A 115,343-nucleotide genomic window follows, 5' to 3' on the forward strand; every position below is an offset into this window, starting at 1 on the left:
AAATATTTTAAAAACTGCCATATCATTAGGAAAAACTTTTTTATTTCTGATAACTTTTCGTAATTGACTATTTACAGATTCAATAGCATTTGTAGTATAAATCACTCTTTTGATTTCTACTGGATAACTAATAAAAACCATTAAATTATCTCAATTTTTATATCAAGATTTAGCAATTTGAGGATATTGTTTATTTCATTTACTTTCAAACGATTCTAAAGCCTGCATTGCTTGTTCTTCACTACATGCAGTATAAATTGGTTTTAAATCTGCAACTAGAGATTTTCGATGCTTATATGAGACATATTTCAAACTATTTCTAATTTGATGAACTATGCATAATTGATGTTCTGTTTTAAGATAAACTGATTGTATTGCTTCTGACATGCCTGTTAAATTATCACTGCAGGCAATAAGAATATCATTTAAGCCACGATTTTTCATTTCTGTTAAATTTGCTAATCAAAATTTAGCACCTTCATTTTCACTAATTCATAAACCTAAAACATCTTTTTTACCTTCTAAATCAACTCCTAAAGCTATATAAACTGATTTATTAATAATCCTTTTATCTTGTCGTACTTTCACTACTATGCAATCAAAATAAACAATCGGATAGACACTTTCTAATGGTCGATTTTGCCATGCTTTTACATCATCAATAACATCATCAGTAATTTGGCTAATAACACTTTCACTAATATCAGCACCATGATATAACTCTTGTAATTGCATTCTAATATCTGATAATGTCATACCTTTTGCATATAAAGAAAGAACTTGTTGATCAAAACCATCAAATCTTCTTTGTCTTTTTGCAACTATTACAGGATTAAAATTACTATTGCGATCTCGTGGTACATCAATCTCAATTTTACCTTGTTGAGTTATTAATTTTTTTGAACTTATACCATTACGAGCATTGTCACTATTACTATGTTGATTCTTATCATATCCTAAATAATTTTGCATCTCAGAATTCAACATTTTTTCTACTAATCTTTTTGTTAATTCTTTATACAATCCTCCCTCTTTAAAAACTGTTGTTAAATCTTCAGTATTTTCTAATAATAAATCTACTGCTTTTGATATTGGATCATTATTATTAATATTTTGCTTTTTAGCCATCTGTAACTCACTCTTTCTAGTCATTTAATTATATTTACTAGAATTAATTAAACATAGTTATTTTTGTAAGTTACACAGATTACTAAACATTACCCAAATTTGATCAATGGACACTAAACAAATAAATACTAAAGAAGGATGATTATATCTTTTTGTAATTATTGATTTTTATTCAAATAATGTTGTTAGTTATAATATTGCTCCTAATAAATCATATCAGGATTTAATTCTTCCTGCTCTTGAAAAAATCAACAAACAATTTTCTTGAAATCAAATAAAAAATGTTATTTTACATTCAGATAACGCCAACGAATTTTATTGTCAAGATATCACAAAATGAGCAGAGGATAAACAAATAATTTTAAGCAAAAAAACAACCTTATGATATTGGTGGTAATGTATTATCTGAAAACTGATTTTCTCATTTATCTCAAGAATGACTACCTAAAGGATCAAATCAATATTTATCCATCAATGAAGCTATAAATGATGTAAATCAATATGTTATGTTTTATAATTATGAAAGAATACATTCTAAATTTCTAAAACCACCAATTTTACAAATTAAAATTTAGAATTTTATATCAAAAATGGTCCAGTAATTAAGGGCCAACCACCTAATCTGTGTATCTTTGTTTTACAAAGTACTAGTTTAGATTAATTCTATCTTCAAATTTTATCATAAAATGAGCAATTGCTGTATTTCAATTTTGAATGGGCATTGTTCATTTTTTTGTTATATTTTCAATTGCTAAGTAAAATATTTTGAAAACTGCCATATCATTTGGAAAAACTTTTTTATTTCTGATGACTTTTCGTAATTGACTATTTACAGATTCAATAGCATTTGTAGTATAAATCACTCTTTTGATTTCTACTGGATAACTAATAAAAACCATTAAATTATCTCAATTTTTATATCAAGATTTAGCAATTTGAGGATATTGTTTATTTCATTTACTTTCAAAGGATTCTAAAGCCTGCATTGCTTGTTCTTCACTACATGCAGTATAAATTGGTTTTAAATCTGCAACTAGAGATTTTCTATGCTTATATGAGACATATTTCAAACTATTTCTAATTTGATGAACTATGCATAATTGATGTTCTGTTTTAAGATAAACTGATTGTATTGCTTCTGACATGCCTGTTAAATTATCACTGCAGGCAATAAGAATATCATTTAAGCCACGATTTTTCATTTCTGTTAAATTTGCTAATCAAAATTTAGCACCTTCATTTTCACTAATTCATAAACCTAAAACATCTTTTTTACCTTCTAAATCAACTCCTAAAGCTATATAAACTGATTTATTAATAATCCTTTTATCTTGTCGTACTTTCACTACTATGCAATCAAAATAAACAATCGGATAGACACTTTCTAATGGTCGATTTTGCCATGCTTTTACATCATCAATAACATCATCAGTAATTTGGCTAATAACACTTTCACTAATATCAGCACCATGATATAACTCTTGTAATTGCATTCTAATATCTGATAATGTCATACCTTTTGCATATAAAGAAAGAACTTGTTGATCAAAACCATCAAATCTTCTTTGTCTTTTTGCAACTATTACAGGATTAAAATTACTATTGCGATCTCGTGGTACATCAATCTCAATTTTACCTTGTTGAGTTATTAATTTTTTTGAACTTATACCATTACGAGCATTGTCACTATTACTATGTTGATTCTTATCATATCCTAAATAATTTTGCATCTCAGAATTCAACATTTTTTCTACTAATCTTTTTGTTAATTCTTTATACAATCCTTTCTCTTTAAAAACTGTTGTTAAATCTTCAGTATTTTCTAATAATAAATCTACTGCTTTTGATATTGGATCATTATTATTAATATTTTGCTTTTTAGCCATCTGTAACTCACTCTTTCTAGTCATTTAATTATATTTACTAGAATTAATTAAACATAGTTATTTTTGTAAGTTACACAGATTACTAAACATTACCTAAAATTATTGTTCATTTTCTAATAAAATTTAGTTTATAAATTAAAGTTATATAAATTTCTATTCTATAAAATTAATGTAAAGAAATATCCGGATTTTTAGAATTTTCTTTTAATAAAGAATCATTTTTTGTTACTTCTTCTGTTGATTTCAATAATTTGTCACTTCAACTTTTAGATGAGATGGGTACTGCTGATGAAGTTGAAGGTTGCGGATCATTATTTGAAATATTATTTTTTGATAATTTTTCTAGTTCTTTTTTAATATCTTTTAATTCTCGTTTTTTTTCTTCTATTTTTCTTGTTGTTTTACCATGATTATTATAACAACCACAGCTCATAAGTAATCAAAATTTATTTCAAAAATCTTTTAATTTTTCAGCTTCTAATTTCCTAATTTCCGCTTCTAAAGATTTTTCTTTTCTTTGATAATATCCTAATGTAAGTTTTTGTTTACTACTTCTATAAAGTTTAGTAAATGGTTTATATATACGTTTAAATCATGGTTTTGCATTTTGCTGAGTAGAAGTAACATTTTCTTCTGGTGAAATTATTATTGATTCTTCTAATGAATTATTTTTTATTCGTTTTAAGACATCTTTTTTTTCTGTAATTTCTTTGACAATTTTTATAGAAGATTTTTCAAGCCTACATATTGTCAAAAGTAAACTTAAAATTTTTGAATTAATATTTGCTTCATCTATAACCACTATATTTAGTTTATGCTGTAATTCATATATTTCACAAATTCTCTTGTTTTTTTTGATCTCCAATTCTGCTATTTTAACTTCATTTTCTGTTTTTTTATTTGAATATAATTTATGATTTGCTTTTATTAATTGTTCTTTATTTTCTAAAATAATTTGTTTATGTTTAAATTCTTCAAATTCTAATAATGTTATTTCTTTCTCTTTTCTTTTTAAACTAGCAGATAAATTAGCAATTTTTAATCTTACTTCTAATATTTCATTTTCTTTTTCTTTAATCAAAAGATTCACATTAGTATCATCATCAACTATGGTTTCTTTTAATTTACCTATTTCTTCTTCCATTTCTTTCTCATTTTTTTTGAATTTTTCTAATTCATTTCTTTTTTCTTGTTCATTTTCTTTTAATTTTATTATATTTTCTTGTATTTGTTGTTGTTGCTTTTCTTCTACTTCAACTTTATTTTCAATTTCTTTTCTTAAGTTTTCTAATTTTATTAAATCTTTTTCTTTAAACTTTACCTCTTTTTCTTCATATTTAATATTTTTTTCTTTTTTTTCCTTTAATTTATTTTTAATTTCATTTAAAGCTATCTTAAGTTTTTTAATTTCTTTACTTAAACCTTCTTTTTCATCATTAATATTTAATTTTAGTTTTTCTCATTTTTTTATTTCTTTTTTTTCATTTTTAATTTGATTATCATTTTCTTTGATTTCTTTTTCAAAGGCTTTAATTACTTTTTTTATTTCTGAACTTTCTTTTTTATGGTTTTCTTGTTTAGTAACTGGCATCAAAATCTTCCTTTCAAAATAAAAAAAATCGATTATTTTTTTAAAAAAAATAATGGATTGAAAACTATATTTAGTTTTTCATCTATATTATATATAAACTTTATTGAATATATATTATACTTGCTAGATAACACTTTTAAATTTTTATAAAATATTTAAGAATTATTAAAAAAGTTTATTTTTAAACGCTAAAATCTTGTTGTATAAGAACCTGTTTAAAATCTTTTAGAGAATAGGATAAAATGATTATATATTTTAAAATAAGAGGTATATATGTGTAAAAATTATCCTAGTAATGTTAGCAAAGAGCAATTTGAAAATATAAAATCAATTTTAGAAAATACTAAAAAGAGAACTAAACCAAGAAGTTTAGATTTATATGAAGTATTTTGTGCAGTTTTATATGTATTAAAAAGTGGTTGCCAGTGAAGAATGTTACCAAAAAATTTTCCAAAATGACAAATTGTATATTATTATTTTCAAGCTTGAAGTAAAAATAATGATAAAGAACCTAGTGTATTACAATTAGTTTTAAAAAAAATTAGTCAAGGAATTTCGTATCAATAATGGTAGAAAAGAACAAACTAGTTTTTGTATAATTGATTCACAAAGTGTTAAAAATACAGATACTACTAAAAATAAAGGTTATGATGCTGGTAAAAAGATTTCAGGAATAAAGCGTCATATTGCTGTTGATTCTCAAGGTTTACCACATGCAATTTACATAACCACAGCAGAAAAAACAGATCGTAATAGTGTTATAATAATGATTGAAAATGAAAAAGAGAATCTTTCTGCAGTTCAAAAAATACTAGTAGATGCTGGTTATACTGGTGAAAAATTTGCTTCTAAAATTAAAACAATTATAAATGCAAATGTTGAAGTTATAAAACGTAATGAATTACATTCTTTTGTAGTATTACCAAAAAGATGAGTTGTAGAACGAAGTTTTGCATGATTAGAAAAATGCAGAAGATTATGAAAAAATTGTGAAAAAAAATTAAATACTAGCTTACAAATGGTTGTTCTTGCCTTTATTTCAATTTTATTGAAAAGATTTTAAACAGGTTCTAAGAAAAAGTATCAGTAATTAAACTATCTGGAAAATTATTATTAGATTCTCAAATTATACTGTCTACATCACTTGTATCATCATTACTTAATAAGGAAACAGTATCAACCTCATCATAATAACTATTAGTATCAGATATATTATTATCAATAATAACTTCAACAAAACGTTCAAATGGTGGTTGGCCACTTGCCACTTGCCACTTAGCCCTTTTTACTAGACCATTAATTTAAAAAACCTGAATGTATTCTAAAAACAATTGTGTTATATAATTAACACTAATTTTAACCTGAAAGGATTTTTATTAATGGATAAAATTAAACAAATAGCATTAGTAATTAACAAATTAAATATCAAAGAAAAAATTAAAATTATTGATGATTGTAAAAATCAATATTCAATTAGAAACCTATGTCAATATCTTCAATTAAACAGATCAACATATTACTTTTTAAAAAATAAACAAAAACCTATTAAAAAAGAAGAAAATCATATTATTAAATGCAATCATAAATATCAAAAAATATGCCAACTTTTAATCGAATTTCATTCTACAAGAAAAGGCAGAATTTATGGATATTTAAGAATTTTTTCAGCTTTTAAAGAGTGATTAAAACAAGAAAAAAATATCATTTTAAATATAGAATTATCAATAAAACAAATGCGAAAAATTATGAAAGAACACAATATTCAAGGATTAAAACAAACTAAAAATAACTATCCTAAAAACAAAAAAAATCCAAATAAGTGAATACCTACAATGGATAAAGTAAACAAAGATTATAAAAGTACAACCTCTTCAAATCAAATTTGATCAATGGACACTAAACAAATAAATACTAAAGAAGGATGATTATATCTTTTTGTAATTATTGATTTTTATTCAAATAATATTGTTAGTTATAATATTGCTCCTAATAAATCATATCAGGATTTAATTCTTCCTGCTCTTGAAAAAATCAACAAACAATTTTCTTGAAATCAAGTAAAAAATGTTATTTTACATTCAGATAACGCCAACGAATTTTATTGTCAAGATATCACAAAATGAGCAGAGGATAAACAAATAATTTTAAGCAAAAAACAACCTTATGATATTGGTGGTAATGTATTATCTGAAAACTGATTTTCTCATTTATCTCAAGAATGACTACCTAAAGGATCAAATCAATATTTATCCATCAATGAAGCTATAAATGATGTAAATCAATATGTTATGTTTTATAATTATGAAAGAATACATTCTAAATTTCTAAAACCACCAATTTTACAAATTAAAATTTAGAATTTTATATCAAAAATGGTCCAGTAATTAAGGGCCAACCACCATTTTGCCATGCTTTAACATCATCAATAACATCATCAGTAATTTGGCTAATAACACTTTCACTAATATCAGCACCATGATATAACTCTTGTAATTGCATTCTAATATCTGATAATGTCATTCCTTTTGCATATAAAGAAAGAACTTGTTGATCAAAACCATCAAATCTTCTTTGTCTTTTTGCAACTATTACAGGATTAAAATTACTATTGCGATCTCGTGGTACATCAATCTCAATTTTACCTTGTTGAGTTATTAATTTTTTTGAACTTATACCATTACGAGCATTGTCACTATTACTATGTTGATTTTTTTCATATCCTAAATAATTTTGCATCTCAGAATTCAACATTTTTTCTACTAATCTTTTTGTTAATTCTTTATACAATCCTTTCTCTTTAAAAACTGTTGTTAAATCTTCAGTATTTTCTAATAATAAATCTACTGCTTTTGATATTGGATCATTATTATTAATATTTTGCTTTTTAGCCATCTGTAACTCACTCTTTCTAGTCATTTAATTATATTTACTAGAATTAATTAAACATAGTTATTTTTGTAAGTTACACAGATTACTAAACATTACCTTGAAATATGTCTCATATAAGCATAGAAAATCTCTAGTTGCAGATTTAAAACCAATTTATACTGCATGTAGTGAAGAACAAGCAATGCAGGCTTTAGAATCCTTTGAAAGTAAATGAAATAAACAATATCCTCAAATTGCTAAATCTTGATATAAAAATTGAGATAATTTAATGGTTTTTATTAGTTATCCAGTAGAAATCAAAAGAGTGATTTATACTACAAATGCTATTGAATCTGTAAATAGTCAATTACGAAAAGTCATCAGAAATAAAAAAGTTTTTCCAAATGATATGGCAGTTTTCAAAATATTTTACTTAGCAATTGAAAATATAACAAAAAAATGAACAATGCCCATTCAAAATTGAAATACAGCAATTGCTCATTTTATGATAAAATTTGAAGATAGAATTAATCTAAACTAGTACTTTGTAAAACAAAGATACACAGATTACATAAAAGCCTCTAGAATTAATCTAAACTAGTACTTTGTAAAACAAAGATACACAGATTATTAAAAAGCCTCTTAAAATTGTCAACCATATAAAAAAGAGAAAACATAAAAATGCTTTACTCTTTCCAAAATTTTCTTGCTTTAATATTTTTAATTAAACAAAAGTAATTAATACCATTGGCGCATTATCACCAGTTCTATTATCTACTTTAATTAACTTTGTATATCCACCTTTACGGTCTTTATATCTTTCAGCAATATTGCCAAATAATGTTGGAATAACACCATCCTTTGGATGCTCTTTAGTTGTAATTTTACGTAATTTAGCAATTGCCATTCTTCTTGAATGCAAATCACCACGTTTAGCTAATGTTACTAAAGGTTCAATAAATGTTTGTAATCTTTTTGCTCTTTTTTCTAACAAAACTAATTTTCCATGAACAATTAATTCACTTGCTAAATTACGGATTTCAGCATCTACTTTAGCACTATTTCTTCCGATATCGTTAATATATGACATTTTTTCTTATCCTCCTTCTTAGTTTTTAATAGAAAACTCTAAATTATGTTTTGATACACAATCTTCAATTTCTTTAATTGATTTTGAACCTAAATGTTTAATTTGTTTAATTTCATCTAAACTTTTACTTACAATATCACCCAAAGTTTTATAACCATCACGTTTTAAACAATTGTATGAACGAACAGTTAAATTCAATTCTTCTAAGGCTTTGTTTAAATCATTATTTTCTTGCTCATTAGTAATTGAAATAACTTCAAAGTTTTTAACATTATCATCTAAATTAACAAAAAATTCAATATGACTCATTAAAATTTTAGCTGCCATTGCAATAGCTGATGCTGCTTTAACTGAACCATTAGTTTGTACACCAAGAATTAATTTTTCATATTCAATACCTTTTAATGTTTTAGTTACAGGTTCAATTTTATAATCAACTTTTTCAACGGGTGAAAAGTTTGAATCAATAGCAATAATGCCTGAACTATTAGCAATTTCTTTTTTATTTTCCTCAAATGAAGAATAACCACGAGATTTCTTTACCATTAATTCCATTTCAAAAAGAACATTTCTTGAAGTTGTTCGAGCAATAATTAATTCTGGATTAACTACTCTAACATCAGTTGGACAACTAATATCTCCAGCAGTAATATCTTGTTCACCAATAATACTAATTTTTAAATTAGCAATTTTTTCGTCCTTTTGAATATCACCATCAAAGGCTAAAACTAAGTCCTTAACATTTAAAATTATTTCAGAAACATTTTCAATTACACCTTTAACTGCAGTAAATTCATGAGATACACCACTTATTCTAATTGCATATACAGAAATACCTGGTACTGAAGATAATAATGTTCTTCTTAAGGCATTAGCTAAAGTTATTCCATAACCACGTTCTAATTGACTCACAATAAATTCACTGTAATTAATAGCACTATTTTCACTGTTTAAACTAAATTTTGGTTTTAAAAATTGTTGTTCCATGTTTTATTTTCACCTACTTTATTTTCTTGGTTTTTTTGGTGGACGACAACCATTATGAGGGATTGGTGTCACATCATTTAAATCTTTGATTTCAAAACCTACTGCTTGTAAACTACGAATTGATGGTTCTCTTCCTGGTCCTGTTCCATTAACAAAAACACTTAAAATTTTAACTCCGTGTTCCATAGCAGTTTTACCTGCAGCTTCAGCTGCTAACTGTGCTGAGTGAGGAGTTGATTTACGAGTTCCTTTGAAACCTACTGCTCCAGCACTTGATCAAGCAATAACATTACCATTAAGATCAGTAATAGTAACAATAGTATTATTAAAACTTGCTTTAATAAATGCTTTTGCTTTAATAAAATTAGGATTAACTTTAATTTTTTTCTTTACTGTTGTTTTTATATTCATTATTTTTTTCCTCCTAATTAACTTGCTTTTTTCTTGTTAGCAACCGTTTTACGTGGTCCCTTGCAAGTTCTTGCATTAGTTTTTGTTGATTGTCCTCTGGCTGGTAATCCTTTACGATGACGAATACCACGATAACATCCAATTTCCATTAATCTTTTAATGTTTAAAGACACTTCACGTCTTAGTTCACCTTCAGTTTTATATTTCTTTTCAATTAATTGACTAATTGAACTTAATTCTTTTTCTGTTAATTCATTAATTTTTTTAGTTTCTTCAATTTTTAGTTCTTTTAATATTTCTGAAGATTTGCTGCGACCAATTCCATAAATTCTTGTTAAACCAATTACTGTATGTTGATTACCAGGAATATTTACTTGAGCAATTCTTCGACTTGCATTGTTAGTATTTGATGTCATATTTATTTTTCCTCCTTAATATTTCTATCCTTGACGTTGCTTATGTTTAGGATTTTCACAAATGATTACATTACGTTTTTTACGTTTGATTGGTTGACATTTGTCACAAATTTTTTTAACTGATGCTTGTACTTTCATCATTTTCCTCCTGTTAAACTATTAGTTTTCTTTGTTTTCATCATCTTTATTTATCGGTAAATGTGTAGTAGCCATTCTGTTACGAAAAGTAATTCGTCCTTCAGTTAAATTATAAGTTGATAATTCAACTTTTACATGATCACCTTTGATAATTTTAATTTTATGTGTTTGCATACGACCCGATGGTCTTACAATAGGAGTAAAGTCATATTCATTCAACTTTACTTTAAATCTAGCATTAGGTAAGACTTCTATTACTATACCTTCACATTCAATAGTACTATCATTAGTTTTTTTTACTTTTTGAACTTTGGGTTTAACTACTTGTTTTGGTTTAGCCATTAATTACATTCCTCATTATTTTTTTGATTTTCATTAAGTATTGTTAGTACTTCACATCCATCATTAGTTACTAGGATAGTGTGTTCAAAGTGAGCAGTTTGTTGTTTATCAGCAGCAACTACTGTTCACTTATCACTTAAAACCAGAATTTTATCAGTTGTTGTTTGAACCATTGGTTCAATACAAATTGTCATTCCTGACTGCAATTTTATTCCGGTGTTGGGCTTACCAACATTAGGAATAGCTGGGTCTTCGTGGAGTTTTTTACCAATACCATGCCCAGTATATGATGTTGGTAAATAAAAGCCTTCGCTTTCTACATAAGTTTGAATGGTGTTACTAATATCACCAATTCTAACTCCTGGTGCAATAATTGCTATTGCTTTATTTAATGACTCTTTAGTCACATTAATAAGTTTTGCTTGTTCTGGTGTTGGTTTACCACCAACACACATTGTAAAGGCAGCATCTGCATGATAACCATTAACAGCAGCACCAGCATCAATTTTCACAATATCATTCATTTTAAAAGGTTTATCATTAGGAATGCCGTGAATTAATTGTTCATTAACTGAAACACAAATCGTGGCAGGAAAACCATGATAATTTAAAAAAGAAGGTATAGCATTATTTTCTTTAATAATTTGTGCTGCCACTTTATCAAGCATTTTACCAGTTATTCCAACTTTTATTATCTTTGCTAACTCTTTATGAATAAGTGCTACAACTTGACTAGCGGCTTTGATATTTTGAATTTCACTTTGACTTTTAATGCTAACCATTATTTTTATTTCCTTTTAATGATGATAAATATGATTTAATTTGTTTTTTAATATCACTATTATCTTCGTTGGCATCCACCGTTCTTAACAGTCCACGTTCTTGATAAGAATCTACCAATGGTGCCGTTGCTACTTTGTAAGTTTTTAAACGATTGATAATTGTCTTTTCATCACTATCATCAATTCGTTTAATTAATTTTACCCCATCATTATCACAAATACCAGTAATCTTTGGTGGTAGGAAATTAATATTATAAATTGTTTTACATTGAGGACAAGTAACTCTTGAAGACAAACGTTTAATAACTGTTTCTTCATTAATATCTAGATACAATACCATTGAAAGCGTTTCATTCAAACTTGTTAATACTTTATCTAATGATGTTACTTGTGAAATTGTTCTTGGATAACCATCAAGAATAAAATTATGTTTAATATCTTTTAAAGTATTACTAATAATCTCGTTTGTAATCTCATCAGGAACATATTGACCCTTATTAACATAAGTTTGAGCTTTTTTACCTACTGGTGATTGTTTTGTGATTTCATCACGAAACAAATCACCAGTTGATAAATGCATTAAATTATATTGTTCTTTCAGAAACTGTGACTGTGTCCCTTTCCCTGATCCTGGTGGACCTAAAATAATTAAATTCATCGTTACCCCCTAAGACCATAAGTGTTCTTTAACATCTTTGTTTTCCTTATAATTTAAGAATGAATGTTGAGTAATTCGTCCCTTAATTTGTTTTGTTGTATCTAGTGCTACTCCAACCATAATTATTAATCCAGTTCCACCAACTGCTAATGAAGAAGGTAGATTAGTAAATTTAGAAATTAAAAATGGGGTTACTGCAACAGCAGTTAAGAAAAAGGAACCAATTGTACTTAAACGATTTAACATTCTTTTAATATAAATTTCTGTTTCCTTCCCTGGCTGAACGCCAGGAATATAAGTTCCTGATTTTTGAAAATTCTTAGCCATTTGTTCGGGATTAATTTGCACTTGTGCATATAAAAAGGTAAACATAATCGTCATTATAGCAAAAATACTAATTCCCGGCCACGACTGTAAAGATAAATAATTTCTAGCAAAATTAGCAAAACCACTATTTTGATCAACAATTTGCGCCACTGTCATTGGAGCAGTAATTAGTGCCGAAGAAAAAATAACAGGAATTACTCCAGCTGAGTTAACTTTTAAAGGTAAATAAGAACTTTTATCACCCTTTAAAGTTAAACCACTACCAGTTTGTTGAATTGGTAAGTGTCGCTCTGATTCACTAAAGAATACAACAACAAGAATAATCAGTAGGAAGGCTGCAAAATAAAGAGCAAATTTTAAAGCCCCTTGAAAAATAACACCATTATTAGTATCTGGTCCTACTCAATACTTAAAAGTTGAAGCTAAGTTAAATGGTAAATTAGCAGCAATTCCACCAAAAATAATTAGTGAAATTCCATTACCAATACCACGATTAGTAATCTGATCAGCCATTCATAATGATAACATTGTCCCTGCTAGTAAAATAGCTGGAATCAATACATAATAGAAAACTTCTGGTCCAGCTGCTCCCGATCCCGAACTTCAATCAACACTAATAATATGTTGAGATTGTAAACCAAAGATTGTGGCAAAACCTTGCATAATAGCAAAGGGGACAGTTAATACTCGATTCATTAACTCTAATTTTTTCTTACCTTTTTCTCCTGATTTAGCTCATCTTGTTAAAGTAGGGACAACATCAGTTGATAATAACTGCACAATAATTGATGCAGTAATGTAAGGTGACACTCCAAGTGCAAAAACAGAAAATCTGCTAATAGCACCACCACCTAACATTGAAATTAAATTAAAGAATTCAATACCACTACTATTACTGCTACTTAAATCTTCATTCAAAGTTACTCCTGGAACTGTAATAAATGCTCCAACACGAAAGATAAATAAAATAAAAATGGTAAATAAAATTCTAATTATAACTTCTTTATACTTTTTTATTAATTCACGGGTTGTTGTGAACACTTAGATCACCTGCGCTTTTCCTCCGGCTTGTTCAATAGCAGTAATTGCTGATTTTGAAAATTTATGAGCTTTAATTGTTTTTGGTGTTGTTAATTTACCTTTACCAAGAACTTTAATACCATCTTTTTTACTTCTAATCAATTTTAATTGAAATAAAAGTTCAGGTGTTATTTCATGCTCTTTAATTAAATCAATTTGTTCTAAGTTAATAATACTATAATTGGTTGTAGTAAAGTTAGTAAACCCTCGTTTTGAAATACGACGATATAGTGGTGTTTGTCCTCCTTCAAATCCGGGTCTTGTTCCACCACCGGTACGGGCATTTTGTCCTTTTGTCCCTTTACCAGCCGTTTTACCTTTTCCAGATGAAGTTCCTCTACCTAAACGTTTAATGTCTTTACGAGAACCTGGTGTTAGTTTTAAGTTATGTAATGTTGTTTCCATAATCCACCTCTAACCATTACTACGCTTAGTAGTAAGATTTTTATTTTTTATAAAATATTCTGCTGGTTTAACATTGCCAAGACCTGCAATTGTTGCTCTAGCTAAATTAATTTTATTTCTAGATCTAAATGCTTTTGAATAAATATTATGAATACCAGCTAATTCTAAAATATCACGAGCAGATCCACCAGCTTTAATTCCGATTCCTTCTTTAGCTGGTTTTAATAAAATTTCACTTCCACAATATTTACCTTTAACTTCATGAACAATAGAATTACTGTTTTTAGTTATCGTAATTGTTGTTAAATTTTTGTGAGCAGCTTCAATTGCCTTTTTAATTGCATCAGGAACTTCATTGGCTTTAGATATACCAAAACCAACTACTCCTTTACCATTACCAATAGCAACAGCAGCAGAGAAACGCAATCTTCTTCCCCCAGTTGTTACTTTGTTAATTTTTCTGATTCAAATCACTTTTTCAATAAATTCACTTGGAGTTTTTGGTTTACGTTCAAAATTTTTACGTGGTTCACGAACTTTATTTTCTTTTTTATCGTGGCTATTTCTTGGTTGTGATGAATTAGTATGTCTAATTTTATTTTCATTACCAGTAGGATTTTTTACTTCTGCTTTAACAGAAGGTTTTGCTACTGATTTTTGAACTTCAGTATTTTCTTTATCATCAATAATTGTTTTTTTATTTTCTAAACTCATACTTTTAATTCTCCTTTTTTAGAATTCTAATCCAGCACTACGCGCTGCTTCTGCGAATGCTTTCACTTTACCATGATATAAATATCCACCACGATCAAAAACCACTTTTTTAATTTTTTTCTTAATAGCTAAATTAGCAATTGTTTCTCCAAGTTTAGTAGCAGCATCTATATTGCTTTTTGATGCTAAATCTTTAAATGTTAATGTTGATACACCAATAATTGTATTTGAAGCAGTATCGTCAATAATTTGAGCATAAAAACTATTATTAGATTTAAAGATATTTAAGCGTGGTCTTTCACTAGTACCCATAATTTTACTACGAATACGATAATGACGAACTTTACGAGCTTGTTGTTTATTAATCATTTTCTATTCTCCTTAAGTGCCAGTATAAGATTATTTACCTTTACCAGCAGCTTTTCCTTCCTTACGACGAATGTGTTCATTTTTATATTTAATTCCTTTACCTTTATATGGTTCTGGTTTACGGAATTTACGAATTTTGGCTGCAACTTCTCCAATTAATTGTTTATCAATACCACTAATTTGTAATACTGTTGGTTTAGGAGCAAGAATGGTAATTCCTTGCGGAATTTCAAACTTAATAGGATGAGAATATCCTAATGTTAAATTTAAGATATTAGCTTGGACAGCAGCACGATATCCAACACCATTTATTTCTAATTCTTTCATGAAACCTGTTGATACACCAACTAACATTCCATTAATTAATGAATTAGTTGTTCCGTGAAGTTGTTTATTTTTTTTGTTATCATCAGGTCTTGTTGTAGTAATTGTTTTTTTCTCTTCATCAACGTTAATTTTAATAACATTTGGTAATAGTTTTTTTAAAGAACCTTTTGCTCCTGTAACAGTTAACAAGTTACTTGCATCTAGCGTTATTGAAGTATTTACTGGAATGGTAAGGATACGGTTACCAATACGTGACATATAGTTTCCTCCTTATCATATATAAGCAAGAACTTCGCCACCAAGACCAAGTTTTTTTGCTTGTTTATTTGTCATAATACCTTTTGATGTAGAAATGATTGCAATTCCATAACCATTTAACACAGTTGGTAAGTCTTCACATTTTGCATACATTCTTAATCCTGGTTTAGATATTCTTTTTAAACCAAGAATTGGACTTTTACCAGTATGAACTAATAAAAGTTCTAATTTAGGTTTGCTAGGATTTTCTTTAGTAACACGATATTTTTCAATATAACCATTTTTTTGCAAGATATCGGCTATCTTAACTAGTTGTTTTGAAGAAGGTACACTAACTACTCGATGTTTACTGCTATCCGCAGCGCTAATAGCATTACGAATAACTGTTAAAATATTACTTATTGGATCTGTCATCATAATTATATACCTCCTATCATGATGCTTTTCTAATACCAGGAATTTGTCCTTGGTATACTAAACCGCGAAAACAAATACGGCATAACATAAATTTACGAATAACCGCATGAGGACGGCCACACTTTTGACAGCGTGTATATGCTTGCGTACTAAACTTTGATTTACGGGCTTGTCTTACTTTTAATGAAGTTTTTGCCATCTTATGCCACCTGCTTTCCTTGTTTTTTAAACGGTAATCCTATTTTTTTTAATAACAATAATGCTGTTGCATTATTTGATGTTGTGGTAATAATTGAGATTTCCATACCACGAACTTTATCTACTTCTTCATAATTAATTTCAGGAAAAATAATTTGTTCTTTAATACCAACAGTGTAATTACCATTTTGATCAAATGCTTTAACTGATAAACCTTGAAAATCACGAATTCTTGGTAAAGAAATTGAGATAAATTTATCAAGGAAATCATACATTTTTTCGCCACGTAATGTAACTTTACAACCAATTGGCATTCCCGCTCTTAATTTAAAGCCGGCAATTGATTTTTTCGCTTTAGTGATAATTGGTTTTTGACCAGTAATTTTTGATAATTCAGATACTGATTTATCAATGGCTTTTGGATTACTACTTGCATCTCCAACACCAATATTAATAACAACTTTTTCAATTTTGGGTACTTGCATTATTGATGTAAAATTTAATTCTTTTTGCAATTGGGGAATAATAGTTTTATTATATTTTTCTTGTAAACGATTCATTTTTATGCTGTTACTCCTTTATTATCGTAATTCTGTTTCAGATCTTCGTGCAATACGAACTTTTTTGCCATCTTTATCAATTTTGTACCCAATTTTTGTTACTTTTTTATCTTTTTTACCATCAAGGATCATTACATTAGAAATGTGAACACTAGTTTTTACTTCCACAATTCCACCTTCTTGATCATTTTGAGTAGGTTTTTTATTTTTCTTAGCAGTAATACCTTCAATAATAACACGATTTTTTTCACGAAGTACTTGGATAATTGGTCCGGTATGACCTTTATGCTTTCCTGCAATGATTTTAATTTGGTCGCCTCTTTTTAATTTAGTATCAAGACTAATAACTGGTTTCTTTTTGCTTGCCATTTATTTCATCCTCCTAAACAATTTCTTCTGCTAAAGAAGCAATTTTATTATAACCACGCTCTTTAACTTCACGAGCCAAGACACCAAATACTCTAGTACCACGTGGCGTTTTATCTTCTTTAATAATTACTACTGCATTATCATCAAATTTTACACAAGAACCATCATTACGTTTTACACCAAATTTACTACGTACGAGAACTGCTTTAACAACTTGTCCTTTTTTCATTGCACTATTAGGTGTTACTGATTTTGCTGAACAAACAACAATATCACCAATTTTAGCAAATTTTTTAGTACTACCACCCAAAACTCTAATAACCATAACTTCTTTAATACCAGTGTTATCAGCCACATTGGCTCACGATAGATTTTGTAACATCTTTCTTATCCTCCTGGTTAATTAAGCTTTTTTATTTGTTTTAGATTCAATAATCTTTAACAAACGGAAGCGTTTTAGAGCTGAAAGTGGACGAGTTGAAATGATTTCAACCTTGTCACCAATTTTAGCTTGGTTAGTTTCATCATGGGCATGATACTTTTTAGTTGACTTAAAACTTTTATGGTACATTGGATGTCGTTTTGAAGTTTCAACAACAACAGTAATTGTTTTATCATTTTTGTCAGAACTTACAATTCCAACAAAAGTTTTACGTTGTTTGTTTGGAATAATATTTGTCATTATTCTTTGTCCTCCTTAGCTGGTGTTACAGTTTTCTTAACTGTAGGTTTTTTAGATGGTTTTTCTACTTTAGTAGCAGTAACTTTTTTAACTTCTTTGTTTGATGATTTTGCTTTAGTTGTTTTTTCAGTAACTTCTTTTTTAGCAATTTTATCTGATTCTTTAATAACTTCTGATTTAGTTATTGTTTTAACTTTAATATCTTTTTTATCATCAACTTTAGCAACTTTTTTAGTTTTTTTGCTTTCTTTATTTTCTTCTGGTAATACCATTTTATTAATATGTAATGGTTTGATTTTTTCACCATTATTAATTCTGATAGTTAATTCAGTTTTAATACGAGCAATATCCTTACGAAGATTATTTATCATATGCGGAGTTTCTAGTTTACCTAACGAACTTTGAATTCGTAAAGCAAACAATTGTGCACGAAGAGTTTCTTCGTCTTGTTGTAATTCTAAAGTTGATTTATTTTTAATTACTTGCATTTCCATTTGCTTCACCCAATTCTGTTGTTAAATTTTTAGCAACCTTTACTTCTTCTGTTGGTTTTATTTCTCTAGTAACAATTTTACATTTGATTGGCAACTTATGCATTGCAAGACGCAATGCTTCACGTGCTGTTGCTTCATTAGGATATGATACTTCAAACATAACTGTTTTTGCTTTTACTACTGAGACTCAATGATCAATTGAACCTTTTCCTGAACCCATACGTACTTCCGCTGGTTTTCTAGTAATTGGTAAATGTGGAAAGATTCTAATTCAAACTTTTCCACCACGTTTCATGTAACGTGTCATTGCTACTCTGGCTGCTTCAATTTGTCTTTCAGTAATGTAAGAACCTTCTTCAGCACGAAGTCCGTAAGTTCCAAAAGCAACTGTTTTACAACCTTTTGCAGTTCCTTCATAACTTAAACGGTGGACGCAAGAGTGTTTATATCTCTTAGGTATAGCCATCTTACTTTACCTCCTTACGTGGTTGTTGTGGGTAATTATTTCGGCGATTGTTATTATTTCTTTGATTATATTTTGAAATAATTTCAGGTTGAGTTGAGTCAGTTCCTGATAAAATTTCACCTTTATATACTCAAACTTTAATACCAATTTGACCAAAAGTTGTTTTTGCCTCAGCAGTAGCATAATCAATATTACTACGTAATGTTGCTAGAGGAACACTACTTTCTGAATAACCTTCAACACGTGCCATATCCGCTTCACCAAGTCTTCCTGAAACACGAGTTTTAATTCCCTTTGCTCCAGCACGAAGTGCTTTACGAATTGCTAATTTTTGTGTTGTACGATGTGACATACGATTGCTTATTTGTTGTGCTAATGTATTAGCAATTGTTTGCGCATCAATATCAGGATTTTTAATTTCAACAACATTAATTCTAATACCTATTTTACGATTTTTAATTGTTTTACGAATTAATGTTGTTAATACTTCAATGTTTGAACCGCCTTGCCCTAAAACTGAACCAACACGAACACAGTGGATAAATAAGGTAATTTGTGATTTAGTTCTTTCGATTTCAATTTTAGAAACACCAGAAGTTTTTAAATGCGCAAATAGTGCTTTTCTAATTTTGTGATCTTCTAAAATTCATTTTGCTAAATCTTCATTACTAGTTGCATATCAACGTGATTGTCAATCTTTATTGATACCATATCTTAATCCATTTGGACTAACTTTGTGACCCATATTACTTATTTACCTCCTAATTATCGCTAACCACGATAGTGATTTTGCTTGTTCTTTTTAAGATTTGATATGCTCTACCATGAGCACGGGGCATAAATCTTTTCATAGTTGGACCTTCATTTACAAATATTTCCTTAATACGTAATTTGTTGGCTTCCATTCCATAGTTATTAGCAGCATTAGCAACTGCTGAATTAATTAATTTTATAATTGGCTGTGCTGCGCGTTTTTTTTCATGAGCTAGAATTACTAGAGCTTTGGCAACAGCATTATCACGAACTAAATCGGCTACTAAACGCACTTTTCTTGCACTAATGCGTAATTTATCTAAATGAGCTTTTGCTTCCATAATTTCTATCTCCTAACGCTTTTTCTTGTCAGAACCGTGACCACCAAACTTACGTGTGGGTGCGAATTCTCCTAATTTATGACCAACCATATCTTCTGTTACATATACAGGTAAATGTGTTTTGCCATTATGTACACCGAATGTATGTCCAACAAATTGTGGGAAAATTGTTGAACGACGAGATCAAGTTTGAATAATTTTTTTTGATTTATTTTTATTTTGAGTTTCCACTTTGTTTAATAAATGACTATCAGCAAAGGGTCCTTTTTTTAAAGATCTTGACATATATTACTTTCCTCCTACTTTGTTGCATTTCTTCTTCGTACAATTAATTTATTTGATGCTTTTTTACTATCACGAGTTTTTAAACCTAATGCTTTTTTACCTCATGGTGTTACTGGAGCTTTTCTTCCGATTGGGGCTTTACCTTCTCCTCCACCATGTGGGTGATCATTTGGGTTCATAACACTACCACGAACAGTAGGTCTAATTCCTTTTCAACGATTTCTTCCTGCTTTACCAATATTTACTAAGTTATGATCATCATTTCCAACTGTACCAATTGTAGCTCGACAATTACTTAATACTTTTCTAACTTCACCTGATGTTAATTTTAATAATGTATACTTAGCTGTTTCATCACGACCAAGAATTTGAACACTACCACCAGCACTTCGTGCCATTTGTCCACCTTTACCTGGTTTTAATTCAACATTATGAACAACTGTTCCTTGTGGAATCTGTGATAATGGTAAACAGTTACCAACAGTAATATCAATTTTAACAGTATCAGTGTTTTCACAACTTAATAACTTATCTCCTACTTTGATTCCTTTTGGTGCTAAGATATAACGCTTTTCACCATCAAGATAAGAAATAAGACAAATGTTAGCATTACGATTTGGATCATATTCAATTGTTTTAACTGTTCCAACTACATTGTCTTTGTTACGTTTAAAATCAATAATACGGTATTTAACCTTATGACCATTACCTTGATGCCTTACTGTAATTTTACCTTGATTATTTCTACCAGCTTGTTTAACTAAATTTACTAATAAAGATTTTTCAGGGCTATTACCAATAGTTAAGTTCTGTTTGTAATCCAGAACGGTCATATTACGTCTTCCTGCAGTAGTGGGATTAATTTTTCTAATTGCCATTGTTTTTTTCTCCTTCCAATCTCATTAGCTTTGTTCTTCAGAACTAAACAAACTTAATTGTTCACCAGGAGCTAATTTAATAAGAGCTTTTTTTACTGCCGATGTTTTTCCAACAAATCTACCAACAGTTTTAGTTTTTGGTTTACTATTAATAATATTAACGTCTGCTACTTTAACTTCGAAAATCTGTTCAAAGGCTTTTTTAACGTGACTTTTATTAGCTTTACGGTTAACAGTAAATGTATAGATACCTTCAGCCATTTGTTTATAAGTTTTCTCAGTTAATACTGGTTTTACTATAACTTCACTTAAATGCATATTAAATTAAAGCCTCCTCAACGATTTTAATTGCCTCAGTAGTAAACAATACTTTTTTAGCATTTAATAAATCGTAAATATTAATACTATTAGCAGCGATTGTTGTTGTTCTAGGTAAATTGCGACCTGATTTAATAACTGTTTCTTTATTGCTTATTCCTGAAACAATTAGTGTTTTATTGTTTGCTAATTCTAAAACTTTTAAAGTTTCTAACATAATTTTAGTTGAAGGTTTTTCAAAGTTTAATTCATCAATTACAACTATGTTTTTATTTTGGAATTTGGCAGCCAATGCTGATTTTATTGCCAATCTTCTTACTTTTTTTGGTAATCCAATTAAATAATTATGATCAGTATTTGGTCCAAAAACAATCCCCCCACCTTTTCATTGTGGTGAACGAATTGAGCCTTGACGCGCATTACCTGTTCCTTTTTGTTTTCATGGTTTTCTACCACCGCCAGCAACTTCAGCACGACTTTTAACAGCGTGTGTTCCTTGACGTTTTGTAGCATTATAACTTAATAAACTATCAAACTGCGCTTGCTTGTGGGGTTCAATTCCTCAAATTTTTTCGTTTAAAGTTAATTCGCTAACTTTTGTTCCAGCGTTGTTAACAACATTAATTTTCATTTTGCTATCCTCCATAATTAACTTTATTGACCATCAGTAACTTCGGTTGTAGTATTTTGATTTCTAACAACTAATGATACTGGGGTTTTGAGAATTGGTTTTTTAACTGCTTGTTTAATAACAAGAAAGCCTTGTTTTGGTCCTGGAACTGAACCTTTTACTAAAAGATAATTATTTTCTTTATCTACTTTAATAACTTCTAAGTTAGCAACACTACATTTAACATTTCCCATTTGCCCTGGCATTGGTTGTGATTTAAACACACGGTTAGCATTAATAGAACCTGTTGAACCCATTTGACGATGTAAACCTGATCCATGACCCATTGGACCACGTGATTGATTATGACGTTTAATGCGTCCTGTAAATCCTTTACCTTTAGAAGTTCCTTGAACATCAACGAATTCACCTGCTGTGAATACGTCAGCAACATTAATAAGATCTTTATGATTAAATCCGTTCATGTTACGAATTTCTTTCACGAAGCGCTTAGGTTGACTGTCGGCTTTTTTAAAGTGTCCGATTGTTGGTTTGTTTGATAAAGTAACACGAAGATCGAACGTTGCAAGTTGTAAACTACTATATTTGTCTTTTACATTTGTTTTAACTTGACTTACTACATTTGGTTGTACTTCGATAATTGTTACTGGAACTAGTTGTCCGTTGTTTAAGAAAACTTGTGACATTCCTAGTTTCTTACCTAAGATTCCTTTCATAATTTCCTCCTTGGAATATCTTATAAATAATTAATATTTATCGATTTTAATAATTTTTTTTATTAATCTTTTTTGATACTTGATTTAAAGTTGATTTTTTTTCATCTTTAGATTCGATTATCAAAGAGATACTAACACTATTAGGGATAGTAAGTCCACTTAGAGCATTTAAAGATTTTGGTGATAATTGAGCACCAATAATTCTTTTGTGAGTTCTCTTTTCAAATTGTTCACGTGAATCTTTATGTTTATGCGGTGAACGAAGAATAGTGAAAATTTCTTTATGAGTTGGTAATGGAATTGGACCTACCACTTCAGCACCTTCTTTTTTTAACACATCTTTAATTTTCTGTGCTATTTGGTCAATAGCTGAGTGATCATAACTTTCTAAACGAATTTTTACTTTGTCTCCTATGATTGCCATTGGCTATATCCTCCTTAGAACGATTTTTAATAAAATAAAGAACAAAACATGTGATATAATGACAACTGATATCAGTGTATCAGCATTTATACATAACAACCACGCCTTGTAAGTATAACATAGTGTAATGGTAAAAGGGAATAGCAAAATACAAAAAAACAAAAAAAATAATGGGTTTTTTGCTCATAATCTTTTAACTATTAATTTAGTTGTAAAAAATAAAGATTTTTATTAAAAAAAAGGTGGTTGGCCCTTAATTACTGGACCATTTTTGATATAAAATTCTAAATTTTAATTTGTAAAATTGGTGGTTTTAGAAATTTAGAATGTATTCTTTCATAATTATAAAACATAACATATTGATTTACATCATTTATAGCTTCATTGATGGATAAATATTGATTTGATCCTTTAGGTAGTCATTCTTGAGATAAATGAGAAAATCAGTTTTCAGATAATACATTACCACCAATATCATAAGGTTGTTTTTTGCTTAAAATTATTTGTTTATCCTCTGCTCATTTTGTGATATCTTGACAATAAAATTCGTTGGCGTTATCTGAATGTAAAATAACATTTTTTACTTGATTTCAAGAAAATTGTTTGTTGATTTTTTCAAGAGCAGGAAGAATTAAATCCTGATATGATTTATTAGGAGCAATATTATAACTAACAACATTATTTGAATAAAAATCAATAATTACAAAAAGATATAATCATCCTTCTTTAGTATTTATTTGTTTAGTGTCCATTGATCAAATTTGATTTGAAGAGGTTGTACTTTTATAATCTTTGTTTACTTTATCCATTGTAGGTATTCACTTATTTGGATTTTTTTTGTTTTTAGGATAGTTATTTTTAGTTTGTTTTAATCCTTGAATATTGTGTTCTTTCATAATTTTTCGCATTTGTTTTATTGATAATTCTATATTTAAAATGATATTTTTTTCTTGTTTTAATCACTCTTTAAAAGCTGAAAAAATTCTTAAATATCCATAAATTCTGCCTTTTCTTGTAGAATGAAATTCGATTAAAAGTTGGCATATTTTTTGATATTTATGATTGCATTTAATAATATGATTTTCTTCTTTTTTAATAGGTTTTTGTTTATTTTTTAAAAAGTAATATGTTGATCTGTTTAATTGAAGATATTGACATAGGTTTCTAATTGAATATTGATTTTTACAATCATCAATAATTTTAATTTTTTCTTTGATATTTAATTTGTTAATTACTAATGCTATTTGTTTAATTTTATCCATTAATAAAAATCCTTTCAGGTTAAAATTAGTGTTAATTATATAAGAACCTGTTTAAAATCTTTTAGAGAATATGATAAAATGATTATATATTTTAAAATAAGAGGTATATATGTGTAAAAATTATCCTAGTAATGTTAGCAAAGAGCAATTTGAAAATATAAAATCAATTTTAGAAAATACTAAAAAGAGAACTAAACCAAGAAGTTTAGATTTATATGAAGTATTTTGTGCAGTTTTATATGTATTAAAAAGTGGTTGCCAGTGAAGAATGTTACCAAAAAATTTTCCAAAATGACAAATTGTATATTATTATTTTCAAGCTTGAAGTAAAAATAATAATAAAGAACCTAGTGTATTACAATTAGTTTTAAAAAAAATTAGTCAAGGCATTTCGTATCAATAATGGTAGAAAAGAACAAACTAGTTTTTGCATAATTGATTCACAAAGTGTTAAAAATACAGATACTACTAAAAATAAAGGTTATGATGCTGGTAAAAAGATTTCAGGAATAAAGCGTCATATTGCTGTTGATTCTCAAGGTTTACCACATGCAATTTACATAACCACAGCAGAAAAAACAGATCGTAATAGTGCTATAATAATGATTGAAAATGAAAAAGAGAATCTTTCTGCAGTTCAAAAAATACTAGTAGATGCTGGTTATACTAGTGAAAAATTTGCTTCTAAAATTAAAACAATTATAAATGCAAATGTTGAAGTTATAAAACGTAATGAATTACATTCTTTTGTAGTATTACCAAAAAGATGAGTTGTAGAACGAAGTTTTGCATGATTAGAAAAATGCAGAAGATTATGAAAAAATTGTGAAAAAAAATTAAATACTAGCTTACAAATGGTTGTTCTTGCCTTTATTTCAATTTTATTAAAAAGATTTTAAACAGGTTCTTAGGAGTTATATTATTAATAATACTGTATCCATTTTTAATAACTAGAAAAAATATAAAGATATTACAACGTGTAGGTAGTTATATTATTTCAGCACCACCACGTACTGGTAAATCTGCTCTTGCTTGTTGTTTAGCACAAAAACATAAGGGTAGAGTAGTAAGTCCTATTCCTATTAAAGTTCGTAATGAGTATAGTTATCGTTGTTCTTATGATGATGTTTTTAAATTTAATCAATTAAATAGTAATTATGCTTTTAAAGAGTGTGATATGGTTGTTTTAGATGAGTTAGGTTTGAAAATTAATAGTAATGATTTGTCGCCCGAATTTAAAGAAACACAAGAAAGTTTAGGAATGTTTTGTAAATTAATAGGTCATAATTTTAATGGAATTATGTATATGATTAAACAACACCCCGATAGAATACCAAAACAAGCACGTGAAAAAGTGGAATATATTGTGCAAGTTAAAAGAATGCGTATTTTGTTATTTTTAGTTAAGTTTAAAATAAATATTTATACTAATGTTGATGATTATAATAAAGTTGTATTATCTAAAAGACAAACAAAGCGAATAATTAAACGTGGTGGATTACCACTTAGTTATAGTGGTGAAACTATGACTTTTAGTTTATGATTTCCTAGGTCTTATTTACAAAGATATAATAGTCGTGCTTTAAATTATATTCATTCTTTAAAGAGTGAATTAAGTACTGTTAAAGACTATGAACAATCACAAGCATTAGATTTTACTGTTGATGATATTAGAACCTGTTTAAAATCTTTTTAATAAAATTGAAATAAAGGCAAGAACAACCATTTGTAAGCTAGTATTTAATTTTTTTTCACAATTTTTTCATAATCTTCTGCATTTTTCTAATCATGCAAAACTTCGTTCTACAACTCATCTTTTTGGTAATACTACAAAAGAATGTAATTCATTACGTTTTATAACTTCAACATTTGCATTTATAATTGTTTTAATTTTAGAAGCAAATTTTTCACCAGTATAACCAGCATCTACTAGTATTTTTTGAACTGCAGAAAGATTCTCTTTTTCATTTTCAATCATTATTATAGCACTATTACGATCTGTTTTTTCTGCTGTGGTTATGTAAATTGCATGTGGTAAACCTTGAGAATCAACAGCAATATGACGCTTTATTCCTGAAATCTTTTTACCAGCATCATAACCTTTATTTTTAGTAGTATCTGTATTTTTAACACTTTGTGAATCAATTATACAAAAACTAGTTTGTTCTTTTCTACCATTATTGATACGAAATGCCTTGACTAATTTTTTTTAAAACTAATTGTAATACACTAGGTTCTTTATTATTATTTTTACTTCAAGCTTGAAAATAATAATATACAATTTGTCATTTTGGAAAATTTTTTGGTAACATTCTTCACTGGCAACCACTTTTTAATACATATAAAACTGCACAAAATACTTCATATAAATCTAAACTTCTTGGTTTAGTTCTCTTTTTAGTATTTTCTAAAATTGATTTTATATTTTCAAATTGCTCTTTGCTAACATTACTAGGATAATTTTTACACATATATACCTCTTATTTTAAAATATATAATCATTTTATCCTATTCTCTAAAAGATTTTAAACAGGTTCTTAGAGCAGTAGGATTAGATAAGTTGGATAATATATTACAAACTGAAAAGAAAGAAATTGAAAATACTGTATGTCGTACTTGTTATTATAGAAATAAATATTCTAAGAAAAATAAGAAAGATGTTAAAATAGAGTAAACCTATATTATTGGTCGAAGCCAACCAGAACCTTGGTTGGTTGGCTGTGGCGTTTACGCCACTGGGGTGAGTTGCGAAGCAACTAGGGGCAAAGCCCCTATATACTTGATTATTAGGAGCAAAATTATGTCAAAAAAACACTTTAAATTTAATACTTGAAAGTTTATTCAATTTACTGGCTTTTTTTTAATTACTTTAGGAATTATTTTTTCTTTTTCTTCTTTTAAAGTTAGCCTATTGTTATATTTTGGTTTAGTATCAGTATTAATAGGTTCTATTAATATTTTAATTTACTATATTTTTATTGGAACAAATAGTTATAAAAAATATTCAAGAAAACAAAATAATAATAAGTTAATAATCAAAAATAATTAAGAAATATAAAGTTAAAACTAAGAAGATTAGTTTTTTCGAGAGAATAATAGGTGAAAAACTATGAGAAAAATATTAAAAGTATTTAAAGCGATGTTTTTAACGAGCATTATTTCTTTACCACTTATTGCATGTGATAAGGTAAATGATGCAAATCAAAAATATGTTGATATTAGTAATATTAATATGGAAGTTACTAATGCTCCTGTTGAATTAAATAAAGATATTTATAATATAGCTTTAATTAAATTTAAAACTAAAGTACAAACTGAAATTAGTAAATTAGTTCCAGAAGGAAAAAAGCCAGAAAATGGTACTGATTATAAAATAACAATTCTTAATCATAATGATATGTATGCTAAAATTAATAAATTGGAATCACTTACTGTTAATGTATCTGCTTCAAATAATAGTAATATTTTAAAAGGTAGTTTTAATGCTTGTGTAAAATTAGTACCAAAGGCTAAAGACATTAGTAATATTAATATTGATAAGCAAGAAGAAAAAATTAAAATTAATACCACTACTTTTGGTGAAGCAATTGCTTTACGTTGTTTATCATTAATTGAAAGTAAAATTAACGCTATTGTTCCAACAGCAAAACAAGATAGTGACTATGTTGTTAATGTAGAAGGTCATACTTTATCAGAATCTATTAAAACATTTGATGATGTTCATATTAATGTTAATGCTATTGAAGATGATTATCATTTTTTATTACATGGTAGTTTTAGTTTTTTTCTTAGCCTTTGCTAAAGATTAATTTATATTATTTTGGGTAATAAAAAAGATAACTTAATTTTCATTATTATCATAAAAATAAAGTAGTATAGTATGGGGTAAGCATGTCAGAAGTAGAAAAGTTATTAACAATGAATTATGAAAATGTTTGTAATTTTTTAAAAAATAAATATGGATGTATTTCAAAAAATTATTTTTCAGATGCAACAATGTCTAAGAACCTGTTTAAAATCTTTTCAATAAAATTGAAATAAAGGCAAGAACAACCATTTGTAAGCTAGTATTTAATTTTTTTTCACAATTTTTTCATAATCTTCTGCATTTTTCTAATCATGCAAAACTTCGTTCTACAACTCATCTTTTTGGTAATACTACAAAAGAATGTAATTCATTACGTTTTATAACTTCAACATTTGCATTTATAATTGTTTTAATTTTAGAAGCAAATTTTTCACCAGTATAACCAGCATCTACTAGTATTTTTTGAACTGCAGAAAGATTCTCTTTTTCATTTTCAATCATTATTATAGCACTATTACGATCTGTTTTTTCTGCTGTGGTTATGTAAATTGCATGTGGTAAACCTTGAGAATCAACAGCAATATGACGCTTTATTCCTGAAATCTTTTTACCAGCATCATAACCTTTATTTTTAGTAGTATCTGTATTTTTAACACTTTGTGAATCAATTATACAAAAACTAGTTTGTTCTTTTCTACCATTATTGATACGAAATGCCTTGACTAATTTTTTTTAAAACTAATTGTAATACACTAGGTTCTTTATCATTATTTTTACTTCAAGCTTGAAAATAATAATATACAATTTGTCATTTTGGAAAATTTTTTGGTAACATTCTTCACTGGCAACCACTTTTTAATACATATAAAACTGCACAAAATACTTCATATAAATCTAAACTTCTTGGTTTAGTTCTCTTTTTAGTATTTTCTAAAATTGATTTTATATTTTCAAATTGCTCTTTGCTAACATTACTAGGATAATTTTTACACATATATACCTCTTATTTTAAAATATATAATCATTTTATACTATTCTCTAAAAGATTTTAAACAGGTTCTAAGAAATCACAAGGAATAACAAGGGGAAAAGAAGGTTTATATATTCATCATATTGATGAAGATAAAGCAATTTTATTATCTACTCCCAAATGATCTCAAAAGTCACCATTTGCCTATCAATATGCTGATCGATTAGTTTATTGTAATTTATTAGAACATTTGGTTTTACATATTAAAATTTTTGAATATCCTCATCCAAATAAACATAATTTTATGGAAGTTGGTGTTGGTGGAATTTATGCTTTTATTGTTCCTGAATTAAATGATATTTATAGTGGTATTCAATATAAACAACCATGAAAACAGAAAGTTGCTAAAGTTGTTTTACCATTAAAAGAAGATTATTTTAAATGTATTAAAAAATTAGTAGAACTTGGGTTTTCTTATCCTTTGCTTACTTCTTTTAATCATCAATTTGGTACATGAAATAATAGAAATAATAATAAGTTATATGAAGAAATGAAAAAAATGGGTGTTAAACAGTAACTTTTTTTATTGTTATTTAATCATAAATAAAAAATGTTAGTAAATTACTAACATTTATTTTTATTAAGTTTATTAAAAAGTTAATTGACAATGATTTTGATTAATTATTGGTAATTGTTCACTATTAATACTTGTTATATCGTTGTTTCTTAAATAATGGAGTTCTTTCAGATATTTGTTGTTCGTTATTACTTTCAACATTAATATCAGAAATATTTGTTGGAAAACATTTATCATAAATATTTGAAATGGAAGTGCCAATTCCATACCCTAGTTTAGAGTCTAAAAATGCTCCAATCAAAGGTGAACCTGCTATAGTAAACATTATTCCAAAGAGTGCCATTCCTGCTTCTGGATCATGGAAAGCTTCCGGGCGTATCAAGTTAATAGTTAGATTTAATAAGAACTTAAATGAGAGATAATACTCTCATTTTTAATTGTTAAACAATTATAATTATTAATTTTTATAAACCAGCACTTTATGAGAATTAATAATTATTACATAACTAAATAAAAAAATTATTTAGGCTATTGTGCTGGAATTAACCAATAGTAATTTTTGTGTTGCTCTTTGAAAATTTCAGAAATTTTGGTTCCCTTCCCCTAGAACCCCTACCCTCCAAGGCTTTGCTACTTACAGTAGCATAAGCCTTACGTAGTAGTAGTATTAGTTAGTAGTATATAAGCCTTTTATCACTGTAGGTGATAAGGCTTATACGTAGAAAGGATTCGTAATGATTAATGTTAATTTAGATATTAAAAATAAAGTTAGAGAAACAACTAAAGGTATGTTATTAGAAATTGGTGAATATGAAACATGATTTCCAATTAAAGATACTACTATTAATAAAAATAATAAAAAAATAACATTAAAAATAATTGAAGATTTTAATTATAAATTAGGTAAAAAATCAATTACAAAAGATATTGAAAGTATTAAAGGTAGTGATATTTTAAAATATATTAAAAATATTTCAGATATTACTACAAATGAAAATAAATTAATATCATGTGAATTTTATGAAGAATATAATGGTTATTATATTTTTAAAAATAATAATAATCAAGAATGTTTTAAATATAACATTACATGAGAACAAGATATGAAAAGTTTTAAAATAAATAATCCATATAACGATAATGATTTAGCAATAAATTATATTGTTATGCCAATGAAAGATATAAATACTCATAATGAAAAAATATTTTATTTAAAGTATTAAAGGAAATTAATATGTTATTAAATGTTGAAAAAATAGAATTAATAAAAAATTTATGTAATGAAAAATTACTTAAAAATAAAAAATATATAGAAATTGAAGAAATATTAAAAATTATAGAAAGAGAGAATTAATTATGTTGAATTTAAACGAAGAAAAAAGAATGTATTTAAAACATGAAATAAAAGTATATGGTTCATGTGATATTTGTCATAAAAATTCATCATTTGCAAATAGAACTTGTAATAAATGTTTTTATAAATTAATAGGTGAAAATAATGAAATGTAATATTCATAATGAAAAATATATTTGATTTAGTGAAATAGATAATACATATTATTGTAATAAATGTATTGATGACATGATTGAAGAAGATATGTATTTAACAAGTGATAATTGAGATTACTTAGAAGAATATTATATTAATGAATTACAATTAGAAAATTTTAAAGGAGTGTAAATATGAATAGATTAGAATTACAAAATGCAATGAAATTAATAGAAAAATTTGAAGAATTACAAGAAGAATTTAATAGTAAATATGAAGATTTTGAAGTTGAAATTGATAATGATGGGGATTTAAAAATTAGTAATGATTATTTTATATATGAAGATGTAAATAAATTAGAACAAGTAATTATTGATTATAAAAGAATTTTTAAAGGTTAAAGGAGATGAATATAAATGGTAGCAGCTCCTAAAAAGAAACCAGAAGATTTAATTATTAAACAAATTATTGTTCATTTAAGATTTACTGAAAAAGATTATGAAACATTAAAAGAAATTTGTGAAGAAAAAAATATGAAAATTAATGGATTTGTAAGGAGTTTAATTAAAAATGCAATTAAACAATCAAAAAAATAATTTAATTTTTAAAAAAGAAACTCATCAATATTTTATTCAAAATAAAGAATTAATATCAGTAAGTAAAATACTTAATTATTATTTAGGAAATTCATATTGTAAATGTAATAAATGTAAATATTGTTTTAATATAAATAATGCAAGAATTCGTGGTAATTGTGTTCATAAAGTAGCAGAATTATATTTTAAAAATATAAATATTAAAAATATAAGTAATCAAATTAAAAATTATATTAAAGATTTATTTTCACAAAATTATTTAAATTATTGTTATACATTATTAGATTATTTACCAACTAAATTTATTAAAAATAATGAATATATTAGTGAAAAAATATTTAATTATGATATTGTTGCTGGAACACCAGATTTAATTTATAAAGAAAATAATTTAAATATAATAATAGATTTTAAAACTTATAAAGTTTTTTCAAAAGAATTATTAGAAAAATCAAAATTACAAATAATAGCATATTATTGATTATTAAAAAATAATAATTATGAATTATCAAATATACATTTTGTATGTTGAGTTAAAGAAAATGATATTGAATTAATAAAAGTAGAAATAACAGATGAATTATTACATGAATGAAATATGGCAATTGCACTTTGAAAGGAAGATAAATATGGCAAATTTAATATTACCTAAAACAATTACACAAAATCAAATTAATGATTTTAAAAAATATTATGAAATTACTAAATTAAATGATAAAAAATTATCCACATTTAATCCACAATCATTATTAAATACATTAGCAACTATATTTGAATTAAATTTATCAAATAATCCTATTAAAAAAGAATTAGCATTAATTCCATATGGAAATGATTTACAAGTACAAATACAAGAAGATGGTTTTTTAACTTTATTACAAAGAAGTAATTGTATTATTGATTTTCAAAGAGAAATTATTACAAATAAACATATTTATAATGATAAAACAAAACATTGAGAAATTAATCCAGCAAAAATATTTGAATCAAAAGAAATTATTGGTTATTATGGCATGATTTGTATTAAAGATTATTTAGGTAAAAATATTACTTTTATTAAAGGAATGACTAAACATGAATGTGAAGAACATAGAAAGAAATATAGTAAAGCAAATGGTAATAGTCCTTGAAATACTAGTTTTGATGCTATGGCTTTAAAAACAGTTATAAAAGCAATTATTAGAGATATTAATAAAAATCCAAGTATTAAATTAGAAAATCAAAATTTAATTAATAAAGCATTACAAGTTGACCAATCAGCAATAATTGATGAAGAAATTGTTTATATTGATAATCCAAATACTAATAATGTAATTGAAAATAATACAAATTTTCAACAATTAGAAGAAAATATAGATAAATTAGATAAAGTGGTATTTAAAAATGAATAAATGTAAATATTGTAAGAAAAAAATTTGATTAACAAATTATTGATGTATGAATTGTTTAAAAATATTAGTTATTAATTTAAATAAAAATAAGGAGAAAAAATAATGACTAATTATTTACTTTCAATTGACCCAAGTATAAAAAATACTGGATTTACATTATGAGAAAATAAAAAACCAATATGAATAAATAGTTATAGTTTTAAAAATTATAATTATGATTGAAAAAAAATACAACTACAAATAAGTTATTTAATTGATATGAATAAATATGATTTATTAATAGAACGTGGTACTTTTCATTCAAAAAATGGTATTGGTTATGAAACTCAAGAACATTTAAGAGGTTTTATTGCAGGAACATTTAATAAATTATTAACTAAAAATATGTTAATAAGTCCTAAAGAATGACAAAATTGATATTTAAAAGAATTAAGATATGAAGAAGATGATTTATTTAAAAATAAAAAATGAAATAAAGAAAAATCATTATATATAGTTGGAGGTTTAATTAGACAACAAAAATGAAATATAAAAATATCAAATCATGATGAAGCAGATAGTTTATTAATTGGTTGATATTATTTAAATAAGGAGAATAAGTAATGAAAAAAGAAAAATTAGTTAATTATATTAGAAAAGAACAAGAAAAATATGAAGGTACAGAAATAGATGTAGTACTGGATATTTTATTACAAAAAATAAATAATGGAGTATTTAATTAATGCCAAAACAAGAAAAAGTATTACTTAAATGTATTGTTAAAGATTGTAATAGTAAAGTAGTAGTTACTTTAAAAACTTTAAATATAGAAGATAGTGTAGTTCAATTTTTTAATATGTGTTATTTTCATAAAAAACAATTTAAAAATAAAGTAAAAGAAATAAAAAATAAGGAGTAAATAATGACTAAACGTGAATTTTTAATTAAATGAAAAGTAGATAAAGAAGTAGATATTAAATTACATTATGTTGGTAAAGCTAATTTAGTTTTAAAACATGAATATGAAGATGAATATGATGAAGAAAAATTTGATTTTGTAAAAAATGATATTGATAATTATATTGAATTATTAAATGATTATAAAAATGTTGAATGAGATAATAATTAAATTATACATATTTAGTAAATATTTATGATATAAAAATAATATAAACTTAATAATAGTTTTTAACTCATTACTTTCTTTCGAAGTAAATGAGTTTTTTTATTTTGAAAGGAGAAAAAAATGGAAATAATAATACATAATGACAAATTAATTAAAATTGCAAGTGATGATTTACAAAAAAATATTATTTTATTGGCACAATATAAGTTAGAAATTGATAAATATCAAGAAGATTTAATTCAAAATATAATTTTTTTAACTATGTTACTTGAAAAATACAAAAACTACAAAATAGAAAGTGAAGAGATAGTTCCATTTCATGTATATAATACAACAGGAAGAAGATTTTTACGAAATTTTTCGAATTATATCAGTAATATACAAACCATAAAAAAAATGACAGTTTTTGTCGCTTTAACAATAGTTAATTTTACAATTGGAGCATTGTTTCCGCCGTTATTTTTACCTATGATAATTTTAGGGAGCATATTTTATTTTAGTTATAGTATTATATTATATAAACCTGTATTTCAATATTTAAAATTTAAATATTTAAACTTTAAAAATAGAAAAAAAAATAATGAGCTAAATAAACGAAATAAAAATTGAAAAAATAACTATTTACAAAATATAATGAAAAAAAATAAATACAATATCAATGAATATAAAAATTGAGAATCAAAATATTTTAAAGCATTAAATGAAAGAATAAATAATAATTTTAAAAATAAAAATTTAGATATTGATGAAATCAATTCAATTGATTCAAAAAATAAAGAATCTAGAAATAAAGATAATAATCATTCAACTTCTAAATCACTAAAAATATAAGTAAAAAAAAGTTACCTAAATGGTAACTTTTTAATTAGGTGCCAACCTAATTCATATAAGAATGAAAATGTAATACTTACATAAGGTGTAATTATTTTTACATTATACATTATTTTAAGATTTTGAGGGAATGTTATTTCGTTTATTTTTTAATTTAAAAATTGATTTTAATTTTGGATATTTTTTAATTATTTTTAAAATTATTGGAATAAAATAAAAATATAATAACTCAATACATCCAAAAATAATAAATATATAATAAACACTTTTTATGTTTAAATTATTATTAAAAAAGTAAAAAAGTAAAGGACTTATAAACAAAAAAGTTAAGGCGGTATATATATATATATAATTTTTAAAATTCTTATTGTCACAAAAACGAATAAATAATTTATATGGCACAAACATTAGAAACAAAAATGTTAGAGACATTGCAATTGAAATTGTGTAAGGAGAATTTATAAAATCATTTCATCATGGTCAAAATTCATTTCGATTTAAAAAATACATATTTATTCACTTCCTATAATTTAATTCTATTTTTATTTTACCAAATTATCTTGCATTTAAAACTATTTTATTAATATTAGACTTAAGATTCGATATATATCTATATGCTCAACTTTTATCTGGTTCTCTTTGTGCAGAATTGGTATATTCTATTTTACCTAAATTACTTTGTAAATAAATAATTCAATTTAATTTTTCAGAATTATTAATTATACTAAATGCTATAGGATAATCATTACTTATTTTTTGTTCATAAGAATCATAAGACTTCTTAATTTTTAAATCAAATGTATATTCACATAATGAATATGAAGTAAAAACATTATAATTACTAATACTTTTATAATAAGCATTTGCAAAATAATCAGTAACTTCTTTAGGAGCAACTGTTCCAAATTTACTAAAAAAGCCAGAATCTGGAAAATTACCTTTATTTATTTTTAAATCTTTTAAATCAATAGTTATACTTGTAGTTTCTTCTTTTGATGGTGTAAAAGTTTCACTATTAATATCAATAGTAGTTAAATCAGAGTTCTTGGAATTTGATATTGTTTCAAATTTATAACTATAATATATTGTTATACTTTTATAAAATCTTTGTAAATCATTTAAAGTATTAATTAATAATGTAGGGTCTAATAATGAATTTAAATCTAGTTCATATTTATTAAATTTACTTGTATTTTTATCTTCTCATTCTTTTATATTACTATATCCATTTTTTATTAATGATACATCATTTGCTGTCATTTCTATTTTTAAATCTGGATTAATAATAATTGATTTTGCTATATTTTGTGGACTTGGTGGTAATATTTTTGCTGGATAACTAAATGTAGTTTCTTCACTTTCTTCATATTCATCATGATTTAATTTATACAAAGTCGTTCAATTAAAAGCATTACCAGTTAAATAACCCATATTATTATAACGAAATTGAGCAACTGATATTTCATTATAATCACCTTGATAAGTAAAAGGATTATCACTATAAAATGTATGTCTTTCTTCTCCTTGATGTAATGATTGAGTTACAATTGTATCAATAATATAAGCATAATTTGAACCATCAATAACTCCATTACTTGTAGGATTTCATTCACAATCTTTATCTTCATTTGTAAAAGGACTTGCTATATCTAAAAACTCTGTATCTTCTGCTAAAATATAAACTTTATTATTTTTCTTTTGTGATAAATCAACAGTTGATATTTGCTCTTTTGTAGTTAATTTCTTACCAGTAGTAGGGTCTCATGGATAAACACTTATTCTATCACTTAATTTCATAGTCATAGCAGTTGTTGAAACATTAGCACCTAATAATTTACCAATAGTAAAATCATTATCATTTGTAAATGCATTTAATGGAATTAAACCACCATTACCAATAATACTTTCTAAATTACTTGTAAAAAATGCACTCATAAAACCATTAAAATATAACATTTTTTTATATTGTTGAGCATTTTGAGTAATAACTCAACTACTTCATATACCTAATGTTAAAGCATTTAATAATTTACCAATTAAAGGAATATCACTTAAAGCAAATGGTAATCATTGTTGACTATCATAAGGCATTTGTATTAAAGGACTAAATACTACACTATTAAAATTTAATATTGCTGACATATATTTTTGACTTATTTTTGAATAATCTACAGTTGGACTACCAATAATTAAATGAGTATCTGGGTCTTTATATTTAAAATTACTTGACATATCTACATTATAATTACCCGTTAAATTATTTATATTTCATTCACTATCTCAAAAGAATTTAGCTTCTCCTACTGATGTACCATTACTTAATCTTGCCTTATCTTTATCAAAAGCAAGCATACCTTTAAAATCTTTTGTTACAAATAAATTATCTTGAAAATTTAATGAAGTTTTTAATCATTCTGTAAAATTTTTAAAATTAGTAAATCCAGTTGGTTTTGCATCCATAATATTATAAAATGTAGTTTCTGGATGACTACTTGTTGTTATTTTATCATTTATACCAGCAATTAAACCACCATTATTTTTAATATTAGTTGTAGATTTTTCATTATTACCAGCAATAAATAATCTTCTTGAAGCAAATACTTTACTTTCAAATATTTCTTCATTATTTTGTTGTATTGGTTCTTGACCTTGAATTATTGGTCTTCCATAATAATAACAACTTGATAATAATTCTAATCCATAACTTTGTCTATGACTATATCTTACTCCTATATCACGCATTAAAGTACGATTTAATGTTACTTTTCCTTGTTGAATAGTTGGGAAAGCATAACCACTACCTGGTGAAGCATATTGTACAAAATCAAGTGTATTTTGACCACTAGAAACTACTCTATCATTTAAACTACTAAAAGTTAATACTTGCATACTAAATGCACCATTATAAGGACTATAATAATTTGTTACATTTGAAATATATAATAATTGTCTATCTTGATTTTTACCACTATTACCACCAATATTTTCATTTTCATCATTAAATACAACAAAAAATTGTAAATAATCATCAATTGTAATATGTTCTTCAAACATAACTAAAGTATATTGTCTTTTTGTTTGTACTGTTTTAAATATTTGACTATTTGGTAAATTACTAAAATCAACACCACTTGTATCATCAATTAAATAAGCATTTCAATAATCACCAATTTTATATTGTTTTGTATAAAATTCATCTTGACCATTAGGTTTATGTGTTATAGGGTCAATTTTACCTTTATTTTTTTGATATATTTTTGTACTATTTTTTCAAATACATACAACTGGAGTAGTACCAGTTAATATTAATTCATATTGACCAAAATCACTTATTTTACTATTAATTGGTTTATAACCAGTTTCAGTTAAAGGAATTGCACCATTATTTATAACAAATGGAAATATTTTTCAATAACTACATCTTTTAATTAGTAATTGTTGTCTTTTTAATTGAAGATGTAGATGTTTCATTAATTGAATTTGTTGATGTATCATTTTCTTTTTCTCCTAATAATTTTATTTCTTCTTTATCTTCTTCCATTATTTCTTTATAATGTTTTTTTGCTTGTTGTTTTGTTACTTCATCTAATTCAGCAATAGCTTGTGTATATGACATTGTTCTATCTGCTAATCTTTGACTAATCATTTCTTGTTTTAATAATTGGTCAGTCATAGCAATAGGTAAAAATTTAAAACTATAAGGTCTATCACCAATACCATCTCATAATTTTTCATGAATTAATAACATATCAAAAAATCTATAAAAATAATATGAATAATGACTTATTTTAGTTTCTGTAGTTTCCATATCATTTTTATTATTAAATAATGATTTAGTTTTATTTTCATAATTTACACCAGAAAATTCATTATAATCATATCCAGCACCATTTCATATATCTTTCCCTAAATCATCTTTATCTAAAATATAATTACTAGCTTTAAAATCACCTTGTATAACTTCCATACCACCAGCACCAGATTTATTATAGCCAGCAGTACCTACATTAACTACAATATTTTTTTTAGGATTATCAATTATTTTTCCATGTTCAATCATATTTTTAACAGTTTCATTATCAAATGCACCAAATAAAGTTGTAACATTTAATTCTCTATCAACATTTCTTTGAGTATAAGATTTATGATAATATTCAATTAAATTTCAAACTGGATAAGTATCTGGATATGCATTTAATGTTGTTGAATTACCATAAAAATTAACCATTGGTAAATTTGTTATTTCTAATATTGGTAAATAATTTCAAGGATTTTTAATTTCATAACTATATTTTGGTGTGAATTCTGGTTTTAATTTTGTATGTGCTGTTCCTAAAATAATTTCTTTTTCATTTTTATTATCATTTTTATAAGTTTCAAATCTTATTTTTCCATTTTCAGCAATTACTCAAGTTAAAGTTGCACTATCTGCTTGTTCATTTATAAAAAAGAATTCTGCACATTGTTCTTCTTCATTATATTTAGCAACTCTACCAGCAAATGAATTAGGTAATACTTTTAAACTTGTACTATTATCTTTATAAATAATAGGCATTATATATACTTTTCCAAGTAAACTTTCTTGTATTCCAAATTTATATAATTTTTCAAATCATTTATCACTAATAATTTTATTAGTAAAATATTTTAAAATATTTTCTTTTTCACTATCAAATAATAAACCTTTACCTAATCATAATTTAGTTGATTTTTGAGCAATTCTCATAGGAATATCACTATATCATTCTCTTCTATTACAAGAAAGATATTCTAATGGATTATTCATTTTTATCACTCCTAAAATTTATTTTTATTAATTAATAATTCATTATTAATATTATTAATTAATCATTTCATTTTATGCATTGAAGCATACATTCTTGCGTCTCAACAATTATCATATAAATCAAGCATTTGTGGTTCATTATTTGAATTTTCTAATTTAGATTTTGCTAATCATTGCATTTTTGATAATTCTTCATGTGTATTAGGACATCTTTTTCAATTAATACTTAATATACCTTTAATCATACAAATAGTATCTCAATCAATTCTATCTCTTAAATACATTGTAGTTTTATCTACTGGAGTAAAATGTAATCAATTTATTTTTCTTTTTTCTACTTCTTTTTTTAAAATATCAATAACTGCTAATCCACCACTACCATAATCAACATAACAAGTAAATCCAAATTTCATCGCTTGAAATTTAATACTTTCATCTAAATAATAATCAATAATATTATTTGCTAATTCATAAGTATCTTTAAATTTCATTATTGCATTACTATGATAAAATTCACTTTCTTGATGTATTCTTCTAGTTTTTTCATTTTCACCAATAAAACATAAAACAGCAACAGTAGGATGTGCTTGTGAACTTGTAGCAAAACCTAAATCTAAACCACCAACTATTTCATTAACATTAAAATCTAATTCAGTTTTAAGTTTATCTAAATATCTTGCAAATATAGAACCTTGTAAAACACTAGGTACACCATAATATCAACTTTGTGCTTTAATAGGGTCTAATTCTTTTAATTCTTCTAAATCATTAATTTTATCTTGTTTTAAATTATGTTCATTTAATTTTCAATTTGAATAATGAAATAATTTAAACATTTGATTTTCTTCTATTGATTTAATTTGTTCATTATTTTTTTTCATTAATTCTAAATTAAAAGGTACACGTTTATTCATATATTCAATAAAATATTGATAAATATTATCTGGATTACAACTTCTAATTTTAATAGTTTTTTTAGCATTACCTAATGCAAAAGTAATTGCTTGAAATTCTGCTTGACTAAATTCATTTGCTTCTTCACATCATTCAATTGCTAAATCAAAACCTTTTATTTCACTACGAGAAAGCCCTTTAAGTGGTATTCTATCATTACTATTACTATATACACCCATAACTCTAATAAATGATTTACTACCTTTAAAACGAAAATCTGCTTGTTTATTTGGATATTTTAAATTAAAATCTTTATAATCAAAACCAATATTAATTAATGCTTCATCAATTTCTTTAGTTAATTCATTAATATCTTTATTTAATTTTCTAAAACAATATATAGCAATTGATTTATTAACTTTAATTGAAATTGCTATTAATATTACTAATTCTTCTGCAATACTATATGTTTTACTTGAATATCTACTACCACTTAAATTATATTCACTATGAGTAAAATCACTTTTATTTAATAATCAATAACTAATTTCATGTAAATAAGTAAATTCTTTATTCATAATATTATTCCTGTAATTCTTCTAATTTTCATGTATTACCTTTATCATTACCTTTTAAAGAATAAATAGTAATAAATTTTGCATGATTTACTGATAAAACTAATACATTAGTATTATTGTTAAAAACTTCTATGGGTACACCTGCTATTTTTGTATCAGTTATAATAAATTCTTGAATTGCAAAAACCGGATTATATATATTTCAAGAATAATAAACTCTGTATCGTTTATTAACTATAAAATCATAAGTAATTTGTCAATTATCTCATTTATTCTTTTCTCGTGTGCCAACTTCTTTTCAATTGTCTTTACTTGGACTTGGTGTTGGATTATTTTTTAATTCAATATCTCAAATATTTTCTTCTACTTCATTTGTAGTTAAACTACCCGACCTTATTTGTAATTTTGATTGAATATCTACTTTAATAGTATCTTGTAATTCTTCTAATGAAAATATATTCCCATATTGGTTATTTCCACCAATAATAATTAATTGACTTTTATTACCATCAACAGTTCCTAATTTAATAATTAATGAAGCATCTTCATTATCAATTTTACCTTTAACAAGCATATAATCTCCACCTATATATGCAGAACTTTTAAACTCTATTTTTAGTTTTACACTTGTTTGATTAAAAGGTGGTTTATCTCATGTTATAAATACTCTATAATATTTATTAAAACTAAGAGCAAAATCTTCTCATGTACGATTATCAAGACTTTTACCTATTATTTTTCAATTTTCTTTATCTTGTTTTTTATCAATATTAGTTTTATTTTCATTAATAGCACCAACAATATTTTTTTTATTAGTTTCTAATCTTTCATAAGTATTATTATGTAATAATGATATAGCAAGAGAACTACTTGAACTATCATTTATTCATAATTGGTCTCTATCATCTTTATATGTAAAATATCCTTTCACAAAAACAGATTTTTTATAATAATCAGATAAATCTATTTTACCACCAGTAGCACTAATAACTTTCTTTTCTTGACCTTCTTTACCATCAACTAATTTCATAGTATCATTACTAAAATATTTAGTAAATAATTCAAGTGTTGTTAAATTATCAAATGATTTTATACCACTAGTATCAATATCAACTATTGTTCCAATAATATTTTTTTGATGTATTTTTTTAATTTCAACTCTTGGGTCACTTGATTTTAAATTTGTAATTTCAACATATCTTGTAAAAGGACTATCTTCACCATAATTACTATAAAAATTACTAAAAAAATCATTTCTTTTAGGTAAAACATCTAAATTAAAACCAGTAATATTTGGATATTCTTTAATTTTTCTTAAACAATTAAATACTTCTGGAACAATATAATAAGGTTCATTAGGATTATTTTCACTATAAGTCATACCACCTTGACTAATACTTGATTGACCACGAATATAATTACTATCTTTTGTTAATAAAAATCTAACATAATATGCAGTTGCAGTTTGTATTTCATCAGTAAATTCTGTTAATGTAGTTTCTGGTCATTTTTTTGAAATAGAATGTCCACTTAAATAATCAATATTATTACTTGCAACTGAAATAGCAAATCAAATTTCATTATCTGGTGTTGTAGTATCATCAAATTCTAATTTATTAAAACCTTTTCAATTTTTAAATTCTTCAATTGTAATAAACATTAATGGGTCTTTAATAGCCATAATAATTTACTCCTTAATGTAAAATAAAGGGTATTTAAACCCTTTAAATTTTAAATTTAGTTACTTTCTTTTTATCTTTTTCAGATAATTCTTTCTTTTTAGATTTTTGTGCTATTACAAAATTATCTATTTGTTCTTGTTCTACATTAAAACTATCAAGTAATTTAGCAGTTGATGTAGTTTCTAATTGTAATTGAGAATTTATTTGTTTAATATTTGCTTTAATAAATTCTAATTCTTTATTATTTTTTAATTCTTTTGCTAAATTTGATTGTTTTGATTTTTTAATAAATTTTGATAATAAAAGTAAAACAATAGTAACTATTACTCCACTAGCAACTGCTCCACTTAATAATGCTGATATTACTGTTGTAGATAAATTCATTTTTTATTCCTCCAATTGTATTTTATTTGAATGTTGTTTACATAAATGACATTCTTTTTTATGTTTTCTAATTTCTTTATATTGATATATTAAATAAGGACTTGTAATAATAATTGGTATTGTTATCAATGCATATTTAATTAATTTTCCATAATTACCTAATTTAGTTATTAAATTTAATCCAATATGACCAAACATAGGAAATAAAGTTAATATTAAATGGTCAGGTCAAGTAAAATTATATTGATTAGTATAATTACCTATTCCCATTTCTATTGGTATTTTAGGTATTAATCAAGGTGTTATTGTAAAAAATAATGTTATAAACATACCTATAATATGACTTGTTATTTTTAAAATATTTGATATTAAAATTTTTATTTTATCAATATGAGTACTATTTTTATTAAATCAAATCTTATTTAATCTTTTATATTCTTTATTATCTTTACTTAATGGATTAATAGTATTTCATATACCAATTGGTTTAATTGGTTTATCTAATTGAATAATAATTACCACCTACTTTCATGTTTTATAAAAATTAGAATTTCTTTTAATTTTTATATATTTATTTGTACGTAAAGAATTTTTTAATAATTGTTTTCTTTCATATCTTCATTGTGTACTTCCAATTTCATTTTTAGATAAAGTTTTATATTCTTTTAATTTAAAAAAACCTTTTTCTAATCTATTAATAAAATGCATAGTTTTTTGTACATTAATATTATTTGGATAAATTACTTTGGTATCTTGTGAACCATAATATTTACCTTTTTTTGCTAATTCACTTTTAACATATTTTCTTAATTGACTTGGTAATCATTTTCTATTTCAAAATTTTCAAAATATAGTTCCAGCACCAGAACCATTTTTACCTTTTGCTTGTGTCATTAATATTCATATTTCTTGTGGAAATGTTGGATAAGTATATGGACCATATCATATTTGTCTTTTATCATTATCACTTTGAAATAATGTTGTTAAAGTTCCAATTTTTAAATTTTTATTATCAACAATAAATCTTCCTTTTTTAAATCATGAACTTGATAATACTTCTCATGCATTATTTGGGATTTCTTCTTCATTTTCTTTAAATAAATTATCAAATTTATTTACATAATTTTTAACTGTTCTAATTTCTGTTGGTATAATTAATTTTTTAATACTATTTATTTGATTTTTAAATTTATTAATTTCATTTTGTAATAATGATAATTCAGTTGGTTTTAATACACTTATTAATTTTTTAAGTATATTTGGATTAAAAATACTATATGGTTGATGTATTTCTTTTTCACTAATATTTTCACTATCAAATACTGCTTTTAATGATTGATTTTTATAATAAGTTTTTAAAGCATTAATTAATGCTAATTTAATATCATTACTTGCTAAAGCATAATAAATTCATTCAATAATTAAAGGTAACATTATAAACTCATGTGATTATAATCTCAATTTAATGAAGAATTATTTAGTGAAACTTCACTCATGTTATCACTACCATAAGTACTTCTATTATCATTTATTAATCTTGCAGTTTCATTTGTAAATGGTGTTTCTTGCATTTCTTCAATATGATTTGTAGTTTCCATAGGTAGTAAATTATGGATAATTTCACTTCCACCAGCAACAATGGTAGGTACTGCATAAGCATTATTAAAATCATTATTAATACCCATTGCTACACCACTTGATATTAAACATCCACCATTAGCCATATTTGCTATTTTACGTATATTTTCAAATCTATTTGGGATTAATTCAGTTAATCCACTAATAAGATTTGAAATACCATAAGCATTTAAACTAATATATGTATCTCAATCCATTAAATGATTATCAGTGCTATTATTACTAAATAATAAATCATCTGGAAATGGATTAATTGGTGTTGTAGTAGTTATTGGATTTTCTGTTGGATTTGGATTAATAGAAGAGTTAGTAAATTTACTATAATTTGCTAAACCAATTGTTCCTAAACCTAATAATATTTTTTTACTACTATTAATTAATTTAGTTTTAGTAGTTGGTCTTTGATTTAAATTTCAAATATCTAAACCTAATTTTTTACCAAATAATAAACTATTAATTGAACCTAATATTGGATTACCTATTAATTGACCATAATAAGCACTAGTTCCAATCATTGCTGAAATTGGACTAATTCCAGTTCTTATTAATTTAGTTAATGTATAGTTATTTGATTGTATATTCTCAGAAATTGGCATTTTCATTAACTCCTTTTAATAAATTAGTTTGTTTTTTAACTTGAATTCTAACTGTTCCTTGACAATTTATATTATCTCCAACACATATAGCAAAATTATCATGTACATTACTTACTATAAAATAATCATTTCTTAATTTAGGATATTCATCTAATAAAATTGCTCTTATATCATTAGATGTAGTTAAATCCTCTGGTTTGGCTGAATAAATAGTAATATGTGCTTTTTCATCAAAATATTTATAAATATATTCCATAATTATTTTTTAGTAAATTCTAATTTTACTGTTCCATAATAATCTTTATTATCACCAGTCATAGTAGCACTTGTATCAGTTATATTACTATATACTGCTTTAGTTGCTTCAAATCCATTATTACCAACTTTAACTATTGCAGTATCTAATTCATCATTAGTAGGTTTATCACCAGCCATAGTAATTTTTCCTAAATTTCTATAATAAATAACATCTTCTAAATTTAATTTATTTATATCATCATATAAAGTTGATTGATAAGTTGCATTTTCATTTTTAGGATTAGTTAAAAAATCTTTTTTTCTTGCTTCTTTTATTTCTTCAACTGTAGGCATAGTTGGTCTAATTAAATACATTAAATTTGGTCTAATAGCACTAGGTAATGCAAATAAACATTTACCAATAATTTTAATATTATCTGTATCATTATCTAATTTTTGTCTTATTTTAGTAAATGAAATAGGCATACCTCACATATATCTATTAACTACAAAACCATGTGTATTTTTTAAACTATAATCTTTTTCTAAATGCATTGCTTTTTCAGTATCATGAATAAATTCTTGTTCTAAATAAAAACTTTCTCAAAATTCCATACCAGCAATTAAACTTGTATATCTTCTACCATATGCTAATGTATCTGCTGAAATTTGACTATAATTTAAAACAGTAAATGCTTTTGATAATCCTAAATTACTATCAATACCAGTTGCTCCCATTAAATCTTCTCTATTAGTTCCTACAGTAATATAATTTACTAATTTAATTAATTTATTATTTCTTGCTCAAATTTTATAATAAGCTTCTTTTGCTTGTTCTGCATTCATATTAATTAAATCTAAAGGTAATACTAATGATTTAGCAATAGCATAATCTTGAATACCATTTAAAAATATTAATTCTAAATTTTCTCCTAAATTTCTCATAAATGAAGCTGTTCAATTTGAAACAATTTGTACTGCAATATCTTTTGGTGCTTTCATAAATCTTTCAATATCAAATTCTGGAATTTCAAAATCAATTGTTAAATATTTATTAATTTCTAATTTAGTTGTATATACATCACCTTTTTGTCTTTTAGTACCTTGTTTTCAATCTCATGTTGAACCTCATAATACACGAACTGTTGCACGATATATTGCAATACCAACTCCAGCCATTTCACCAATTTGAGCAGCACTACAAGTTCCACGCATAAACATTGTTGATTTTTCACTTGTTAATTCACCACGTACTTGTGCTTCAAGTACACTTAAAATAGCATTTTCTGTAGGATTATTACCTTTAATAAAAAATGCTTCAGGTATTTTTATTGCTCCCATAATAAAACTTCTTTCTATTTACTAATAGATTGAAAAGCTTCATTTCTAGTAATTTCAACTAAATCTTCTAATTCTTTTTTATTAGTCATTCCTTCTGTTTTTGCTTTATTTTTTAAATCTTGAGCAATTTTAAAATGGTCTAATGAATTATTATGTAATTGTAAAATTAAATCAGTAGGATTAATTGAATTATCTTGTTGTTTATTTTCTTGTTTAATAGGTTCTGTTTTATCAATTAAAAAATCTTTATAATCTTCATTTATTTTATTAAATGCTTCTTGTTTAGATAAAGATTTATAATTATCAGTACTCATTAAATTTTTAATTAAATTTACTTTTTTAGTATCTTTAATATTTGAAAATAATTGTTGCTCTTCAAAACTATTAATTTTATTTTCATATTCTTTTATTTTTGTTTGATATTCATTTATTTTTGGTTCTAATTCTTTTTTAAGAAATTCATCTTTTGCTTGAGCATAAACAACATTTCTTTGTTGTTTTAAAGTTTCTTGTAATTCTTCAAAAGTATAAGTTTCTTTTTTTTCTTTAACTTCAAAATTAGACATAAAAATACTCCCTTGTTAATAATCGCTTTTTTGATAATCCCTTGTAACTTATGTTAATAAATAACATAATCGCTTTATTAAATTATATCATTTTTTCCCTTTAAAATAAAGAAAAAACCTATATTTATTATAGGTTTCTAATCATTATTTTCTATTTTTCTAGGTTCAGAAATATTGATAATTATATTACTTTTTGAGTTATGTTCTTCTAAATTATTTTGTAAATCATCAAATTCTTCTGGATGACATTTTCTTAAATATTCTCATTGATATTTTGGGTCTTTCATAGTACTTCGTAATAAATAATTAGCAATTTTTTGACATGCTTTATCATAATCTTTTAGGAAATTTTGTTGTCATTTTGTCTGGTAGCGTCGGCAATCAAATATATATTTTCTATCAATTCCCAATGCTAAATTCAAACCAGTTTTTGTCATTCTGGTTGGTACATTTTTATTGTCTCTAAAATAATCATTGATCTTTTCTTTATAATTTCCTAATTCTTTTCTTTTTGCTGGCATATTATCACCTTATTTAAAACTTATATAGTAATTATAACATTTTCAAAATTATTAAATTACAACATTTTATTTTTAATAAAACTATAATCAAATCATAAATTAAGAAGGGGATTAATATTATGAATTTTCTTAGTGATGAACTTAATTATGATGAACTTGATAATCAAATTATTAATAATGGTTTAAATTATTTTACAAATCTATTAAAAGCATATGATGATTTTTGACATAAAAATATATATGATAAAAGTAAACATAAATATGTTAAAACCGCTCCTAGAAGTCCAAATACTCAATATGGTAAAGTAAATGATTTTTATCGTAGATGTTATTTAATATTAGAAACTAATAAATATTATTATCCTTTAGATGATTATATAAAAATTAAAAAAAGAAAAAGAACACTTACAAGTTTAGAACATACAATAATAAAAAATTCAGGTAATGGTAAAAGACAATCTGATGTACAAGATATAATAAAAAATAGTAATTTTTCTAAAACATATATGACTAATGTAATGAAAAATTCAGTAATAAATATTGAAGAAATAAAGGAAAAGAAAGTAGTATTACCAACTGAAAAATTATTTATAAATATGGATGATTGTTTTATATCTTCATTATTTAATAATAAAAAACAAAAAAATCGTATTCGTACAATTAGTGCAAATAAAGGTAAAGATTTAGAAAAATCTACTAAAAGTAGAAACGTTTTAAAAGATAAAAAAATTACTTATATGAAAACTAAAAATGGTCAAAGAATTAAAAAACAAGAATTAATTGATAAAATTTATGAATTTCTTGATTTACAATTTATTTATAGTAAAAGTAGTTTAGTATTTATTGGTGATGGTGCACCTTGAATTAAAACTACTGCTAAAAAAGAAAATATTCCTTATGTAATTGATAGACATCATGCATTTAAAGCACTTAAAAAAGGATTTATTATTAATAGAAAAGTAGATAATAAAAAATTAACAAATGCATATGATTTATTTGTTAATGGTGAATATTATCAATTATTAGATTTTTTAAAAGAAAATAAAGTTGATGAACAAATATATAAATATTTTAAAAATAATAAAGATGGTGTTATAAATCAAAAAGAAAATTGAAATCAAGGAGTTTGTGCTGAAAGTGATGTATCACATTTAGTTAAATCTTTAAAAGGATATGGTGCTAAAATTTTTAATGATAAAGTACTTGATAATATGCTTATAATTAATTCAGCAAGAATTAATAAGTTAAAACTTTTACTTTAATTTTTTAAAACTTAATAAATCTAAACCTAAATAGTTAGGAATTTTTGTTGTTTATAATTGTAAAATAATAATCTAAAACACTTGATTATATTCATAAAAAGGTATATAATTTAACCAACAATTAATAATTTATTTTGTCTTTTATTTAAAGAAAATTAAATTATAACTATTAACTTTACTCACCCAAAGCTTCCTTATTTTTTGAAATTAAATCATAATAAAAATAACTTATACCACCTAATGCTGTACTACCACCTAATATTCCCCCTGTATATGTAAAGTATTTTTGAATTTTTTTCATTTTTTCTCCTTTCAAAATAAAAAACTATTTATTTTAAAATTAAAATAATAGTTTAAAAACTTGTATGAAGTTTTATATTTTAATTTTAACATAAGATTTTTTTTGATAAAAATAAGACAAAAATTACTATTAATAGTTTATTTCAAATATATAATTTTCTATATCAATAAAAGAAATTTATTAAATTTATATTTTAGATTATAATTTTTTTAAAATAAAAACAAAGTTATTAAAATAAAATTTATAAATTATATTTTTATTTAGTTAATTTTGAACTATAAGAATGTTATTAACAATTAAAAAAATAATTTTTGAATAAATCTTTTATCTTTTTTCGTTATTTTTATTGTTATTTTATTGATTTATAAATTAAAAGGCGTAAAATTTCATATTAGTATATATTTTAAATTATTGAAAATATACGCATTAAAGATAAAGGAGTGTTTTTAGTGGAAAGTAGTAAAAATCTGTTTATTGTTAATCATCGTTTAATACAAGATAAATTAACAAGAATTAGAAATCACTTAACCCAAAAAAAAGATTTCAAAGAGAATTTAAGCGAAATTGCAACGTTAATGGCTTATGAAGTATTTAAAGATATTCCTCTTGATGAAATTGAAGTTGAAACACCCATTACTAAAGTTATTGGTAAAACATTAACCAAGACAATCATTCTTTGTCCGATTTTAAGAGCAGGATTAGGGATGACAAATGGATTTGAGTATGTAGTACCTAATGCAATTATTAGTCATGTTGGTCTTTATCGTGATGAAGAAACTTTAAAACCACAAAAATATTTTTTTAAATATCCCAAAAATATTAAAAATATAAGTGATGCATTAGTATTTATCTTAGATCCAATGCTTGCTACTGGTGGTACTGCTGATGCTGCTATTAAAGAATTAAAAAAAGTAGGTTTTAAAAACATTACTTTAGTTTCCATTGTAGGAGCACCAGTAGCTATTAAGAAAATTAATCATAATCATCCTGATGTTAAGATTTTTTTAGCAGCGTTGGATAAAGAATTAAATGATGATGGTTATATTGTACCTGGATTGGGTGATGCTGGTGATCGAATTTTTGGAACTAAATAAATATTTTAATGGAAAAAATTAGAAATAACCTTTTTCTTTCAATACTTTTTACAATGTTATGCTATTGATTATTAATTAATGTAGGATTAATTATAACTGTTATAATTAATACAAACCATTGGTTATTAATTACTGGATTTAATATTGGTTTTATAGGAAGTATGATTGGGTTATGCTTTTTATATTTATCGTCAAAATGATTAACCAGTGGAATACAAAAACAAACCTTATCATATTTTGGATTCTTATTAAGAATGTTAATTTATGGTTCAATTATAGTTTTGAATATTTTCTTTAATTTTGCTAATATTTTTACTATAATTGCCGGAATGTCAATATTAATGGTTGCTACTATTACTGCAACGTTATGTGTATATCAAAAAAATAACTTAAAAGAAGGAATTTAAATGGAAACTTTAGCTGGATTGGAAAGTTGGAATTATTTACAAATTATGCCACAATTGGTAACAATTTTGATAACAACAGTCTTTATCAGTGTTATTACTTATATTTATTATTATAAAGTAAAACGAATGAAGCCTGATGAAGATCCAAGAGGTATTGTTTTAGTTGTTGAATTAATAATTAAATCAGTTGAAAAAATTGTTGTTGATGTTCTTGGTGTAAAGTATAAAAACCTGACAGTTTATTTGTTATATGTAATTGGTTATATTTTAATTGGTAATTGATTATCGATTATTGGTCTTGAACCACAGTCATCAATGTATACGGTTACTTTATCAATGGCATTAGTTACTTTTATTGGAATATATTATATTGCTATTAAATTTCAGAAACTTTTATTTTTTAAAAAATTTATTATTAACCCTCTAGAATTAATTACTCAATTTGCACCTTTGATTTCTTTATCTTTTCGTTTATTTGGTAATATTTTAGGTGGAAGTATTATTTTGGCAATGCTTTATGGGGTGACTGCTAATATTTGAAGTAATATCCCAATTATTGGTCAGATGAATTTATTAATTGGTGTAATTGGACCATTCTTACATATTTATTTTGATTTATTTGCTGGAAGCATTCAAGCCTTAATTTTTGGCACCTTAACTCTTGTTTATTGGAAATTACAAATGGAAGAAGGAAGTTCTCATAAGGGAGAACTTACTATTAAATTACCAAAAAAACTTCGTAAACAACAAGCAATAAATCATGAAGAAGAAATTTATACCGAACGTTCAATTATGGAAAAAAAATAAAATACAAAAAGGAGAATTTATTTATTATGGAATTATTAACAACAGTAATGACACATGTCTTTCATTTTTTTAATCATTTAGCAGCTGATCCTAATGGATTGATGAATTTAAAGTTTGTTGGAGCTGGAATTTCAACTATTTCTTGTGCAGGAAGTGGAATTGGTCAAGGTTTTGCTGCTGGTAAAGCTGTTGAAGCGGTTGCTCGTAATCCTGAAGTAGAATCTAAAATTAGAACACAATTTGTTATTGGTGCAGCTATTGCCGAATCAGGTGCTATTTATGGTTTAGTTGTTTCTCTAATTTTAATATTTGTAGCATAAGGTATTAAAAAATATTAAAAAGTAGGTGATTTTATGAATTTTAATTTCAATGATTTAGTATCAGGTGATGATATTGTTAATCAATTATTTCCCAATCTTCCTGTTTTTATTGCTCATATTTTTGCAACATTAATTTTATTAATGGTACTTTGAAGATGAGTTTATGCTCCGTTTCGTAAGGCTTTACATTCGCGACATTTAGTAATTAAAGAAAAACTTGATGATGCTGCTTGCAAGCAATCATTAGCTAATCAAGATCGTGGTGAAGCTAGTCAAATATTAAAAGCTGCTAAAATTGAAGCTCAGGAAATTATTGCTAATGCACAAAATGATGGTTACAATAAGCGTAAACAAATTATTGATAAAGCGCAAGAAGAGAGTATGCGTATTACTAATCAATCAAATCGTGATTTAGTTCGTGCTCGTAAAGAGGCAGAAGCAAAGATTAACGAAGAAATCAAAGTAGTAGCATTAGAAGCAGCTAAAAAAATTATTGGTGCTGAAATGAATGCTAAAAAACATGAACAATTAATTACTGATTTTATTAAGAATTTGGAATAGTGGTGAAGTTAAATGATAGATGAAGGATTAGCTAATCAATGAAGTAATGGTCTTTTTCAATTAGCAAGAGAAATAAAAAAAATTACTCAATTTGTTGAAGAAAGTAATAAATTAATTGATATTTTTACTACTTATCCAGAATTTATTGATATTACTAGTAGTAGTAATTTAACTATTGAAACACGTAAACAAATTATTAGTGAAACTTTTAAAAATCATATTGAACCATATATGTTAAATTTTTTCTTTTTGTTGATTGATGAACATCATTTCCAGTGTGTTCGTTTCATTTTAAAAGAATTTCGCAAATTATGTAATGAATATCAAGATGTAAACTATGGCATTATTTATTCAGTGATAGAACTTTCAAACCAACAAATAAATCAAATAAAATTGAAAATTGAGAAAGTCATTAAACATAAGATTAAAGTCGTTAACAAGATTGATAAATCATTAATTGGCGGTATTAAAGTTAAAGTACGGAATCAAGTTTTTGATGGTTCAGTTAAAGGTCAAATTGATCAATTAAAACAAGAATTATTAAGTCATGAATAGAGGTAAAACAAATGTCCTTAAACGTTAATCAAATTTCAGAAATTATAAAAAGCCAAATTAAAAATTATGGTAAAAAAATTAGTGCTAATGAGGAAGGCATTGTTGTTACTGTCGGTGATGGAATTGCAATAATTCATGGTTTAGATAAGGCTGTTAATGGTGAATTAGTATTTTTTCCTAAAAGTAATATTTATGGTATGGTTTTGAGTTTAGAAGAAACTGCTGTTGGTGTTACTTTAATGGGGGATGACACGGGTATCAAAGAAGGAGATATTGTTAGTAGAACAGGTAATGTTGTTGAAACACCAGTTGGTAATATGCTTTTAGGAAGAGTTGTTAATGCACTAGGGCAAAAGATTGATGGTAAAGGTCCAATTAAAACTACGAAAACTAGACCGATTGAAAGAATAGCGCTGGGTGTGATGACTAGAAAATCTGTATCAGAACCTTTAGCAACAGGATTATTATCAATTGATGCAATGATTCCGATTGGCAAAGGTCAAAGAGAGTTAATAATTGGTGATCGTCAAACTGGAAAAACAACGATTGCTATTGATACTATTATTAATCAAAAGGGTAAAAATGTTTTTTGTGTTTATGTTGCTATTGGTCAAAAGGCCTCAACTGTTGCTCAAATTGTTGATAAATTAACACAATTAGGGGCAATGGAGTATACAACTATTGTTACTGCTACTGCTAGTGAAGTTGCTCCTTTGCAATATATTGCTCCTTATACAGGAGTAACTATTGCCGAAGAATGAATGGAAGAAGGTAAAGATGTCTTAATTGTTTATGATGATTTGAGTAAACATGCAGTGGCCTATCGTGCTATTTCTTTATTATTAAGACGACCACCAGGAAGAGAAGCTTATCCAGGAGATGTTTTTTATCTTCATTCACGTTTATTAGAACGTGCAGCTAAATTAAATGAAAAACATGGTGGTGGGAGTATTACTGCCTTACCTATTATTGAAACACAAGCCGGTGATATTTCTGCATATATTCCTACTAATGTTATTTCAATTACTGATGGTCAAATTTTTTTAATGTCAGAATTATTTAATGCCGGAATTCGTCCAGCAGTTGATGTGGGTTTATCAGTTTCACGGGTAGGTTCATCAGCACAAATTAAAGCAATAAAACAAGTAGGTGGAACATTAAAATTAGAATTAGCACAATTTCGTGAATTACAAGCTTTTTCACAATTTGGTTCTGATTTAGATGAAAATACTAAAGCTGTTATTGAACATGGTAAACGTGCCATTGAAATTTTAAAACAAAAACAAAATGAACCATTAAATCAAATTGATCAAGCAATTATTTTATTAGCAATTAAAAATAAGGCAATTAAATGATTACCAGTAGAAATAATGGATTCTTTTAAAAAGGAAGTAATAACTTATTTTCAAAAACAACAACGAAAAAGTTATTTAAAATTACAGCAAGATCAAGCGTTTAGTGAAGAGTTACAAGTGAGCATTAGTCAAGGCATTATGCAGGTTGTTTATAATTTGACCAATAAGCTAAATGACTATAATCCTAAAATATATGGTAGTCTTGAAGAATGGGAAACATTAATTAAAACATTCAAATAATGTATTTAGGAAGGTAAGGTGAAATATCATGGCTCAAAGCATGGAACAAATTAGACAAAAAATTAAATCTGTTAATACTAGTTATAAAATTACTAAAGCAATGCAACTAGTATCAACAGCTAAATTAAAAAAAGTAGGTAAAAGAATTGAGATGATTAAACCTTATTATTCTGAAGTTTATGATACATTCAATCAACTAATACCTAAATTAAGTAATTCAATTTATTTAAAAACAAAAGATCAAGTTATTAATAAAACAATATGAGTCGTTTTTAATTCTAATTTAGGATTATGTGGTGGTTTTAATAATAATTTAAATAGATTAGTATTAGAACAATATAAACCACAAGATGAAATAGTTGTTATTGGTAGTAAAGGAGTTTCATACTTTACTAATCATCATTGTAAAATTATGCAATCTTATACTGAAATTAACATTCAATCATCATATAATGATTCGCAAGAGATATCTTTGTTGTTACTTTCTAAGTTTAATAATAAAGAAACTGATGCTATTAAAATTGCATATACAAAATATTTAAATACGGTAACAACAATTCCAACAATTATTGATTTATTGCCAATTGTTTCTATTAAAACTAATCAAGAAAGTAATTTAATTCAAACCGATTTTGAACCAGACGCTAATACTGTTATTAATAGTGCTATTCCTTTATATGTTGGTGCCATTGTTTATGGTGCATTAGTAGAATCACAAGTGTCAGAGCAAGCATTACGAAGATTAGCAATGGAAAATGCTTCAAATAATGCCAAAGAAATGAAAGATAAATTATTAGTAAGTTATAATCGTGCCCGTCAAGGTGCTATTACCCAAGAAATTTCAGAAATTATTGGTGGCGCTGATGCCCAATCATCATAATAAAGGAGTAAACTAAAATGAAAAATGCAACTAGTAAAAAACCTATAACAATTAAAGAAAAAAAAGTTAGTGATAAAAATTCTTTAAAAAAGGATAATACTAAAGTTATTGCTAAAGTAAAAGCAAAAGTCACTAAAAAAGTAGTTAATAGCAAAGAAAGTGTTAAAACTAGTAAACAATTACCAACTAAACGAAATATTGGAAAAATTGTTCAAATTTCAGGTCCAGTTATTGATATTCGTTTTAATGATAATAGTTTACCTAATTTAAATAATGCTATTAGTATTGATAATAATGGTCAAAAATTAATTGTTGAAGTTGCAAAACATATTGGTGATGATAGTGTTCGTTGTATTTCAATGGGTCCAACTGAAGGATTACTACGTGGTCTTGAAGCAGTTGATTTAGGAATACCAATTAGTGTTCCTGTTGGTGAAGAAGTTTTGGGTAGACTTTTTAATGTATTGGGTGAAGTCATTGATGATGGTAAAGAACTTAAAACTAAATTAAAATATCCTATTCATCGTACACCTCCTAGTTTTGATGAATTACAATCAAAATCAGAAGTTTTAGAAACAGGAATTAAAGTTATTGATTTATTAGCACCTTATGCTAAAGGTGGAAAAATTGGTTTATTGGGTGGAGCTGGAGTTGGTAAAACAGTTTTAATTCAAGAATTAATTAATAACATAGCTAAAGAACATGGTGGTATTTCTGTCTTTTCAGGAGTTGGCGAAAGAACACGTGAGGGTAATGATTTATATTATGAAATGCAAGAGTCAGGTGTTATTAGTAAAACTGCTTTAGTGTTTGGTCAAATGTCAGAACCACCAGGTGCTAGAATGCGTGTTGCATTAACTGCTTTAACAATTGCTGAATACTTCCGTGATGAAAAACAGCAAGATGTATTATTATTTATTGATAATATATTTCGTTTTACACAAGCTGGTAGTGAAGTATCGGCCTTATTAGGAAGAATGCCTTCAGCAGTAGGATACCAACCAACATTATCGACAGAAATGGGTGCTTTACAGGAACGTATTGTATCAACAACACGTGGTTCTATTACATCTGTACAAGCAGTATATGTACCAGCCGATGATCTAACTGATCCAGCTCCTGCGACAACATTTACTCACTTGGATGCTAAAATTGTTTTAGATCGTAATATTGCTGCTTTAGGGCTTTATCCTGCTGTTCATCCTTTACAATCTTCATCAAGAATGTTAGATCCTGCTATTGTTGGTCAGGAACATTATGATGTTGCACAAAGAGTTATTGAAACAATTCAACGTTTTTCTGAATTAGAACCAATCATTGGTATTTTAGGAATGGATGAGTTGAGTGAAGAAGATAAAAAAATAGTAGCTAGAGCAAGAAGAATTCGTAATTTTTGTTCACAACCATTTCATGTTGCTGAAAAATTTTCGGGTTTAAATGGTATTTATATTCCTATTAGTCAAACTGTTAATAGTTTTAAACAAATTTTAGATGGTGAATGTGATGATTTACCAGAGCAAGCATTTTTATATGTAGGAACTATTGAACAAGCAATTGAAAAGGCAAAGAAATTGAGATAATTGAAGGTGATAGTATGGCATTAAATCTTAAAATTATTACTCCTGATGGTATTTTTTTCGATGGAGAAGTACAGTGAGTTAATGTTAAAACAACTGAAGGCTATGTTGGTATTCTTGAATGGCATACACCTTTGATTGCTAATATTCAAATATCAAAAATGTCATTTAAAATTAAAGAAAAAATTCGTAATTTAACGATTTCTGGTGGACTTTTGGTAACTGATTTACATATGGTTCGTATTATTAGTGATAAAGTTGAATATACATCAATTTTAAAAGAGCAAGAAACAAAGGTATTTGATGAACGTATTAAAAGGGTTAGTGGAGGTTAATAAATATCCATGATTCACATTTAATAAAATGAATAATTGAAATAAGTATTTATCTTTTTAGTTTTATTGCTAGCGGATTTGCTGTAAAAGCAATTCCTTTTAATAAATTTCTTGATCATAAAAGAGTAAAAGAATCATGAATTTTATATATGTTAACAACTTTAGTTTTTACTTATTGTATTGGTACGTTAATTATTAAATTTATTGGTTTAGATATTTGATTTAATTTAAATTAATACTTAAAATTAAAAAAATAAAAATAGTAAGTGTTTTAAAATATTTACTATTTTTTTAATTACAATATACTATTAAAATTTATAGTAGTTATTAATAATATCTATATAGATTATAAAATTTCTCCGAAATTACTATTATAGTAGTAAAAAAATTGTTTTTATTTATTTTATTGTTGTTTTTACTATTATATGTATATAATATTTTTATCTGTATAGAATAAAATTCTCATCTGTATAGAACAATATAGAATGGAGTTGAGAAAATGAGTAAATTTTTTCATAGTAAACAAACATCTCCTGAGGATAAGAAAAATCCTATTTTTACTTTTAAAGGAACTTTCAATAAATTAGGTGGCAAAATGTTTGGTAAAATGCAAAACTTATCAAGAGCCATTGTTTTACCAATAGCTACATTACCAATAGCTGGTTTATTGTTAGGAATTGGTGGTGGAGTTGCTAGTGCTTTAAAGCAATTACCTAATCATGATAGTCTTGTTGCTATTATTAATATTTTTTCAATTATGCAATCAGCCGGAAACGTTGTTTTTGCTAATTTAGGATTGATTTTTGCTATTTCTATTGCTTTTGGTTTTGCAAAAGCTAGTAAAGGTGTAGCTGCTCTTTCTGGATTTATTACTTTTATTGTTATGACTTCAGTTATTAGTGGCATGTTTTTTTGAAATCCTAAAACAGGAATGTTGGGGTTTGATCCATGAGGTTTAGGTGAAGGTGCAAAGATTACTCCAGAAAGTGGTAAATCTTCTGGTTTATTTTCTTCTGTCTTAGGATTATTTCCTACCTTTGATACTTCAGTTTTAGGTGGCATTCTTGTTGGTTGATTAGTATCAATTGTTCATAATCATTCATACAATATTCGTATGCCAAGAGTATTAGCTTTTTTTGGTGGTGAACGTTTTGTGCCAATTTTAGCTGTTTTTGTTGGAATAGGAATGGGATTAGCTTTTTTCTTTATTTGACCAATGTTATTAATTGCTTTTAGAGAAATTGGTAATGGCTTAGCAGCTGGTATGAATACAGGTCAACTTACTGATGGACAGTTAACTGGTGATAATTTTCATCCGACAGTTGGTGGAGCATTTATTGCAATGTTTTTTGGAATTACTGAGCGTTTATTAATACCAACAGGATTGCATCACGTTCAATATGCGCCTTTCTGATATACTGGAATTGGTGGAAATTGAATTAATGAATCTGGTGATCATTTTGTTGGAGCGTACAATATTTTCTTTGGACAATTTGCTTCTAATGCAGTAGGACACATGAATCAAACACCGGGAACAATGTTTATGAGTGGGCGATTTGCATATATGCAATATGGCTATCCCTTTGCAGCACTTGCTATGTGAATGTTAGCACGACCAGAAAATAAAAAAATGGTTGGTGGTATTTTAGGATCTGCTGCTCTAACTTCTTTCTTAACAGGAGTTACAGAACCATTATTGTTTTCATTCTTATTTGTAGCACCATTATGTTTTGTTTTCCATGCATTTATGGCAGGAATTAGTTTTATGATGGCGTATTTATTAAATATAGTTGTTGGTCAAGGTTTTGCTGCTGGATTTATTGATTTTTCTTTCTTTGGAATATTACCAAGTATTCTTGGTAAAGAAACAGGATTCTATTGAGTATTTGTTACTGGATTAATTATGGCACCTGCTTATTTCTTTGGGTTCTATTACATTATTAAGTGAAAAAATTACAAAACTTTAGGTCGTGAAGAAGGAGAATTAGCAACCAACTTAGCTTTACAAAGTGTTGAAAGTTCTTTAGATAAGTCTTCAAAAAAAGGTAGAACAAAAGTAGAAAATTTATTACTTGGACTTGGTGGACCATTAAATATCATTGATGTTAACGCTAAAGATAAAGTATTAGTTGCAACTTTAAAAGATGCAAATATTTATTCAAAAGCTTTATTAAGATTAAGTGGAACTAAAAATATTAAAGTAATTGCCAATAAAGTTGAAATTACCTATCTTGATGGTGCAGAGTCTATTCATAAAACTTTACAAGCAGAAATGACAAAGAAACAAACATTAACACCTGATACTAATAAAGATAAAAATAATGATATGTTAGAAAATATTTTTAAAGGTCTTGGTGGACGAAGTAATGTTAAATTATTAGACAATTGTGCTACAAGATTGCGTGTTACAGTTTTTGATGAAACTAAAATTGATGATAATATTTTAAAATCAACTGGTGCGGTTGGTATCTTTAAAAAAGGTACAGCTATTCAGGTAATTTATGGGCCACAAGTAGGTAATATTAAAAATGATTTATTAAAAACTTGAACTCCAAAATAAACTATTACTAAAATATAAAAATGAGCAACTTTTTGAGTTGTTCATTTTTTTAGTTTTAGTTACGGATAATGTTAAAATTATAATATAGGATGGAGGGAAAACTATGTTTTTTGATGATGAAGAAGAAAAGTTAGAAGAAGCTAGGTATGAAGAAATACAAACAAATATACAAAATTTAACATTAACAATTGATGTTAATATTGTTGTTAAAGATTTATTTAAATATATTAAATTAAAATGTACACAAAAAATTAGAATTATGGATATATTAGCATTGTTTTTATCAATATTTTCAATAATTCTTTCAATATTATTAACTGTTATTGATAAAACTGATCAAAAAATTAGTTTTGAACTTCGAAAATTATTGTATGCGGTAAATATATTTAAAGATTTAACAGTGGTAATGGTATTAGTAATTGCATTATTTATGATTATTTATGAGGTTAAATATTGAATTAAACAAAATAAGCAATTCAAATCTTTTTATGCAGCAAATGCTGATTTTACACCAGAAGAAATTGTTTCGAAACTAATGGATCTTAATAATATTTTTAGTTTCAAGCATTGAAATGAAATTTCATTCCATATTAAATATTATAAAAAATGTAAATCATTTAAACGACATGCAATTTTAATCGCTATTTTGGATTATTATCAATTGCCAATTAATAAATGAAATTTAATGTATTTAAATCAAACAATTAGTTATTTAAATAAAAAACATTTTCGTCATATTCTTAGATTATGCATATTTAGTTGTTTAGCAATAATAACGATTATTTTAATGAATACTTTCCCTTCAATATTTTTAAGATAAAATATTTTATATAGATAGAAAGGTATATATGGAAAAATTTAATGAAGAAATAAAAATATTAACGACAATTTTTATTAATAATGCTAATATCAATACTAAAATTAAACAAGAAAAATTTTTAATTAATAATTTCAAATTTTATGGAATTTTAACTAGTAAACGAAAACCATTAGTAAGATTATTTTTAGATAAATGAAATAAAAATTTATCTTTAATAAGTAAAAAACAGTTATTTGAAACATTATATTTACAAAAAAATCGTGAATTTCAATATACAGCAATGGAATTTTTAAATCTTTGATGAAAGAAAAACTTAAGTTTTAATGACTTAGATTGGCTTTTATCGATAATTAAGCATAATATTTGATGAGATACTACTGATTATTTTGATAATATTATTGGTGTTCTTATATTTAGTAACAATAATATTAGTGTTAGAGATCAATATTTATTTAAGTTAATAAATGATAGTAATTTTTGAATTCAAAGAATAGCAATTCAATCACAATTAATGTTTAAAGAAGATACTGATTTTAATTTACTATTTGCATTAATTAAGCCATTGTTATTAACAACAAATTTTTATCTAATACGTTCTATTGGTTGAGCATTGCGTAATGCTAAACGAGTTAATTCACAAAAAATTAATGATTTTATTAAAATTAACAATGTTAGTAAAAAAATAATTGTTGTTATTAATGAACATTAAAAATAAATGAAGGTTTTATATTAATATTAAAAATAAAATTGCTTATAAATAATATTTATAATAATATTCTTAAAATAGTGTAAGATTCACTTAATAGATAGAGAAAAATATTAAAATATAAGGGAGCGTACCGATGTTGTCAATAATATTCAAATTTGTCTTAAAATTATAAAGTTAGACGAGAATAATTTTGACTTCAATATGCAATTGTATGTTAATCTTAACACTTGAAAAATATTAGTCAATAATAATACTTACTTTTATAAGTCAAAAATTCTTATTAAAGTTTACTTTAATAAGTTTTTAATATGTTATAATGTAATAAAGTCCTTTAAGATAAACCGTATACCGTTATGATTACTAAGCGTATGTAAAGTACGTGGTCTCTTAGGCAAATCCCTTAATTAGGGATTTTTATTGGGAGCGTGTCGAAGATGTCGATAACTAAAAAGTTTTAAAAATAGCTCCTTTCTTTTTTTACCCTTGAATTAAAAATAAATGACAAAAGACGAGAATAAAAATCTTGTCTTTTTTTGTGTAATTGTAAAATTTTAAAATTTTTATTATTAACACTCTTTAAATATCTACTACACGCAGTGACCAAGTAGGAGAAAGTTAATAATTAATAATCTTCTTTAACGCTATTATCAACACGTGTTAGGGAACTAAAAAAGTGAACTACAACACAGTTGTTAAAAATAGTAGCTAGAACATGTGGACTTGCATGTATAAATAAAAAGTGGAGTGATACCTAATAAAATATACTAACCATTTAATGGTAATTCTTGGGGTGGGAGCGAATTGGAAACTAGTATATATAGACCTGTTGTAGGGACCTATTGTATTAATTCTATTCTTTATTTAACCAACCTTGCCACCCCCCAGTGAGCAAGTGTTGGTTTTATTTTTTATTTTTTTGAAAATTTTTTTGGGCGAGAAAATAAATTTCAAACTTTTAAAAAAAATTGAGCGGTGCCGGTTCAATTAAAATATTAATTTATTAAACATAAATTAAATAAATATTGAATCGAATGCCTCGATTTCTTTTTAAAATTTCACAATTTATTTTTGAGCCCAGTTTTCATGGAATGAATAAAACTAATAGTATTAATAATATAAAAATAAAAATATATGTTCTTTATGCTAGAAGCAACAGAACATATTAGAAAGAACTATTATGAAAAAGTATTTTTGTTGAACATGTAAACAGCATAAATTAGATTATTTATTCTTTAATACTAATGATATAAAAACAAGAAAATATTTTTTAAGAGATAAAAATAGTAAAGCGATTTGTTATGATTGTATTTTAAATATTAGGTTAAGTAGGAGGTATAAATATGGATAAAGAATATTTAACTAAAAGAGGAACGATTTGCATACCAGACAGTGATGATATTGAATTTAAAATAGGACTAATTAAACTGATTGATGATTTAAAAAAAGATAATTTAGTTTGTGGTCATAAAGAATTTATTGAAGAATGTAAATATTGTTGATGTAATTGTAATTTAGAAATTATTAAAACAGTTATTAGAGGTTAACTTAATTAATGCAATATGACTTAATTATTGGAATTGACCCCGCTGGAATTGGTAATAATGGAATTGTTATATATTCAAATGAAACTAATAATATTATTTTTAATGAAACATTCAATACATTAACTGTTTTATGAACTAAAAATATGTATAAAGAAAAATTTCAATTAATTAAAGAAAAATTTATTGATAAAAAAATATTAGTTATTGTAGAAAATTTCTTTTTAAATTCAAAACAATTACTAACTAATCCATTATCAACGCCTAAAATCATTGGTGCATTAATGGTATTAGTTCAAGATGTTTTCAACTGAGATTATCTAGAAAACCACCCAAAAAATAAAAATAAAATAACAAATTATAAAGGAAATATAAAATTAACAAAACATGAACAAGATGCTTATAAGCATATTCAATATTATTTAAAAAATCATAAAAAAATATTAATTTTTGATAATTATTTAAGGAAATTATAAACATGAAAGATAAAGCAAATTATGTCAAATTAACAGTAAAACTTAGTAACACTATTGAAGCAAAATATTACGAAAAAGGTAATAAGGAATTATATTATAGTGTTCGAGGTCAGTGAAATGGTTTAAACTATGTTACTTTAATTTTTAACAACCCAAAATTTTATAGACGCTGTATTTTATTAAACAAAAACGATGAAATTATAGTAACTGGTCAAATTTTTAATACTTTAAATATTCCTAAAAATCGTGCATTTTGTTCAATTAATGTTAAATGATTTAAAAAATGAAAAGAGTAAAAAATGATATTATGAAAAATTTTATTAATAGTACCAATATTAATAACAAGCATAACACTAATAATATTTTTAATATTTATTATTAAAGAATTAAAAAATGAATATAAAGTATTAAAAATATTAAATGAAATTGCTAATCAAATTGAAAATAAGGAGAAATAATATGAAATATGAAGATAAATGTTCTATGTGCAATAAAGTAAAAGAAAACTTTTTATCCAATACCTGTAATAGTTGTTGATTAGAATCAGTTAATAAATGAAATAGAAGAAGTTGAAGAAATTTAGGAGATATTGATAATGAATAAAGAAAAATTACTTAAATATATGAAAGATATAATTAAATGAACTAAAAAAATTAATTATACAAACTCTGATTTTGACAAAAATATTTTAAATTTATTAATTGAAAAAATAGAAAAAGGTGAATTTGACTAATGATAATATTACCTACTTTGTTTGAAAATAAAGATGAAATTGAAATATTATCATCATTTCCAAAAGCAATTCATACAAGTAATGATATTAGAGCAATTATTTTAAGACAATACCCAAATGTTAAATCCAAACACATAATTGTTTCGGACCCAGAAAGTAATGTTGCATTAATAGTTGGTGATAATGATGTTTATCAAGGTTGAATTAAAGTAACAATTAAAAAATTAGAAAATTAAAGGAGAATAAAATGCCAAATATAGAAAATCAATCAAATTATACTTTAATTAAATTAATTAGAACTGGAATAAGTCCAATTTGTGCAATGATTGGTACAAGTGCTTATTATGGTCAAGTAATTGTAAATCCAGTATTAGGTTCAATTAATAGTTTATTATTTGGTAAAAAATTAGGTTTAGATATTTGAAATTTAAATCAAAGACCAAATACTAAAACTAAATTAATTAATAGTTCTAAAAAAATATTATTAGGTTTAGGAACAATTGGATTAGCAAATTATAGTAAATGAAGTGAAAATAATATTACTCCTATTATTCCAACAACACCAACTCCAATAACTACTACAACTACAACTGAGGGTCCTCCATGATTATTATTAAATAAACAAGAACATCAGTCATTAATGGATTGAGATACTTATATTTCATTAAATGCTTATGGTATTTCAAATCTTATTAGTGGATTAACTGAGTTAATACCTAATAAATTTGAAGCGATAAGAAAGATTTGTAATATGGCTACTGGTGGATGTTTAATATCAAGTGGTGTTGCAATGGGTATTAATAATGATTTTAATAATGCTTATTCAGTACCTACCATAATTGCTGGTGCAAGTGAAATAATCCATAATTTACTACCTATGGAAACTACAAATCATATTCAAGAAATGCAAGAAACATCATTTAATGATGAAACTGCAAGATTAGTAAATGATAATAGATTCACAATTAATAGTGAAACAACTAGTCAATACGGTAGTGATAATATGAGCGAAGTAGCATTAAATCACGATAATGCTTCATTAAATTGAGATTATAATCACATGAGTTTATAAAGGAGGTGAATAATTTATGAATAAAGAAAAAATACTTGAATATTATAATAATGAAATAAAAACATATAACGAACAAATAGAAGAATTAGAAAGAAAACTATCTTTATTAGTAGAAGTTGTAAGTAATTCACAATCAATGATTGAAAGAATTAATGGTGGTCAATTTGATGAATAATTAAAAAATAAACAATTGAAAGGAAAATATTGAGATGAAAGAATTTTTACATGAATTAATAATTATTGGAACAAGTGTTGGAACATTAATTTGCAGAGAAATTATTGTTTTATTAAAAAGATTTATCACAACTCCAAAACATGTTAGAGCAAATAACAAAATTATCAAACATCAAAAAAAATTAGCAAAATTAAATGAAAAAATTAATAAAGAAAATAAATAATAAAGAGGTGATGTAAATGTTAGAAAATGAAAATAATGTTCAACAAACAACTGAACCTTTAACTGAAAACAATGCTTCTTCACAAGAAATAGAAAATAAAGTTAATGAAGCAGAAAATAAGTTAAATAAACTTAATCAAGAAATTAAAGAAAAAGAAATAATTAATATATTTAAAAAATATCAAGTTAAAACTGAATTTTATGATTTTTTAAAATTTAAAACTAATAATTTAGAAAATTCAAAAATTGAAGAAACTATTAAAAAAATTATTAAAGAACAACCAGTATTTAAAGAAATAATTAATACAGGTGGTAAACCACAAACAATACTAACAAATGAGCCAATTTCAATAAAAAGTACTTTATTGGATTATAAAAAGAAAAATAATTTATAACAGAAAGGAAATAAAAAAAATGTCAGTACCATTCAAACAAAATTTAGATAATACCGAAAAATTAGTAGAAGCACCAGAATTTATAGAATTTTTTAAACAATCAAATAGTCCATGGGCAAGTTTTTTTCCTATCGAAATGGTTAATTCAACAAGAATTGAATTTATAGTTAAAAAACCAAAAGACCCAAAAGTTAAAGTTCTTCAATGAAATGATAAGAGTAAAAGAATAGATGTCGGATATGCTGATACAGATAAAATTATTAAAGAAATTACAGAAGAAGCTGTTGCTGGCGAAACAATTGCAGCAAAAGATTTATTAGCAGAAAATGGACAAAATTTATTACAAAGTATGCAATATGAAGTTGCTAATGATTTAGCAGATTATTTAGCTAATAACAATACTAATGTAATTGCAAAATATGCAATTAAATTTATGATTGAAAAATCAACAGAACCAAAATCACAAGCAATTAAATATGTAGAAGCAATGTTGGGGGCATGAAATACATTATTTCAATATAGAAATATTGCAAATTGTAGATTCTTTATTACTAATGCTCTTTATGATAGTATAGTTTACTTGGCAGATAATAAAGGTTTAATTACTGATAATGAAATTGCACAACAATTAAGATTAAATGGTAATGATTTATATATTAAAGGTGTATTATGTCAAATTGTAATGGATGACTATATGACTTTTAAAAATGATAAAAATGATGATGAAATTATGTCATTTGTTTTAGCAACGCCAAGAGCAATGAAAAGATATATGTTGCAAGATACAATTATTTATGTTCAAGAAGTGGCAGATGGTAAAGTTGGAAGAATGTATTTAGTTGGTGGAGAAGTTACAGGTCAAGCAATACCTTATATTTCTAATAATGAAACAACATCACGTTGAATGGCATGTGGAATTATTAATACTGATAAAACTGATTTAAAAACTAAAATTACAAGTTTAACAACTGATATTACTGCAAATGTTAATAACAATAATAGTGAATTAAATACACAAATAAAAAGTACTAATGAACTTAAATCATTAAATCCTAATTTAACAAATCCAACTATTAAATATTTTAGTGATGCACAAGGAAAAACTAATATAAATAATCAAAAACAAAAAGCGGGTGAGTTATACATAGTTATTTCTTCAAATGTTAATGATTTAAATTATAAAGGTTCAACAAATCCAATTAAAATAACTCTTAAATAAAGGAAATTAAATGCGATGCCAATTGGTACAACTAGTACAGCAATACTTTTAAGCATAAATAAACCAAAACATACTAGAATAAGTAAACAACAAGAAAATAAAAGTTTTTGATGAGAAATTTTAGAAATGATTGGTGTACAAGTTATAGCAGTAGCACTTGCTCCTTTTACTGGTGGATTAAGTGAAAGTGTAGCCCTTGGATTAGGTGCAAGTGATTTGATTGCAAGTACTATTAATTTTGGTATTTATGCTACAACTGATTTTACTATTAATCAAGTTTATGATTATTTAAAAGGAAATGTAACAAAATTAAATACTTTTTTAAATTTATTACCTGCATTTGCTGGACTTAATAAAATTAGTCGTGGTTATCGCACAACTAAATTTATTAAACTAGCACAAGAAACTAAAACATTAGAACAAGTTGGTATTAAAGAAGCAAAAAATTTACAAGAAATTATTAGTCAAGTAAGTGGAAAAGAAATTTTAACAGATAAAATTATTGGTAATAAACGTTATTTAATGAATTATAGTTTTACTCCTAATCGTGAAACAGTATTACGAGATTTAGGTTATGTTGCTGAAAGAGAATATAAAAATAATTTTCAAAAATTAGAAATACAAAAGTTAAAAGAACACTTATTATTACAAAATACATTAATAAAATTAAGTCCACAATTAACTCCTAAATTTAAAATTAAAGATATTGAAAAAGCAAATAACTTTTTAAAAAAATTTAATACTGATTTAAAAGAAGTATTAAAAATGAATCAACATGATTGATTAAATTTAGTTCATACAATACATACAGAAAATAGATATGGAAAAACTTTAATTTTAGATTTACAAAAAATTCGTGCTAATGCTATTAAATTTAATTTTAAAAATAATGTTATTCATCAACTTGTTTTAAAAGCAAATCAAACTTTTAAATATTTTGATATTAGATTTTATTTAAAAAAAGGTTTAAATAAATTTTGAAAAGATACACCATATTTTGAAAAAATACGAGAAAGTATATATAAATTACAAGAAAAATTTGAAAAGTTAGAAAAACAAGCATTTGAAAAAATTCAGAAATTAAAAGAAAAAGCAACTGATTTATTTACTAGTGCAGAAAAAAGAGCAATTAAACATGCACAATTAATTCCATTAAATTCACCAGTATTTATGGGTTGTAAAATTCAACCTTTGTCATTAGATAAATGTGCAATTACTATTTATCATCGTAATCCTAAATATAAACCAATTACAGTTGTTGATAGTATTCTTAAAGCAAAAACTTTTGTTACTCAAATACATCCATTCCATTGATATCGTTGATATAGTGGTTGATACATTGGTTATGGTGTTAATCGTAATAAATGATTAAAAGCAATAGCATTTGCTCCACCAGTTTTACAACAAGTAATTAGAGATAGTTTTAAAGTATATAGAGAAATATTTAGAATAATAAGAACTTATCATAAAGTAGTAAATGTTATTAATAATCCTATTGAAAATATTAACAAATCATTTAAAAATGTTGGTTTAAAGTTTTCAGTTAATACTTTATTTGGTACTGGATTATTACATCATTTAGAAAAATTTGCATATAGTCAAGTTGCAGAAAAAGGTAAGAAAAAATTACAAAAAGAAATTATTCATATATCACATAGAAAAACTAAAACAAAAACTAAACATTATAAAAAAGCATTTTTTAAGGAATGATAAATTATGATTAATAAACTTTGAACTGGTGTCAGTCTAGAAAATTATAATAACTGATATCCATTAACTGGAAAAATTACAGAAACACCACAGCAATATATACAAACATGACCAAATGTTAATGATTGATTTAAAACTTTTGCTATTCGTGCTCAAAATGATATTAATGCTTATCTTGGTTTTATTTTATCTAAATTTCCTTTTGATAGTTTTAAAGATGAATTAATTAAAGAAACATTAAGAGATATGGTTTATGTAACCGCTGAACATTGAGTATTTAATCGTACACCAATTGAATTTAATGTTGATGCTACTATTCAGTTTAATAATGGTAGTCAATTTAGTGCAAATAGTATTCCTACAATTAATGTTTGAGATTTAGCACCAAGTAGAATGAAAATATGGGCAAGACTAACAGAATTAAAACAAATATTATCAAATTATAATGATGATGAAATAGATGTTGAAAAAATTGATTTAAAAGCATTTTATACTAGAAATCAAGTTGATGAATTAATCGAACAACAAAAAGAATTTACATTATCAAAACAAATTAAATTATATGATGATTTAGTTGATGATAATGAAAATGAAATATATAGAGGTCCTGTTAGTAAATTTATTAATAAAGGTTATGTTGCAACTGATTATGATAAAGAAACTGAAACAATGATTTTAGATTGACCTGATGAAATTGGTACATTACCACCCGAAGCATTACAAAATAATCCTCAAATTGGTGATTATACACATGCACCAACTTGTGATTTTTCTGCTAAACAACAAAAACGAATTACTACTAATGAAAATGAAATTACCAAATTAAATACTGAATTAATTAAAGCAAATGAAAATATTAATGATGTTAAAAATAATTGATTTAATATTGAAACTAGTCCTTTATGAAAAAAAATGAATTCTTTTATCCCTAGTAGTCAATTTGGTAAAACATATTTAGCAATATGAGGTTACATTTATCAATCTTCTAGTGATCCTACTGATAATTATATATATGGGGATAAAAAAACTATATTTAATCTACGTGGTGAAATTCAAAGAACAACACAAAAAACTATTAAATTAGATGAGTTAAATGTAAATGATAATGTAAAAATACAATAGACTTGGTGCAAAACCTTTAATTTTAATAATTTAACCGTTATTATTAATATCAAAGGTGATAATTATTATGTTAAAAAAATACAAAGATGAACAAGAATTTTATAGTTTAGTGGGAATAAAACTACAAACATTTCAAAAAATGGTTGAAATTTTAAAAAAAGCTGAAGCAATTAAAAAAGCAGTTGGTGGTAAACCTAATAAATTATCAATAGAAAATCGTTTATTAATGACATTAGAATACTGAAAAGAGTATAGTAGTTATAGAGTTATTGCAAAAAGATATAATATTAGTCATACTAGCTGCATTCGTAATATTTTTTGAATTGAAAATACTTTAATAAAAAGTGGAATTTTTAATTTATCTGGCAAAAAAGATTTAATCAAAAATAAAGGAATCAATAATACTTTACTAGCTATTGATGCTACTGAAACTCCAATTGAAAGAATTAAAAAAAACTAAAATTACTTTTTTCGGGTAAAAACAAACATCATACTCTTAAATCGCAAATAATTATTGATATTTTAAATGGAAAAATTATTTCAACCGCTTTTTGTTTTGGAAGCATTCATGATTTTAAATTACTTTTAAAATCTAAAACTTTTATTCATCTAGAAAAACAAGTTTTTGTTGATTCAGGTTATCAAGGAATACAAAATATTCATAAAAATACATTTTTGCCATTTAAAAAAAGTAAATACAATAAATTAATACCAATTCAAAAAGAATACAATAAAACTTTAAGCAAAATTAGAATTAAAATTGAAAACGTATTTGCTAAACTAAAACGTTTTAAAATTTTAACTTTAAAATATCGCAATAAAATACGAAGATTTGCATTAAGATTTAATTTAATAGCAGAAATATATAATTTTGAATTACCTTAGTTTTGCACCAAGTCTATTATTTTAAAGATGAAATTAATAAATCGAAAAAAAGAAATGACAATTTATTTATAGAAAATATAAATCAAAAAGTAAATTATTTAAATAAAAAAAATAACAATCTTATAGTTGAAAATAAGCAAATTAATGAAAGATTAAAACATTTAGACAAAAAACTTTTAAATCTTAAAAAAATGGCGTTGGAAATTAACCAAATAGAAAATAAAATATCAAAAAATATTAGAACCTGTTTAAAATCTTTTAGAGAATAGGATAAAATGATTATATATTTTAAAATAAGAGGTATATATGTGTAAAAATTATCCTAGTAATGTTAGCAAAGAGCAATTTGAAAATATAAAATCAATTTTAGAAAATACTAAAAAGAGAACTAAACCAAGAAGTTTAGATTTATATGAAGTATTTTGTGCAGTTTTATATGTATTAAAAAGTGGTTGCCAGTGAAGAATGTTACCAAAAAATTTTCCAAAATGACAAATTGTATATTATTATTTTCAAGCTTGAAGTAAAAATAATGATAAAGAACCTAGTGTATTACAATTAGTTTTAAAAAAAATTAGTCAAGGCATTTCGTATCAATAATGGTAGAAAAGAACAAACTAGTTTTTATATAATTGATTCACAAAGTGTTAAAAATACAGATACTACTAAAAATAAAGGTTATGATGCTGGTAAAAAGATTTCAGGAATAAAGCGTCATATTGCTGTTGATTCTCAAGGTTTACCACATGCAATTTACATAACCACAGCAGAAAAAACAGATCGTAATAGTGCTATAATAATGATTGAAAATGAAAAAGAGAATCTTTCTGCAGTTCAAAAAATACTAGTAGATGCTGGTTATACTGGTGAAAAATTTGCTTCTAAAATTAAAACAATTATAAATGCAAATGTTGAAGTTATAAAACGTAATGAATTACATTCTTTTGTAGTATTACCAAAAAGATGAGTTGTAGAACGAAGTTTTGCATGATTAGAAAAATGCAGAAGATTATGAAAAAATTGTGAAAAAAAATTAAATACTAGCTTACAAATGGTTGTTCTTGCCTTTATTTCAATTTTATTGAAAAGATTTTAAACAGGTTCTTAAATATTTAATAAGTAGCACTAAACCAAGCTCACCAAAAATGTAAAAAATAAGATATGGTGATTTCAATATCTTTATATATTTAAAATTAATTTTAAATCATTAAATTTGCTTATATACAAACGATTTAAAAATTTATATGATTTAATATTCAAAAAATAAAAATCTCTAATTAGAGATTTTTTAAATTAAATATTTGATAGTATAAAATAACTTTATTTTTAGGAAATTATTATTCGATAATCAATGGGAAATTTTCACTAAATAATGACAAAATTAAAGATTACACTTGAAATTTTAATTAAATGTAATAAGATTAATCTATAAAAATTAAATACTAAGTATTAGGTACACCGATTCAAAATTATTTAAGCCTATCTATTTTTTTTATTTTAATCTTTTTTTCATTTTAAAGAAGTTTAAAAATAAACGCGTTGCAACCTATTACCTTGGTTGCGATTTTTATTTCTAAATTTTATTTGAAAGGAAGATTTTTTATGAATAAAGAATATTTAAAACTTATTAAAGTAGAATTCATGCACGGAGTTGAAGAACCTTGATGCAATAATCAAGGAGTTGCAATATTACCCTATGTTTTAAAAGATAATGAGTTTCATTATTTACTAACTAAGAATATAACCCATTATTTAAAAATAAGAAAATTAGTGAATATAGTACTATCACAGGTGGATTAGAAAATAATAACCATTATCAAACTGTTATCAAAGAAATGCTAGAAGAAACTGGTATTGATGTTAGAAATGAAAAAATTAAAATTCATTATTTAGGTAAACATTATGCAAATAAATCAAGTACAAAATTGTGATATTTTTATGGAATTGATTTATCTAAATTAGGTTTAGATTTAACTGCAATTTACAACGGTACTGGTGATGGTTCAATTGGTGAAAAAGAAATTAGTGCTAGATTTGTAATTCATAAAAAATTAAACAAATCAAATGATGCTTTAAGTTTAGTTACACATAGTAAATTAATTTTTTAAAAATTGATTAGCTTTGACAATAATATAAATCAGAAATTAGATATGATTTTACAAATTTTAAATGAACAAAAAAACAGTAGTAATAAATCTAACGAAATATCTTGAAAAGATTAGGTAGGGTAATAATGCAATTAACTCAAAAAGAACAAAAGGCTCTATCAACTTATCAAAACTGATTAAAGGAAAATAATTTAAGTAGCAATTGTAATACTTATTTTATTAGACTTGGTGCAAAACTAAGGTAATTCAAAATTATATATTCCTGCTATTAAATTAAATCTTAATGCAAATCTTCGTATTTTATTGCGATATTTTAAAGTTAAAATTTTAAAACGTTTTAGTTTAGCAAATACGTGTTCAATTTTAATTCTAATTTTGCTTAAAGTTTTATTGTATTCTTTTTGAATTGGTATTAATTTATTGTATTTACTTTTTTTAAATGGCAAAAATGTATTTTTATGAATATTTTGTATTCCTTGATAACCTGAATCAACAAAAACTTGTTTTTCTGGATGAATAAAAGTTTTAGATTTTAAAAGTAATTTAAAATCATGAATGCTTCCAAAACAAAAAGCGGTTGAAATAATTTTTCCATTTAAAATATCAATAATTATTTGCGATTTAAGAGTATGATGTTTGTTTTTACCCGAAAAAAGTAATTTTAGTTTTTTTTAATTCTTTCAATTGGAGTTTCAGTAGCATCAATAGCTAGTAAAGTATTATTGATTCCTTTATTTTTGATTAAATCTTTTTTGCCAGATAAATTAAAAATTCCACTTTTTATTAAAGTATTTTCAATTCAAAAAATATTACGAATGCAGCTAGTATGACTAATATTATATCTTTTTGCAATAACTCTATAACTACTATACTCTTTTCAGTATTCTAATGTCATTAATAAACGATTTTCTATTGATAATTTATTAGGTTTACCACCAACTGCTTTTTTAATTGCTTCAGCTTTTTTTAAAATTTCAACCATTTTTTGAAATGTTTGTAGTTTTATTCCCACTAAACTATAAAATTCTTGTTCATCTTTGTATTTTTTTAACATAATAATTATCACCTTTGATATTAATAATAACCGTTAAATTATTAAAATTAAAGGTTTTGCACCAAGTCTAATTATTATTTACTAAGGAAGGAAATGATATTACTGTTGTCTCTAATAATGATAATTACACATCTGCTTCTATTCTTTTATATCAATATATTGGAAAAGGAACACCAACTGAATTTATAGCAGAAGAAAATACTGAACGTGATTATTATACAAAACTAGAAACTAATAATTTATTAGATAAAAAACAAAATAAATTAACTGCTGGTGAAAATATTAAGATTGATGAAAAAACTAATACTATTAGTGCTATTGGTGGTTCTACTGATTTAACTGATTATTATAAAAAAGAAGAAGTAGATAAAAAATTAGAAGATACAAAAGCACAATTTCCTATTGCATTTCAAATAAATGCTGTAAGTCAAGAAATTACTAATTTAGAAACTACTAATAAAACAGTTGTTGGTTCTATTAATGAAAATAAAAGTAATATTGATAAAAAACAAGATAAAGAAAATTGAAAAATAATAGGTAAAAGTCTTGATAATCGTACATGAGAAGATTTTGCTCTTAGTTTTAATAAATATTATAGAGTATTTATAACATGAGATAAACCACCTTTTAATCAAACAAGTGTAAAACTAAAAATAGAATTTAAATCTAGTTCTACTCATATAGGTGGAGATTATATGCTTGTTAAAGGTAAAATTGATAATGAAGAAGCTTCATTAATTATTAAATTAGGAACTGTTGGAGGTAAAAGTCAATTAATTATTATTGGAGGAAATAAACAATATGGAAATATATTTTCATTAGAAGAATTACAAGATACTATTAAAGTAGATATTACACCAAAATTAAAAATTAATTCAAGAAGTTTAGAAACTAATGAAATTGAAGAAAATATTTGAGATATTGAATTAAAAAATAATCCAACACCAAGTCCAAGTGGTTCAAATTGAAAAGAAGTAGGAACAAGAGAAAAAAATAAATGAGATAATTGACAAATTACTTATGATTTTCAAGAGAATAAACATTATAGAGTTTATTATTCTTGAAGTATATATATTCAAGTTTATAATATTCAAGAATTTATTATAACTGATAAAAAAATTGCTGGTGTACAAATACAAACCTTTAATGATAGTGCTAATATAGTAATTTTATCACTTCAACATGCAAAATGGATTACTATTTATACTGGAAAAGGTAATTTAAAAGGTGATGTATGAAAATTAGAAGAATTACAGGAATAATATTATGTTTTTTAAAATTATAAAAATTATTTTAGGTTTAATTGGAGTTTTATTATCTTCTGCTGTTGCTGGTTTAATTATATTTATTATAGTAAAAATTGTATTAAAAATTAATCAAATCTTTTAAAAAGGTGGTGAATATTATGTTAGGTAGATTTTTTAGAAAAGATAAAAGTAATATTAGTGATAATCAAAATGAAAAAGTAAAATTTTTAACTAATAAAAATAAAAGTACTCATGCTTCAATTTTAAATTATTTTGGTTTTAATGATTTTAATCATGAAACTTATTTTACTGATTTTGTAACAGAAAATAATGCTAATTTATATAATGCACCATTAGAAATTAATAATGAAACTATTAAACAATACTTAATTCAACAAGAATTTTATAGAAAAAATTGAAATTCTATTTTTAAATTAAGTAAATTAGGAATTAGTGGTTATTTAATTTATATTGCTAATGATGACTTATATTTTCAAGTCGTAGATATACAACAAAGAGTTTATGATATTACTGGTAAATTAATTCAATGTACTATTTTTTATGATAACTATGAACAAAATGCACAAACAGTAAGACTATTTGAAGTTTATACATTAAACAATGAACAAATAACTATTAATCGTGCAATTTATAGTATTAGTGATAATAAAAAACAATTTCCATTAGATTTTAAATCATTCATTAATAACCCTAATTTAGCACAAGAACAAACACTAAATATTAACTATATACCAATAGCAATTATGCGAAATAAAGCAAATGAGCTAGCAGATTGTAATAAAGTAATGGATAAAATTAAAGCATTAGATGTTATTTATGAACAAATTGTTTTAGATACTATTTTAAACTCACCTAAATTTATATTTAGTCAAACTTATGGCAATGTTCAATCTTTAATAGAAGACGCAGTAAGAACATTAGTTACTAAAAATTACATATTTAAAAGCGGTGGAGATAATAATGAACAAAACGAAAATATCAATATGACAAATAGTAATTTTAAAGGTAAGAATTTAACTGATATATATGATTGAAATGTTAATGAAATATTTAAACGTTGTGGTATTCATATACCAAGTCAAAAAAAATCTGCACAACAATCAGTTCCAGAAAGTACAGCAGTAAATATTTCAACTATTAATTACATTGAACAAAAATTATGACAATTTAATATTGATATTTTTAAATTTATTCAAATATTAGTACGTGTAGATAAAGATTTATTAACTAGTAAAACATTTAATATTAATGATGAACAAGAAATTAATAATTTAACTGTTAAATTAAAACTATTTAACCCCGAAAATAACCAATTAATAGGAGATAACAATGGACAACAATAACAAACCACAAACGAAGTTTCCACAGAAACAAACTAAACTTAATCAAGCAGAAGTAGAAAATGATTATTTAATTGATAATATTCCTTATGACTTTACTAATATGATGAGTGCTACTAGTGACCCTGATATTAATAGAGCATACGATGAATTTAAAAAAAGAACAATTTATATTTATGAAATTGAACGTTTATTTAAAAATAATGAAAATAATAGTTTAAAATTTTCAGCAAATACTATTAAGATTGGTTTTATTGATATTGATAAAGTATTAAAAACTACTGCTGTTGAAACATCAGACTTTACTATGCAATTAAATCAAAGAGCAAGTACTAATATTAATGATAATACAATTGAATATAGTATGACTGATATTAAAAATTTAATATTTCAAGAAATAAATTTATTAAATCAATTTAAGTTATATGCTGTATCTATTAATGAACCATTAAATGAAAATAATATTGATAATTTATATATCATTAATAACTATTCACAACCTTATCAAAATCCAAAAACAAGAAGTACTAAAAGTATTACTATTATTAAAATTAAAGATTTTAAAACAAGAGATGGTTATCCAATTATTATTAAATTACAAAAACCATTAGATAAAGATACCAAAGTTATTGGTTTAAAAATTAAAGCCCCTAGAAGCATGCTTTTCGGTAATATAAAGGTACTTGGTGAAGTTGACAATATGGAAGTATACCCTAAATTATTTGTTAAAGATAAGATAGCATTTCCACTATTATCAATGCCTATTGAAACTCAACCAAAAGTTAGAATATTACAACAATGATTTAGTGAACAAATATTACCTTGAAATTTAGCAAAACAATTTATTGAACAAGAAAAATCAGTTTTAGATTTAATTAAAATTAGTAGTGGTAATATAACAAGAAGAGAAGTTATTAAAAATGCAAGAGTTACACATGCTTGATTAGGATATGAATTTAGTAATGTTTTAGGTGGCAAATGACCACTAAAAAGTCAAAAAGAATTAAAAGATAAAGAAGTTTGAGATTTTGTAGGTGAAAGTCAATTTTATCAATATGTTGCAACTAATAATAAATTTGATGATATTGAAATAGAAATTAAAGATGCACCAACTAATGATAGTTTACAACAACTATTATTAGACATGTTAAGTTACACATATAATTATAATCGTAATTTTGATGGAGCATCATTAGACCCAACAAAATCACCAAATAAAATGGACATGTTAAGAGGAAAGTTTGAAAATCAAAAACCCGATGAAGTAATAACTAATTTATTTAAGCAATGAAAATTAGATTATCCTAATTATATTAATTTAGAGCAAGTGAAAATATTTAAACAACTAATTATTATGTTATCAAATAATATTTATTCAAGTATGTCAATTAATAAAGGTTTAAATGATGATAATAAAATATTGTTACCTTATTATTTTGAATTAAAATCAAATCCAATACATCCTACTAAGGAAGATATTTGACAATTTAAAAATGCAAAAGTGATTTTAAAATCAGCATATTTTGATTTTACAGATATAAATAACATTAAACTAAAAAATAATGATATTAGTCAAAATGAATTATTTAAACTAGATGATAATCAATTTAATTGATTATCTATTACAAATGAATTAGAAAGTAATAATATTCCATCATTAATTCCTGCTGATTGAACATTAGGTAATGGTGAGTATGGAAAGTATTTTACAAGAGCAATTATTAGTAACAATAAAATTGAAAATGCTTTAAATTTATACGGTTCAAATAAATCTCAATTATTTTCTAAATTAGAATTTTATAAAGAAATTTCACAAATTGATAATAATAATGAATTTGAATTACAAATTGAAAATCCGATTAATAATTTAAATCGGATTGAAATTAGTGGGATATTTGGTGCTGGTAATTATAATTTAATTTTAATAACAGATAAAGAAGAAATAGACTTAAAAAATATTAATTTATTTGATAAATATAACGAAAATATTTCTTATATAAATTTAGAAGTTTAATTATCAAAGTAACCTTTTCAATATTTTCCATTTCATTTAATATCTACATCATGTAACTTTTTATTTGAGCAGTATAAAGAATAATAAGAACCATTATACATATTAACTCATATTGGAGCATTACATAATACTACTGTATGGTCTGGTTTTTCATAAGAATTAAATTTGTTATTTTCATGGGTAAGCAGCCCCCCCATGATTAAACCAATTGTTCCGGTTGTAGCACCAGTTAGTGCTAATGCTAATGTTATTTTACTTAAATTTGTTTTTATTCATGTTTTCATATTAAATTATTCCTTTTTTCCTTGATTTTACTTATAAATTGTACTATTTTTGATTATTTTTACAAGTATGCTTTTAAATGCAAAATAACGCCTAAATTAAAGGCCTTTATTTTATGAGACCTATACTATTAATTATATTGAAATTGTTTATTATATAGCAAATGTGAAGATACTTTTTTTCACAGTAGCATTATTTTTACCCCTAATTACATTTTTGTATGGATATACTGCATAAAACAAAGCATCATATGGGTCTTGATACATACTCTTGTCAGGAATGTTAGTTTTTGTTTCATCATAACGCAATTCTTCTAAACATTGAGTAGTTTTTGGTAAATCATCTTTATTTGCATAAAAGTTTCCATAACTCATAATATTTCTCATTCATACTACTCTATTAGTTAATCCGGCTTCTTGATTTAAATTTGAAGCATGTTTAATAGCAGTTTGTGTTATTAGAATAGTATTATGTTCATCTATTAATTTTTGATTTAATCAATCCATGGCTGTTCTTGCTTTATCATCATAAAAATAAATTGTTTGGTCAAAATTTTCAAAATTATCGATTAATCCTAAAATTTCATTAACATAAGCATTAATTTTTTCATTTTCATTTATAAAGTCATTTGGAGTAACTACTAATTCACAAATAATATAAGCATCATAATAACCAGTATTATTATATTCTTTAAATCCAACTACTATAAATACAGTATGGTCTTTTGGTCCCGTAGCTCAATCAATACCAACACTATAAAAATCAAATTTATACATATCTTTTTCTTGATTATAAAATTGTTTTAAATCGTATAATTGTCAATATTTTACAGTTTTTTGAAATGGAAAAATTGTTGCATCACTATCTAAAAATTCAAAACCATAAAAAACAGTATTAAATTCATCAGGATTACTTTTTTTCATTTCTAATAATGTTCTTTTTTGAATGTCTGGTAATCTATTTCAAAATGGTTGAATAGTAAATCTTAAAACAAATAAACCTAAACCACTAAACATATCTTTATTTTCATAATAAACTTTACCAACTTTTTTAAGATTTTTCATGACTTCATCATTTAATGGTAAAAATGGTGTACAGTATTTTAAATAAAATGGATGATATTTATCATAAGGATTACATGTAAAAGTAATGAAAAAACTTTTATAAAAATAACGAGTAATCAATTTTCCAAAAGTAGGACTATATATATTATTATCAATAAAAGTTCAACTTCATTCTTTAATAGGTTCTTTGGATACTTTAATACGATTACTTCTAAACATAGAGTTTTGTAAACGTTCATATCGATATGTTAATTGCTTTTCTGTTAGTGTTTCTTTTTCTTCTGCCATAATAATTTCATCTGTTCTTGAACCTAAAAAACTTGACCCACCCGCTTCTTTTCCAAAAATTTTATTACCATTAGCATAACCAATAAAGTCAATTTGTTGATTATTAGGAAAAATAATACAACCACCATCCTTAGTAATTTTTCATTTAATTCCATGTGGATTATTAGGTAGTAAATTAATATTATATGTATCTAATAAAACTTGACAAACATTCATTAAAGCACCAATTGTAGTTTCACTATGAGTATTTTCATATCTTCTTACTTCTTGAACACTACTATCACTAAAATTACAACATATAAATAAATCAAATGCTAAGCAATTTCAAGTTTTTCTTGTTCCACGTGCTGTTGGTATAAAACGATAAAAACAATTAGTAGTAAAATATTCGGCTCATTCATCACCAACAAATTTTTTAAAAATATCTCAACTAAAATCATAATTATTATCACTAAAATTAAGATTATATTTTTTATTTAATTGTGCATAACTAGTGATAAAAGCCATATTTACTCCTTATTAACATATATAAGTTAAAATTAAATTATTTAAAAGAAAGGAACATTAAAAATGTTAACACTACCATTCCCTAATCATTTTGATTGAGACAAACACTATTTTAATCAAGATGAATTAAATTTACAACAAACAGAAGAATTATTTAAAAAAATAGATGATTATTTATGAAATACATGTAATAAATCTTTATATAAATCATATAGATTTAGAAAAAGAAAATTAAAAACAAAAAAAGGTTTATTAAATTATAAACGACGTATTTGTACATATTATAACCCAAAAACACAAAAAAAAGGAATTTGTTTCATTATTAGATATATATCTTGGTGTTAAAAAGTATAGTAAATTAGCACCAGATGTTATTAAACAAATTTTAAAATATTTTGCTGATGGTAAAAAATACCGTGATGTTTGTGATACTTTTATTGAAGATTTAATAGGTACTAGTACAGTTTGTAGAAGATATCAAAAATTTGAATTACCAAAAGCAAATATTCCCAAAATACCATTACAACCAAATCAAAATTTATATGTAAATATTGATGATGGTCATCGAAAATTTAAGTTTAATGAAAAACACAATACTAAAAATTGTAAAAAATGTTCGATGAGATTAATAGTAATGTGTACTGGTAAAAAGAAAAATGGAAAATTAATTAATAAAAGAGCTGTATGTAAAATAAGAGTTTCAAAAACAGAAATTGGTGCTGAAAAAACCGCAAAATTAATAGAAAAATATGGTAATTTATTTTTTGAAAACTTTTACCAAGCAAATTTAATAGTTTGTGGAGACAGTGCAAAATGAATTAGAAAAACTGCTACAATTTTAAATGCCAAATTTATTTTAGATAAATTTCATGCTTTTCATGTTTTATTTCTTGGTATCATGGCTGGAAGAAGAAAAAATCAAATTGCTAAATTACACTATCAAAATGCAATAAATTTATTTGCCAAAGGTGAATATTATGAATTAATTGATTTTTTACAATCATTAACTTTACAATATAAAAAATTAAAAGTTGGTTATTTTATTAATGCAAAAGATGGTGTATTAAACCAAGCATTAGTTGAAAACATTGGTTGCTTTACTGAAACTAATATTAAACAAATTTTAAAGCATATGATTGGTGATAGAACTTATAACATTGATATGTATACAAAAATGGTTAATTTTAAATGCTATCAAATAAACACAGCAGTATAATTATTATAAAATAAAAATCCCTAATTAAGGGATTTGCCTAAGAGACCACGTACTTTACATACGCTTAGTAATCATAACGGTATACGGTTTATCTTAAAGGACTTTATTACATTATAACATATTAAAAACTTATTAAAGTAAACTTTAATAAGAATTTTTGACTTATAAAAGTAAGTATTATTATTGACTAATATTTTTCAAGTGTTAAGATTAACATACAATTGCATATTGAAGTCAAAATTATTCTCGTCTAACTTTATAATTTTAAGACAAATTTGAATATTATTGACAACATCGGTACGCTCCCTTATATCTTTTTGCAATAACTCTATAACTACTATACTCTTTTCAGTATTCTAATGTCATTAATAAACGATTTTCTATTGATAATTTATTAGGTTTACCAGCAATTTTTTAATTGCTTCAGCTTTTTTTAAAATTTCAACCATTTTTTGAAATGTTTGTAGTTTTATTCCCACTAAACTATAAAATTCTTGTTCATCTTTGTATTTTTTTAACATAATAATTATCACCTTTGATATTAATAATAACCGTTAAATTATTAAAATTAAAGGTTTTGCACCAAGTCTATTAGATCAAATTCAATCTTTTACACCATTACAAATTAGTTCATTTACAAAAGAACAGATTCCAAAATTTATAGCAAAACAAATTAAATCATTTTGGTCATCACAAATTCAAGTTTTTACAGGGGAGCAAATTTCATCTTTCATAGATATCCAGATTTCATCATTTACTGAACAACAAATTGTATCATTTTTTCCGTTGCAAATTCCATTTTTTAAACTAGAACAAGTTTCATTGTTTTTGCCATCACAAATTGCGGTTTTTACAAAAGATCAAATTCAAGCATTAACAATGGAACAGATTCAATCATTGACATGATTACAAATTAAGTCTTTTACATCTATTCAAATTCAGTCGTTTAAGTTATTACAAATTCAGTCATTTTTACCAATTCAAATTGCGGTTTTTACAAAAGATCAAATTCAATCTTTTACATTATTACAAATTAAATCATTGACAGAAAATCAAATTTCATTTTTTACGCCTTTGCAAATCCAAATCTTTACGCCAGAACAAATTCTATTTTTTACAAAAGAACAAATTTCTTGATTTACAACCGACCAAATTCAAGTTTTTACAGGGGAGCAAATTCCATATTTTACAAAAGAGCAGATTCAAGAGTTGACAATGGAACAGATTCAGTCTTTAATAGCCCAACAAATTCAAGCGTTTACAAAGGACCAAATTCCATATTTTACAGATATGCAAATTCAATGGTTTAGAACTGACCAACGTAAATTTTTTAAAGTAATAAGAATTCCAATTATTAATAAACTAAAAACTAGTTCATTAATAATTAAAGAAAATTAATTTTTTGTAGAAGAGAAAATTGGAAAAAAAAGTAGTCAATGAAGTTTAAAAAAATTTTGATTTTTAGTTATTAGTTTCTTTTTCACAACAACTTCAATATTTAGTTTATTTTATATTTTTAAAAAAAAATAAAAATCAACTTACAAAAAAAAGTAAATTAAAAAAAGAAGAAGACAACTTTAATGAAAATAGTTTAAATAAAATGTTAGAACCTGTTTAAAATCTTTTCAATAAAATTGAAATAAAGGCAAGAACAACCATTTGTAAGCTAGTATTTAATTTTTTTTCACAATTTTTTCATAATCTTCTGCATTTTTCTAATCATGCAAAACTTCGTTCTACAACTCATCTTTTTGGTAATACTACAAAAGAATGTAATTCATTACGTTTTATAACTTCAACATTTGCATTTATAATTGTTTTAATTTTAGAAGCAAATTTTTCACCAGTATAACCAGCATCTACTAGTATTTTTTGAACTGCAGAAAGATTCTCTTTTTCATTTTCAATCATTATTATAGCACTATTACGATCTGTTTTTTCTGCTGTGGTTATGTAAATTGCATGTGGTAAACCTTGAGAATCAACAGCAATATGACGCTTTATTCCTGAAATCTTTTTACCAGCATCATAACCTTTATTTTTAGTAGTATCTGTATTTTTAACACTTTGTGAATCAATTATACAAAAACTAGTTTGTTCTTTTCTACCATTATTGATACGAAATGCCTTGACTAATTTTTTTTAAAACTAATTGTAATACACTAGGTTCTTTATCATTATTTTTACTTCAAGCTTGAAAATAATAATATACAATTTGTCATTTTGGAAAATTTTTTGGTAACATTCTTCACTGGCAACCACTTTTTAATACATATAAAACTGCACAAAATACTTCATATAAATCTAAACTTCTTGGTTTAGTTCTCTTTTTAGTATTTTCTAAAATTGATTTTATATTTTCAAATTGCTCTTTGCTAACATTACTAGGATAATTTTTACACATATATACCTCTTATTTTAAAATATATAATCATTTTATCCTATTCTCTAAAAGATTTTAAACAGGTTCTTAGAATCTAAAATTAATTTTATTGAACTTACAAAATCAGAAATTAACCAGGAATCTTTTAATAAAAGTAATATTAAATCATATAATAATCAAGTTTTTTATAGTAATTAAAATAATTATAGTAAATTATTTTTTCTAACTTCGAAGAGAAAAGACTTGGTGCAAAACCTTTAATTTTAATAATTTAACGGTTATTATTAATATCAAAGGTGATAATTATTATGTTAAAAAAATACAAAGATGAACAAGAATTTTATAGTTTAGTGGGAATAAAACTACAAACATTTCAAAAAATGGTTGAAATTTTAAAAAAAGCTGAAGCAATTAAAAAAGCAGTTGGTGGTAAACCTAATAAATTATCAATAGAAAATCGTTTATTAATGACATTAGAATACTGAAAAGAGTATAGTAGTTATAGAGTTATTGCAAAAAGATATAATATTAGTCATACTAGCTGCATTCGTAATATTTTTTGAATTGAAAATACTTTAATAAAAAGTGGAATTTTTAATTTATCTGGCAAAAAAGATTTAATCAAAAATAAAGGAATCAATAATACTTTACTAGCTATTGATGCTACTGAAACTCCAATTGAAAGAATTAAAAAAAACTAAAATTACTTTTTTCGGGTAAAAACAAACATCATACTCTTAAATCGCAAATAATTATTGATATTTTAAATGGAAAAATTATTTCAACCGCTTTTTGTTTTGGAAGCATTCATGATTTTAAATTACTTTTAAAATCTAAAACTTTTATTCATCCAGAAAAACAAGTTTTTGTTGATTCAGGTTATCAAGGAATACAAAATATTCATAAAAATACATTTTTGCCATTTAAAAAAAGTAAATACAATAAATTAATACCAATTCAAAAAGAATACAATAAAACTTTAAGCAAAATTAGAATTAAAATTGAACACGTATTTGCTAAACTAAAACGTTTTAAAATTTTAACTTTAAAATATCGCAATAAAATACGAAGATTTGCATTAAGATTTAATTTAATAGCAGAAATATATAATTTTGAATTACCTTAGTTTTGCACCAAGTCTAAAGAAAAAAAATATAATATAAATACAATTTTTTTTGGGTACTAAGTTTTCTAAGTTTTTTTATGTTAAAATAATAAAGATTTTATTACTTTACAAGTAATAATAAGTATAAGTAATAATAAAGAAAAAAATGGTGATTTACTTTATGTGAGATCGTAAAATTTTACGAAAAATTAATAAACAAGTTAAGGAAATAATTAGCCTTGATGAAACAATGAGAAAAATTAAAGATGAAGAATTAGCAAATAAAACAGTTGAATTCAGAACCAGATTGGCAGAAGGTGAGACTTTAGATGATATTTTAGTTGAAGCTTTTGCGACAATTAGAGAAGCAGCACGAAGAATTAGTGGATTACATCCATATCCTGTTCAATTAATTGGTGGTATTGTTCTTCATAATGGCGATGTTGCTGAAATGCGAACTGGTGAAGGAAAAACTTTAACTGCTGTGATGCCAATTTATTTAAATGCTTTAAGTAGTAAAGGTGTTCATGTTATTACTGTTAATGAATATTTAGCAGCAAGAGATGCCGAATTAAATCGACCAATTTTAGAATTTTTGGGAATTACTATTGGCGTTAGTCTTCGTGATCATTCTACTAATCAAAAACGTGAAGCGTATTTAAAAGATGTTACATATACAACTAATTCAGAATTAGGCTTTGATTATTTGCGTGATAATATGGTTAAGGTTTATCCAGAAAAAGTTCAACGTCAGCTTAATTATGCTATCATTGATGAGGCGGACTCTGTTTTAATTGATGAATCAAGAACACCTTTAATTATTTCTGGTGGTTCAAAAAATCGTACTCCTTTATATCAAGCATCAGATGTTTTTGCAAAAACTTTAATACCTGAAGATTATAAAATTGATTGAGAATCACGTCAAATTGCATTAACAGTAACGGGTGTTAATAAAGCCCAAAAACAGTTTAATTTAAAAAATTTATTTGATATTGATAACTCGGAATTATTTCATCATATTCAAAATGCACTTCGTGCTAATCATGTTTTCAAATTAGATGTAGAGTATGTTGTTAAAGATGGTGAAATTGTGCTAGTTGATCAGTTTACTGGTAGATTAATGCCTGGTAGAGTATATAGTGATGGACTTCATCAAGCTTTACAAGCTAAAGAAAATGTTACAATTCAACAAGAAACAACAACAGTAGCTACTATTACTTATCAAAACTTTTTCCGTTTATATAATAAACTAAGTGGTATGACAGGAACTGCTAAAACCGAAGAAGAAGAGTTTGTAAAAATTTATAATATGAGAGTAATTAAGATTCCTACTAATAAACCAATTATTCGAGAAGATAAACCCGATCATGTTTTTGCTTCATTAAATGCTAAATTTAAATCTTTAATTGCAGAAGTTAAAGAACGACATACTAAAGGACAACCAATTTTGATTGGTACTGCTAATGTTGATGTATCAGAACGAATTGCTAATATGTTAACTTTGGAAGGAATTAAGCATGAGATTTTAAATGCTAAAAATCATGCTCGTGAAGCTGATATTATTGCTAGAGCTGGTGAAAAAGGATCAATTACTTTAGCAACGAATATGGCAGGACGTGGAACAGATATTAAACTTGGTAAGGGTGTTATTGAACTTGGTGGCCTTGCTGTATTAGGTACTGAAAGAAACGAAGCACGAAGAATTGATAATCAATTACGTGGAAGAGCCGGAAGACAAGGTGATCCTGGATTTTCACGATTTTATGTTTCAATTGAAGATGATTTGATGTTACGTTTTGGTGGTGAAAAATTAAAAAAAGCTTTTGCAAGTTTAGGTGAAGACTATATTAGATCAAAAATGTTAACTAGATCAATTACTAGAGCACAACAAAAAATTGAAGGTATGAATTTTGATGCACGAAAAAACTTATTAGATTATGATAATGTTATTGCTCAGCATCGTGAAGCTACATATCATCAACGTGATAATATTTTACTTGCTGATGATTTATTAGATTTAATCAAAAATATGCACAGAACAGTAGCACGTGATTTACTAAATATTTTTAATAAAGTTGTTGGTAGAGAACAGTTTATTGATTATGATGAATTAGTTAAAGGTATTGAAAATAAATTAATTAAACCTAATGATTTAATTGCAGAAAAGTTAAATCGATTAAGTATTGAAGAAAATATTGATTTAATTGTTGAAAAATCTTATAATTTTTATCTTGAAAAAAGAGAAAAATTAAATGATGTTATTATAAAACAAATTGAAAATAGTGTTATTTTACAAACTTTTGATCAATATTGAACTAATCACATTGATGCTTTAAGCAAACTGCGTGCAGGAATCCATTTGCGTGGTTATGCGCAGTTAAATCCCTTACAAGCTTATATTGAGGAAGCTTCAAAATTATTTAATCGTATGAAAATCAATGTTGCTCATCAAGTTATTATTATGTTACATAGCATTGATACAGAACAACATCAGGTTCGTGATTGTCAAGATGTATTGGATACAGTATTAGCAAGTAATGTTGAAACTAAAACTAAAATTGGATAATTAATCTTTATTTAAAAAACTAAGTATTAGGTAATGTTTAGTAATCTGTGTAACTTACAAAAATAACTATGTTTAATTAATTCTAGTAAATATAATTAAATGACTAGAAAGAGTGAGTTACAGATGGCTAAAAAGCAAAATATTAATAATAATGATCCAATATCAAAAGCAGTAGATTTATTATTAGAAAATACTGAAGATTTAACAACAGTTTTTAAAGAGGGAGGATTGTATAAAGAATTAACAAAAAGATTAGTAGAAAAAATGTTGAATTCTGAGATGCAAAATTATTTAGGATATGATAAGAATCAACATAGTAATAGTGACAATGCTCGTAATGGTATAAGTTCAAAAAAATTAATAACTCAACAAGGTAAAATTGAGATTGATGTACCACGAGATCGCAATAGTAATTTTAATCCTGTAATAGTTGCAAAAAGACAAAGAAGATTTGATGGTTTTGATCAACAAGTTCTTTCTTTATATGCAAAAGGTATGACATTATCAGATATTAGAATGCAATTACAAGAGTTATATCATGGTGCTGATATTAGTGAAAGTGTTATTAGCCAAATTACTGATGATGTTATTGATGATGTAAAAGCATGGCAAAATCGACCATTAGAAAGTGTCTATCCGATTGTTTATTTTGATTGCATAGTAGTGAAAGTACGACAAGATAAAAGGATTATTAATAAATCAGTTTATATAGCTTTAGGAGTTGATTTAGAAGGTAAAAAAGATGTTTTAGGTTTATGAATTAGTGAAAATGAAGGTGCTAAATTTTGATTAGCAAATTTAACAGAAATGAAAAATCGTGGCTTAAATGATATTCTTATTGCCTGCAGTGATAATTTAACAGGCATGTCAGAAGCAATACAATCAGTTTATCTTAGAACCTGTTTAAAATCTTTTAGAACCTGTTTAAAATCTTTTAGAGAATAGGATAAAATGATTATATATTTTAAAATAAGAGGTATATATGTGTAAAAATTATCCTAGTAATGTTAGCAAAGAGCAATTTGAAAATATAAAATCAATTTTAGAAAATACTAAAAAGAGAACTAAACCAAGAAGTTTAGATTTATATGAAGTATTTTGTGCAGTTTTATATGTATTAAAAAGTGGTTGCCAGTGAAGAATGTTACCAAAAAATTTTCCAAAATGACAAATTGTATATTATTATTTTCAAGCTTGAAGTAAAAATAATGATAAAGAACCTAGTGTATTACAATTAGTTTTAAAAAAAATTAGTCAAGGCATTTCGTATCAATAATGGTAGAAAAGAACAAACTAGTTTTTATATAATTGATTCACAAAGTGTTAAAAATACAGATACTACTAAAAATAAAGGTTATGATGCTGGTAAAAAGATTTCAGGAATAAAGCGTCATATTGCTGTTGATTCTCAAGGTTTACCACATGCAATTTACATAACCACAGCAGAAAAAACAGATCGTAATAGTGCTATAATAATGATTGAAAATGAAAAAGAGAATCTTTCTGCAGTTCAAAAAATACTAGTAGATGCTGGTTATACTGGTGAAAAATTTGCTTCTAAAATTAAAACAATTATAAATGCAAATGTTGAAGTTATAAAACGTAATGAATTACATTCTTTTGTAGTATTACCAAAAAGATGAGTTGTAGAACGAAGTTTTGCATGATTAGAAAAATGCAGAAGATTATGAAAAAATTGTGAAAAAAAATTAAATACTAGCTTACAAATGGTTGTTCTTGCCTTTATTTCAATTTTATTGAAAAGATTTTAAACAGGTTCTTAAAACAGAACATCAATTATGCATAGTTCATCAAATTAGAAATAGTTTGAAATATGTCTCATATAAGCATAGAAAATCTCTAGTTGGTGGTTGGCCCTTAATTACTGGACCATTTTTGATATAAAATTCTAAATTTTAATTTGTAAAATTGGTGGTTTTAGAAATTTAGAATGTATTCTTTCATAATTATAAAACATAACATATTGATTTACATCATTTATAGCTTCATTGATGGATAAATATTGATTTGATCCTTTAGGTAGTCATTCTTGAGATAAATGAGAAAATCAGTTTTCAGATAATACATTACCACCAATATCATAAGGTTGTTTTTTGCTTAAAATTATTTGTTTATCCTCTGCTCATTTTGTGATATCGTGACAATAAAATTCGTTGGCGTTATCTGAATGTAAAATAACATTTTTTACTTGATTTCAAGAAAATTGTTTGTTGATTTTTTCAAGAGCAGGAAGAATTAAATCCTGATATGATTTATTAGGAGCAATATTATAACTAACAACATTATTTGAATAAAAATCAATAATTACAAAAAGATATAATCATCCTTCTTTAGTATTTATTTGTTTAGTGTCCATTGATCAAATTTGATTTGAAGAGGTTGTACTTTTATAATCTTTGTTTACTTTATCCATTGTAGGTATTCACTTATTTGGATTTTTTTTGTTTTTAGGATAGTTATTTTTAGTTTGTTTTAATCCTTGAATATTGTGTTCTTTCATAATTTTTCGCATTTGTTTTATTGATAATTCTATATTTAAAATGATATTTTTTTCTTGTTTTAATCACTCTTTAAAAGCTGAAAAAATTCTTAAATATCCATAAATTCTGCCTTTTCTTGTAGAATGAAATTCGATTAAAAGTTGGCATATTTTTTGATATTTATGATTGCATTTAATAATATGATTTTCTTCTTTTTTAATAGGTTTTTGTTTATTTTTTAAAAAGTAATATGTTGATCTGTTTAATTGAAGATATTGACATAGGTTTCTAATTGAATATTGATTTTTACAATCATCAATAATTTTAATTTTTTCTTTGATATTTAATTTGTTAATTACTAATGCTATTTGTTTAATTTTATCCATTAATAAAAATCCTTTCAGGTTAAAATTAGTGTTAATTATATAACACAATTGTTTTTAGAATACATTCAGGTTTTTTAAATTAATGGTCTAGTAAAAAGGGCTAAGTGGCAAGTGGCGTTGCAGATTTAAAACCAATTTATACTGCATGTAGTGAAGAACAAGCAATGCAGGCTTTAGAATCCTTTGAAAGTAAATGAAATAAACAATATCCTCAAATTGCTAAATCTTGATATAAAAATTGAGATAATTTAATGGTTTTTATTAGTTATCCAGTAGAAATCAAAAGAGTGATTTATACTACAAATGCTATTGAATCTGTAAATAGTCAATTACGAAAAGTCATCAGAAATAAAAAAGTTTTTCCAAATGATATGGCAGTTTTCAAAATATTTTACTTAGCAATTGAAAATATAACAAAAAAATGAACAATGCCCATTCAAAATTGAAATACAGCAATTGCTCATTTTATGATAAAATTTGAAGATAGAATTAATCTAAACTAGTACTTTGTAAAACAAAGATACACAGATTACATAAAAGCCTCAAGTATTAAAATACTTAGTTTTTTAAATATGTTTTTTTATTCTATTTGATTTTTTTCTTTATGTTTTCATGACTTATTTTTAAATATGTTTTTATTTTTTTTACTGTCATAAGTGACTGAAGTTGTTCAATGGGGGAAATTATTACCTTTAGTAACAGCATTATTATTATTCATGGGTACTAAATTTTTAATATAATTAGTTCCATCTGCTGTGGTGGGACGTTCATAAATAATAGTTCAATTTAAACTTTCAATTGGATCATTAAGCTTCGGTTGTGCAATAAAATTATGTCAAAACATTAAGGCACCCGCATAATCTCGACGGTATAATTGTGGATTAAAATTATTGATAATTTCTCCTTTATTTCATACTTCTTCAATTTGTTGTGGCGTTCATATTGCTTGTTCATTATTATTATTATTATTTGTTGAAGAAGTTATGTTTTGATTAATTTCATTTTGTGAATATAGTGCTTTTGCTTCTAGTGACATATATTTCTTTTTTCTACTTTTTTTAATAAAGCATATACAAGAAATTATTAAAACTATAAAATAAAAAAATTCTAATCCTCATGGAATAATGAAAAATAGTTTTTTACGAATAGTTATCACAGAAGCAAATTTATAAAAAGCAGCATATCCACCAAAGGAAAAAAATAAAATTGATCCAATAATAAAAAATAATGATATTCATAACATAATTCTAGTTAATATTAGAGAAATAAAGTCATTATTTTTTAAAAAGATAAAAGGAAAAGCAACAATACCTAAAATTATGAAGCCAAAGCCCAATACTGCAATTGTCAGAGTTGGAAAAGTTAAATTGAATTTAAAAAATTTCTTAGTGATTAAATTATCAATAAGGATTAATAAATCAGTAGTTTCTCTTTTAAAGAAAATAATTCATAAAACTCAACTAATTATTAAAGTTATACTTGTTAATCATGAAAAAATTATAATAAGTCAATTATTATAATAGTTAATACTTTTCTTTGTTGAATAATTATCATCAACAGTTTCTTTAAATATCTTTTTTTTCATTTTTAAAAACCTTATAATATTTTATTGTTAATCAGTTCTATTAATTTTTCTTTTTTCATAATATCTCTCCAAAACTAACTTATTATTTTTGTGTATATTTTGTTACTGTATTATTGAATGCTTGTTGATAACATTTACCACTGCAATATATAAATTTATCACGATATAAAGAGTCAAATGTATATTCTTTCTCACATGATGAAATATAGCATTTAGTTGTAATAATTGGCATAATCTAATTAACCCCCCTTTAAATTTATATTATATATTTTACATGATTTCTGTTTTATCATTTTATTAATTATTTTTTTATATTTTAAGTGTTTTATATATTAAAATTTATATTATTTTAAATAGTGCAATAGATTTAGTTAATAAGTTATTAGTATACAATTTTATGAAAAAAGTGTTAAAAAATAATTAAAAGTATGTAAAATATATTTATCTTCTTAAACTTAAGAAGTTATTGGTAAAAATTGAGGAGGATTAATTTATGAAAAAATATTTATCATTATTAATTGCAATATCATTAGTGCCGGTATTTTATTTTATTTTATTTATTAATTTAATAATAAAAAATAGTTTCAATTTAAAAATAGTTTAGTTATCGGTGAACATTTTGCAAGTACATTGATAACTTTTTATTTAATTTAAATTTAAAGATAATTGTAATGCTTTGTTTTTTATAACTTATTGTTTATTTATCTTTTTAAAAAATACTAAAATATATTTATCTTCTTAAACTTTAAGAAGTTATTGGAGAAAACTTGGAGGGTGATTAATTATGAAATCATTATTAACAATTAAGTATTTTAGCAATTACAGGTAATTTAACTAATGTTATCTTAAATACAAGTTCACAAAAAATTCAACTTTTAGATAATAAAATTCAGCAAGATACAATTTACATTGACAAAGATGGAAAACAAGTGAAAACGAGTGAAGTAGATTTATCAAATATAAATAGCAAAGAGGTTATTCAAATTGGATTTTTTCAAAATCGAGAAGGAATAATTCAAGTTGTTAAAATGCCAGTAACAATAGAAAAAGTATCTGATCAATTACCATCAGAAATTAGATCTTTGAAAAATATGTTTATGGATGCAAGAGAATTTAATCAAGATATTTCAAAATGAAATACATCAAATGTGGTAGATATGAGTTATATGTTTAGTAATGCTTCATCATTTAATCAAAATCTATCAAGTTGAAATATTGCACACGTAACAAATATGAGTTCGATGTTTGCTGGAGCAAAAAAATTTAATCAAGATATTTCAAACTGAGATGTAGTTAATGTAAGAACCTGTTTAAAATCTTTTTAATAAAATTGAAATAAAGGCAAGAACAACCATTTGTAAGCTAGTATTTAATTTTTTTTCACAATTTTTTCATAATCTTCTGCATTTTTCTAATCATGCAAAACTTCGTTCTACAACTCATCTTTTTGGTAATACTACAAAAGAATGTAATTCATTACGTTTTATAACTTCAACATTTGCATTTATAATTGTTTTAATTTTAGAAGCAAATTTTTCACCAGTATAACCAGCATCTACTAGTATTTTTTGAACTGCAGAAAGATTCTCTTTTTCATTTTCAATCATTATTATAGCACTATTACGATCTGTTTTTTCTGCTGTGGTTATGTAAATTGCATGTGGTAAACCTTGAGAATCAACAGCAATATGACGCTTTATTCCTGAAATCTTTTTACCAGCATCATAACCTTTATTTTTAGTAGTATCTGTATTTTTAACACTTTGTGAATCAATTATACAAAAACTAGTTTGTTCTTTTCTACCATTATTGATACGAAATGCCTTGACTAATTTTTTTTAAAACTAATTGTAATACACTAGGTTCTTTATTATTATTTTTACTTCAAGCTTGAAAATAATAATATACAATTTGTCATTTTGGAAAATTTTTTGGTAACATTCTTCACTGGCAACCACTTTTTAATACATATAAAACTGCACAAAATACTTCATATAAATCTAAACTTCTTGGTTTAGTTCTCTTTTTAGTATTTTCTAAAAGATTTTAAACAGGTTCTAACAACTATGCATACAATGTTTTATGGTGCTTTATCATTTAATCAAAATTTATCTTGAAATATAATTAATGTGAGAGATATGAGTTCAATGTTTTATGGTGCTTCGTTATTTAATGGTAATATTACAAATTTACTCTATGATAATAATGTAACAAATATGAATAATATGTTTCGAAATTGTTTATCATTTAATCAAGATATTTCAAAATGAATTGTAAATGATGTTACAAGCATGCGTTGTATGTTTGCTGGAGCAGTAGCATTTAATCAAGATATTTCAAAGTGAGATACTTCAAAAGTGGTGGATATGGGTTATATGTTTTATAAAGCTTCGTTATTTAATCAAAACTTATCAAAATGAAATGTAAATGAAGTATTATGACATGGATGATTTGCTAAAAATTCAGGATTTGAAAACGATCCTAACAAATGACCCAAATTTAAAAATTAAAATTTTAAAATAATAAATATTTTTTTGTGTCATTTTATTTAATTAGTAAAGTCACTTGCTAATTAGCATCAGCAATATTTTTGCTTTAATTTGTCATTTTAATTAGATAAAATTTAATATTATTGTAAAATTAAAATAAACAATAGAGGAGTCATAATTATGGCAAGTAAATTTTATGCAGTAAAAAAAGGTAGAGTCATTGGAATATTTGAAAACTGGAATGAATGTGAAATACAAATTAGAGGTTTTGCTGGTGCTCAGTATAAAAAATTTGCAACTAAAAAAGAAGCTCAAGATTATTTAGATGATAAAATTCAAATAAAATCTGAAAATCACTATAAATATGAAGTAATAGCATATACTGATGGTAGTTTTAAAGAAGAAATTAATCAATTTTCTTATGGACTTGTTTTCTTAAATAATGACAAAAAAGATATATTTTATGAAAAATTTGATGATGAAAATTGATCAAAATTAAGAAATGTTGCTGGAGAAATAATGGGTGCACAAAAGGCAATGCAGTTAGCTTTGGAAAATAATATAAAATCAATTTTAATTTGTCATGATTATGTTGGAATTAGTAAATGATGTACTGGTGAATGAAAAACTACTAAAGTAGAAACAAAGGCATATAAAGCATTTTATGATAAAATAGCAAAAGATGTTAATATTTATTTTAAATGAGTTAAAGGTCATAGTGGTGATATATATAATGATGAAGCAGATGCTCTTGCTTGAAAAGCATTTAATTTAAAAAAAATATCTAAACCAATAATTTAAATATTAAAAAGGTGATAAATAACATGATTAATAAAAAAATAATATTAGCAAGTTGTTTAGGGAATATTATTGGAGGTAGTTTGTTTGCTCTTTCTGATTTATATCAAAAAAGAGAACAAAATATTTTTGAATTTGATATTACTTCAGCTGTAACAGTGTTTTCAGGGTGTTTTGATGGTGCTCTTTTTGGTTTTATTTCAGGTCTTTTTTGTTGTTTAAATGATGGAGAAGATAATGGTGATTATAGAGAATTTTTTCAAAGTCAAAAAATCATTGATAACACTCATTCTTTTCAATCTTCAAACGAATTTGCGCCTTTATTGCAAGAATATATTCTTGAAATTAATGATGAACAATTCATTCCTAATAATAATGCAGATCTTGTTTTTAATCCTCGTTTAGTTTATTAAATATAATAAAAATTATTCAAAAAATTTAATACCTTGATCATTAATAACTTTATTAATATCAATTTTATTATTAAGGATGTCTCTAATTTTTAAATCAATAGTATTAGCACAATATAAATTAATAATTTCTCTAGTTTTATTATCGTTTAATTGAGTTGGAAAAAAGCGACTTTCAGCTTGCTCATTTTCGGTTGGGTTTAATTCACGATCTAGAAAAATCATAACATCACCTTGATCTAATGTGATACCAACATTAGTAGATTTAATGTTACATAAAATAATTTTAACTTTTTTACTTTGAAAATCACTAATAGCTTTAAGTCTTTGTTCATGATTTACTTTACCAGTAATTAATTGATGATTTAATTTATGTTTATCTAAAATGTTACTTAAAATGTTAATTCCTTTATCACTAAAACTACTATAAATAATAATTGAATCATTTTCATTATCATGTAAGTAGTCTAGTAATCAATTAAATTTTGCTCCTAATTCTTTCATTCCCTCATTAATAGGTGTTGAACAAATAGTTCTTAATTTGGTAAATATTTGTAAAAAAGTTATTTTAGATTTTTTATTATAAAATAATTCTTGTTTCATAGTTTCAAGAGTATCACAATAAATTGCAGTTTGTGCTTTGGGCATAGTTAAAATTAAATCATTTTTAATAATTTTTGGCATTTCATTACGTACATCAATTTGTTTACGCATAATTGATATTTTTTTAACTAAATAATCAAATTCTGCTGCTAGTTGTGGTTTAACATTTGGTTTTGGTATATTAATAGTTACAAAATTAGTAATACGTTTTCTAATTATTCCAAAGTAACGAGCAACAAAATCTCAATAATCAATATTTTTATATAGTTTATTATCAATAATTTTTAATATACCAAAAATATCACTAGGATGATTGTTGGCGGGAGTACCAGTTAAACAATAAACTGATGATACTTTATTTGCAACTTCCAAAATTGTTGAACTTTGTGCAGTTTTGTAGTTTCTTAAAAAATGTGCTTCATCAATAACTAATGTAAAATCAAATTTAGTTAATAATTTATTTTTTATATCATTTTTAAAAGTGTTTTTAGAAACTACTAAAATACAATTATTACTATTTTTAAATTGATTATATTTTTCTGTTCGCACTTTAGTAATATCATCTTTAATAGTAATACAATTATAGGTAGTTCATTTTTTAATTTCGGGAACCCATGTTAATAAAATAGTTGACTTAGGAACAACAAATAATATTTTATTAGTTTTCATTTCTGATAATGCTGTTAAAATGGTGGGTGTTTTACCAGTTCGCATTTCATTAAATAAGCCAAATCTTTTATTTGCTTTTAAAATTGCAACATCAACACGTTGATAATTTCTTAGTTTAGGATTACCTGGATAATCATTTAAGTTTTTTTCTTGTTGGATTTTTTTTCATGATATTAGTGAGTGTTCATATATTTGTTTTAATTTATCATTATTATTTGTATATTTAAGCAGTATTTCAATAGCAAACGGAGTATTAAATATTTTAAATTCATTAGTATTATTGATATCAATAATACCTAGTGCATTTAAAATTTCTTTTTTATTTTTTTTCACTTTAATTGTAATATGTTTATTATTAAGACTTATGATTTCTAACATTATTAACCTACTTTAGTGTTTGTATATGATATTAAATATTATAATAAAATTAATATAAATTAAAAAATAATTTATTTTTGTTAGTAAATATTAGATTATTAATAATTTATTTTAAAAGAATTATAAGTTATTGAATTGTATATAAAAAATAGTATTAATGTATATATCATGTAAATTTATTATATTGGTGGTTGGCCCTTAATTACTGGACCATTTTTGATATAAAATTCTAAATTTTAATTTGTAAAATTGGTGGTTTTAGAAATTTAGAATGTATTCTTTCATAATTATAAAACATAACATATTGATTTACATCATTTATAGCTTCATTGATGGATAAATATTGATTTGATCCTTTAGGTAGTGATTCTTGAGATGGTGGTTGGCCCTTAATTACTGGACCATTTTTGATATAAAATTCTAAATTTTAATTTGTAAAATTGGTGGTTTTAGAAATTTAGAATGTATTCTTTCATAATTATAAAACATAACATATTGATTTACATCATTTATAGCTTCATTGATGGATAAATATTGATTTGATCCTTTAGGTAGTCATTCTTGAGATAAATGAGAAAATCAGTTTTCAGATAATACATTACCACCAATATCATAAGGTTGTTTTTTGCTTAAAATTATTTGTTTATCCTCTGCTCATTTTGTGATATCGTGACAATAAAATTCGTTGGCGTTATCTGAATGTAAAATAACATTTTTTACTTGATTTCAAGAAAATTGTTTGTTGATTTTTTCAAGAGCAGGAAGAATTAAATCCTGATATGATTTATTAGGAGCAATATTATAACTAACAACATTATTTGAATAAAAATGGTGGTTGGCCCTTAATTACTGGACCATTTTTGATATAAAATTCTAAATTTTAATTTGTAAAATTGGTGGTTTTAGAAATTTAGAATGTATTCTTTCATAATTATAAAACATAACATATTGATTTACATCATTTATAGCTTCATTGATGGATAAATATTGATTTGATCCTTTAGGTAGTCATTCTTGAGATAAATGAGAAAATCAGTTTTCAGATAATACATTACCACCAATATCATAAGGTTGTTTTTTGCTTAAAATTATTTGTTTATCCTCTGCTCATTTTGTGATATCTTGACAATAAAATTCGTTGGCGTTATCTGAATGTAAAATAACATTTTTTATTTGATTTCAAGAAAATTGTTTGTTGATTTTTTCAAGAGCAGGAAGAATTAAATCCTGATATGATTTATTAGGAGCAATATTATAACTAACAACATTATTTGAATAAAAATCAATAATTACAAAAAGATATAATCATCCTTCTTTAGTATTTATTTGTTTAGTGTCCATTGATCAAATTTGATTTGAAGAGGTTGTACTTTTATAATCTTTGTTTACTTTATCCATTGTAGGTATTCACTTATTTGGATTTTTTTTGTTTTTAGGATAGTTATTTTTAGTTTGTTTTAATCCTTGAATATTGTGTTCTTTCATAATTTTTCGCATTTGTTTTATTGATAATTCTATATTTAAAATGATATTTTTTTCTTGTTTTAATCACTCTTTAAAAGCTGAAAAAATTCTTAAATATCCATAAATTCTGCCTTTTCTTGTAGAATGAAATTCGATTAAAAGTTGGCATATTTTTTGATATTTATGATTGCATTTAATAATATGATTTTCTTCTTTTTTAATAGGTTTTTGTTTATTTTTTAAAAAGTAATATGTTGATCTGTTTAATTGAAGATATTGACATAGGTTTCTAATTGAATATTGATTTTGGTGGTTGGCCCTTAATTACTGGACCATTTTTGATATAAAATTCTAAATTTTAATTTGTAAAATTGGTGGTTTTAGAAATTTAGAATGTATTCTTTCATAATTATAAAACATAACATATTGATTTACATCATTTATAGCTTCATTGATGGATAAATATTGATTTGATCCTTTAGGTAGTCATTCTTGAGATAAATGAGAAAATCAGTTTTCAGATAATACATTACCACCAATATCATAAGGTTGTTTTTTGCTTAAAATTATTTGTTTATCCTCTGCTCATTTTGTGATATCTTGACAATAAAATTCGTTGGCGTTATCTGAATGTAAAATAACATTTTTTACTTGATTTCAAGAAAATTGTTTGTTGATTTTTTCAAGAGCAGGAAGAATTAAATCCTGATATGATTTATTAGGAGCAATATTATAACTAACAACATTATTTGAATAAAAATCAATAATTACAAAAAGATATAATCATCCTTCTTTAGTATTTATTTGTTTAGTGTCCATTGATCAAATTTGATTTGAAGAGGTTGTACTTTTATAATCTTTGTTTACTTTATCCATTGTAGGTATTCACTTATTTGGATTTTTTTTGTTTTTAGGATAGTTATTTTTAGTTTGTTTTAATCCTTGAATATTGTGTTCTTTCATAATTTTTCGCATTTGTTTTATTGATAATTCTATATTTAAAATGATATTTTTTTCTTGTTTTAATCACTCTTTAAAAGCTGAAAAAATTCTTAAATATCCATAAATTCTGCCTTTTCTTGTAGAATGAAATTCGATTAAAAGTTGGCATATTTTTTGATATTTATGATTGCATTTAATAATATGATTTTCTTCTTTTTTAATAGGTTTTTGTTTATTTTTTAAAAAGTAATATGTTGATCTGTTTAATTGAAGATATTGACATAGGTTTCTAATTGAATATTGATTTTTACAATCATCAATAATTTTAATTTTTTCTTTGATATTTAATTTGTTAATTACTAATGCTATTTGTTTAATTTTATCCATTAATAAAAATCCTTTCAGGTTAAAATTAGTGTTAATTATATAACACAATTGTTTTTAGAATACATTCAGGTTTTTTAAATTAATGGTCTAGTAAAAAGGGCTAAGTGGCAAGTGGCAAGTGGCAAGTGGCAACCACCAATTAAAATTTAGAATTTTATATCAAAAATGGTCCAGTAATTAAGGGCCAACCACCGTAAATACTTCTGTTCAAACACCAACTTCTTTAATTGTTTCAAATGACCCTAATGTTGTTAATTATGATATTACAAAAGAAATGGTTAAACATGTTAAATACCATAGTTTTGATGATTGAGCCACTATTCCTTGAAATTCTGCTTATTTTGATGTTGACCAACCAGATTTAAAATTAGTAAGTGGTGAATTTATTGGTAATCAGGGTACTTATATATGTTCTTATTATAGTGATACAGTTGGTGTTCCAAAACAACAGATAAATATGGGGTCTGGCGTTTATACTTTTAATAGAAAACAATTGGATGAATTTTTACGTATTATGTTTAATCATAATTATGTTGCAGAAAAGAATACTAATCGTTTGAATTTTGTTAATAATGATAGGAGAGTTATAAATTTTCAAACACAGTTAAATTTTGAAATTGATAAACCTTTAAGTTTTTATATTCAAGGTTTTATGTTTTATTTTGAATATAGACTTGGTGCAAAACTAAGGTAATTCAAAATTATATATTCCTGCTATTAAATTAAATCTTAATGCAAATCTTCGTATTTTATTGCGATATTTTAAAGTTAAAATTTTAAAACGTTTTAGTTTAGCAAATACGTGTTCAATTTTAATTCTAATTTTGCTTAAAGTTTTATTGTATTCTTTTTGAATTGGTATTAATTTATTGTATTTACTTTTTTTAAATGGCAAAAATGTATTTTTATGAATATTTTGTATTCCTTGATAACCTGAATCAACAAAAACTTGTTTTTCTGGATGAATAAAAGTTTTAGATTTTAAAAGTAATTTAAAATCATGAATGCTTCCAAAACAAAAAGCGGTTGAAATAATTTTTCCATTTAAAATATCAATAATTATTTGCGATTTAAGAGTATGATGTTTGTTTTTACCCGAAAAAAGTAATTTTAGTTTTTTTTAATTCTTTCAATTGGAGTTTCAGTAGCATCAATAGCTAGTAAATTATTATTGATTCCTTTATTTTTGATTAAATCTTTTTTGCCAGATAAATTAAAAATTCCACTTTTTATTAAAGTATTTTCAATTCAAAAAATATTACGAATGCAGCTAGTATGACTAATATATATCTTTTTGCAATAACTCTATAACTACTATACTCTTTTCAGTATTCTAATGTCATTAATAAACGATTTTCTATTGATAATTTATTAGGTTTACCACCAACTGCTTTTTTAATTGCTTCAGCTTTTTTTAAAATTTCAACCATTTTTTGAAATGTTTGTAGTTTTATTCCCACTAAACTATAAAATTCTTGTTCATCTTTGTATTTTTTTAACATAATAATTATCACCTTTGATATTAATAATAACCGTTAAATTATTAAAATTAAAGGTTTTGCACCAAGTCTTATGAATATTTTAAAACTTTTACTGCTAATTTTGTTTTTAGTTTTTTAGACAATGTTGGTGATACAAAGTATGTTTTTAAAGGTAAAGTTGATAATGATATTTATCAGCAAGATTTATATAATTTTGTTACTATGCCTATTCGTGTTCCAAATTTAAGACATTTAACAGTATTTTTTGATGTTCATGGTGATTCATTTCCATATATGTCACCACGGTTAAATTTTGGTCAAATTAATATTTTTTCAAGTGAGAAAGTAACACCAGTTCCACCAAATAGTCCTTTTAACCCTGAGTATGAGCGAGTTAGTTGATATGATGTTTTTGGTCATTTGCGTAATGCTTTTAGATGAGTACTTTATGGTGTTGTTGGTAAAGTTTTACCGGTAGAACCATTAAGAGAATTTTTTACTAAACTTGATGGATTATTGAGACGTATTTTTGATGATACTATTAGTTCTGTTTTAAATGTTGATTTTACTAGTGGTTTAGAACAAGTTTTAACTTTATGAGTATTTTTAAAAGCAGTAGGATTTTAGTTGGTTAGGAGTTGATAAATAATGCCTTGATATGGTTATTTACTTTTAGGAATTTTATTATTAATAATATTATATCCATTTTTAATAACTAGAAAAAATATAAAGATATTACAACGTGTAGGTAGTTATATTATTTCAGCACCACCACGTACTGGTAAATCTGCTCTTGCTTGTTGTTTAGCACAAAAACATAAAGGTAGGGTAGTGAGTCCTATTCCTATTAAAGTACATAATGAATATAGTTATCATTGTTCTTATGATGATTTTTTTAAATTTAATCAATTAAATAGTAATAAAGAGTGTGATATGGTTGTTTTAGATGAGTTAGGTTTGAAAATTAATAGTAATGATTTGTCGCCCGAATTTAAAGAAACACAAGAAAGTTTAGGAATGTTTTGTAAGTTAATAGGTCATAATTTTAATGGAATTATGTATATGATTGAACAACACCCCGATAGAATACCAAAACAAGCACGTGAAAAAGTAGAGTATATTGTTCAAGTTAAAAGAATGCGTATTTTGTTATTTTTAGTTAAGTTTAAACTAAATATTTATACTAATGTTGATGATTATAATAAAGTTGTATTATCTAAAAGACAAACAAAGCGAATAATTAAACGTGGTGGATTAGCACCTAGTTATAGTGGTGAAACTATGACTTTTAGTTTATGATTTCCTAAGTCTTATTTACAGAAATATAATAGTCGTGCTTTGAATTATATTCATTCGTTGAAAAGTGAATTAAGTAGTGTTAAAGACTATGAACAGTCACAAGCATTAGATTTTACTGTTGATGATATTAGAGCAGTAGGATTAGATAAGTTGGATAATATATTACAAACTGAAAAGAAAGAAACTGAAAATACTGTATGTCGTGCTTGTTATTATAGAAATAAATATTCTCAGAAAAATAAGAAAAATGTTAAAATGAAATCATAAAATTAATATAGTTTTTAACCCATTACTTTATTTTTAAGTAAATGGGTTTTTATTTTGAAAGAAAGGTTAAAAGATTATGTGAAATTGAAATAAACAAAATAATGATTCAAATAGAGAATAATGAGAAAAACAAAAAGAAAGAGAAAGACAAAAAGACCAAGAAAAAAGAAATGAATTAATGAAAAGACAAGAAGAAGAAAAAAGAAAACGAGAATATGAAAAACAAAAAGAAAGAGAAAGAGAAGCAGAAAAACAAGCAAAAGAAATAGAAAGAATTAAAAAGTACGCTGAAGAACAGCAAAGAAAAAGAGAAGCTGAAAAAGAAAGGATAATGAAAGAAGCAGAAAAACAAAAAAGAGCTGATGATTTAAAAGAAAGAGGTAGAAGAGCTGAAGCCGAAGAGCAAAGAAAAAGAGAAGCTGAATATCAAAGAAACAAAGATTTAAAGTCTGGAAAACGTTTTAATCCATTTATGTAAAAAAGAAAGAGGTAAAAAAGTTATGGATACAAAAAATAAATATTTAAAACAAGAAAATAAATTATTTAAACAAAGATTAGAATTAGTTAGAAAAAAATTAGCGCTTAGCAGTAATGAAAATTTAAGTGTTGATGATCAATTAAAATGAAATCAGTTATTTAATGGTAAATCATTTAAAGTTAATATCAATAAAATTAATTCTATGAATTTACAAAATGAACCTTCAACAAGCGAAAATAAACAAAATTCACCTAAAATGTAAATAAACTTATATTATTGGTCGGAGCCAACCAGAACCTTGGTTGGTTGGCCGCGGGGTTTAGCCCCGCTGGGGTGAGTTGCGAAGCAACGAGGGGCAAAGCCCCTATTACTTGGTTAATATATTAAACTAAAATGTGTTATTTTTTTATATTTCATCAAAAGATGAGGTAATGTTTAGTAATCTGTGTAACTTACAAAAATAACTATGTTTAATTAATTCTAGTAAATATAATTAAATGACTAGAAAGAGTGAGTTACAGATGGCTAAAAAGCAAAATATTAATAATAATGATCCAATATCAAAAGCAGTAGATTTATTATTAGAAAATACTGAAGATTTAACAACAGTTTTTAAAGAGAAAGGATTGTATAAAGAATTAACAAAACATTTAGTTGAAAAAATGTTGAATTCTGAGATGCAAAATTATTTAGGATATGATAAGAATCAACATAGTAATAGTGACAATGCTCGTAATGGTATAAGTTCAAAAAAATTAATAACTCAACAAGGTAAAATTGAGATTGATGTACCACGAGATCGCAATAGTAATTTTAATCCTGTAATAGTTGCAAAAAGACAAAGAAGATTTGATGGTTTTGATCAACAAGTTCTTTCTTTATATGCAAAAGGAATGACATTATCAGATATTAGAATGCAATTACAAGAGTTATATCATGGTGCTGATATTAGTGAAAGTGTTATTAGCCAAATTACTGATGATGTTATTGATGATGTAAAAGCATGGCAAAATCGACCATTAGAAAGTGTCTATCCGATTGTTTATTTTGATTGCATAGTAGTGAAAGTACGACAAGATAAAAGGATTATTAACAAATCAGTTTATATAGCTTTAGGAGTTGATTTAGAAGGTAAAAAAGATGTTTTAGGTTTATGAATTAGTGAAAATGAAGGTGCTAAATTTTGATTAGCAAATTTAACAGAAATGAAAAATCGTGGCTTAAATGATATTCTTATTGCCTGCAGTGATAATTTAACAGGCATGTCAGAAGCAATACAATCAGTTTATCTTAAAACAGAACATCAATTATGCATAGTTCATCAAATTAGAAATAGTTTGAAATATGTCTCATATAAGCATAGAAAATCTCTAGTTGCAGATTTAAAACCAATTTATACTGCATGTAGTGAAGAACAAGCAATGCAGGCTTTAGAATCCTTTGAAAGTAAATGAAATAAACAATATCCTCAAATTGCTAAATCTTGATATAAAAATTGAGATAATTTAATGGTTTTTATTAGTTATCCAGTAGAAATCAAAAGAGTGATTTATACTACAAATGCTATTGAATCTGTAAATAGTCAATTACGAAAAGTTATCAGAAATAAAAAAGTTTTTCCTAATGATATGGCAGTTTTTAAAATATTTTATTTAGCAATTGAAAATATAACAAAAAAATGAACAATGCCCATTCAAAATTGAAATACAGCAATTGCTCATTTTATGATAAAATTTGAAGATAGAATTAATCTAAACTAGTACTTTGTAAAACAAAGATACACAGATTACATAAAAGCCTCTTTCGTAATTGACTATTTACAGATTCAATAGCATTTGTAGTATAAATCACTCTTTTGATTTCTACTGGATAACTAATAAAAACCATTAAATTATCTCAATTTTTATATCAAGATTTAGCAATTTGAGGATATTGTTTATTTCATTTACTTTCAAAGGATTCTAAAGCCTGCATTGCTTGTTCTTCACTACATGCAGTATAAATTGGTTTTAAATCTGCAACTAGAGATTTTCTATGCTTATATGAGACATATTTCAAACTATTTCTAATTTGATGAACTATGCATAATTGATGTTCTGTTTTAAGATAAACTGATTGTATTGCTTCTGACATGCCTGTTAAATTATCACTGCAGGCAATAAGAATATCATTTAAGCCACGATTTTTCATTTCTGTTAAATTTGCTAATCAAAATTTAGCACCTTCATTTTCACTAATTCATAAACCTAAAACATCTTTTTTACCTTCTAAATCAACTCCTAAAGCTATATAAACTGATTTGTTAATAATCCTTTTATCTTGTCGTACTTTCACTACTATGCAATCAAAATAAACAATCGGATAGACACTTTCTAATGGTCGATTTTGCCATGCTTTTACATCATCAATAACATCATCAGTAATTTGGCTAATAACACTTTCACTAATATCAGCACCATGATATAACTCTTGTAATTGCATTCTAATATCTGATAATGTCATTCCTTTTGCATATAAAGAAAGAACTTGTTGATCAAAACCATCAAATCTTCTTTGTCTTTTTGCAACTATTACAGGATTAAAATTACTATTGCGATCTCGTGGTACATCAATCTCAATTTTACCTTGTTGAGTTATTAATTTTTTTGAACTTATACCATTACGAGCATTGTCACTATTACTATGTTGATTCTTATCATATCCTAAATAATTTTGCATCTCAGAATTCAACATTTTTTCAACTAAATGTTTTGTTAATTCTTTATACAATCCTTTCTCTTTAAAAACTGTTGTTAAATCTTCAGTATTTTCTAATAATAAATCTACTGCTTTTGATATTGGATCATTATTATTAATATTTTGCTTTTTAGCCATCTGTAACTCACTCTTTCTAGTCATTTAATTATATTTACTAGAATTAATTAAACATAGTTATTTTTGTAAGTTACACAGATTACTAAACATTACCTTACGAAAAGTCATCAGAAATAAAAAAGTTTTTCCAAATGATATGGCAGTGCCACTTAGCCCTTTTTACTAGACCATTAATTTAAAAAACCTGAATGTATTCTAAAAACAATTGTGTTATATAATTAACACTAATTTTAACCTGAAAGGATTTTTATTAATGGATAAAATTAAACAAATAGCATTAGTAATTAACAAATTAAATATCAAAGAAAAAATTAAAATTATTGATGATTGTAAAAATCAATATTCAATTAGAAACCTATGTCAATATCTTCAATTAAACAGATCAACATATTACTTTTTAAAAAATAAACAAAAACCTATTAAAAAAGAAGAAAATCATATTATTAAATGCAATCATAAATATCAAAAAATATGCCAACTTTTAATCGAATTTCATTCTACAAGAAAAGGCAGAATTTATGGATATTTAAGAATTTTTTCAGCTTTTAAAGAGTGATTAAAACAAGAAAAAAATATCATTTTAAATATAGAATTATCAATAAAACAAATGCGAAAAATTATGAAAGAACACAATATTCAAGGATTAAAACAAACTAAAAATAACTATCCTAAAAACAAAAAAAATCCAAATAAGTGAATACCTACAATGGATAAAGTAAACAAAGATTATAAAAGTACAACCTCTTCAAATCAAATTTGATCAATGGACACTAAACAAATAAATACTAAAGAAGGATGATTATATCTTTTTGTAATTATTGATTTTTATTCAAATAATGTTGTTAGTTATAATATTGCTCCTAATAAATCATATCAGGATTTAATTCTTCCTGCTCTTGAAAAAATCAACAAACAATTTTCTTGAAATCAAGTAAAAAATGTTATTTTACATTCAGATAACGCCAACGAATTTTATTGTCACGATATCACAAAATGAGCAGAGGATAAACAAATAATTTTAAGCAAAAAACAACCTTATGATATTGGTGGTAATGTATTATCTGAAAACTGATTTTCTCATTTATCTCAAGAATGACTACCTAAAGGATCAAATCAATATTTATCCATCAATGAAGCTATAAATGATGTAAATCAATATGTTATGTTTTATAATTATGAAAGAATACATTCTAAATTTCTAAAACCACCAATTTTACAAATTAAAATTTAGAATTTTATATCAAAAATGGTCCAGTAATTAAGGGCCAACCACCAGTTTTCAAAATATTTTACTTAGCAATTGAAAATATAACAAAAAAATGAACAATGCCCATTCAAAATTGAAATACAGCAATTGCTCATTTTATGATAAAATTTGAAGATAGAATTAATCTAAACTAGTACTTTGTAAAACAAAGATACACAGATTACATAAAAGCCTCAAAGATGAATTAATGACTTTACTTTTACATAACTTGGATAGATGGTTGATTTGAATCTGGATGATCTATCGATTCGCTTTCATTTATTAAGTTTGCATTAAATGGTTGAAAATTAAATTGTTTTATTAATTTTTTAAAACTATAATTTTGTGCTTGTTGATTAGCAAATCTTTCTATTCCTTTTATACTATTGGTTGCTATTTCTTTTGCAATTGAAATTTTTGTTCAAAATCAATCAAAATAAGAAAAAGAAAAAGAAGTAAGAGTATTTTCAAGAATTACTGTCAATAGTGTTAGTGGAAGTGCTTTTTTAATATTTTCTAAATTTATTTCTTTTTCTTCGCCATAAAAACCAGTTAATATATTTTTAAAAATTGATACAAAAAGAAGCATACTAACAGTACTACCATATTTAATAATTTTTGAAAAGTTTTGATTTTTTAAATTTTGTCATAATTTTTCAATGCAAGGTTGAGCAATTTTATCAAAAATTAATTCTTCAATTAAAATACTAATAAAAAAAATACTTATTCTTTCTATAAAAGAGATGAAGTTGAAATTTTCTTCGCTAACATATAAATATAAAAATTGATCTCAAATACTAATACCACCAATTACTAAAGAAAAAGATAAGTATTTTCATTTATTTTTTAAAGAAATAAGTTTGTAATTTAAATACGATAAATTCATTACTGTAATACCACTAATACCAATCATTAATACATCTCAAAAATTATGATAAAGATTTTCAGGTAACTTTTCTTTATGAAAATAATTTTTAGCTTCAAATAATAATACTGATCCGAAAGCAAAATTTAAAAAAAATGTATTAGGTAAAAACATATATTTTGAACTGAAAAATTTTTTTAAAAAATTAGTTTTTTCTTTATTTATTGGTAAAAAAGTAGTTAAATCCAAGTCATTTAAATTATTACTGTATTCTCTTTCTTCTTCATTATTGTATATTTTATATTTTGTTTCAATTTTTTTATTTTCATTTAAATTTGATAATTCTAAAATAACTCTGCCATCATTTAATATAATTTCTTTCATTAAATATAATTGATTATCAATATTTGCTATTTTTTCATTTAAAATATCACCTGTTATAAATTTCGTATTATATTCTCAATTACCATTAATATCTAATCTTTTCTGTGTTTTTCCACCATAACGATCATCAGTATCCCTTCAATCATTGCTAAAATTAACAATAGTATTTACTGAATCACCATCAAATAATAAACTGTTTAAATTATTATTTTCTCTTCCATTTGTTATTTGATCATCATCTAAAGTTATAATACTTTCAGTACTAGATGAATCATTATGATTTATTGACATATTTGAATTATTAATTCCATTATAATTAATATGTGCACTTGTTTCTAATAAAGGTAATTTTTCTGTATTAATCATCTTTTCATCCCCTTCAAAATAAAAAACCATTTACTTTGAAATGAAAGTAAATGGATTAAAAAACTTATATTAATTTTTATATTTATTATAAAGAAATAAAACGTATTTCACAATATATTTTTATCTGGTATTTTAAATAAAGTTTATTTAATTCATTATATTTTATTAAAATAAAATTGAATATAAACTAAAAAGCAAAAAAATATGGAAGAAACTAATAAAGCCTTTGCTCACTATAAATGATAATAAAGGGGATAGAAAATGGCAGAAAAATCAGAAAAAAAGTTTTAGAACCTGTTTAAAATCTTTTCAATAAAATTGAAAAGATTTTAAACAGGTTCTAAAATTGATTTTATATTTTCAAATTGCTCTTTGCTAACATTACTAGGATAATTTTTACACATATATACCTCTTATTTTAAAATATATAATCATTTTATCCTATTCTCTAAAAGATTTTAAACAGGTTCTTAGACAAAGTAGTTTAAATATTAAAAATAATTTAATTATTAGATTCTTTAATATCATTAAACAATTATCACTGTGAATTCAATTATCATCATAGGCAGTTTGAATTGCTGGTGGTTGGCCCTTAATTACTAGACCATTAATTTAAAAAACCTGAATGTATTCTAAAAACAATTGTGTTATATAATTAACACTAATTTTAACCTGAAAGGATTTTTATTAATGGATAAAATTAAACAAATAGCATTAGTAATTAACAAATTAAATATCAAAGAAAAAATTAAAATTATTGATGATTGTAAAAATCAATATTCAATTAGAAACCTATGTCAATATCTTCAATTAAACAGATCAACATATTACTTTTTAAAAAATAAACAAAAACCTATTAAAAAAGAAGAAAATCATATTATTAAATGCAATCATAAATATCAAAAAATATGCCAACTTTTAATCGAATTTCATTCTACAAGAAAAGGCAGAATTTATGGATATTTAAGAATTTTTTCAGCTTTTAAAGAGTGATTAAAACAAGAAAAAAATATCATTTTAAATATAGAATTATCAATAAAACAAATGCGAAAAATTATGAAAGAACACAATATTCAAGGATTAAAACAAACTAAAAATAACTATCCTAAAAACAAAAAAAATCCAAATAAGTGAATACCTACAATGGATAAAATAAACAAAGATTATAAAAGTACAACCTCTTCAAATCAAATTTGATCAATGGACACTAAACAAATAAATACTAAAGAAGGATGATTATATCTTTTTGTAATTATTGATTTTTATTCAAATAATGTTGTTAGTTATAATATTGCTCCTAATAAATCATATCAGGATTTAATTCTTCCTGCTCTTGAAAAAATCAACAAACAATTTTCTTGAAATCAAATAAAAAATGTTATTTTACATTCAGATAACGCCAACGAATTTTATTGTCACGATATCACAAAATGAGCAGAGGATAAACAAATAATTTTAAGCAAAAAACAACCTTATGATATTGGTGGTAATGTATTATCTGAAAACTGATTTTCTCATTTATCTCAAGAATGACTACCTAAAGGATCAAATCAATATTTATCCATCAATGAAGCTATAAATGATGTAAATCAATATGTTATGTTTTATAATTATGAAAGAATACATTCTAAATTTCTAAAACCACCAATTTTACAAATTAAAATTTAGAATTTTATATCAAAAATGGTCCAGTAATTAAGGGCCAACCACCTATTAATAAAATTAATAATTCTCAACTACCACCATTATTAAAAACACTACAAAAAATAGAATCAAATATTATTTCAATACCAATTAACTAAAAATATTGTCAAATAACTTTTTTATAAAATAAAAAAGGAATGATTGTTATGATTATTCCTTTTTATAACTTTATTTACTTGTACTATAATTTTTCATATATTGAACTAATGTTTTAATTAATATACCCATACCACGATCATTTTTATAAGCAGTTCCTGCAATATCTAAATGTAAAAATGGTTTATCTTCACTAAATTCTTTTAAAAATGCAGCAGCATTTGATGAACCACCATATGGATCTTTAGAAAGATTACTTAAATCAGCTATTTTAGATGAACGCATATTTAAAATATTTTGTTGATGAATTGGCATTCTTCAAATTTCCTCATTAGTTTGTTGTGATGATAAATCAAAATCATTAAATAATTTATCATCAGTAGCAAAAGCACCAGTCATATAGCTACCTAATGCCACTAGCATTGCGCCAGTTAAAGTTGATAATTCAATAATACGATTTGCTTTTCCTTTACGTAAAGCATATGTCATACCATCTGCTAATACCAATCTTCCTTCTGCATCGGTATTATTAATTTCTACAGTTTTACCATTCATTGAAGTAAAAACTGTTTCTACTAAAGTAGCATGACCACCAATCTTATTTTCTGTTAAACAAGCAACAGCGACAAAGTTTATTTTTAATTGTAATTTAGCAGCAGCAATGGCAGCATTACATACACTAGCTGCACCCGACATATCAAATTTCATACCTTTCATTGCTGAAGAAGGTTTTAGTGAATAACCACCACTATCAAAAGTAATTCCTTTACCAACTAATCCCAAAATATCATCGGCATGCTGTGGATCACCTTTATATTCCAAAACAACAACACGAGCATCAAAATTACTTCCAGCATTAACTGCTAATAATAAATTCATATTTAGCTCTGTTATTTCTTTTTGCCCTAAAACCTTTACTGATAAATTTTTAATACCTTTTGCTGCATCTTGAATTTTTTTTGCAAAAACTTCGGGATATAATAAATTAGGTGGCATATCTTGCAAATTACGTGCTAAATTAATACTTTCTCCTTGAATTTCGATCTGTTGTTGTGAAGTATAGCTAGGGAATTTTGCTGTTGAAACAACATTATATTTAACTTTTTTTTCTTCATTCTTTTTACTTTTTAAAGTATATTCTTTAAAAGTACTGAATCATAATGCTTCATATATAGTTTGTAAAAGTATACTTTCATTTAAATTACTCGTAACAAAAGATTTAACATCAATATCCAAATCTTGACTATTATTACTACTAAAATTTACAAAAAAATTATAAACATCATTACGAGTTAAACCTTTACTATCACCTAAATATAGGTAATAAGTTTTATCTTCAGAAATTAATGTTAATTTATTTTTTTCTTTAGCAATCAATTCATGAGGAACTTTATCAGCAAATACCGCTGTTAATTTTAATTTTAATTCAAGTTTACTACTAACATTAAGTAGAATATTTTTATCCATATTTTCACTCCTAAATGGTAATATTAAAATAATTACAATATATCTGAATTAATATTTTCGAAAATTACAACAAAAATAGATAAGTTAAACAATATTATTGTATTATTATTGTATTGTAATATTACCATAGAATGGAGCAAAAACTATGAAGCGTTCTGAATTAAATGAAAAAGATAAAAAAAAGTACTGCTGAGATTTTAAGCATTTATTTATTAATAATGAATCTTGAAAAAAAGCTTTACCTGAGTTTGATAAATTTGCCAATCAACTTTTAACTTTTAAAGGAAAATTAAATAATATTGATAACTTTAAAAAATATTTAGCAATTAGCAAAGAAATATCAATGTTAGGATCTAAAGTTGTACAATATTTACATTATGGAGATTTAGATCAAACTAACTTAGAATTGCAACAATTATCTAGTTTATTTGCGACTCAACAAAGTAAGTTATCGGAAAAATTAGCATGGATTGAACCAGAAATTAAAACTATTGGTTTACAAACTATTAAAAACTGGATTAATAATGATCCCTCATTAATGATATATAAACATGATATGGAAGTTTTCTTTAAATTTGAAAAATTTATTTTAAGTGAACACGATGAAACTTTACTTAGTAAAGTTAGTAAATCAAGAAGTGCTGCTGGTGGTTTATATGATAGTTTGGTTTATGCTGATAAACAAAAAACAATGTTTAATTATCAAAATAAAGAACAAGAATTAACACAAACTTTATATTTAGACATTTTAGAAAATAGTAATCCAGTAAAAGATCAACAATTAAGAATTGATATTTCAAAAAAATTTTATGAAGATATTAAAAATAAAAAACATTCATTAGCACAAGTTTATGAAAGTATTTTAGAAGTAGCTGTTGAAGAAATAAAAATTCGTAACAACGATAAAGAAAAAGATAATAAAAAACATTTAACTACTTTAGAATATAGTTTATTAAGTGATGATGTACCATTAATACTATATGAAAATTTAATAAAAACGGGACAGAAACACGCTATTTTAGTAGAAGAATTTTATAATTTAAAACGTAAATTTTTTAAATTTAAAAAATTTTATAGTACCGATACTAGTTTAAAAATGACAACAATACCAACCA

At 24.6% G+C, this 115,343-nt stretch carries 134 protein-coding genes and 9 pseudogenes (2 of these 143 only partly in view); 77 read left to right on the top strand and 66 right to left on the bottom strand.

All coding sequences use genetic code 4. The features are described from left to right. Nucleotides 1-1,128: the 5' portion of an IS256 family transposase gene (locus AAHM96_RS07025; RefSeq protein ID WP_342273710.1), read on the bottom strand. 111 nt of this gene lie to the left of the window's left edge; 1,128 of the gene's 1,239 nt are visible here — the first part of the coding sequence; it begins with the start codon at nucleotides 1,126-1,128; the stop codon falls past the left edge of the window. Between the two features lie 106 nt (nucleotides 1,129-1,234). Here AAHM96_RS07025 and AAHM96_RS07030 point away from each other — a divergent pair, with 106 nt between their 5' ends. Continuing rightward, entirely contained in the window at nucleotides 1,235-1,525 is a 291-nt protein-coding gene (locus AAHM96_RS07030; RefSeq protein ID WP_342273063.1) for a DDE-type integrase/transposase/recombinase, read from the top strand. A 250-nt stretch (nucleotides 1,526-1,775) separates the two neighbouring features. On the opposite strand, the gene AAHM96_RS07035 is transcribed toward AAHM96_RS07030, so the two are convergent. Then, a complete protein-coding gene (locus AAHM96_RS07035) occupies nucleotides 1,776-3,014 on the bottom strand; it encodes an IS256 family transposase (protein WP_342273672.1) in 1,239 nt (412 codons plus the stop codon). Between the two features lie 166 nt (nucleotides 3,015-3,180). After that, on the bottom strand, nucleotides 3,181-4,605 hold the full coding sequence (locus tag AAHM96_RS07040; protein ID WP_342273064.1) for a hypothetical protein: 1,425 nt from the start codon (nucleotides 4,603-4,605) through the stop codon (nucleotides 3,181-3,183). A gap of 273 nt (nucleotides 4,606-4,878) precedes the next feature. Between AAHM96_RS07040 and AAHM96_RS07045 the strand changes: the two genes are divergently transcribed. Continuing rightward, nucleotides 4,879-5,668 (top strand): IS5 family transposase gene (locus AAHM96_RS07045; RefSeq protein WP_342273060.1). Its coding sequence is split into 2 segments (ribosomal slippage): nucleotides 4,879-5,139 and nucleotides 5,141-5,668, totalling 789 coding nucleotides; the frame shifts between segments, so codons are not numbered across the junction. 7 nt (nucleotides 5,669-5,675) lie between these two features. Here AAHM96_RS07045 and AAHM96_RS07050 read toward each other — a convergent pair. Beyond that, nucleotides 5,676-5,873: a hypothetical protein gene (locus tag AAHM96_RS07050; protein ID WP_342273061.1), complete on the bottom strand. Its 198-nt coding sequence runs from the start codon at nucleotides 5,871-5,873 to the stop codon at nucleotides 5,676-5,678. A 111-nt stretch (nucleotides 5,874-5,984) separates the two neighbouring features. Here AAHM96_RS07050 and AAHM96_RS07055 point away from each other — a divergent pair, with 111 nt between their 5' ends. Continuing rightward, complete coding sequence (locus AAHM96_RS07055; RefSeq protein ID WP_342272932.1) at nucleotides 5,985-6,962, top strand: IS3 family transposase; 978 nt, start codon at nucleotides 5,985-5,987, stop codon at nucleotides 6,960-6,962. Between the two features lie 43 nt (nucleotides 6,963-7,005). On the opposite strand, the pseudogene AAHM96_RS07060 reads toward AAHM96_RS07055, so the two are convergent. Continuing rightward, a pseudogene (locus AAHM96_RS07060) lies at nucleotides 7,006-7,497 on the bottom strand (transposase); the annotation flags it as partial. 64 nt (nucleotides 7,498-7,561) lie between these two features. Here AAHM96_RS07060 and AAHM96_RS07065 point away from each other — a divergent pair. Further along, nucleotides 7,562-8,014: pseudogene (locus AAHM96_RS07065) on the top strand (transposase); the annotation flags it as partial. A 183-nt stretch (nucleotides 8,015-8,197) separates the two neighbouring features. Here the strand turns inward: AAHM96_RS07065 and rplQ are convergent. The 30 genes and pseudogenes from rplQ to AAHM96_RS07215 form a co-directional block, all read right to left on the bottom strand. Next, nucleotides 8,198-8,563, bottom strand: a complete 366-nt coding sequence (gene rplQ, locus AAHM96_RS07070) for a 50S ribosomal protein L17 (RefSeq protein ID WP_252319218.1) — start codon at nucleotides 8,561-8,563, stop codon at nucleotides 8,198-8,200. An 18-nt stretch (nucleotides 8,564-8,581) separates the two neighbouring features. Beyond that, complete coding sequence (locus AAHM96_RS07075; RefSeq protein ID WP_342273066.1) at nucleotides 8,582-9,550, bottom strand: DNA-directed RNA polymerase subunit alpha; 969 nt, start codon at nucleotides 9,548-9,550, stop codon at nucleotides 8,582-8,584. Nucleotides 9,551-9,568: 18 nt separating this feature from the next. Further along, complete coding sequence (gene rpsK / locus AAHM96_RS07080; RefSeq protein ID WP_252319229.1) at nucleotides 9,569-9,961, bottom strand: 30S ribosomal protein S11; 393 nt, start codon at nucleotides 9,959-9,961, stop codon at nucleotides 9,569-9,571. Nucleotides 9,962-9,978: 17 nt separating this feature from the next. Next, the gene (gene rpsM / locus AAHM96_RS07085) at nucleotides 9,979-10,377 is read right to left on the bottom strand and encodes a 30S ribosomal protein S13 (protein WP_174480910.1); all 399 of its coding nucleotides are present in this window, start codon (nucleotides 10,375-10,377) and stop codon (nucleotides 9,979-9,981) included. Between the two features lie 24 nt (nucleotides 10,378-10,401). Further along, nucleotides 10,402-10,515, bottom strand: a complete 114-nt coding sequence (gene rpmJ / locus AAHM96_RS07090; RefSeq protein ID WP_174480911.1) for a 50S ribosomal protein L36 — start codon at nucleotides 10,513-10,515, stop codon at nucleotides 10,402-10,404. Nucleotides 10,516-10,536: 21 nt separating this feature from the next. Then, on the bottom strand, nucleotides 10,537-10,857 hold the full coding sequence (gene infA, locus AAHM96_RS08595; RefSeq protein ID WP_348774424.1) for a translation initiation factor IF-1: 321 nt from the start codon (nucleotides 10,855-10,857) through the stop codon (nucleotides 10,537-10,539). After that, nucleotides 10,857-11,639, bottom strand: a complete 783-nt coding sequence (gene map / locus AAHM96_RS07100; RefSeq protein ID WP_338975787.1) for a type I methionyl aminopeptidase — start codon at nucleotides 11,637-11,639, stop codon at nucleotides 10,857-10,859. Before map ends, infA begins: the two co-directional genes overlap by 1 nt. Further along, nucleotides 11,632-12,297 carry an adenylate kinase gene (locus AAHM96_RS07105; RefSeq protein ID WP_342273067.1) on the bottom strand — a complete coding sequence of 222 codons (666 nt, stop codon included), beginning with the start codon at nucleotides 12,295-12,297 and terminating at the stop codon, nucleotides 11,632-11,634. Before AAHM96_RS07105 ends, map begins: the two co-directional genes overlap by 8 nt. Nucleotides 12,298-12,306: 9 nt before the next feature. Further along, complete coding sequence (secY, locus tag AAHM96_RS07110; protein ID WP_342273068.1) at nucleotides 12,307-13,665, bottom strand: preprotein translocase subunit SecY; 1,359 nt, start codon at nucleotides 13,663-13,665, stop codon at nucleotides 12,307-12,309. After that, on the bottom strand, nucleotides 13,666-14,109 hold the full coding sequence (gene rplO, locus AAHM96_RS07115) for a 50S ribosomal protein L15 (protein ID WP_342273069.1): 444 nt from the start codon (nucleotides 14,107-14,109) through the stop codon (nucleotides 13,666-13,668). Between the two features lie 9 nt (nucleotides 14,110-14,118). Continuing rightward, nucleotides 14,119-14,823: a 30S ribosomal protein S5 gene (gene rpsE, locus AAHM96_RS07120; RefSeq protein ID WP_339041726.1), complete on the bottom strand. Its 705-nt coding sequence runs from the start codon at nucleotides 14,821-14,823 to the stop codon at nucleotides 14,119-14,121. 18 nt (nucleotides 14,824-14,841) lie between these two features. After that, nucleotides 14,842-15,192 carry a 50S ribosomal protein L18 gene (gene rplR / locus AAHM96_RS07125; RefSeq protein WP_174480918.1) on the bottom strand — a complete coding sequence of 117 codons (351 nt, stop codon included), beginning with the start codon at nucleotides 15,190-15,192 and terminating at the stop codon, nucleotides 14,842-14,844. Nucleotides 15,193-15,222: 30 nt separating this feature from the next. After that, nucleotides 15,223-15,777, bottom strand: a complete 555-nt coding sequence (gene rplF / locus AAHM96_RS07130) for a 50S ribosomal protein L6 (RefSeq protein ID WP_342273070.1) — start codon at nucleotides 15,775-15,777, stop codon at nucleotides 15,223-15,225. 12 nt (nucleotides 15,778-15,789) lie between these two features. Further along, nucleotides 15,790-16,194, bottom strand: coding sequence for a 30S ribosomal protein S8 (gene rpsH / locus AAHM96_RS07135; protein ID WP_342273071.1), 405 nt, complete (start codon nucleotides 16,192-16,194; stop codon nucleotides 15,790-15,792). 13 nt (nucleotides 16,195-16,207) lie between these two features. Beyond that, complete coding sequence (locus tag AAHM96_RS07140) at nucleotides 16,208-16,393, bottom strand: type Z 30S ribosomal protein S14 (protein ID WP_174480921.1); 186 nt, start codon at nucleotides 16,391-16,393, stop codon at nucleotides 16,208-16,210. 1 nt (nucleotide 16,394) lies between these two features. Next, nucleotides 16,395-16,952, bottom strand: a complete 558-nt coding sequence (gene rplE, locus AAHM96_RS07145) for a 50S ribosomal protein L5 (RefSeq protein WP_174480922.1) — start codon at nucleotides 16,950-16,952, stop codon at nucleotides 16,395-16,397. A gap of 21 nt (nucleotides 16,953-16,973) precedes the next feature. Beyond that, nucleotides 16,974-17,321, bottom strand: a complete 348-nt coding sequence (gene rplX, locus AAHM96_RS07150; protein WP_338974153.1) for a 50S ribosomal protein L24 — start codon at nucleotides 17,319-17,321, stop codon at nucleotides 16,974-16,976. A gap of 13 nt (nucleotides 17,322-17,334) precedes the next feature. Next, on the bottom strand, nucleotides 17,335-17,703 hold the full coding sequence (gene rplN, locus AAHM96_RS07155) for a 50S ribosomal protein L14 (RefSeq protein WP_342273072.1): 369 nt from the start codon (nucleotides 17,701-17,703) through the stop codon (nucleotides 17,335-17,337). A gap of 21 nt (nucleotides 17,704-17,724) precedes the next feature. Then, nucleotides 17,725-18,003, bottom strand: coding sequence for a 30S ribosomal protein S17 (gene rpsQ, locus AAHM96_RS07160; RefSeq protein WP_252319243.1), 279 nt, complete (start codon nucleotides 18,001-18,003; stop codon nucleotides 17,725-17,727). Continuing rightward, the gene (gene rpmC / locus AAHM96_RS07165) at nucleotides 18,003-18,497 is read right to left on the bottom strand and encodes a 50S ribosomal protein L29 (protein WP_281748521.1); all 495 of its coding nucleotides are present in this window, start codon (nucleotides 18,495-18,497) and stop codon (nucleotides 18,003-18,005) included. Before rpmC ends, rpsQ begins: the two co-directional genes overlap by 1 nt. Beyond that, nucleotides 18,478-18,963 carry a 50S ribosomal protein L16 gene (gene rplP, locus AAHM96_RS07170; RefSeq protein WP_281748520.1) on the bottom strand — a complete coding sequence of 162 codons (486 nt, stop codon included), beginning with the start codon at nucleotides 18,961-18,963 and terminating at the stop codon, nucleotides 18,478-18,480. Before rplP ends, rpmC begins: the two co-directional genes overlap by 20 nt. 1 nt (nucleotide 18,964) lies before the next feature. Next, nucleotides 18,965-19,708 (bottom strand): 30S ribosomal protein S3, encoded by a 744-nt coding sequence (gene rpsC, locus AAHM96_RS07175; RefSeq protein WP_281748519.1) that lies wholly within the window; start codon nucleotides 19,706-19,708, stop codon nucleotides 18,965-18,967. A gap of 16 nt (nucleotides 19,709-19,724) precedes the next feature. Next, nucleotides 19,725-20,057 carry a 50S ribosomal protein L22 gene (gene rplV / locus AAHM96_RS07180; RefSeq protein WP_342273073.1) on the bottom strand — a complete coding sequence of 111 codons (333 nt, stop codon included), beginning with the start codon at nucleotides 20,055-20,057 and terminating at the stop codon, nucleotides 19,725-19,727. A 12-nt stretch (nucleotides 20,058-20,069) separates the two neighbouring features. Then, the gene (gene rpsS / locus AAHM96_RS07185; RefSeq protein ID WP_174480930.1) at nucleotides 20,070-20,342 is read right to left on the bottom strand and encodes a 30S ribosomal protein S19; all 273 of its coding nucleotides are present in this window, start codon (nucleotides 20,340-20,342) and stop codon (nucleotides 20,070-20,072) included. A 14-nt stretch (nucleotides 20,343-20,356) separates the two neighbouring features. Continuing rightward, a complete protein-coding gene (gene rplB, locus AAHM96_RS07190) occupies nucleotides 20,357-21,220 on the bottom strand; it encodes a 50S ribosomal protein L2 (RefSeq protein WP_342273074.1) in 864 nt (287 codons plus the stop codon). A gap of 24 nt (nucleotides 21,221-21,244) precedes the next feature. Next, nucleotides 21,245-21,538: a 50S ribosomal protein L23 gene (gene rplW / locus AAHM96_RS07195; protein WP_252319250.1), complete on the bottom strand. Its 294-nt coding sequence runs from the start codon at nucleotides 21,536-21,538 to the stop codon at nucleotides 21,245-21,247. Nucleotide 21,539: 1 nt separating this feature from the next. Then, complete coding sequence (gene rplD, locus AAHM96_RS07200; RefSeq protein WP_342273075.1) at nucleotides 21,540-22,169, bottom strand: 50S ribosomal protein L4; 630 nt, start codon at nucleotides 22,167-22,169, stop codon at nucleotides 21,540-21,542. A 23-nt stretch (nucleotides 22,170-22,192) separates the two neighbouring features. Next, nucleotides 22,193-22,885 carry a 50S ribosomal protein L3 gene (gene rplC / locus AAHM96_RS07205; protein WP_342273076.1) on the bottom strand — a complete coding sequence of 231 codons (693 nt, stop codon included), beginning with the start codon at nucleotides 22,883-22,885 and terminating at the stop codon, nucleotides 22,193-22,195. 115 nt (nucleotides 22,886-23,000) lie between these two features. Continuing rightward, nucleotides 23,001-23,303 (bottom strand): annotated as a pseudogene (rpsJ, locus tag AAHM96_RS07210) (30S ribosomal protein S10); the annotation flags it as partial. Nucleotides 23,304-23,593: 290 nt separating this feature from the next. Continuing rightward, nucleotides 23,594-24,571 (bottom strand): IS3 family transposase, encoded by a 978-nt coding sequence (locus AAHM96_RS07215; protein ID WP_342265776.1) that lies wholly within the window; start codon nucleotides 24,569-24,571, stop codon nucleotides 23,594-23,596. Nucleotides 24,572-24,680: 109 nt separating this feature from the next. On the opposite strand from AAHM96_RS07215, the gene AAHM96_RS07220 reads away from it, so the two are divergent. Further along, nucleotides 24,681-25,470, top strand: a protein-coding gene (locus AAHM96_RS07220; protein WP_342273077.1) for an IS5 family transposase whose coding sequence is annotated in 2 segments (ribosomal slippage) — nucleotides 24,681-24,941 and nucleotides 24,943-25,470 — 789 coding nt in all. Because the reading frame shifts where the segments join, the coding sequence is not laid out codon by codon here. Between the two features lie 278 nt (nucleotides 25,471-25,748). Then, complete coding sequence (locus tag AAHM96_RS07225; RefSeq protein WP_342273078.1) at nucleotides 25,749-26,267, top strand: hypothetical protein; 519 nt, start codon at nucleotides 25,749-25,751, stop codon at nucleotides 26,265-26,267. Here AAHM96_RS07225 and AAHM96_RS07230 read toward each other — a convergent pair. Continuing rightward, nucleotides 26,253-27,042, bottom strand: a protein-coding gene (locus tag AAHM96_RS07230) for an IS5 family transposase (protein ID WP_342273050.1) whose coding sequence is annotated in 2 segments (ribosomal slippage) — nucleotides 26,253-26,780 and nucleotides 26,782-27,042 — 789 coding nt in all. Because the reading frame shifts where the segments join, the coding sequence is not laid out codon by codon here. The two genes, AAHM96_RS07225 and AAHM96_RS07230, sit on opposite strands and share 15 nt — an antisense overlap. A gap of 638 nt (nucleotides 27,043-27,680) precedes the next feature. On the opposite strand from AAHM96_RS07230, the gene AAHM96_RS07235 reads away from it, so the two are divergent. Next, on the top strand, nucleotides 27,681-28,373 hold the full coding sequence (locus tag AAHM96_RS07235; RefSeq protein ID WP_342273079.1) for a hypothetical protein: 693 nt from the start codon (nucleotides 27,681-27,683) through the stop codon (nucleotides 28,371-28,373). A 210-nt stretch (nucleotides 28,374-28,583) separates the two neighbouring features. Here the strand turns inward: AAHM96_RS07235 and AAHM96_RS07240 are convergent. Beyond that, a protein-coding gene (locus AAHM96_RS07240; protein WP_342272742.1) for an IS5 family transposase occupies nucleotides 28,584-29,373 on the bottom strand; the annotation gives its coding sequence in 2 pieces (ribosomal slippage) (nucleotides 28,584-29,111 and nucleotides 29,113-29,373; 789 coding nt in all). Nucleotides 29,374-29,653: 280 nt separating this feature from the next. Here AAHM96_RS07240 and AAHM96_RS07245 point away from each other — a divergent pair. Continuing rightward, on the top strand, nucleotides 29,654-29,926 hold the full coding sequence (locus tag AAHM96_RS07245) for a hypothetical protein (protein ID WP_342273080.1): 273 nt from the start codon (nucleotides 29,654-29,656) through the stop codon (nucleotides 29,924-29,926). 124 nt (nucleotides 29,927-30,050) lie between these two features. Here AAHM96_RS07245 and AAHM96_RS07250 read toward each other — a convergent pair whose 3' ends face one another. Then, the gene (locus tag AAHM96_RS07250) at nucleotides 30,051-30,308 is read right to left on the bottom strand and encodes a hypothetical protein (protein ID WP_342273081.1); all 258 of its coding nucleotides are present in this window, start codon (nucleotides 30,306-30,308) and stop codon (nucleotides 30,051-30,053) included. 352 nt (nucleotides 30,309-30,660) lie between these two features. Here AAHM96_RS07250 and AAHM96_RS07255 point away from each other — a divergent pair, with 352 nt between their 5' ends. The 10 genes from AAHM96_RS07255 (at nucleotide 30,661) to AAHM96_RS07300 (ending at nucleotide 35,338) form a co-directional block, all read left to right on the top strand. Beyond that, nucleotides 30,661-31,149 carry a hypothetical protein gene (locus AAHM96_RS07255; protein WP_342273082.1) on the top strand — a complete coding sequence of 163 codons (489 nt, stop codon included), beginning with the start codon at nucleotides 30,661-30,663 and terminating at the stop codon, nucleotides 31,147-31,149. Nucleotides 31,150-31,424: 275 nt separating this feature from the next. Beyond that, nucleotides 31,425-31,607 carry a hypothetical protein gene (locus tag AAHM96_RS07260; protein WP_342273083.1) on the top strand — a complete coding sequence of 61 codons (183 nt, stop codon included), beginning with the start codon at nucleotides 31,425-31,427 and terminating at the stop codon, nucleotides 31,605-31,607. Between the two features lie 2 nt (nucleotides 31,608-31,609). Beyond that, entirely contained in the window at nucleotides 31,610-31,816 is a 207-nt protein-coding gene (locus AAHM96_RS07265; RefSeq protein WP_174480552.1) for a hypothetical protein, read from the top strand. Nucleotides 31,817-31,831: 15 nt separating this feature from the next. Next, a complete protein-coding gene (locus AAHM96_RS07270) occupies nucleotides 31,832-32,011 on the top strand; it encodes a hypothetical protein (RefSeq protein WP_342273084.1) in 180 nt (59 codons plus the stop codon). Next, entirely contained in the window at nucleotides 31,986-32,663 is a 678-nt protein-coding gene (locus AAHM96_RS07275) for a PD-(D/E)XK nuclease family protein (protein ID WP_342273085.1), read from the top strand. The genes AAHM96_RS07270 and AAHM96_RS07275 overlap by 26 nt, the downstream gene beginning before the upstream one ends. Beyond that, nucleotides 32,641-33,402 (top strand): recombinase RecT, encoded by a 762-nt coding sequence (locus AAHM96_RS07280; protein ID WP_342273086.1) that lies wholly within the window; start codon nucleotides 32,641-32,643, stop codon nucleotides 33,400-33,402. Before AAHM96_RS07275 ends, AAHM96_RS07280 begins: the two co-directional genes overlap by 23 nt. A 102-nt stretch (nucleotides 33,403-33,504) precedes the next feature. Next, on the top strand, nucleotides 33,505-34,005 hold the full coding sequence (locus AAHM96_RS07285; protein WP_342273087.1) for a hypothetical protein: 501 nt from the start codon (nucleotides 33,505-33,507) through the stop codon (nucleotides 34,003-34,005). Between the two features lie 118 nt (nucleotides 34,006-34,123). Continuing rightward, nucleotides 34,124-34,300 (top strand): hypothetical protein, encoded by a 177-nt coding sequence (locus tag AAHM96_RS07290; RefSeq protein WP_342273088.1) that lies wholly within the window; start codon nucleotides 34,124-34,126, stop codon nucleotides 34,298-34,300. A gap of 3 nt (nucleotides 34,301-34,303) precedes the next feature. Next, nucleotides 34,304-34,510 (top strand): hypothetical protein, encoded by a 207-nt coding sequence (locus AAHM96_RS07295; protein WP_342273089.1) that lies wholly within the window; start codon nucleotides 34,304-34,306, stop codon nucleotides 34,508-34,510. Between the two features lie 117 nt (nucleotides 34,511-34,627). Next, a complete protein-coding gene (locus tag AAHM96_RS07300; protein WP_342273090.1) occupies nucleotides 34,628-35,338 on the top strand; it encodes a hypothetical protein in 711 nt (236 codons plus the stop codon). Nucleotides 35,339-35,893: 555 nt separating this feature from the next. Here AAHM96_RS07300 and AAHM96_RS07305 read toward each other — a convergent pair. The 12 genes from AAHM96_RS07305 to AAHM96_RS07360 form a co-directional block, all read right to left on the bottom strand. Next, nucleotides 35,894-38,833: a hypothetical protein gene (locus AAHM96_RS07305; protein WP_342273091.1), complete on the bottom strand. Its 2,940-nt coding sequence runs from the start codon at nucleotides 38,831-38,833 to the stop codon at nucleotides 35,894-35,896. Beyond that, on the bottom strand, nucleotides 38,763-40,124 hold the full coding sequence (locus tag AAHM96_RS07310) for a hypothetical protein (RefSeq protein WP_342273092.1): 1,362 nt from the start codon (nucleotides 40,122-40,124) through the stop codon (nucleotides 38,763-38,765). Before AAHM96_RS07310 ends, AAHM96_RS07305 begins: the two co-directional genes overlap by 71 nt. 11 nt (nucleotides 40,125-40,135) lie before the next feature. Continuing rightward, nucleotides 40,136-41,596 carry a phage terminase large subunit gene (locus AAHM96_RS07315; RefSeq protein WP_342273093.1) on the bottom strand — a complete coding sequence of 487 codons (1,461 nt, stop codon included), beginning with the start codon at nucleotides 41,594-41,596 and terminating at the stop codon, nucleotides 40,136-40,138. 4 nt (nucleotides 41,597-41,600) lie between these two features. Beyond that, nucleotides 41,601-43,277 (bottom strand): hypothetical protein, encoded by a 1,677-nt coding sequence (locus AAHM96_RS07320; protein WP_342273094.1) that lies wholly within the window; start codon nucleotides 43,275-43,277, stop codon nucleotides 41,601-41,603. Between the two features lie 43 nt (nucleotides 43,278-43,320). Beyond that, nucleotides 43,321-43,662 (bottom strand): hypothetical protein, encoded by a 342-nt coding sequence (locus AAHM96_RS07325; RefSeq protein WP_342273095.1) that lies wholly within the window; start codon nucleotides 43,660-43,662, stop codon nucleotides 43,321-43,323. 3 nt (nucleotides 43,663-43,665) lie between these two features. Then, nucleotides 43,666-44,184, bottom strand: a complete 519-nt coding sequence (locus AAHM96_RS07330) for a hypothetical protein (RefSeq protein ID WP_342273096.1) — start codon at nucleotides 44,182-44,184, stop codon at nucleotides 43,666-43,668. Continuing rightward, nucleotides 44,185-45,096, bottom strand: a complete 912-nt coding sequence (locus AAHM96_RS07335) for a hypothetical protein (protein WP_342273097.1) — start codon at nucleotides 45,094-45,096, stop codon at nucleotides 44,185-44,187. Beyond that, a complete protein-coding gene (locus AAHM96_RS07340; RefSeq protein ID WP_342273098.1) occupies nucleotides 45,096-45,902 on the bottom strand; it encodes a hypothetical protein in 807 nt (268 codons plus the stop codon). Before AAHM96_RS07340 ends, AAHM96_RS07335 begins: the two co-directional genes overlap by 1 nt. Beyond that, nucleotides 45,865-46,152 (bottom strand): hypothetical protein, encoded by a 288-nt coding sequence (locus tag AAHM96_RS07345; RefSeq protein WP_342273099.1) that lies wholly within the window; start codon nucleotides 46,150-46,152, stop codon nucleotides 45,865-45,867. The genes AAHM96_RS07340 and AAHM96_RS07345 overlap by 38 nt, the downstream gene beginning before the upstream one ends. Nucleotides 46,153-46,154: 2 nt before the next feature. Continuing rightward, nucleotides 46,155-47,474, bottom strand: coding sequence for a hypothetical protein (locus AAHM96_RS07350; RefSeq protein ID WP_342273100.1), 1,320 nt, complete (start codon nucleotides 47,472-47,474; stop codon nucleotides 46,155-46,157). A gap of 14 nt (nucleotides 47,475-47,488) precedes the next feature. Then, complete coding sequence (locus AAHM96_RS07355; protein ID WP_342273101.1) at nucleotides 47,489-48,040, bottom strand: hypothetical protein; 552 nt, start codon at nucleotides 48,038-48,040, stop codon at nucleotides 47,489-47,491. 137 nt (nucleotides 48,041-48,177) lie between these two features. Then, the gene (locus AAHM96_RS07360) at nucleotides 48,178-48,561 is read right to left on the bottom strand and encodes a hypothetical protein (protein ID WP_342273102.1); all 384 of its coding nucleotides are present in this window, start codon (nucleotides 48,559-48,561) and stop codon (nucleotides 48,178-48,180) included. 119 nt (nucleotides 48,562-48,680) lie between these two features. Between AAHM96_RS07360 and AAHM96_RS07365 the strand changes: the two genes are divergently transcribed. Then, nucleotides 48,681-49,823, top strand: a complete 1,143-nt coding sequence (locus tag AAHM96_RS07365) for an Mbov_0401 family ICE element transposase-like protein (protein WP_342273103.1) — start codon at nucleotides 48,681-48,683, stop codon at nucleotides 49,821-49,823. A gap of 175 nt (nucleotides 49,824-49,998) precedes the next feature. Here the strand turns inward: AAHM96_RS07365 and AAHM96_RS07370 are convergent, their stop codons facing one another. Then, nucleotides 49,999-50,124, bottom strand: coding sequence for a hypothetical protein (locus AAHM96_RS07370; protein WP_342273104.1), 126 nt, complete (start codon nucleotides 50,122-50,124; stop codon nucleotides 49,999-50,001). 449 nt (nucleotides 50,125-50,573) lie between these two features. Here AAHM96_RS07370 and upp point away from each other — a divergent pair, with 449 nt between their 5' ends. The 32 genes from upp to AAHM96_RS07525 all read left to right on the top strand — a co-directional run bounded on the left by upp (nucleotide 50,574) and on the right by AAHM96_RS07525 (nucleotide 74,002). After that, entirely contained in the window at nucleotides 50,574-51,218 is a 645-nt protein-coding gene (upp, locus tag AAHM96_RS07375; protein WP_342273105.1) for a uracil phosphoribosyltransferase, read from the top strand. 8 nt (nucleotides 51,219-51,226) lie between these two features. Continuing rightward, nucleotides 51,227-51,625: a hypothetical protein gene (locus tag AAHM96_RS07380; RefSeq protein ID WP_342273106.1), complete on the top strand. Its 399-nt coding sequence runs from the start codon at nucleotides 51,227-51,229 to the stop codon at nucleotides 51,623-51,625. Further along, complete coding sequence (locus AAHM96_RS07385; protein WP_342273107.1) at nucleotides 51,626-52,432, top strand: F0F1 ATP synthase subunit A; 807 nt, start codon at nucleotides 51,626-51,628, stop codon at nucleotides 52,430-52,432. Between the two features lie 47 nt (nucleotides 52,433-52,479). Continuing rightward, nucleotides 52,480-52,752: an ATP synthase F0 subunit C gene (gene atpE / locus AAHM96_RS07390; protein WP_339039313.1), complete on the top strand. Its 273-nt coding sequence runs from the start codon at nucleotides 52,480-52,482 to the stop codon at nucleotides 52,750-52,752. Between the two features lie 33 nt (nucleotides 52,753-52,785). Then, on the top strand, nucleotides 52,786-53,313 hold the full coding sequence (gene atpF / locus AAHM96_RS07395) for a F0F1 ATP synthase subunit B (protein ID WP_281749184.1): 528 nt from the start codon (nucleotides 52,786-52,788) through the stop codon (nucleotides 53,311-53,313). Nucleotides 53,314-53,325: 12 nt separating this feature from the next. Continuing rightward, nucleotides 53,326-53,868: a F0F1 ATP synthase subunit delta gene (locus AAHM96_RS07400; RefSeq protein ID WP_342273108.1), complete on the top strand. Its 543-nt coding sequence runs from the start codon at nucleotides 53,326-53,328 to the stop codon at nucleotides 53,866-53,868. 11 nt (nucleotides 53,869-53,879) lie between these two features. Beyond that, nucleotides 53,880-55,463: a F0F1 ATP synthase subunit alpha gene (gene atpA / locus AAHM96_RS07405; protein WP_342273109.1), complete on the top strand. Its 1,584-nt coding sequence runs from the start codon at nucleotides 53,880-53,882 to the stop codon at nucleotides 55,461-55,463. A gap of 28 nt (nucleotides 55,464-55,491) precedes the next feature. Beyond that, nucleotides 55,492-56,343 (top strand): ATP synthase F1 subunit gamma, encoded by an 852-nt coding sequence (atpG, locus tag AAHM96_RS07410; RefSeq protein WP_342273110.1) that lies wholly within the window; start codon nucleotides 55,492-55,494, stop codon nucleotides 56,341-56,343. Between the two features lie 17 nt (nucleotides 56,344-56,360). Then, on the top strand, nucleotides 56,361-57,923 hold the full coding sequence (gene atpD, locus AAHM96_RS07415) for a F0F1 ATP synthase subunit beta (RefSeq protein WP_342273111.1): 1,563 nt from the start codon (nucleotides 56,361-56,363) through the stop codon (nucleotides 57,921-57,923). Nucleotides 57,924-57,937: 14 nt separating this feature from the next. Further along, nucleotides 57,938-58,255, top strand: a complete 318-nt coding sequence (locus AAHM96_RS07420; protein ID WP_174480958.1) for a F0F1 ATP synthase subunit epsilon — start codon at nucleotides 57,938-57,940, stop codon at nucleotides 58,253-58,255. A gap of 499 nt (nucleotides 58,256-58,754) precedes the next feature. Beyond that, a complete protein-coding gene (locus AAHM96_RS07425) occupies nucleotides 58,755-60,815 on the top strand; it encodes a PTS transporter subunit EIIC (RefSeq protein WP_342273112.1) in 2,061 nt (686 codons plus the stop codon). A gap of 103 nt (nucleotides 60,816-60,918) precedes the next feature. Then, on the top strand, nucleotides 60,919-61,635 hold the full coding sequence (locus AAHM96_RS07430; RefSeq protein WP_342273113.1) for a hypothetical protein: 717 nt from the start codon (nucleotides 60,919-60,921) through the stop codon (nucleotides 61,633-61,635). Between the two features lie 28 nt (nucleotides 61,636-61,663). Then, entirely contained in the window at nucleotides 61,664-62,344 is a 681-nt protein-coding gene (locus tag AAHM96_RS07435; RefSeq protein WP_339043265.1) for a DNA alkylation repair protein, read from the top strand. Nucleotides 62,345-63,145: 801 nt separating this feature from the next. Further along, nucleotides 63,146-63,340 carry a hypothetical protein gene (locus AAHM96_RS07440; protein ID WP_342272899.1) on the top strand — a complete coding sequence of 65 codons (195 nt, stop codon included), beginning with the start codon at nucleotides 63,146-63,148 and terminating at the stop codon, nucleotides 63,338-63,340. 344 nt (nucleotides 63,341-63,684) lie between these two features. Next, on the top strand, nucleotides 63,685-63,888 hold the full coding sequence (locus AAHM96_RS07445; protein WP_281748220.1) for a hypothetical protein: 204 nt from the start codon (nucleotides 63,685-63,687) through the stop codon (nucleotides 63,886-63,888). A gap of 8 nt (nucleotides 63,889-63,896) precedes the next feature. After that, nucleotides 63,897-64,361 (top strand): hypothetical protein, encoded by a 465-nt coding sequence (locus AAHM96_RS07450; RefSeq protein ID WP_342272900.1) that lies wholly within the window; start codon nucleotides 63,897-63,899, stop codon nucleotides 64,359-64,361. 2 nt (nucleotides 64,362-64,363) lie between these two features. Beyond that, a complete protein-coding gene (locus AAHM96_RS07455) occupies nucleotides 64,364-64,657 on the top strand; it encodes a hypothetical protein (protein WP_281748863.1) in 294 nt (97 codons plus the stop codon). Nucleotides 64,658-64,956: 299 nt separating this feature from the next. After that, the gene (locus AAHM96_RS07460; protein WP_281747958.1) at nucleotides 64,957-65,094 is read left to right on the top strand and encodes a hypothetical protein; all 138 of its coding nucleotides are present in this window, start codon (nucleotides 64,957-64,959) and stop codon (nucleotides 65,092-65,094) included. Next, entirely contained in the window at nucleotides 65,094-65,330 is a 237-nt protein-coding gene (locus tag AAHM96_RS07465) for a hypothetical protein (protein WP_342273114.1), read from the top strand. Before AAHM96_RS07460 ends, AAHM96_RS07465 begins: the two co-directional genes overlap by 1 nt. An 11-nt stretch (nucleotides 65,331-65,341) precedes the next feature. Beyond that, nucleotides 65,342-66,166: a hypothetical protein gene (locus tag AAHM96_RS07470; RefSeq protein ID WP_342272902.1), complete on the top strand. Its 825-nt coding sequence runs from the start codon at nucleotides 65,342-65,344 to the stop codon at nucleotides 66,164-66,166. A gap of 16 nt (nucleotides 66,167-66,182) precedes the next feature. Continuing rightward, entirely contained in the window at nucleotides 66,183-66,341 is a 159-nt protein-coding gene (locus tag AAHM96_RS07475; protein ID WP_338978877.1) for a hypothetical protein, read from the top strand. Between the two features lie 34 nt (nucleotides 66,342-66,375). Then, nucleotides 66,376-66,564: a hypothetical protein gene (locus AAHM96_RS07480; RefSeq protein WP_174480113.1), complete on the top strand. Its 189-nt coding sequence runs from the start codon at nucleotides 66,376-66,378 to the stop codon at nucleotides 66,562-66,564. A gap of 16 nt (nucleotides 66,565-66,580) precedes the next feature. Further along, a complete protein-coding gene (locus AAHM96_RS07485; RefSeq protein ID WP_342272903.1) occupies nucleotides 66,581-66,958 on the top strand; it encodes a hypothetical protein in 378 nt (125 codons plus the stop codon). Nucleotides 66,959-66,977: 19 nt separating this feature from the next. After that, nucleotides 66,978-68,177, top strand: a complete 1,200-nt coding sequence (locus AAHM96_RS07490) for a hypothetical protein (protein WP_342273115.1) — start codon at nucleotides 66,978-66,980, stop codon at nucleotides 68,175-68,177. Nucleotides 68,178-68,192: 15 nt separating this feature from the next. Beyond that, nucleotides 68,193-69,890: a hypothetical protein gene (locus AAHM96_RS07495; protein WP_342273116.1), complete on the top strand. Its 1,698-nt coding sequence runs from the start codon at nucleotides 68,193-68,195 to the stop codon at nucleotides 69,888-69,890. Between the two features lie 3 nt (nucleotides 69,891-69,893). Further along, nucleotides 69,894-71,009, top strand: coding sequence for a hypothetical protein (locus tag AAHM96_RS07500; protein ID WP_342273117.1), 1,116 nt, complete (start codon nucleotides 69,894-69,896; stop codon nucleotides 71,007-71,009). A 67-nt stretch (nucleotides 71,010-71,076) separates the two neighbouring features. Next, nucleotides 71,077-71,469, top strand: a complete 393-nt coding sequence (locus tag AAHM96_RS08600; protein ID WP_342272745.1) for a transposase family protein — start codon at nucleotides 71,077-71,079, stop codon at nucleotides 71,467-71,469. Between the two features lie 2 nt (nucleotides 71,470-71,471). Beyond that, nucleotides 71,472-71,894: a transposase family protein gene (locus AAHM96_RS08605; RefSeq protein ID WP_425288788.1), complete on the top strand. Its 423-nt coding sequence runs from the start codon at nucleotides 71,472-71,474 to the stop codon at nucleotides 71,892-71,894. Nucleotides 71,895-71,896: 2 nt separating this feature from the next. Next, nucleotides 71,897-72,163 carry a hypothetical protein gene (locus AAHM96_RS07510; RefSeq protein WP_342273118.1) on the top strand — a complete coding sequence of 89 codons (267 nt, stop codon included), beginning with the start codon at nucleotides 71,897-71,899 and terminating at the stop codon, nucleotides 72,161-72,163. Nucleotides 72,164-72,200: 37 nt separating this feature from the next. Next, a protein-coding gene (locus tag AAHM96_RS07515) for an IS5 family transposase (protein WP_342273012.1) occupies nucleotides 72,201-72,990 on the top strand; the annotation gives its coding sequence in 2 pieces (ribosomal slippage) (nucleotides 72,201-72,461 and nucleotides 72,463-72,990; 789 coding nt in all). A gap of 506 nt (nucleotides 72,991-73,496) precedes the next feature. After that, the gene (locus AAHM96_RS07520; protein ID WP_342273119.1) at nucleotides 73,497-73,694 is read left to right on the top strand and encodes a hypothetical protein; all 198 of its coding nucleotides are present in this window, start codon (nucleotides 73,497-73,499) and stop codon (nucleotides 73,692-73,694) included. Nucleotides 73,695-73,729: 35 nt separating this feature from the next. Next, nucleotides 73,730-74,002 carry a hypothetical protein gene (locus AAHM96_RS07525; protein WP_342273120.1) on the top strand — a complete coding sequence of 91 codons (273 nt, stop codon included), beginning with the start codon at nucleotides 73,730-73,732 and terminating at the stop codon, nucleotides 74,000-74,002. 236 nt (nucleotides 74,003-74,238) lie between these two features. Here the strand turns inward: AAHM96_RS07525 and AAHM96_RS07530 are convergent. Further along, nucleotides 74,239-75,056, bottom strand: a pseudogene (locus tag AAHM96_RS07530) (IS5 family transposase). 695 nt (nucleotides 75,057-75,751) lie between these two features. On the opposite strand from AAHM96_RS07530, the gene AAHM96_RS07535 reads away from it, so the two are divergent. The 3 genes from AAHM96_RS07535 to AAHM96_RS07545 all read left to right on the top strand — a co-directional run bounded on the left by AAHM96_RS07535 (nucleotide 75,752) and on the right by AAHM96_RS07545 (nucleotide 79,678). Then, entirely contained in the window at nucleotides 75,752-76,318 is a 567-nt protein-coding gene (locus tag AAHM96_RS07535; protein WP_342273121.1) for a hypothetical protein, read from the top strand. Nucleotides 76,319-76,461: 143 nt separating this feature from the next. Then, nucleotides 76,462-77,667 carry a hypothetical protein gene (locus AAHM96_RS07540; protein ID WP_342273122.1) on the top strand — a complete coding sequence of 402 codons (1,206 nt, stop codon included), beginning with the start codon at nucleotides 76,462-76,464 and terminating at the stop codon, nucleotides 77,665-77,667. Beyond that, nucleotides 77,654-79,678 (top strand): hypothetical protein, encoded by a 2,025-nt coding sequence (locus AAHM96_RS07545; protein WP_342273123.1) that lies wholly within the window; start codon nucleotides 77,654-77,656, stop codon nucleotides 79,676-79,678. Before AAHM96_RS07540 ends, AAHM96_RS07545 begins: the two co-directional genes overlap by 14 nt. Here AAHM96_RS07545 and AAHM96_RS07550 read toward each other — a convergent pair. Together AAHM96_RS07550 and AAHM96_RS07555 are read right to left on the bottom strand one after the other, a co-directional pair. Next, nucleotides 79,675-79,962 carry a hypothetical protein gene (locus AAHM96_RS07550; protein ID WP_342273124.1) on the bottom strand — a complete coding sequence of 96 codons (288 nt, stop codon included), beginning with the start codon at nucleotides 79,960-79,962 and terminating at the stop codon, nucleotides 79,675-79,677. The genes AAHM96_RS07545 and AAHM96_RS07550 overlap by 4 nt on opposite strands. Before the next feature lie 150 nt (nucleotides 79,963-80,112). Continuing rightward, entirely contained in the window at nucleotides 80,113-81,819 is a 1,707-nt protein-coding gene (locus AAHM96_RS07555) for a hypothetical protein (protein ID WP_342272910.1), read from the bottom strand. A gap of 283 nt (nucleotides 81,820-82,102) precedes the next feature. Here AAHM96_RS07555 and AAHM96_RS08610 point away from each other — a divergent pair, with 283 nt between their 5' ends. Then, complete coding sequence (locus AAHM96_RS08610; RefSeq protein WP_425288789.1) at nucleotides 82,103-83,035, top strand: Mbov_0401 family ICE element transposase-like protein; 933 nt, start codon at nucleotides 82,103-82,105, stop codon at nucleotides 83,033-83,035. A 380-nt stretch (nucleotides 83,036-83,415) separates the two neighbouring features. Here AAHM96_RS08610 and AAHM96_RS07565 read toward each other — a convergent pair whose 3' ends face one another. After that, nucleotides 83,416-83,556, bottom strand: coding sequence for a hypothetical protein (locus AAHM96_RS07565; protein WP_342273126.1), 141 nt, complete (start codon nucleotides 83,554-83,556; stop codon nucleotides 83,416-83,418). A 307-nt stretch (nucleotides 83,557-83,863) separates the two neighbouring features. On the opposite strand from AAHM96_RS07565, the gene AAHM96_RS07570 reads away from it, so the two are divergent. Beyond that, nucleotides 83,864-84,433: a hypothetical protein gene (locus AAHM96_RS07570; protein WP_342273127.1), complete on the top strand. Its 570-nt coding sequence runs from the start codon at nucleotides 83,864-83,866 to the stop codon at nucleotides 84,431-84,433. 216 nt (nucleotides 84,434-84,649) lie between these two features. On the opposite strand, the gene AAHM96_RS07575 is transcribed toward AAHM96_RS07570, so the two are convergent. Continuing rightward, nucleotides 84,650-85,439 (bottom strand): IS5 family transposase gene (locus AAHM96_RS07575; protein WP_342272742.1). Its coding sequence is split into 2 segments (ribosomal slippage): nucleotides 84,650-85,177 and nucleotides 85,179-85,439, totalling 789 coding nucleotides; the frame shifts between segments, so codons are not numbered across the junction. Between the two features lie 287 nt (nucleotides 85,440-85,726). Here AAHM96_RS07575 and AAHM96_RS08615 point away from each other — a divergent pair. The 6 genes and pseudogenes from AAHM96_RS08615 to AAHM96_RS07600 all read left to right on the top strand — a co-directional run bounded on the left by AAHM96_RS08615 (nucleotide 85,727) and on the right by AAHM96_RS07600 (nucleotide 90,994). Further along, nucleotides 85,727-86,119: a transposase family protein gene (locus AAHM96_RS08615; RefSeq protein ID WP_342272745.1), complete on the top strand. Its 393-nt coding sequence runs from the start codon at nucleotides 85,727-85,729 to the stop codon at nucleotides 86,117-86,119. A gap of 2 nt (nucleotides 86,120-86,121) precedes the next feature. Then, on the top strand, nucleotides 86,122-86,544 hold the full coding sequence (locus AAHM96_RS08620) for a transposase family protein (RefSeq protein ID WP_342273670.1): 423 nt from the start codon (nucleotides 86,122-86,124) through the stop codon (nucleotides 86,542-86,544). Nucleotides 86,545-86,704: 160 nt separating this feature from the next. Continuing rightward, nucleotides 86,705-89,089, top strand: a complete 2,385-nt coding sequence (gene secA / locus AAHM96_RS07585; RefSeq protein ID WP_342273128.1) for a preprotein translocase subunit SecA — start codon at nucleotides 86,705-86,707, stop codon at nucleotides 89,087-89,089. Nucleotides 89,090-89,212: 123 nt separating this feature from the next. Next, nucleotides 89,213-89,989, top strand: a pseudogene (locus AAHM96_RS07590) (IS256 family transposase); the annotation flags it as partial. Nucleotides 89,990-90,071: 82 nt separating this feature from the next. Beyond that, nucleotides 90,072-90,861 (top strand): IS5 family transposase gene (locus AAHM96_RS07595; RefSeq protein WP_342273012.1). Its coding sequence is split into 2 segments (ribosomal slippage): nucleotides 90,072-90,332 and nucleotides 90,334-90,861, totalling 789 coding nucleotides; the frame shifts between segments, so codons are not numbered across the junction. Further along, nucleotides 90,821-90,994 carry a hypothetical protein gene (locus tag AAHM96_RS07600; protein WP_342273750.1) on the top strand — a complete coding sequence of 58 codons (174 nt, stop codon included), beginning with the start codon at nucleotides 90,821-90,823 and terminating at the stop codon, nucleotides 90,992-90,994. The genes AAHM96_RS07595 and AAHM96_RS07600 overlap by 41 nt, the downstream gene beginning before the upstream one ends. A 4-nt stretch (nucleotides 90,995-90,998) precedes the next feature. On the opposite strand, the gene AAHM96_RS07605 is transcribed toward AAHM96_RS07600, so the two are convergent. Next, a complete protein-coding gene (locus AAHM96_RS07605) occupies nucleotides 90,999-91,976 on the bottom strand; it encodes an IS3 family transposase (protein ID WP_342272824.1) in 978 nt (325 codons plus the stop codon). Between the two features lie 119 nt (nucleotides 91,977-92,095). Between AAHM96_RS07605 and AAHM96_RS07610 the strand changes: the two are divergent. Further along, nucleotides 92,096-92,479: pseudogene (locus AAHM96_RS07610) on the top strand (transposase); the annotation flags it as partial. 77 nt (nucleotides 92,480-92,556) lie between these two features. On the opposite strand, the gene AAHM96_RS07615 reads toward AAHM96_RS07610, so the two are convergent. Continuing rightward, complete coding sequence (locus AAHM96_RS07615; protein WP_342273131.1) at nucleotides 92,557-93,561, bottom strand: hypothetical protein; 1,005 nt, start codon at nucleotides 93,559-93,561, stop codon at nucleotides 92,557-92,559. Nucleotides 93,562-94,490: 929 nt separating this feature from the next. On the opposite strand from AAHM96_RS07615, the gene AAHM96_RS07620 reads away from it, so the two are divergent. Beyond that, the gene (locus AAHM96_RS07620) at nucleotides 94,491-94,886 is read left to right on the top strand and encodes a BspA family leucine-rich repeat surface protein (protein ID WP_342273132.1); all 396 of its coding nucleotides are present in this window, start codon (nucleotides 94,491-94,493) and stop codon (nucleotides 94,884-94,886) included. Here the strand turns inward: AAHM96_RS07620 and AAHM96_RS07625 are convergent. Further along, a protein-coding gene (locus AAHM96_RS07625; protein WP_425288790.1) for an IS5 family transposase occupies nucleotides 94,872-95,601 on the bottom strand; the annotation gives its coding sequence in 2 pieces (ribosomal slippage) (nucleotides 94,872-95,390 and nucleotides 95,392-95,601; 729 coding nt in all). The two genes, AAHM96_RS07620 and AAHM96_RS07625, sit on opposite strands and share 15 nt — an antisense overlap. Nucleotides 95,602-95,636: 35 nt before the next feature. On the opposite strand from AAHM96_RS07625, the gene AAHM96_RS07630 reads away from it, so the two are divergent. From AAHM96_RS07630 to AAHM96_RS07640, 3 genes are all read left to right on the top strand, one after another. Next, entirely contained in the window at nucleotides 95,637-96,071 is a 435-nt protein-coding gene (locus AAHM96_RS07630) for a BspA family leucine-rich repeat surface protein (RefSeq protein WP_342273133.1), read from the top strand. 159 nt (nucleotides 96,072-96,230) lie between these two features. Further along, on the top strand, nucleotides 96,231-96,851 hold the full coding sequence (locus AAHM96_RS07635; RefSeq protein WP_342273134.1) for a ribonuclease H family protein: 621 nt from the start codon (nucleotides 96,231-96,233) through the stop codon (nucleotides 96,849-96,851). A gap of 23 nt (nucleotides 96,852-96,874) precedes the next feature. Beyond that, on the top strand, nucleotides 96,875-97,261 hold the full coding sequence (locus tag AAHM96_RS07640) for a hypothetical protein (protein WP_342273135.1): 387 nt from the start codon (nucleotides 96,875-96,877) through the stop codon (nucleotides 97,259-97,261). A 12-nt stretch (nucleotides 97,262-97,273) separates the two neighbouring features. Here AAHM96_RS07640 and AAHM96_RS07645 read toward each other — a convergent pair whose 3' ends face one another. The 3 genes from AAHM96_RS07645 to AAHM96_RS07655 form a co-directional block, all read right to left on the bottom strand. Beyond that, nucleotides 97,274-98,863, bottom strand: a complete 1,590-nt coding sequence (locus tag AAHM96_RS07645) for a DEAD/DEAH box helicase (RefSeq protein ID WP_342273136.1) — start codon at nucleotides 98,861-98,863, stop codon at nucleotides 97,274-97,276. A 918-nt stretch (nucleotides 98,864-99,781) separates the two neighbouring features. Continuing rightward, the gene (locus AAHM96_RS07650; RefSeq protein ID WP_342272751.1) at nucleotides 99,782-100,405 is read right to left on the bottom strand and encodes a DDE-type integrase/transposase/recombinase; all 624 of its coding nucleotides are present in this window, start codon (nucleotides 100,403-100,405) and stop codon (nucleotides 99,782-99,784) included. A 318-nt stretch (nucleotides 100,406-100,723) separates the two neighbouring features. Continuing rightward, a complete protein-coding gene (locus tag AAHM96_RS07655; RefSeq protein ID WP_342265776.1) occupies nucleotides 100,724-101,701 on the bottom strand; it encodes an IS3 family transposase in 978 nt (325 codons plus the stop codon). A gap of 274 nt (nucleotides 101,702-101,975) precedes the next feature. Between AAHM96_RS07655 and AAHM96_RS07660 the strand changes: the two genes are divergently transcribed. Next, on the top strand, nucleotides 101,976-102,395 hold the full coding sequence (locus AAHM96_RS07660; RefSeq protein ID WP_342273137.1) for a hypothetical protein: 420 nt from the start codon (nucleotides 101,976-101,978) through the stop codon (nucleotides 102,393-102,395). Here AAHM96_RS07660 and AAHM96_RS07665 read toward each other — a convergent pair. After that, nucleotides 102,387-103,203: pseudogene (locus tag AAHM96_RS07665) on the bottom strand (IS5 family transposase). The gene AAHM96_RS07660 and the pseudogene AAHM96_RS07665 overlap by 9 nt on opposite strands. Nucleotides 103,204-103,404: 201 nt before the next feature. Here AAHM96_RS07665 and AAHM96_RS07670 point away from each other — a divergent pair. From AAHM96_RS07670 to AAHM96_RS07690, 5 genes are all read left to right on the top strand, one after another. After that, nucleotides 103,405-103,809, top strand: a complete 405-nt coding sequence (locus tag AAHM96_RS07670) for a hypothetical protein (RefSeq protein ID WP_342273138.1) — start codon at nucleotides 103,405-103,407, stop codon at nucleotides 103,807-103,809. A 21-nt stretch (nucleotides 103,810-103,830) separates the two neighbouring features. Beyond that, nucleotides 103,831-104,748 (top strand): hypothetical protein, encoded by a 918-nt coding sequence (locus tag AAHM96_RS07675; protein WP_342273139.1) that lies wholly within the window; start codon nucleotides 103,831-103,833, stop codon nucleotides 104,746-104,748. Between the two features lie 178 nt (nucleotides 104,749-104,926). Then, nucleotides 104,927-105,226: a hypothetical protein gene (locus tag AAHM96_RS07680; protein ID WP_342273140.1), complete on the top strand. Its 300-nt coding sequence runs from the start codon at nucleotides 104,927-104,929 to the stop codon at nucleotides 105,224-105,226. 22 nt (nucleotides 105,227-105,248) lie between these two features. Further along, nucleotides 105,249-105,488, top strand: a complete 240-nt coding sequence (locus AAHM96_RS07685) for a hypothetical protein (protein ID WP_174479939.1) — start codon at nucleotides 105,249-105,251, stop codon at nucleotides 105,486-105,488. Nucleotides 105,489-105,747: 259 nt separating this feature from the next. After that, nucleotides 105,748-106,986 (top strand): IS256 family transposase, encoded by a 1,239-nt coding sequence (locus tag AAHM96_RS07690; RefSeq protein ID WP_342273746.1) that lies wholly within the window; start codon nucleotides 105,748-105,750, stop codon nucleotides 106,984-106,986. Nucleotides 106,987-107,026: 40 nt separating this feature from the next. Here the strand turns inward: AAHM96_RS07690 and AAHM96_RS07695 are convergent. Beyond that, nucleotides 107,027-108,100 (bottom strand): annotated as a pseudogene (locus AAHM96_RS07695) (IS256 family transposase); the annotation flags it as partial. A gap of 253 nt (nucleotides 108,101-108,353) precedes the next feature. Between AAHM96_RS07695 and AAHM96_RS07700 the strand changes: the two are divergent. Both AAHM96_RS07700 and AAHM96_RS08625 read left to right on the top strand, forming a co-directional pair. Then, nucleotides 108,354-109,331 (top strand): IS3 family transposase, encoded by a 978-nt coding sequence (locus AAHM96_RS07700; protein WP_342272824.1) that lies wholly within the window; start codon nucleotides 108,354-108,356, stop codon nucleotides 109,329-109,331. 41 nt (nucleotides 109,332-109,372) lie between these two features. Next, nucleotides 109,373-109,501 (top strand): annotated as a pseudogene (locus AAHM96_RS08625) (IS256 family transposase); the annotation flags it as partial. 65 nt (nucleotides 109,502-109,566) lie between these two features. Here AAHM96_RS08625 and AAHM96_RS07705 read toward each other — a convergent pair. Then, nucleotides 109,567-110,961 (bottom strand): hypothetical protein, encoded by a 1,395-nt coding sequence (locus AAHM96_RS07705; RefSeq protein WP_342273142.1) that lies wholly within the window; start codon nucleotides 110,959-110,961, stop codon nucleotides 109,567-109,569. 690 nt (nucleotides 110,962-111,651) lie between these two features. Between AAHM96_RS07705 and AAHM96_RS07710 the strand changes: the two genes are divergently transcribed. After that, on the top strand, nucleotides 111,652-112,629 hold the full coding sequence (locus tag AAHM96_RS07710) for an IS3 family transposase (protein ID WP_342273143.1): 978 nt from the start codon (nucleotides 111,652-111,654) through the stop codon (nucleotides 112,627-112,629). Nucleotides 112,630-112,833: 204 nt separating this feature from the next. Here AAHM96_RS07710 and AAHM96_RS07715 read toward each other — a convergent pair whose 3' ends face one another. Further along, a complete protein-coding gene (locus AAHM96_RS07715) occupies nucleotides 112,834-114,228 on the bottom strand; it encodes a peptidase M17 (RefSeq protein ID WP_342273144.1) in 1,395 nt (464 codons plus the stop codon). A gap of 145 nt (nucleotides 114,229-114,373) precedes the next feature. Here AAHM96_RS07715 and pepF point away from each other — a divergent pair, with 145 nt between their 5' ends. After that, nucleotides 114,374-115,343, top strand: the 5' portion of a protein-coding gene (pepF, locus tag AAHM96_RS07720; protein WP_342273145.1) for an oligoendopeptidase F. 869 nt of this gene lie beyond the right edge of the window; 970 of the gene's 1,839 nt are visible here — the first part of the coding sequence; it begins with the start codon at nucleotides 114,374-114,376; its stop codon lies beyond the right edge, outside the window.

Origin of the sequence: Spiroplasma endosymbiont of Acasis viretata, from assembly GCF_964031275.1 — a bacterium.
GTDB lineage: Bacteria > Bacillota_I > Bacilli_A > Mycoplasmatales > VBWQ01 > Spiroplasma_E > Spiroplasma_E ixodetis_A.